General features: G+C 67.3%; 101 protein-coding genes and 1 pseudogene (2 of these 102 running past the window's edge). 57 read left to right on the forward strand and 45 right to left on the reverse strand.

Annotated features, from left to right (window positions below; genetic code table 11):
* The 3 genes from QZM35_RS10910 to QZM35_RS10920 form a co-directional block, all read left to right on the forward strand.
* Positions 1–493, forward strand: the 3' end of a protein-coding gene (locus QZM35_RS10910) for an aldehyde dehydrogenase family protein (protein ID WP_089425524.1). Its footprint begins 944 nt before the window's first position; only the last 493 of its 1437 coding nucleotides appear in the window; its start codon lies off the left edge, out of view; it ends in the stop codon at positions 491–493.
* Between the two features lie 122 nt (positions 494–615).
* On the forward strand, positions 616–1806 hold the full coding sequence (locus tag QZM35_RS10915) for a nitronate monooxygenase family protein (RefSeq protein WP_089425523.1): 1191 nt from the start codon (positions 616–618) through the stop codon (positions 1804–1806).
* A 65-nt stretch (positions 1807–1871) separates the two neighbouring features.
* Complete coding sequence (locus QZM35_RS10920) at positions 1872–2513, forward strand: OmpW family protein (protein ID WP_089431137.1); 642 nt, start codon at positions 1872–1874, stop codon at positions 2511–2513.
* Between the two features lie 81 nt (positions 2514–2594).
* On the opposite strand, the gene QZM35_RS10925 is transcribed toward QZM35_RS10920, so the two are convergent.
* Entirely contained in the window at positions 2595–2798 is a 204-nt protein-coding gene (locus QZM35_RS10925; RefSeq protein ID WP_010095552.1) for a DUF1289 domain-containing protein, read from the reverse strand.
* 420 nt (positions 2799–3218) lie between these two features.
* Here QZM35_RS10925 and QZM35_RS10930 point away from each other — a divergent pair, with 420 nt between their 5' ends.
* The 4 genes from QZM35_RS10930 (at position 3219) to QZM35_RS10945 (ending at position 7300) form a co-directional block, all read left to right on the forward strand.
* Positions 3219–4313, forward strand: a complete 1095-nt coding sequence (locus QZM35_RS10930) for a polyamine ABC transporter substrate-binding protein (RefSeq protein WP_047900781.1) — start codon at positions 3219–3221, stop codon at positions 4311–4313.
* 85 nt (positions 4314–4398) lie between these two features.
* Positions 4399–5559: an ABC transporter ATP-binding protein gene (locus QZM35_RS10935; protein ID WP_089425521.1), complete on the forward strand. Its 1161-nt coding sequence runs from the start codon at positions 4399–4401 to the stop codon at positions 5557–5559.
* The gene (locus QZM35_RS10940; RefSeq protein ID WP_089425520.1) at positions 5556–6482 is read left to right on the forward strand and encodes an ABC transporter permease subunit; all 927 of its coding nucleotides are present in this window, start codon (positions 5556–5558) and stop codon (positions 6480–6482) included. Before QZM35_RS10935 ends, QZM35_RS10940 begins: the two co-directional genes overlap by 4 nt.
* Complete coding sequence (locus QZM35_RS10945; RefSeq protein ID WP_089431135.1) at positions 6479–7300, forward strand: ABC transporter permease subunit; 822 nt, start codon at positions 6479–6481, stop codon at positions 7298–7300. The genes QZM35_RS10940 and QZM35_RS10945 overlap by 4 nt, the downstream gene beginning before the upstream one ends.
* Before the next feature lie 178 nt (positions 7301–7478).
* Here the strand turns inward: QZM35_RS10945 and QZM35_RS10950 are convergent, their stop codons facing one another.
* Genes QZM35_RS10950 through QZM35_RS10960 form a run of 3 tightly spaced genes read right to left on the reverse strand, consistent with a single transcriptional unit; the run spans position 7479 to position 10887 of the window.
* Positions 7479–8285 (reverse strand): sulfite exporter TauE/SafE family protein, encoded by an 807-nt coding sequence (locus QZM35_RS10950; RefSeq protein ID WP_301775893.1) that lies wholly within the window; start codon positions 8283–8285, stop codon positions 7479–7481.
* An 18-nt stretch (positions 8286–8303) separates the two neighbouring features.
* A complete protein-coding gene (locus QZM35_RS10955; RefSeq protein ID WP_301775894.1) occupies positions 8304–9971 on the reverse strand; it encodes a bifunctional protein tyrosine phosphatase family protein/NAD(P)/FAD-dependent oxidoreductase in 1668 nt (555 codons plus the stop codon).
* 31 nt (positions 9972–10002) lie between these two features.
* Entirely contained in the window at positions 10003–10887 is an 885-nt protein-coding gene (locus tag QZM35_RS10960; RefSeq protein WP_301775895.1) for an MBL fold metallo-hydrolase, read from the reverse strand.
* Between the two features lie 248 nt (positions 10888–11135).
* Here QZM35_RS10960 and QZM35_RS10965 point away from each other — a divergent pair, with 248 nt between their 5' ends.
* From QZM35_RS10965 to QZM35_RS10975, 3 genes are all read left to right on the forward strand, one after another.
* Entirely contained in the window at positions 11136–12527 is a 1392-nt protein-coding gene (locus tag QZM35_RS10965; RefSeq protein ID WP_301775896.1) for a sigma-54-dependent Fis family transcriptional regulator, read from the forward strand.
* Between the two features lie 229 nt (positions 12528–12756).
* Entirely contained in the window at positions 12757–13320 is a 564-nt protein-coding gene (locus tag QZM35_RS10970; protein ID WP_089425514.1) for a DUF2975 domain-containing protein, read from the forward strand.
* An 8-nt stretch (positions 13321–13328) separates the two neighbouring features.
* Entirely contained in the window at positions 13329–13553 is a 225-nt protein-coding gene (locus tag QZM35_RS10975) for a helix-turn-helix transcriptional regulator (RefSeq protein WP_027787308.1), read from the forward strand.
* 159 nt (positions 13554–13712) lie between these two features.
* Here QZM35_RS10975 and QZM35_RS10980 read toward each other — a convergent pair whose 3' ends face one another.
* The 4 genes from QZM35_RS10980 to QZM35_RS10995 form a co-directional block, all read right to left on the reverse strand.
* Positions 13713–14741: a MerR family transcriptional regulator gene (locus QZM35_RS10980; RefSeq protein ID WP_301775897.1), complete on the reverse strand. Its 1029-nt coding sequence runs from the start codon at positions 14739–14741 to the stop codon at positions 13713–13715.
* Between the two features lie 118 nt (positions 14742–14859).
* Positions 14860–16434: an efflux transporter outer membrane subunit gene (locus tag QZM35_RS10985; protein WP_301775898.1), complete on the reverse strand. Its 1575-nt coding sequence runs from the start codon at positions 16432–16434 to the stop codon at positions 14860–14862.
* 2 nt (positions 16435–16436) lie between these two features.
* Positions 16437–19583, reverse strand: a complete 3147-nt coding sequence (locus QZM35_RS10990) for an efflux RND transporter permease subunit (RefSeq protein ID WP_301775899.1) — start codon at positions 19581–19583, stop codon at positions 16437–16439.
* The gene (locus QZM35_RS10995) at positions 19580–20689 is read right to left on the reverse strand and encodes an efflux RND transporter periplasmic adaptor subunit (RefSeq protein WP_089425510.1); all 1110 of its coding nucleotides are present in this window, start codon (positions 20687–20689) and stop codon (positions 19580–19582) included. Before QZM35_RS10995 ends, QZM35_RS10990 begins: the two co-directional genes overlap by 4 nt.
* Before the next feature lie 186 nt (positions 20690–20875).
* Here QZM35_RS10995 and QZM35_RS11000 point away from each other — a divergent pair, with 186 nt between their 5' ends.
* Entirely contained in the window at positions 20876–21496 is a 621-nt protein-coding gene (locus tag QZM35_RS11000) for a TetR/AcrR family transcriptional regulator (protein ID WP_089425509.1), read from the forward strand.
* Positions 21497–21550: 54 nt separating this feature from the next.
* Here QZM35_RS11000 and QZM35_RS11005 read toward each other — a convergent pair whose 3' ends face one another.
* Positions 21551–23284, reverse strand: coding sequence for a ClcB-like voltage-gated chloride channel protein (locus QZM35_RS11005; protein WP_218828874.1), 1734 nt, complete (start codon positions 23282–23284; stop codon positions 21551–21553).
* A 103-nt stretch (positions 23285–23387) separates the two neighbouring features.
* Positions 23388–24455, reverse strand: coding sequence for a YeiH family protein (locus QZM35_RS11010; RefSeq protein WP_089425506.1), 1068 nt, complete (start codon positions 24453–24455; stop codon positions 23388–23390).
* A gap of 112 nt (positions 24456–24567) precedes the next feature.
* Between QZM35_RS11010 and QZM35_RS11015 the strand changes: the two genes are divergently transcribed.
* From QZM35_RS11015 to QZM35_RS11050, 8 genes are all read left to right on the forward strand, one after another.
* Positions 24568–25461 carry a LysR family transcriptional regulator gene (locus QZM35_RS11015; protein ID WP_089425505.1) on the forward strand — a complete coding sequence of 298 codons (894 nt, stop codon included), beginning with the start codon at positions 24568–24570 and terminating at the stop codon, positions 25459–25461.
* Between the two features lie 160 nt (positions 25462–25621).
* Positions 25622–26386 (forward strand): TIM barrel protein, encoded by a 765-nt coding sequence (locus QZM35_RS11020; RefSeq protein WP_089425504.1) that lies wholly within the window; start codon positions 25622–25624, stop codon positions 26384–26386.
* Between the two features lie 28 nt (positions 26387–26414).
* Positions 26415–27407: a sugar kinase gene (locus tag QZM35_RS11025; protein WP_089425928.1), complete on the forward strand. Its 993-nt coding sequence runs from the start codon at positions 26415–26417 to the stop codon at positions 27405–27407.
* Positions 27408–27619: 212 nt separating this feature from the next.
* The gene (locus tag QZM35_RS11030; RefSeq protein ID WP_039357927.1) at positions 27620–28900 is read left to right on the forward strand and encodes an MFS transporter; all 1281 of its coding nucleotides are present in this window, start codon (positions 27620–27622) and stop codon (positions 28898–28900) included.
* A gap of 5 nt (positions 28901–28905) precedes the next feature.
* Positions 28906–29871: an NAD(P)-dependent oxidoreductase gene (locus tag QZM35_RS11035; RefSeq protein ID WP_301775900.1), complete on the forward strand. Its 966-nt coding sequence runs from the start codon at positions 28906–28908 to the stop codon at positions 29869–29871.
* Positions 29872–30259: 388 nt separating this feature from the next.
* Complete coding sequence (locus tag QZM35_RS11040; protein WP_089425503.1) at positions 30260–31303, forward strand: LacI family DNA-binding transcriptional regulator; 1044 nt, start codon at positions 30260–30262, stop codon at positions 31301–31303.
* Between the two features lie 54 nt (positions 31304–31357).
* Positions 31358–32149 carry a YhfC family intramembrane metalloprotease gene (locus tag QZM35_RS11045; RefSeq protein WP_301775901.1) on the forward strand — a complete coding sequence of 264 codons (792 nt, stop codon included), beginning with the start codon at positions 31358–31360 and terminating at the stop codon, positions 32147–32149.
* A 13-nt stretch (positions 32150–32162) separates the two neighbouring features.
* A complete protein-coding gene (locus QZM35_RS11050) occupies positions 32163–32525 on the forward strand; it encodes a DUF3022 domain-containing protein (protein WP_047850836.1) in 363 nt (120 codons plus the stop codon).
* 33 nt (positions 32526–32558) lie between these two features.
* Here the strand turns inward: QZM35_RS11050 and QZM35_RS11055 are convergent, their stop codons facing one another.
* Positions 32559–32990: a PGDYG domain-containing protein gene (locus tag QZM35_RS11055; protein WP_089425501.1), complete on the reverse strand. Its 432-nt coding sequence runs from the start codon at positions 32988–32990 to the stop codon at positions 32559–32561.
* A 130-nt stretch (positions 32991–33120) separates the two neighbouring features.
* A complete protein-coding gene (locus tag QZM35_RS11060) occupies positions 33121–33672 on the reverse strand; it encodes a Spy/CpxP family protein refolding chaperone (RefSeq protein WP_089425500.1) in 552 nt (183 codons plus the stop codon).
* Positions 33673–33927: 255 nt separating this feature from the next.
* Between QZM35_RS11060 and QZM35_RS11065 the strand changes: the two genes are divergently transcribed.
* Entirely contained in the window at positions 33928–34392 is a 465-nt protein-coding gene (locus QZM35_RS11065) for an Lrp/AsnC family transcriptional regulator (protein ID WP_006481526.1), read from the forward strand.
* Between the two features lie 3 nt (positions 34393–34395).
* Here the strand turns inward: QZM35_RS11065 and QZM35_RS11070 are convergent, their stop codons facing one another.
* From QZM35_RS11070 to QZM35_RS11085, 4 genes are all read right to left on the reverse strand, one after another.
* Complete coding sequence (locus QZM35_RS11070) at positions 34396–35826, reverse strand: HAMP domain-containing sensor histidine kinase (protein ID WP_301775902.1); 1431 nt, start codon at positions 35824–35826, stop codon at positions 34396–34398.
* A complete protein-coding gene (locus QZM35_RS11075; RefSeq protein ID WP_174972819.1) occupies positions 35802–36467 on the reverse strand; it encodes a response regulator transcription factor in 666 nt (221 codons plus the stop codon). The genes QZM35_RS11070 and QZM35_RS11075 overlap by 25 nt, the downstream gene beginning before the upstream one ends.
* Positions 36468–36548: 81 nt before the next feature.
* Positions 36549–36989, reverse strand: a complete 441-nt coding sequence (locus QZM35_RS11080) for a hypothetical protein (protein WP_301775903.1) — start codon at positions 36987–36989, stop codon at positions 36549–36551.
* Between the two features lie 38 nt (positions 36990–37027).
* Positions 37028–37810, reverse strand: coding sequence for a hypothetical protein (locus QZM35_RS11085; protein ID WP_301775904.1), 783 nt, complete (start codon positions 37808–37810; stop codon positions 37028–37030).
* Between the two features lie 248 nt (positions 37811–38058).
* On the opposite strand from QZM35_RS11085, the gene QZM35_RS11090 reads away from it, so the two are divergent.
* The gene (locus QZM35_RS11090) at positions 38059–39159 is read left to right on the forward strand and encodes a saccharopine dehydrogenase family protein (protein WP_039357959.1); all 1101 of its coding nucleotides are present in this window, start codon (positions 38059–38061) and stop codon (positions 39157–39159) included.
* A 96-nt stretch (positions 39160–39255) separates the two neighbouring features.
* Here QZM35_RS11090 and QZM35_RS11095 read toward each other — a convergent pair whose 3' ends face one another.
* Both QZM35_RS11095 and cydX read right to left on the reverse strand, forming a co-directional pair.
* Positions 39256–39873 (reverse strand): ATP-binding protein, encoded by a 618-nt coding sequence (locus tag QZM35_RS11095; protein WP_089431123.1) that lies wholly within the window; start codon positions 39871–39873, stop codon positions 39256–39258.
* Positions 39870–40016: a cytochrome bd-I oxidase subunit CydX gene (gene cydX, locus QZM35_RS11100; protein ID WP_043182986.1), complete on the reverse strand. Its 147-nt coding sequence runs from the start codon at positions 40014–40016 to the stop codon at positions 39870–39872. The genes QZM35_RS11095 and cydX overlap by 4 nt, the downstream gene beginning before the upstream one ends.
* Before the next feature lie 179 nt (positions 40017–40195).
* Between cydX and corA the strand changes: the two genes are divergently transcribed.
* Complete coding sequence (gene corA, locus QZM35_RS11105; RefSeq protein WP_089425494.1) at positions 40196–41173, forward strand: magnesium/cobalt transporter CorA; 978 nt, start codon at positions 40196–40198, stop codon at positions 41171–41173.
* A 7-nt stretch (positions 41174–41180) separates the two neighbouring features.
* Here the strand turns inward: corA and QZM35_RS11110 are convergent, their stop codons facing one another.
* Positions 41181–41474 (reverse strand): YciI-like protein, encoded by a 294-nt coding sequence (locus QZM35_RS11110; RefSeq protein WP_089425493.1) that lies wholly within the window; start codon positions 41472–41474, stop codon positions 41181–41183.
* Positions 41475–41697: 223 nt separating this feature from the next.
* Positions 41698–42186, reverse strand: coding sequence for an adenosine-specific kinase (locus QZM35_RS11115; protein WP_089425492.1), 489 nt, complete (start codon positions 42184–42186; stop codon positions 41698–41700).
* Between the two features lie 143 nt (positions 42187–42329).
* Between QZM35_RS11115 and QZM35_RS11120 the strand changes: the two genes are divergently transcribed.
* From QZM35_RS11120 to QZM35_RS11205, 18 genes and pseudogenes are all read left to right on the forward strand, one after another.
* The gene (locus tag QZM35_RS11120) at positions 42330–43307 is read left to right on the forward strand and encodes a cysteine synthase A (protein ID WP_089425926.1); all 978 of its coding nucleotides are present in this window, start codon (positions 42330–42332) and stop codon (positions 43305–43307) included.
* Positions 43308–43431: 124 nt separating this feature from the next.
* Positions 43432–43917 carry an aminoacyl-tRNA deacylase gene (locus QZM35_RS11125; protein WP_031401741.1) on the forward strand — a complete coding sequence of 162 codons (486 nt, stop codon included), beginning with the start codon at positions 43432–43434 and terminating at the stop codon, positions 43915–43917.
* Positions 43918–44728: 811 nt separating this feature from the next.
* Positions 44729–45427, forward strand: a complete 699-nt coding sequence (locus tag QZM35_RS11130) for an energy transducer TonB (protein ID WP_089425491.1) — start codon at positions 44729–44731, stop codon at positions 45425–45427.
* A gap of 85 nt (positions 45428–45512) precedes the next feature.
* Positions 45513–46430, forward strand: coding sequence for a MotA/TolQ/ExbB proton channel family protein (locus QZM35_RS11135; protein ID WP_089425490.1), 918 nt, complete (start codon positions 45513–45515; stop codon positions 46428–46430).
* Between the two features lie 20 nt (positions 46431–46450).
* Positions 46451–46873 carry a biopolymer transporter ExbD gene (locus QZM35_RS11140; RefSeq protein WP_021160935.1) on the forward strand — a complete coding sequence of 141 codons (423 nt, stop codon included), beginning with the start codon at positions 46451–46453 and terminating at the stop codon, positions 46871–46873.
* Positions 46874–47000: 127 nt separating this feature from the next.
* On the forward strand, positions 47001–47432 hold the full coding sequence (locus QZM35_RS11145) for a biopolymer transporter ExbD (RefSeq protein WP_011352157.1): 432 nt from the start codon (positions 47001–47003) through the stop codon (positions 47430–47432).
* Positions 47433–47472: 40 nt separating this feature from the next.
* On the forward strand, positions 47473–48639 hold the full coding sequence (locus tag QZM35_RS11150; RefSeq protein WP_256976654.1) for a tetratricopeptide repeat protein: 1167 nt from the start codon (positions 47473–47475) through the stop codon (positions 48637–48639).
* A gap of 300 nt (positions 48640–48939) precedes the next feature.
* Positions 48940–49515 carry a helix-turn-helix domain-containing protein gene (locus QZM35_RS11155; RefSeq protein WP_027787334.1) on the forward strand — a complete coding sequence of 192 codons (576 nt, stop codon included), beginning with the start codon at positions 48940–48942 and terminating at the stop codon, positions 49513–49515.
* A 336-nt stretch (positions 49516–49851) separates the two neighbouring features.
* Complete coding sequence (locus tag QZM35_RS11160; protein ID WP_089425488.1) at positions 49852–52644, forward strand: TonB-dependent receptor; 2793 nt, start codon at positions 49852–49854, stop codon at positions 52642–52644.
* Between the two features lie 237 nt (positions 52645–52881).
* Complete coding sequence (locus QZM35_RS11165) at positions 52882–54804, forward strand: extracellular solute-binding protein (RefSeq protein WP_301775905.1); 1923 nt, start codon at positions 52882–52884, stop codon at positions 54802–54804.
* Positions 54805–54817: 13 nt separating this feature from the next.
* Positions 54818–55870 carry a microcin C ABC transporter permease YejB gene (locus QZM35_RS11170; RefSeq protein WP_089425486.1) on the forward strand — a complete coding sequence of 351 codons (1053 nt, stop codon included), beginning with the start codon at positions 54818–54820 and terminating at the stop codon, positions 55868–55870.
* Positions 55824–56936: an ABC transporter permease gene (locus tag QZM35_RS11175; RefSeq protein ID WP_089425485.1), complete on the forward strand. Its 1113-nt coding sequence runs from the start codon at positions 55824–55826 to the stop codon at positions 56934–56936. The genes QZM35_RS11170 and QZM35_RS11175 overlap by 47 nt, the downstream gene beginning before the upstream one ends.
* Positions 56936–58579, forward strand: a complete 1644-nt coding sequence (locus tag QZM35_RS11180; protein WP_301775906.1) for an ABC transporter ATP-binding protein — start codon at positions 56936–56938, stop codon at positions 58577–58579. The genes QZM35_RS11175 and QZM35_RS11180 overlap by 1 nt, the downstream gene beginning before the upstream one ends.
* Positions 58572–60023 carry a TldD/PmbA family protein gene (locus tag QZM35_RS11185; protein WP_301775907.1) on the forward strand — a complete coding sequence of 484 codons (1452 nt, stop codon included), beginning with the start codon at positions 58572–58574 and terminating at the stop codon, positions 60021–60023. Before QZM35_RS11180 ends, QZM35_RS11185 begins: the two co-directional genes overlap by 8 nt.
* Positions 60023–61384 (forward strand): TldD/PmbA family protein, encoded by a 1362-nt coding sequence (locus QZM35_RS11190; protein WP_301775908.1) that lies wholly within the window; start codon positions 60023–60025, stop codon positions 61382–61384. Before QZM35_RS11185 ends, QZM35_RS11190 begins: the two co-directional genes overlap by 1 nt.
* A 21-nt stretch (positions 61385–61405) precedes the next feature.
* Positions 61406–64567 carry a multidrug efflux RND transporter permease subunit gene (locus tag QZM35_RS11195; protein ID WP_301775909.1) on the forward strand — a complete coding sequence of 1054 codons (3162 nt, stop codon included), beginning with the start codon at positions 61406–61408 and terminating at the stop codon, positions 64565–64567.
* Positions 64568–64667: 100 nt separating this feature from the next.
* Positions 64668–65315, forward strand: a complete 648-nt coding sequence (locus tag QZM35_RS11200) for a glutathione S-transferase family protein (RefSeq protein ID WP_089431113.1) — start codon at positions 64668–64670, stop codon at positions 65313–65315.
* A gap of 215 nt (positions 65316–65530) precedes the next feature.
* Positions 65531–65695: pseudogene (locus QZM35_RS11205) on the forward strand (ISNCY family transposase); the annotation flags it as partial.
* 150 nt (positions 65696–65845) lie between these two features.
* On the opposite strand, the gene QZM35_RS11210 reads toward QZM35_RS11205, so the two are convergent.
* The 9 genes from QZM35_RS11210 to QZM35_RS11250 all read right to left on the reverse strand — a co-directional run bounded on the left by QZM35_RS11210 (position 65846) and on the right by QZM35_RS11250 (position 85019).
* Positions 65846–66562, reverse strand: coding sequence for a LuxR family transcriptional regulator (locus QZM35_RS11210; protein WP_089431111.1), 717 nt, complete (start codon positions 66560–66562; stop codon positions 65846–65848).
* Positions 66563–66729: 167 nt separating this feature from the next.
* A complete protein-coding gene (locus QZM35_RS11215; RefSeq protein WP_089425478.1) occupies positions 66730–67239 on the reverse strand; it encodes a helix-turn-helix domain-containing protein in 510 nt (169 codons plus the stop codon).
* A gap of 105 nt (positions 67240–67344) precedes the next feature.
* A complete protein-coding gene (gene fabF / locus QZM35_RS11220) occupies positions 67345–68628 on the reverse strand; it encodes a beta-ketoacyl-ACP synthase II (protein ID WP_206148705.1) in 1284 nt (427 codons plus the stop codon).
* Positions 68629–68704: 76 nt separating this feature from the next.
* Positions 68705–69943, reverse strand: a complete 1239-nt coding sequence (locus tag QZM35_RS11225; RefSeq protein ID WP_301775910.1) for an MFS transporter — start codon at positions 69941–69943, stop codon at positions 68705–68707.
* 52 nt (positions 69944–69995) lie between these two features.
* Complete coding sequence (locus QZM35_RS11230) at positions 69996–79718, reverse strand: non-ribosomal peptide synthetase/type I polyketide synthase (protein ID WP_301775911.1); 9723 nt, start codon at positions 79716–79718, stop codon at positions 69996–69998.
* Complete coding sequence (locus QZM35_RS11235; RefSeq protein WP_301775912.1) at positions 79705–81234, reverse strand: FAD-dependent oxidoreductase; 1530 nt, start codon at positions 81232–81234, stop codon at positions 79705–79707. The genes QZM35_RS11230 and QZM35_RS11235 overlap by 14 nt, the downstream gene beginning before the upstream one ends.
* A gap of 65 nt (positions 81235–81299) precedes the next feature.
* Positions 81300–83129 carry an amino acid adenylation domain-containing protein gene (locus QZM35_RS11240; RefSeq protein WP_301776057.1) on the reverse strand — a complete coding sequence of 610 codons (1830 nt, stop codon included), beginning with the start codon at positions 83127–83129 and terminating at the stop codon, positions 81300–81302.
* Positions 83122–84318 carry a thioesterase domain-containing protein gene (locus QZM35_RS11245; RefSeq protein ID WP_301775913.1) on the reverse strand — a complete coding sequence of 399 codons (1197 nt, stop codon included), beginning with the start codon at positions 84316–84318 and terminating at the stop codon, positions 83122–83124. Before QZM35_RS11245 ends, QZM35_RS11240 begins: the two co-directional genes overlap by 8 nt.
* Before the next feature lie 458 nt (positions 84319–84776).
* On the reverse strand, positions 84777–85019 hold the full coding sequence (locus QZM35_RS11250; protein ID WP_143329833.1) for a hypothetical protein: 243 nt from the start codon (positions 85017–85019) through the stop codon (positions 84777–84779).
* 36 nt (positions 85020–85055) lie between these two features.
* On the opposite strand from QZM35_RS11250, the gene QZM35_RS11255 reads away from it, so the two are divergent.
* The 4 genes from QZM35_RS11255 to QZM35_RS11270 all read left to right on the forward strand — a co-directional run bounded on the left by QZM35_RS11255 (position 85056) and on the right by QZM35_RS11270 (position 89546).
* Positions 85056–86246: a hypothetical protein gene (locus tag QZM35_RS11255; RefSeq protein ID WP_143329832.1), complete on the forward strand. Its 1191-nt coding sequence runs from the start codon at positions 85056–85058 to the stop codon at positions 86244–86246.
* Complete coding sequence (locus QZM35_RS11260) at positions 86243–86968, forward strand: SDR family oxidoreductase (protein ID WP_217481523.1); 726 nt, start codon at positions 86243–86245, stop codon at positions 86966–86968. The genes QZM35_RS11255 and QZM35_RS11260 overlap by 4 nt, the downstream gene beginning before the upstream one ends.
* Before the next feature lie 530 nt (positions 86969–87498).
* Positions 87499–88401, forward strand: a complete 903-nt coding sequence (locus QZM35_RS11265; protein ID WP_089425470.1) for a hypothetical protein — start codon at positions 87499–87501, stop codon at positions 88399–88401.
* A gap of 437 nt (positions 88402–88838) precedes the next feature.
* Positions 88839–89546 (forward strand): SDR family NAD(P)-dependent oxidoreductase, encoded by a 708-nt coding sequence (locus QZM35_RS11270; protein WP_089425469.1) that lies wholly within the window; start codon positions 88839–88841, stop codon positions 89544–89546.
* A 31-nt stretch (positions 89547–89577) separates the two neighbouring features.
* Here the strand turns inward: QZM35_RS11270 and QZM35_RS11275 are convergent, their stop codons facing one another.
* Complete coding sequence (locus tag QZM35_RS11275; protein WP_089425468.1) at positions 89578–90543, reverse strand: LysR family transcriptional regulator; 966 nt, start codon at positions 90541–90543, stop codon at positions 89578–89580.
* A gap of 212 nt (positions 90544–90755) precedes the next feature.
* On the opposite strand from QZM35_RS11275, the gene QZM35_RS11280 reads away from it, so the two are divergent.
* The 5 genes from QZM35_RS11280 to QZM35_RS11300 all read left to right on the forward strand — a co-directional run bounded on the left by QZM35_RS11280 (position 90756) and on the right by QZM35_RS11300 (position 93096).
* Positions 90756–91220: a RidA family protein gene (locus QZM35_RS11280; RefSeq protein WP_089431105.1), complete on the forward strand. Its 465-nt coding sequence runs from the start codon at positions 90756–90758 to the stop codon at positions 91218–91220.
* A gap of 264 nt (positions 91221–91484) precedes the next feature.
* Complete coding sequence (locus tag QZM35_RS11285; protein WP_301775914.1) at positions 91485–91904, forward strand: organic hydroperoxide resistance protein; 420 nt, start codon at positions 91485–91487, stop codon at positions 91902–91904.
* Between the two features lie 71 nt (positions 91905–91975).
* The gene (locus QZM35_RS11290; protein WP_089425924.1) at positions 91976–92302 is read left to right on the forward strand and encodes a DUF4148 domain-containing protein; all 327 of its coding nucleotides are present in this window, start codon (positions 91976–91978) and stop codon (positions 92300–92302) included.
* 61 nt (positions 92303–92363) lie between these two features.
* Positions 92364–92693 carry a DUF4148 domain-containing protein gene (locus tag QZM35_RS11295; protein WP_301775915.1) on the forward strand — a complete coding sequence of 110 codons (330 nt, stop codon included), beginning with the start codon at positions 92364–92366 and terminating at the stop codon, positions 92691–92693.
* 73 nt (positions 92694–92766) lie between these two features.
* The gene (locus QZM35_RS11300) at positions 92767–93096 is read left to right on the forward strand and encodes a DUF4148 domain-containing protein (RefSeq protein WP_089425465.1); all 330 of its coding nucleotides are present in this window, start codon (positions 92767–92769) and stop codon (positions 93094–93096) included.
* Positions 93097–93315: 219 nt separating this feature from the next.
* On the opposite strand, the gene QZM35_RS11305 is transcribed toward QZM35_RS11300, so the two are convergent.
* Entirely contained in the window at positions 93316–94047 is a 732-nt protein-coding gene (locus QZM35_RS11305; RefSeq protein WP_089425464.1) for a class I SAM-dependent methyltransferase, read from the reverse strand.
* 43 nt (positions 94048–94090) lie between these two features.
* Positions 94091–94618 carry a DedA family protein gene (locus QZM35_RS11310; RefSeq protein ID WP_089425463.1) on the reverse strand — a complete coding sequence of 176 codons (528 nt, stop codon included), beginning with the start codon at positions 94616–94618 and terminating at the stop codon, positions 94091–94093.
* A gap of 284 nt (positions 94619–94902) precedes the next feature.
* On the opposite strand from QZM35_RS11310, the gene QZM35_RS11315 reads away from it, so the two are divergent.
* From QZM35_RS11315 to QZM35_RS11325, 3 genes are all read left to right on the forward strand, one after another.
* Entirely contained in the window at positions 94903–95568 is a 666-nt protein-coding gene (locus tag QZM35_RS11315; protein WP_089425462.1) for a response regulator transcription factor, read from the forward strand.
* Positions 95565–96950, forward strand: coding sequence for an ATP-binding protein (locus QZM35_RS11320; RefSeq protein WP_301775916.1), 1386 nt, complete (start codon positions 95565–95567; stop codon positions 96948–96950). Before QZM35_RS11315 ends, QZM35_RS11320 begins: the two co-directional genes overlap by 4 nt.
* 96 nt (positions 96951–97046) lie before the next feature.
* Positions 97047–97763, forward strand: coding sequence for a GNAT family N-acetyltransferase (locus QZM35_RS11325; protein ID WP_089431100.1), 717 nt, complete (start codon positions 97047–97049; stop codon positions 97761–97763).
* Between the two features lie 48 nt (positions 97764–97811).
* Here QZM35_RS11325 and QZM35_RS11330 read toward each other — a convergent pair whose 3' ends face one another.
* The 4 genes from QZM35_RS11330 to QZM35_RS11345 form a co-directional block, all read right to left on the reverse strand.
* The gene (locus QZM35_RS11330) at positions 97812–98267 is read right to left on the reverse strand and encodes a MarR family winged helix-turn-helix transcriptional regulator (protein ID WP_089431099.1); all 456 of its coding nucleotides are present in this window, start codon (positions 98265–98267) and stop codon (positions 97812–97814) included.
* A gap of 102 nt (positions 98268–98369) precedes the next feature.
* Positions 98370–98498: a hypothetical protein gene (locus tag QZM35_RS11335; RefSeq protein WP_256976606.1), complete on the reverse strand. Its 129-nt coding sequence runs from the start codon at positions 98496–98498 to the stop codon at positions 98370–98372.
* Complete coding sequence (locus QZM35_RS11340) at positions 98495–98866, reverse strand: GFA family protein (RefSeq protein ID WP_089425458.1); 372 nt, start codon at positions 98864–98866, stop codon at positions 98495–98497. The genes QZM35_RS11335 and QZM35_RS11340 overlap by 4 nt, the downstream gene beginning before the upstream one ends.
* A gap of 195 nt (positions 98867–99061) precedes the next feature.
* Positions 99062–100162 (reverse strand): nitronate monooxygenase family protein, encoded by a 1101-nt coding sequence (locus QZM35_RS11345; RefSeq protein WP_301775918.1) that lies wholly within the window; start codon positions 100160–100162, stop codon positions 99062–99064.
* Positions 100163–100761: 599 nt separating this feature from the next.
* Between QZM35_RS11345 and QZM35_RS11350 the strand changes: the two genes are divergently transcribed.
* Positions 100762–101367, forward strand: a complete 606-nt coding sequence (locus tag QZM35_RS11350; protein WP_256976604.1) for a 5-formyltetrahydrofolate cyclo-ligase — start codon at positions 100762–100764, stop codon at positions 101365–101367.
* Positions 101368–101495: 128 nt separating this feature from the next.
* Here QZM35_RS11350 and QZM35_RS11355 read toward each other — a convergent pair whose 3' ends face one another.
* Complete coding sequence (locus QZM35_RS11355) at positions 101496–102629, reverse strand: AAA family ATPase (RefSeq protein ID WP_301775919.1); 1134 nt, start codon at positions 102627–102629, stop codon at positions 101496–101498.
* A gap of 41 nt (positions 102630–102670) precedes the next feature.
* Positions 102671–103540, reverse strand: coding sequence for an RNA ligase family protein (locus QZM35_RS11360; protein ID WP_301775920.1), 870 nt, complete (start codon positions 103538–103540; stop codon positions 102671–102673).
* A gap of 733 nt (positions 103541–104273) precedes the next feature.
* Here QZM35_RS11360 and QZM35_RS11365 point away from each other — a divergent pair.
* From QZM35_RS11365 to QZM35_RS11375, 3 genes are all read left to right on the forward strand, one after another.
* A complete protein-coding gene (locus QZM35_RS11365; RefSeq protein ID WP_301775921.1) occupies positions 104274–105422 on the forward strand; it encodes an RNA ligase RtcB family protein in 1149 nt (382 codons plus the stop codon).
* Positions 105422–106030, forward strand: coding sequence for a peptide chain release factor H (gene prfH, locus QZM35_RS11370; RefSeq protein WP_367620781.1), 609 nt, complete (start codon positions 105422–105424; stop codon positions 106028–106030). Before QZM35_RS11365 ends, prfH begins: the two co-directional genes overlap by 1 nt.
* A 382-nt stretch (positions 106031–106412) precedes the next feature.
* Entirely contained in the window at positions 106413–107870 is a 1458-nt protein-coding gene (locus QZM35_RS11375) for an MFS transporter (protein WP_301775923.1), read from the forward strand.
* A 150-nt stretch (positions 107871–108020) separates the two neighbouring features.
* Here the strand turns inward: QZM35_RS11375 and QZM35_RS11380 are convergent, their stop codons facing one another.
* The 6 genes from QZM35_RS11380 to QZM35_RS11405 all read right to left on the reverse strand — a co-directional run bounded on the left by QZM35_RS11380 (position 108021) and on the right by QZM35_RS11405 (position 113045).
* On the reverse strand, positions 108021–108287 hold the full coding sequence (locus QZM35_RS11380; RefSeq protein WP_089431092.1) for a hypothetical protein: 267 nt from the start codon (positions 108285–108287) through the stop codon (positions 108021–108023).
* 123 nt (positions 108288–108410) lie between these two features.
* A complete protein-coding gene (locus QZM35_RS11385) occupies positions 108411–109304 on the reverse strand; it encodes a LysR family transcriptional regulator (RefSeq protein ID WP_089425448.1) in 894 nt (297 codons plus the stop codon).
* A gap of 96 nt (positions 109305–109400) precedes the next feature.
* Positions 109401–110228, reverse strand: coding sequence for an alpha/beta hydrolase (locus tag QZM35_RS11390; RefSeq protein ID WP_301775924.1), 828 nt, complete (start codon positions 110226–110228; stop codon positions 109401–109403).
* 233 nt (positions 110229–110461) lie between these two features.
* Positions 110462–110845, reverse strand: coding sequence for a VOC family protein (locus QZM35_RS11395; protein WP_089425446.1), 384 nt, complete (start codon positions 110843–110845; stop codon positions 110462–110464).
* Between the two features lie 22 nt (positions 110846–110867).
* Positions 110868–111830, reverse strand: a complete 963-nt coding sequence (locus tag QZM35_RS11400) for a hydroxymethylglutaryl-CoA lyase (RefSeq protein WP_301775925.1) — start codon at positions 111828–111830, stop codon at positions 110868–110870.
* Positions 111831–111854: 24 nt separating this feature from the next.
* Positions 111855–113045, reverse strand: coding sequence for a CaiB/BaiF CoA-transferase family protein (locus QZM35_RS11405; RefSeq protein ID WP_301775926.1), 1191 nt, complete (start codon positions 113043–113045; stop codon positions 111855–111857).
* A 251-nt stretch (positions 113046–113296) separates the two neighbouring features.
* Between QZM35_RS11405 and QZM35_RS11410 the strand changes: the two genes are divergently transcribed.
* Positions 113297–114262 carry a D-2-hydroxyacid dehydrogenase gene (locus QZM35_RS11410; protein WP_301775927.1) on the forward strand — a complete coding sequence of 322 codons (966 nt, stop codon included), beginning with the start codon at positions 113297–113299 and terminating at the stop codon, positions 114260–114262.
* A gap of 287 nt (positions 114263–114549) precedes the next feature.
* On the opposite strand, the gene QZM35_RS11415 is transcribed toward QZM35_RS11410, so the two are convergent.
* A protein-coding gene (locus QZM35_RS11415; protein WP_006497261.1) for a hypothetical protein crosses the window boundary here: on the reverse strand, positions 114550–114631 show its final stretch. The gene runs 131 nt beyond the window's last position; 82 of the gene's 213 nt are visible here — the last part of the coding sequence; its start codon lies beyond the right edge, outside the window; it ends in the stop codon at positions 114550–114552.

The raw sequence follows: 114631 nt of genomic DNA on the forward strand, positions 1-114631 counted from the left end.
GACGCGCCTCGGCGCGCTGGCATCGGCCGTGCAGCAGCAGCGCGTGCAGGACTACATCCAGCGCGGGATCGACGAAGGCGCCGAACTCGTGACGGGAGGCACGGGCCTGCCGGAAGGGCTGGATAAAGGCTTCTTCGTGAAGCCGACCGTGTTCGGCCGCGTCGATCCGAAATCGACGATCGCGCAGGAAGAAATCTTCGGGCCGGTGCTGTCGATCATCACGTATCGCGATGAAGACGAGGCCGTGCGCATCGCGAACGATTCGCCGTACGGGCTCGGCGGCGCGGTATGGGCCGGCAGCGATGAACGCGCGATGGGCATCGCGCGCCGCATCCGCACCGGGCAGGTCGACATCAACGGCGGCGCATGGAACATGGCCGCGCCGTTCGGCGGCTACAAGCAGTCGGGACACGGCCGCGAGAACGGCGTGTACGGGCTCGAAGAATATCTCGAGTACAAGTCGATGCAGTTGAAGCCCGCGAAGCCGGCCTGAGCGTTTCTCACGACATGACATGAAAACGGCACGCTCGCGTGCCGTTTTTTATTGACGGTCGTCAAGGTGCGCGTCGGTGGATCGTCGATCATCGCGGTTCCGATGTTCCGACGAGGTTTCAGATGACCGTACGCACTTCCTTTCCGCCGCTGACGATTCGCGGCCGCACCTTGTTGCCCGTCGTGCAGGGCGGCATGGGCGTCGGCATCTCCGCGCACCGGCTGGCGGGCAGCGTCGCGCGAGAAGGCGCGGTCGGCACGATCGCGAGCATCGACCTGCGCCACCATCATGCGGACCTGCTCGCGCGTTGTCGCGCGCAACCCGATCGCGCGACGCTCGAGGCCGCGAACCTCGAGGCGCTCGCACGCGAGATCCGCCTCGCGAAGACCTACAGCGAAGGGCGCGGGATGATCGCGGTCAACGTGATGAAGGCCGTGAGCGCGCATGCCGACTACGTGCGGGTCGCGTGCGACGAGGGGGCGGACGCGATCGTGATGGGCGCGGGCCTGCCACTCGATCTGCCCGATCTCACGCAAGGGCACGACATCGCGCTGATTCCGATCCTGTCGGATAGCCGCGGGATCGCGCTCGTGCTGAAGAAATGGATGAAGAAGGGGCGCCTGCCCGACGCGATCGTGATCGAGCATCCGGCGCATGCGGGCGGCCATCTCGGCGTCACGCAGATCGACGACATGCACGACCCTCGCTTCGATTTCGCGCGCGTGCTCGACGAGACCGCCCAGGTGATGGCGTCGCTCGGCCTCGCGCGCGAAACGATCCCGCTGATCGTTGCGGGCGGGATCAACAGCCACGACACGGTGCGCGCGGCGTTCGACGCCGGCGCGAACGGCGTGCAGGTGGGGACGCCGTTCGCGGTGACGGAAGAGGGCGACGCGCATCCGCACTTCAAGCGCGTGCTGGCCGACGCGACGCCCGAGGACATCGTCGACTTCGTCAGCGTGACCGGGTTGCCCGCGCGCGCGGTGAAGACGCCGTGGCTCGATCGTTACCTGCGCAACGAGACGCGCATCCGCACCAAGCTCGGTGCGCTGAAACAGCGTTGCCCGACCGCGCTCGAATGCCTGAGCGTATGCGGCTTGCGCGACGGCATCGAGAAGTTCGGCCATTTCTGCATCGATACGCGGCTCGCGGCCGCGCTGCGCGGCGACGTGGCGAACGGGCTGTTCTTCCGCGGCCGCGAAGCGTTGCCGTTCGGCCGTGCGATCCGCAGCGTGCGCGATTTGCTCGACCTGCTGCTGACGGGCTGTGCGACGGAGCCTGCGGCAAACCGCCCCACGTTTACGCTGGCTTGACGAATATCAAGATAAAGAAAAGACCCTACAGGGAGAATGGAAACCATTCTTTGGGGGTCCGTACCATGCATAAAACGATTCGAACTTGTGTCACCGCTGCGGCCGTTGCTGCCGCTTTCGCCGCGATGCCTTCGCTGTCGCACGCAGCCTCGCCGGGCGACGGCATCAACCAGGGCGACGTCCTGGTCCGGCTGCGCGCGATCAGCATCCAGCCGAACGAACGCGCGAGCGACACGCTGGGTGCGCTCAACGTCGGGGTGAACAACGCGATCGTGCCCGAGCTCGACTTCACGTACATGATCCGCGACTACCTCGGCGTCGAGCTGATCCTGGGTACGTCGCGGCACCAGCTGACGTCGAGCGTCGGCAATCTCGGCGGCGTGGGCGTGCTGCCGCCGACGCTGCTGCTGCAGTACCACTTCAATCATGCCGGCAAGGTGCGTCCGTACGTCGGCGCGGGCGTGAACTACACGTACTTCTACAACAACGGGCTCAACGTCGGCGGGCAGGGCGTGTCGATCAACAAGAGCAGCTTCGGCCCCGCGCTGCAGTTCGGCGTGGACGTGCAGGTGACGAAGAAGATTTTCATGAACGTCGATGTGAAGAAGATCTGGATGAGCACCGATGCGACGCTGGGCGACAAGGGCATCGGCACGCTGCACATCGATCCGCTGATCGTCGGCGTGGGCGTCGGGATGAAGTTCTAGACGCGAAGGGAAAAGAACAGAGTTGGGGTTGGCGGCATGTCGGTCGGCATGCCGCTTTTTTTATGCGCGGCGGCGGTGGATTTACAGCTTGTCGTACTGGAAGCGCATCGCGGTGCCTTCGCGCGAGATGCGCTCCCACACCGCGCGCTTTTCGTCGTCGCTCAGGAACACCCAGTTCGACACTTCGGCGGCCGTGCGGCCGCAGCCCTTGCAGACTTCGTCGAAGAGGGTCGAGCACACGCCGATGCAGGGGCTGTCGGGCAGGTCGTGGAGATTGGAGGCCATCGGAAGGGTTCACGCAGTTGAATCGTCAGCCGCCATTTTAATGCATCGCGGCCGGACGGTCGGACGGGGGCGGCCGGCATGCCGTACCGGTGCAGCGGCGTGACAGTGCGGCGGGTTCGGGCACAGCGCGCCAGGCGGTTCGCGTCCGGCCGGCGGACGCGGGTGCGCCGCCGCCCGTTTTTCCCGGTGGACAGCCGCCGATTACCCGATAGAATTCCCCGGGAACGCCCCGCCGCACGGGCGGCCAGCCTGGCCGGCGGCGGTAATCTGTTCCGTTTGCGCGACACCGGCATGATTTTTTTGTGACGGGGCGCGAATGATGGTAGTTTTCGGGGTTTTCGAGGGGCGGCGCGCCAGAATGCGCCGTCATGACGAGGCAGACGGCAGCCGGACACACGGTCCGGCCGTAGGGAGAACGGGATGAAAGCAAAGGTAGTGGGCCGGTTCGCAGCGCTCGCGCTGTGCGTGGGTGCATCGGCGGCAGCGGCGAAGGATACGCAGCTCAATGTCTATAACTGGTCGGACTACATTGCGAAGGACACGATCCCGAACTTCGAGAAGCAGGCCGGCGTCAAGGTCCGCTACGACAACTACGACAGCGACGACACGCTGCAGGCGAAGCTGCTGACGGGCAGCTCGGGCTACGACATCGTCGTGCCGACCAGCAACTACGCGGGCAAGCAGATCGCCGCCGGCATCTTCGCGCCGCTCGACAAGTCGAAGCTGCCGAACCTCAAGTATCTCGATCCGCAACTGATGGCGCTCGTCGCCGGCGCGGACCCGGGCAACAAGTACTCGGTGCCCTGGGCGTACGGCACGACCGGTCTCGCGTACAACCTGACGAAGGCGCAGCAGGCGCTCGGCAAGGTGCCGCTCGACAACTGGGACATCCTGTTCAAGCCGGAAAACATCTCGAAGCTGAAGACCTGCGGCGTGTCGGTGCTCGACGCGCCCGACCAGATGTTCGCGGCGACGCTGCACTACATCGGCAAGGATCCGATGAGCACGAACCCGGCCGACTACAAGGCTGCGATGGAAGTGCTGAAGAAGATCCGCCCGTACATCACGCAATTCAACTCGTCGGGCTACATCAACGACCTGGTCGGCGGCGACATCTGCTTCGCGTTCGGCTGGTCGGGTGACGTCGTGATCGCGAAGCATCGCGCGATCGAGGCGAAGAAGCCGTACAAGGTCGAGTACTACATTCCGAAGGGCGGCGCGCCGGTGTGGTTCGACGTGATGGCGATCCCGAAGGATGCGAAGAACAAGGATGCCGCGCTGCAGTGGATCAACTACATCGAGGATCCGAAGGTGCACGCGGCGATCACGAACGCGGTGTACTACCCGAGCGCCAACGCAGAGGCCCGCAAGTACGTGCGGCCCGACGTCGCGAACGACCCGGCCGTCTATCCGCCGGCCGACGTCGTGAAGACGCTGTTCCTGCTCAAGCCGCTGCCGCCCGAAATCCAGCGTCTGCAGACGCGTCTGTGGACCGAGCTGAAGTCGGGCCGCTGACACGCGCCGATGTTCCCGGCAGTCATGAAGCCCCTGGTGCCCCCGGGGGCTTTGTTCGTTCAACGCAGGAGAGAAGCAGCACATCATGAATAGCCAGTCGGGTGCGCCGGTCGCGGGCGCGCCGTCCTCCGTTTCCTCCTCCGGCGCCGATGCGCGCGCCGAGACCTTTGTCCAGATCGTCGACGTCGTCAAGAAATTCGGCGACACCGAAGCCGTGCGCAGCGTCAACCTGACCGTGCGCCAGGGCGAGCTGTTCGCGCTGCTCGGCAGCTCGGGCTGCGGCAAGTCGACGTTGCTGCGGATGCTCGCGGGCCTCGAGACGGTCACGTCGGGCAAGATCCTGATCGACGGCGAGGACCTCGCGCAGATGCCGCCGTACAAGCGGCCCGTGAACATGATGTTCCAGTCGTATGCGCTGTTCCCGCACATGTCGGTCGAGTCGAACGTCGCGTTCGGTCTCAAGCAGGAAGGCACGCCGAAGGCCGAGCTGAAGGAGCGCGTCGCTTCGGCGCTCGAACTCGTGCAGATGAGCAAGTACGCGAAGCGCAAGCCGCATCAGCTGTCCGGCGGCCAGCAGCAGCGCGTCGCGCTCGCGCGCTCGCTGGTCAAGCGGCCGAAGCTGCTGCTGCTCGACGAGCCGATGTCCGCGCTCGACAAGCAGATCCGCCAGCGCACGCAGATCGAGCTCGTCAACATCCTGAACAAGGTCGGCGTCACCTGCATCATGGTCACGCACGACCAGGAAGAGGCGATGACGATGGCCAATCGCCTCGCGGTGATGAGCGAAGGGCAGATCGTGCAGATCGGCTCGCCGAACGAGGTGTACGAATATCCGAACAGCCGCTTCTCGGCCGAATTCATCGGCTCGACGAACCTGTTCGACGGCGTGACCGTCGAGGACGAACCCGACCACGTGTATATCGAATCGCCGGAGCTGCCGAGCCGGCTGTACGTGAGCCACGGGATCTCGGGCCCGCTCGGGATGCCGGTCACCGTGTCGGTGCGCCCCGAACGGATCGCGCTCACGCGCAAGCCGCCCGAAGGCGCGTTCAACTGGGCGCGCGGCCGGATCAGCAACGTCGCCTACATGGGCGGCTACTCGCTGTATCACGTGAAGCTCGACGGCGGCAAGACGGTGATCGCGAACGTGTCGAGCCTCGCGATTTCGGAGCTCGAGACGCCGGCACTCGGCGACGAGATCTACGTGCGCTGGAGCGCGACGGCCGGCGTGGTGCTGACGTCATGACCGCGTTCAAGTCCCTGCTCGAGTGGCCGGTGCGGCGCTTCAACCTGACGGGCGCCACGGCGGTCGTGGCGGGCCCGTTCACGTGGCTCGTGCTGTTCTTCCTCGTGCCGTTCGTGCTGGTCGTCAAGATCAGTTTCGCGGAGCTGCAGCTCGGCATCCCGCCGTACACGGAGCTCGCGTCGTACGCGGACGGCGTCGTGCACGTCGCGCTGAACCTGTCGCACTACGCGTTCCTGTTCACGGACAGCCTGTATTTCGCGACCTACGTGAACTCGGTGTGGGTGGCCGCGATCACGACGCTGCTGTGTCTGCTGATCGGCTATCCGATGGCGTACTACATCGCGCGCTCGAACCCGGCGACCCGCAACCTGCTGATGATGGGCGTGATGCTGCCGTTCTGGACATCGTTCCTGATCCGCGTGTACGCGTGGATCGGCATCCTGAAGAACAACGGGCTGCTGAACAACTTCCTGATGTGGATCGGGCTCACGCATACGCCGATCGAGCTGTATCGCACCAACTACGCGGTGTACATCGGGATGGTCTATTCGTACCTGCCGTTCCTCGTGATGCCGCTCTACGCCCACCTCGTGAAGATGGACCTGCGCCTGCTCGAAGCCGCGTACGACCTCGGCGCCAAGCCGTGGAAGGCATTCGTGCAGATCACGCTGCCGCTGTCGAAGAACGGGATCATCGCGGGCTGCCTGCTCGTGTTCATCCCGGCGGTCGGCGAGTACGTGATTCCCGAACTGCTCGGCGGCGCGAACACGCTGATGATCGGCCGCGTGATGTGGAATGAGTTCTTCAACAACGCAGACTGGCCGATGGCGTCGGCGGTGACCTGCGCGATGGTGCTGCTGCTGCTCGTGCCGATGGCGATGTTCCAGCACTTCCAGGCGAAGGAGCAGGGAGGCCGCCGATGAAGCCGAATCGTTACCTGCAGTTCGCGGCGCTGTTTGCCGGCTTCGCGTTCCTGTACATCCCGATCATCAGCCTGATCGTCTATTCGTTCAACGAGTCGAAGCTCGTCACCGTGTGGTCGGGCTTCTCGTTCCGCTGGTACGCGGCGCTCGTCGAGGACGACGAGCTGCTGACGGCCGCGTGGCTGTCGCTGAAGATCGGCGTGCTGACCGCGTTCGCGTCGGTGTTCATCGGCACGTGGGCCGGCTTCGTGCTCGCGCGGATGGGACGCTTTCGCGGTTTCGCGCTGTTCAGCGGGATGATCAACGCGCCGCTCGTGATTCCCGAGGTGATCCAGGGGATCTCGCTGCTGCTGCTGTTCATCGAGCTGGCGAAGTGGATCGGCTGGCCGGCCGAGCGCGGCGTGTTCACGATCTGGCTCGGCCACGTGATGCTGTGCATCTCGTACGTCGCGATCATCGTGCAGTCACGCGTGCGCGAGCTGAACCCGTCGCTGGAAGAAGCCGCGCTCGATCTCGGTGCGACGCCGCTGAAGGTGTTCTTCACGATCACGCTGCCGCTGATTTCGCAGGCGTTGATCGCGGGCTGGCTGCTGTCGTTCACGCTGTCGATCGACGACCTCGTGCTGTCGGCGTTCCTGTCGGGCCCCGGCTCGACGACGCTGCCGCTCGTGGTGTTCTCGCGTGTGCGGCTGGGCTTGAACCCGGAGATGAACGCGCTCGCGACGCTGTTCATCGTCGCGGTGACGGCCGGCGTCGTGATCGCGAACTTCGTGATGCTGCGCCAGGAACGCAAGCGGATGGCGGGGTTCGCGGCCTGACGTTCGGGTTGCGATCGCTGCTGTAAAAAAACGCCCGGTGCCGACGACGAGTCGGGCCGGGCGTTTTGTTTGGGTGGCGCCGCGTATGGATCGGTGCCGGTCTATACGCGATTGCGACAGATGAACGGCATCGTAGACGGGACGCGGGTTCGATTCCCGCGCCCGGTCGCGCGCCGGCTTACACGCCGAACGCCGCCTTCGCCAGCAGCCCGAGCGCGACGCATACGAGCACGGCAGCGAACCCGGCCTGCACGTGCCGCGCGGCGAGGTGGCGCGACGCGCCACGACCGGCGGCCATGCCGAGCGCGGTCGCGACGGTGAACCACAGCGTCACGTCGAGCGGTGCGCGCGTGCCCGACACGAGCGTCGCGAACACGCCGCCGGTGCCGACGAGCGCGATCACCATCAGCGACGTCGCGACGACACCGTGCATCGACACGTTCGTGAACTTGCGCAGCATCGGCACGATCACGAAGCCGCCGCCGACACCGAGCAGCCCCGTCATCAGGCCCGTCATCGCGCCGGTCGACGCCAGCGCGACGCCGACCGGCCAGGACCACACGAGCCGGCCCGTATCGGGATTCACGCGGCCGACGCACAGCGGCGACGCTTCCGCGTCGACCGGCGCGTGTCGCAGCGCCTGCCGCAACAGGCGGCCGGCGACGACCAGCATCGTCAGCGCGAACAGCGCGAGCAGCAGGCGTTGCGGCAGCACGTGCGCGAGCCGCACGCCGAGCGTGGTCAGCGGCACGCCGGCCACGGCCATCAGCAGCGCCGCGCGATAGCGCACGAGCCCGCGGCGGAAACCTTCGAGCGCGCCGAGCGCGGCGCTGCCGGCCACCGCGACGAGCGCGACGGGCGTGGCCTGCTGCATCGGCCAGCTCATGCCGACGACCAGCGCCGGCACCGCGAGGATGCCGCCGCCGGCGCCGGTCAGGCCGAGCACGGCACCGACGAAACCGCCCAGGACGAGGGAAATCAGCATGGCGTCAGCGCGCTCCGGTCAACGTGCGATCGCGGGCTTCGCGAGCCATTCGCGGCCCTTGAGCATCGCCTTCCAGTAGAGCGGCGGCAGCACGCGCTCCTTGAGCAGCCAGGCGAGCCGCGACGGGCGCTTGCCGTCGATCAGCCACGCGGGGAAGGTCGGCGCGACCTTGCCGCCGTACAGGAATTCGGCGAGCACGATCTTGCCGCGTTCGACGGTGAGCGGGCACGAGCCGTAGCCGTCGTAAGCGGCGTCGCCCTGCGCGCGGCCGAGCGACGCGAGCAGGTTGTGCGCGACGACGGGCGCCTGCTTGCGGGCGGCCGCGGCCGTTTTCGCGTTGGTCGTGTTGGTCGCGTCGCCGAGCGCGTAGATGTCCGGGAACTGCCGGTGCCGCAGCGTCGCCGGATCGACGTCGATCCAGCCGGCCGCGTCGGCGAGCGGGCTCGAACGCACGAAGTCGGGCGCCTTGTGCGGCGGCACGACATGGATCATGTCGAACGAACGCACGACGGTTTCCTTGCCGCCGTCCGGCAGCGCGCGCGCGAACGTCGCACGGCGTGCGGGCCCGTCGATCGACACGAGGTTGTGGCCGAACGACAGCGCGATGTCGTAGCTTTTCACGTACTCCATCAGCGCGGGCACGTAGTCGGGGACGCCGAACAGTGCGCCGCCCGCATTCAGGAACTCGACGTTCGCGGCTTCCAGGCGGCCGGAACGCCGCCAGTGGTCGCACGACAGGTACATCGCCTTCTGCGGCGCGCCCGCGCACTTGATCGGCATCGGCGGCTGCGTGAAGAGGGCGTTGCCGCCGCGGAACGCGCGAACGAGTTCCCACGTGTACGGCGCGAGATCGTAGCGGTAGTTGGACGTGACGCCGTTGCGGCCGAGCGTGTCGGCGAGGCCGTCGATCGCGTGCCAGTCGAGCTTGAGCCCCGGGCACACGACGAGCTTGCGATAGCCGATGCGGCGGCAGCCGTCGAGCACGACCGTGTGCGCGTCGGGCTCGAAGCCCGCGACGGCGGCCTGGATCCGGTGCACGCCGCGCGGCAGCACGTCGGTCATCCGGCGCGCGGTGGTCTCGGGCCGAAACACGCCCGCGCCGACCATCGTCCAGCCCGGCTGGTAGTAGTGGACGTCGGCCGGATCGATCACCGCGATGTCGAGCGATGCGTCACGCGCGAGTAGGCTCGATGCAACCGCGATGCCTGCTGCGCCCGCGCCGACGATCACGATGTCGTGCCGCGCGTCGACCGCCGGTGCCGCCAGCCTGCCGCCTTGCGCGACGCGTGAGGCGATCGCGTGCAGGTCGTAGCCGGCCGCAGCGGCCGTCGCGACGATGTCGTTCAGCGGACGCAGGCCGGCTTGCGACAGCGCCCACAGCGTGGCCGAACGCGTGCCGCTGCGGCAGTACGCGAGCACCGGGCCTTCAAGCGACGCGACGAGCGCGCCGAATTGTGCGGCCTGGTCGTCGGTCACCTTGCCCGTATCGACCGGCAGGTAATGCACGTCGATGCCGAGCGGCGCGGCGGCCGTGCGGATCTCGGTGACGGTCGGCTGGTCGGGGCCTTCGCCGTCGGGGCGGTTGCAGATGATCGCGCGGATGCCGGCCGCGTGAAGCGCGGGCAGGTCGGCCGCCGCGATCTGCGGCGAGACCGACAGCGCGTCGGTCAGCTTGCGGATGGTCATGTCAGGGGTCTCCGGATGGGGGGCGTGTCGCTCAGATCGCGTCGAGCGGGATCTTCAGGTAGCGCACGCCGTTGTCTTCGGGCTCGGGCAGGTGGCCGGCGCGCATGTTGACCTGCACGGACGGCAGCATCAGCACGGGCATCGCGAGCGTGGCGTCGCGCGCGGTGCGCATCGCGACGAAATCGTCCTCGGTCACGCCGTCCTTCACGTGCACGTTCGCGTGGCGCTGCTCGGCCACGGTCGTCACGAACTGCACGTCGCGGCCACCCGGCTGGTAGTCGTGGCACAGGTACAGGCGCGTGTCGGGCGGCAGGCGGAGCACGCGCGCGATCGAGCGGTACAGCGTGCGTGCGTCGCCGCCCGGGAAGTCGCAGCGCGCCGTGCCGTAGTCGGGCATGAACAGCGTGTCGCCGACGAAGGCCGCGCGCTGCGTCGCGTCGTCGACGCAGTAGGTCATGCACGCGGGCGTGTGGCCGGGCGTATGCAGCGCGCGGATCGTCAGCGCGCCGAGCGCGAGCGTGTCGCCGTCGTCGAGCAGCCGGTCGAACTGGCGGCCGTCCTGCGCGAAGCCGGGCCCCGCGTTGAACAGCGTGCCGAACACGTGCTGCACGCGGCGCACGTGCGAACCGATCGCGATCCGGCCGCCGACGTGTTCCTTCAGGTACGGCGCGGCCGACAGGTGGTCGGCGTGCACATGGGTTTCCAGCAGCCAGTGCACGTCCGCGCCAAGTTCGGCGACGCGGGCGATCAGCCGGTCGGCGCTGGCCGTGTGCGTGCGGCCGGATTTCGGGTCGTAGTCGAGCACGCTGTCGATCAGCGCGCACGCACGGCTCGCGGTATCGAGCAGCAGATAGCTGACGGTGTGGGTCGCCGGGTCGAAAAAGCCTTCGACCGACAGCGTGGTGGCATCGCTCACGGGGTGTCCTCGATCGGGTTCTGCATCTGCAATCGGGATGGGTCACTCAAGAAGCGTGCCAGCGTGCGCCGACGCACCGGCCGATCCGCCAGGGATTTGATTCGGCTCGGGTTTTCGGGGCGGTTGCAGCGATGCGCGGGTGTTGGCGGCACCCGGCTGCGGCTTCTGACTGCCATGTTTGGCAGTGTCGTGGCAGAATTGGCAGTCTGCCTGGCAGTTCGTCAGGCTGCCTTTCACCGAGCGTCCGCATGAATCCGCACGACACCATCCCGATCGTCCCCGCGCCGCGCCACGACGTCATGCCCGACGTGCGCGCGCTCGTCGCGTATCTCGAGCAGGATCCGCAGCCGATGATCGTCGTCGATCCCGACTACCGCATCCTCGCGGCGAACGATGCGTACCGGCGCCAGTTCGGCGTCGCCGGCGTCGAGCACGTGGGCCGGCACTGCTTCGAGGTCTCGCATCACTACGACGTGCCGTGCGACCAGGCCGGCGAGCATTGCCCGATGAAGCAGGCGCTCGAATCGCGCGGGCTGAACCGCGTGCTGCACATCCACCACACGCCGCGCGGCCCCGAGCACGTCGACGTCGAATTGCGGCCGATCTTCGATGCGCACGGCAACGTGATCGCGTACGTCGAGCGGCTGACGACGGTGCGCAGCGCGTCCGCGCAGCCGAGCGCGGAAGGGCTCGTCGGCGGCGCCGACGCGTTCAATGCGGCGCTCGGCGCATTGCAGCGCGTGGCGCCCTCGATGCTGCCGGTGCTGCTGCTCGGCGAATCGGGCACCGGCAAGGAGCTGTTCGCCCGTGCGCTGCACGAGGCGAGCGATCGCGCGATGGGGCCGTTCGTCGTCGTCGATTGCTCGGGGATCGCCGAGACGCTGTTCGAGAGCGAACTGTTCGGCTACGAGAAGGGTGCGTTCACGGGGGCGAACCAACGCAAGCCGGGCCTCGTCGAGACTGCGCAGGGCGGCACGCTGTTTCTCGACGAGATCGGCGACGTGCCGCTGCCGATGCAGGTGAAGCTGCTGCGGCTGATCGAGTCGGGCACGTTCCGCCGCGTCGGCGGCGTCGAGGCGCTGCGCGCGGATTTCCGGCTGGTCGCGGCGACGCACAAGCCGCTGCGCGAGATGATCGACGACGGCCGGTTCCGGCAGGATCTCTACTACCGGATCAACGCGTTTCCGATTCCGTTGCCGGCACTGCGCGACCGGCGCGGGGACGTCGCGCTGCTGGCCGAGTCGATCCTGCGGCGGATCGCGAACGCGCGTGCCGGCGCGGGCGACGCGGGCGCGCGGCCGTTCGCGGCCCGGCCGTTCGTGCTGACCGAGCGCGCGCGTGCGTGTCTCGATGCGTATGCGTGGCCGGGCAACATCCGCGAGCTGCGCAACGTGCTCGAACGCGCGTGCCTGTTCGCGGACGACGGGACGATCCGCGTCGAGCATCTGCCGGCCGAGCTGGTTGTCGCATCGGCGGTGCCGCAGGAGGGGGCGGCTGGTGTGCTGACGGATGCCGAACTCGTGCGGATCGCGAGCGGGTTCGCCGGCACGCGCAAGGCACTGGCCGAACGGACGGGAATGAGCGAGCGGACGCTGTACCGCCGCCTGAAGGCGCTCGGGCTCGGGTCGCGCGGTGGGTGAGCGGGGTGCAATGGCGGCGCGATGTGCCCATGCGGATAATGGCGCGTTCGATCCGGGGGCGTCTTCGTTCATGATCGGCGGGCGCGACGGTGCGTGCGACGCGCGCCTGTCGAGGTGAGTCGAACATGCCATGCGATAAAAAATCATTCCAGAGCAACGATTAATTATCGTTTTACGATAATTATCAGTGTACACTCGACACACGTTCATTCCCCGTCGAGGACTTCACATGCATTCCGATCGCATTGCCCGTATCAGCCAGCGCATGGCTGCCGTCACGCTGTCGTTGATCGTCGGCCTGTTGGTGCTTAACGCAGCGTTCTGGGCCTTTCCGTCGTTGATCCTGATGCGTACCGGGCCCGGGTTTGCATTCGGCTTGTCCGACTCGGTGATCTCCAACCTGAACGTCGACGTCGCTGCGTTCCCGTGGTGGCAGAAGGTCGGCGGCTTTCTGTTGTCGGGCGTACCGCTCGTCGCGCTTGCGAACGGCCTGCGTCACCTGCGTCTGCTGTTCCGCACGTATGCGCACCGCGACTACTTCTCCGCGCAAGCGGCCGGCCATCTCGGCAAGACCGGGCGCGGGATCGGCCTGTGGGTATTGCTGAGCGTACTGTGCGAACCGCTCCTCAGTATGTGGGCGACGATGCTCGAACCGGTCGGCCAGCGCATGGTCAGCATCGGCTTCGGTCTGCCGTACGTCGTCGCGCTGTTCACCGCGGCCTGCATTGCCGTGATCGCACATATCCTCCGGCAGGCGAGTACGCTCGACGCCGAGCATCGCCAGTTCGTCTGAGGCGCGCCATGTCGATCGTGGTCAAGCTCGATGTGATGCTCGCGACGCGCAAGGTCCGCTCGAAGGATCTCGCGGCAGCCGTCGGCATCACCGAACAGAATCTGTCGCTGCTCAAGCAAGGGAAGGTCAAGGGCATCCGTTTCGCGACGCTCGAGGCGATCTGCCGCTATCTCGACTGCCAGCCCGGCGACCTGCTCGCGTTCAGCGATGACGGCGTCGGCGAGCCGGACTGACACGTCTCAACCGCCAGGTGCCGAAGTAGCGGGGCGCCGCAGGTCGTGCGTCGTCGCGCTGGCCGTGCGTTGCGCGCGGGCTGCAAATGGTGAAGCGGGCGGCACGCGGGAAACCCGCGTGCCGCCCGCACCGTCATGCGCTCAACGCGCTCGACGTGTTCATCGCGCTGGCGCAAGCTGCGCCATCGCGTCCCGCACGAAGCCGATCAACGTATCGTCGATCCACGAATCCTTCGTCAGCGACGGCTCGTTCGTCATCGCGTGGCGGAATTTCGCATGCGTGGCCGGATCGTTGCCCGCATAGCTGCAGAACAGCGTGAGCCAGCGCTGCGCGAGCGCGCGGCCTTCCGGTGAATCCGGCCGAGCGCCCGCATCGATCGCGTCGCGCACGTCGCCCATCAGTTGCGGCCATGCCATCGCGCTTTCACCATAGTGCGCCCGCATGAAGCGGATCTCGTCCGGCGCGAGATACTTCTCGAAGATCCGCATCTTGGTTTCCGACGACGCGCGCAGCACATAGTCGCGCAGCGCGGTCGAAATGCCGATCTTCGACTGCATCGCCGGTTCGTGTTCGTGCATCAGGTTCAGCTTCGCCAGCAGCCGTGGATCGCCGTTCGTGTCGCGCACGAGCAGCGCCATCCAGCGGCTGGCGAGCGCACGGGTGCGTTCGTCCTCGGCGGGCACGCCCGCGTCGTGCAGCGCACGCACCTCGTCGACGAGTGCGATCCATTCGGCGTCGCCCGCCTGGCTCTTCTGGTACATCGGCAGGCGCGCGAGTTCTTCCTCGGAAAAGTATTTGACGTACACGGTCATCAACTCCAGTGTGGTGAGCCAATCGGCCAGCTCCGGCTCCGTGCCCGCGGCGAGCTGCGCATGCAGGTTCACGAGCCGCTCGCGCAGCTGCGTGGTCTGCGCGAGCTGACGGTCGAGCAGCGCGATCTGCTTCGCGACGATCTCGACGAGCGGCGTGTCGGGCTGGTTCAGGTGGTCGCCGATTTCGGTGAGCGACAGGCCGAAGCGACGCAGCGCCTGGATCTGGTGGAGCCGGGCGATGTCGTGGCGGTCGTACAGCCGGTAGCCGTTGTCGGCGCGCGCCGAAGGCGTCAGCAGACCGATCGCGTGATAGTGATGAAGCGTGCGGACGGTCAGCCCGCTGCGTTTCGCCAGTTCTCCCACTTTCAGTCGCATTCGTTCCTCCATTCGGGTCGCACACTGGAGTCTCGAACGTTACGCTACGTGAGGGTCAAGCGGAAGATCGGAAATCGGGTACGCGGCGGGATTCCGCGCACCCGATGGCAGGGCCGGCTTATTGTGGAGCAGGCGGCGAAGGCGGGGTGTCGGCGCCGGCGGCGCGCGCTTGCTGGCCGGTGGCGGACGCGTCGGCCGCCTTGTCGGTCTTGCCGGACTGGCCGGTCTTGTCGACCGGCGGCGTGCCCATCGCCTGGTAAAGCCGCGCGGTATCCGCGAACCGCGCGCCGGTCGCGCGGATCTCGTCGAGCCGTGCGTTGCGATACTGCAGCTCGCTGGCGCGCGCGGCCGACGGCGGCAGCGCGCCGAGCCGCACGCGGGCCGCCGCGTCGTCGTACGCGCCGCGCGCGGACAGCGCGGCACGGGACGACGCGTCGAGCGCCTCCGCATCGTGCTCGAGCGCGGCGAGCGAATCGGCGACGTTCTGGAATGCGCCGAGCACGGCCTGCTTGTACTGGTCGACGGCGGCCTCGTAGGTCGCCTTCGCCGCGCGGCGCTGCGCGAGCAGCGCGCCGCCATGGAAGATCGGCTGGCTCAGCGACGCGCCGACGTTCCAGATCGCGCCGGCGCCCGACAGCATCGTCGGCCAGCTGAAGCCGCCTTTGCCCATCGCGGCCGACAGCGACAGCTGCGGGAACATCTGCGCGGTCGCGAGGCCCACTTCGGCCGCGGCCGCCTTCAGCCCCGCGTCGGCCGCCTGGATGTCCGGGCGGCTTTGCAGCAGGTCCGACGGCACGACGACGGGCACCTGCTCGGGCAGGTGCAGGTCGGCGAGCGTGAGATCGGCTGGCGGCTGGTCAGGCGTGCGGCCGACCAGCACCGCGAGCGCATGGCGCGCCGAGTCGCGCTGCTGGCGCAGCGCGGGCAGGCTCGCCGCGAACGTGTCGGCGCTTTGCCGCGCGTTCAGCGCGTCGCTGCGCGAGGTGGAACCAAGCGCGTAGCGGCGTTCGGCATCGTGCGCCTGGTCGTTGGCGAGCGCGACCAGCCGCTCGGTCGTGTTGATCTGCGCATTCAGCACCGACACCGTGATCGACGCGGTGACGATGTTCGCGGCCAGCGCGCGCCGTGCGGATTCGAGCTGGAACGCGCTGACGTCGACGCGGCGCGCCAGCGCGCGGTTCGCGAAACGCGACGCGCCGAACAGGTCGATCGTGTAGCTCGCCTGCAGCTGCCCGACGAACGTGTCGTACAGCAGCGTTGGCGCGCCGAGCGCGGGAATCGGCACGCCGAGCGCACGCTGGCGCGTGGCCTGGCCGCCCGCGTCGATCGACGGCAGCATCGAGCTGCCGATCTGCCCGCGCAACTGTTCGCGCGCGGCATCGAGCGAGTGGGATGCCGCGCTCAACGTCGGGCTGTTGCGCAGCCCTTCGTCGACGAGCGCGTTCAGCGCGTCGGAGCGGTACTGTTTCCACCAGTCGGGCACCGGTTGCGCGCCGACCTCGAACTGCTGCGTGACGCCTTGCGCGGACACGGTCTGCTGGACTTGCGGCGTGGCGCCATAGTGCGCGGGCGACGGCATCGCGGGCGGCTCGCCGCTCGGCGCGAACCAGGCGCAGCCCGCGAGCGGGCCGGCGAGGCCCGCCACCGCGAGTGCCCGCACGGCGTGTGTTTTCAGGTTCATCGATCGATCCATGGTCAGACTCCCGACGGCGCGGCAGGCGTGCCGCCAGGCGGCGGGCCGTCATGCGGGTCGCGTTCGTCGTGCTTCACGCGGAACCACGTCGCATACAGCGCGGGCAGGTAGAACAGCGTCAGCACGGTCGCGCTCGTTATGCCGCCCATCAGCGCGGTCGCCATCGGCCCGAAGAAGTTCGAGCGCAGCAGCGGGATCAGCGCGAGCACGGCGGCCGCGGCCGTCAGCGTGATCGGGCGGAAGCGCCGCACGGTCGCGCCGATGATCGCGTCGATGCGGCGGTGGCCGACCGCGATGTCCTGCTCGATCTGGTCGACGAGGATCACCGAGTTGCGCATGATGATCCCGAACATCGCGATCACGCCGAGCATCGCGACGAAGCCGAACGGCTGGCCGAACAGCAGCAGCGTCGCGACCACGCCGATCAGCCCGAGCGGCGCGGTCAGCACGACCATCAGCACGCGCGAGAAGCTCTGCAGCTGGATCATCAGCAGCGTGAACACGGCGATCGCCATCAGCGGCATCTGCGCATTGATCGACTTCTGCGCCTTCGCGCTTTCTTCGACCGAGCCGCCGATGTTGATCTGATAGCCGACCGGCAGTTGCGCGCGCAACGTGTTCAGCTTCGCGTCGACCGCATGGGTGACGTCGATGCCCTGCGCGCCGGCGCGCACGTCCGACTGCACGGTGATGGTCGGCTGGCGGTCGCGCTCCCACACGACGCCGTATTCGAGCGTCGGCTTGAAGCGGCCGAGCGAGCCGAGCGGCACGGGGCCGTTCGGGGTCGGCAGCGCGAGGCCGGCGAGCTTGCCCGGATCGACACGATCGGCCCGCGGCGCGCGCAGGTCGACCGCGATCAGCTTGTCGCGCTCGCGGTACTGCGTGACGGTCGTGCCAGACAGCGTCATCGCGAGGAAGCTCGACACGTCCTGCGACGTGACGTTCAGCTCGCGCGCCTTCTTCTGGTCGATCTCGAAGCGCACCGAGCGCTCGGCCGGCTCGTCCCAGTCGAACTGCACGTTGACGGTGCGTGCGTCGCCGCGCATCGTCGCCGCGACCTTCTCCGCGATCGAGCGGACCGTCGCGATGCTGTCGCCGCTCACGCGGAACTGCACCGGATAGCCGACCGGCGGGCCGTTCTCGAGCCGCGACAGCCGCGAGCGCACGGCCGGGAACTGCTCGCGCAACGTGGTTTCGAGCCAGGTCGCGAGCTTTTCGCGGTCCTTCACCGATTTCGCGGTGATCACGAACTGCGCGAAGTTCGGCAACTGAAGCTGCTGGTCGAGCGGCAGGTAGAAGCGCGGCGCGCCGCTGCCGACGAAGTTCACCGAATGATCGATCTCGGGGCGCTTGTCGATCACTTTCTCGAGCCGTTCGGTCTCGCGCAGCGTCGCCGCGAACGACGCGCCTTCGGGCAGCCGCAGGTCGACCAGCAGCTCGGGGCGATCGGAGCTCGGGAAGAACTGCTGCGGCACGAGCGTGAAGCCCATCAGCGCGACGACGAACAGCGCGCCCGTGATCAACAGCACGACGAAGCGCCGTTCGATGCACCAGTCGATCCAGCCGCGCAGACGCCGGTAGAAACGCGTGTCGTAGATGTCGTGCTCGTGGTCGTCGGGCAGGTGCGCTTCATGCGCTTGCCGCTTGCGCTCGGGCAGCAGGTGGAAGCCGAGCAGCGGGATCAGCACGACCGCCGCGAACCACGACGCGATCAGTGCGATCGCAGACACCTCGAAGATCGAGCGCGTGTATTCGCCGGTGCTCGATTTCGCGAGCGCGATCGGCAGGAAGCCCGACACGGTGACGAGCGTGCCCGTCAGCATCGGGAACGCGGTGCTCGTATAGGCGAATGCGGCGGCGCGGGCGCGGGTGTAGCCCTGTTCGAGCTTCACGGCCATCATCTCGACCGCGATGATCGCGTCGTCGACGAGCAGCCCGAGCGCGAGCACGAGCGTGCCGAGCGACACCTTGTGCAGCCCGATGTCGAACAGGTACATGAAGAGAGCGGTGACCGCGAGCACCACGGGAATCGAGATCACGACCACCATCCCGGTGCGCAGGCCGAGCGACACGAGGCTCACCACCAGCACGATCGCGACGGCTTCCGCGACGGCTTCGAGGAAGTCGTCGACCGAATGCGCGACCGCATGCGGCATGCTCGATACCAGCGTCAGCTTGAGGCCGGCCGGCAGTTGCGCCTGCAGGTCCTTCGATTCGGCGTCGAGCGCCTTGCCGAGCCGGATCACGTCGCCGCCCGGCTGCATCGTGACGCCGATGCCGAGCACCGCCTTGCCGCCGGCGCGCATCTGCGTGACGGCCGGATCGTCGTAGCCGCGCTTCACCGTCGCGAGATCGCCGAGCCGGAACGTGCGGCCGTTGATGCGGATCAGCGTGTCGGCGATCGCGTCGACGTTGTCGAACTGGCCGCTCGGCCGCACGAACACACGGTCGTCGCTGGTCGTCAGCGTGCCGGCCGACGAGATGTCGTTTTGCGCGTTGATCGCCTGCCCGAGCTGCTGCGGCGAGATGCCGAGGCGCGTGAGCTGCGCGTTGTTGACCTCGATGAAGATCCGCTGGTCGGGGTCGCCGAAATAGTCGACCTTGCCGACACCCGGCACGCGCAGCAGCACGGTGCGCAGCTGGTCGGCGTAATCGTGGAGCTGCGCCGGCGTGAAGCCGTCGCCTTCGAGCGTCCAGATGTTGGTGTAGACGTCGCCGAATTCGTCGTTGAAGAACGGGCCCTGCACGCCGGGCGGCAGCGTATAGCCGATGTCGCCGACCTTTTTGCGGATCTGGTACCAGGTTTCCGGCACGTCCTTCACGGGCGCCGAATCCTTCATCGTGAAGAAGATCAGCGATTCGCCGGGGCGCGAATAGCTGCGCAGGAAGTCGATGGCCGGCGTTTCCTGCAGCTTGCGGCCGATCCGGTCGGTGACCTGTTCCTGCACCTGCCGCGCGGTCGCGCCGGGCCAGAACGTGCGGATCACCATCACGCGGAACGTGAACGGCGGGTCTTCGGGTTGCGCGAGGCGGGTGTAGGCAAGGATGCCCGCGAGCGTCGCGAGCGCGATCAGGTAGACGACCAGCGCCTGGTGGCGCAGCGCCCACGCCGACAGGTTGAAGCGGCCTTCTTCGTAGGAAACGCTCACGATGCGAAGTCCTCCGGATGCAGCGGCGCGATCGCGCGGACCTTTTCGCCCGCGCTGACCGTGTGCACGCCCTGCAGCACGACGCGTTCGCCGGGCTGTAGCCCGTGCGACACCGTCACCGTGCGCTCGTTGAAGCGCGCGACGTCGACGCGGCGCAGCTCGAGCGTGTCGTCCTTCGTGCGCACGACCCACACGGCCGGCTGCTGGCCGTCGTGGAACAGCGCGGTCGCGGGCAGCGTGATCGACTGCGCGTCGCCGGCGGCCGGTGCGCCGTCGAACGCGACGCTGGCCGTCATCCCGAGCCGGATCGCCGGATCGGGTGCGGCGAGCGTGAGCTTCACGCGATACGTGCGGCTTTGCGGATCGGCGGCCGGTGCGATTTCGCGCACCTTCGCGGCGAACGGGCGGCCCGGCAGCGACGGCAGCGTGACGGTGGCCGCGTGGCCCGGCGTGAGCGATGCAAGCGCGGCCTCGGGCACGTCGCTGACGACGTCGACGTCGCCGGACCACGCGAGCTGGTAGACGGCCTGGCCGGCCGACACGTTCTGGCCGGTGTCGGCCTGTTCGGCGGTGATATAGCCCGCGTGGTCGGCGACGAGCGTCGCGTAGCGGAGCTGGTTCTTCGCGAGCGCGAGCTGTTGCTGCGCCTGGTCGCGCTGCGCGAGCGCCGACGTGTAGCTGTTCTCGGTCTGCTCGAGCTGCGCGGTCGCGATCAGGTTTTCGCGCGCCTGCGCGCGATCGCGGTCGAGCTGCTGCTTCGCGAACGCGAGGCTGTGCGTCGCGGCATCGAGTTGCGCCTGCGCGCTCGCGGCGTTCTTCTCGACGTCGGACGGATCGAGCAGCGCGACGACCTGGCCGACCTTGACCGTATCGCCGAGGCGCACCTTGCGCTCGATGATCTTGCCGGCGATGCGGAACGAAAGCGGGGTGGCGTAGCGCGGCTGGATCTCGCCGGGGAGCGTGCGGGCGACGGCAGCGTCGTCGGCATGGGCGGGCAGCGCGACGACGGGGCGCGGGGCGGGCGGCGCGGATTCTTTCGGATGACAGGCGGCGACGACGAGCGCGGCGCCGACCAGCAGCGCGACGCGGGAACCGGAGCGATTCACGAAACCCCCAGATGAGGTGAGAGCGAGAGCGGAACGAAGCCGGCAAGCGCGGCGGGCGCTTGCCCCGAGCGGCGCCGGCACGGGCGTGCGGACACCATCTTTCAGAAACTGTGGCGAATTCTAATACACACCTGTATCTGAATGCAAAGATGAATCCGAAAGGTAAAGGGTGCTAGACTGCGCGCCATGAAACCACAGCGCTTAACTCGCGAGCAGAGCAGGGACCAGACGCGCGAACGTCTGCTGATTGCCGCGCACCGTATTTTTCTGAAGAAAGGTTTTGTCGCCGCGAGCGTCGAGGACATCGCGGCGGCGGCCGGCTATACGCGCGGCGCGTTCTACTCGAATTTCCGCAGCAAGTCCGACCTGCTGCTGGCATTGCTGGAGCGCAATCACGCGGAGGTGCAGGCCGACTTCCAGGCGATCTTCGACGGGGGCGGCACGCGCGAGCAGATGGAGTCGATGTCGCTCGCGTATTACCGGACGCTGTTTCAGGACGACGAGTATTCGCTGCTGTGGGGCGAGGCGAAGCTGCAGGCCGCGCGCGACGCGAAATTCCGCGTTCGGTTCAACCAGTTCCTGCATGGCAAGCGCCTGCAGATGGCCGAGTTCATCCGGCGCTTCTCCGAGCGTGCGGGCACGCCGCTGCTGCTGCCGGCGGAGACGCTGGCGTTCGGGCTGATGTGCCTGTGCGACGGCGTGCAGTCGTACTACTCGGCCGATCCGCAGCACGTGTCGGCCGAGGTGGCCGAGTCGGTGCTGGCGGGGTTCTTCGCGCGCGTGGTGCTTGGGCGCGCGCCGGACTGAGCGGGCTCCGGCCTCGGGCCGCCTTCGTCACGCTGCCGGCGACGAACCGCCCGGTCAGCGCTCGCCGGTCATCCGCCGGTACGCATCGAGCAGCGACGTCTTGTAGACGACCCCGGCGAGCGTCGGCTCGGCTTCGCTTTCGATCACCGGCAGGCGTTCGCCCTGGAACGCCATGAACCGTTCGAGCGCGGTGGCGAGCGGCATGTCGGGCGTGAGCAGCGGAAACGGCGTGTGCACATAGTGCGCGGCCGTCTTGTCGGCCGTGTCGCGCTTGTCGAGCAGGTCCGACGTGATGTCCTTCAGCGCGACCGCGCCGCGAAAGCGCCCGGCGTCGTCGGTCACGTACAGATACTTCACCGGATATTCGAGGAACACGCGCGTCATGTCGGCGACGCTCGCGGTGAGCGGCACGACCGTCTGCGCGGGCTGGATCAGCTCGCGCATCTGCGTGGTGCGGATCCGGCTGCGTTCCTCGGCATCCTGGTGGTGGTGCAGCGTGATCTCGTACATCGACGTCGTGCCGGTCGCGCGCGCGACGAAGTACGCGAACACGCAGGACACCAGCAGCGGCAGCACGACCTGGTAGCTGAGCGTCATCTCGAAGATCATCAGGATCGCCATCAGCGGCGCCTGCGTGGCGCCCGTCAGGAACGCGCCCATCCCGACGATCGCGTATGCGAAGTACGCCGACGTGTGGCCGGGCCACACGGCTTGCATCGCGAGTCCGAACAGCGAGCCGAACACCGCGCCGACGAACAGCGTCGGCGTGAACACCCCGCCGATCGCGCCGGAGCCGACGGTGGCGGAGGTCGCGATCACCTTGAACACGAGCACCGCGACGAGTGCCTGCCAGGTCCACGGCGAATGGAGGATGAGGTTCACCACGCTGTAGCCGTTGCCCCACACGTCCGGCACCCAGACCGAGATCACGCCGACGACGAGGCCGCCGAGCGCGAGCCGCACGGGCAGCGGCACGGGCAGCCGCTTGAACCGGTTCTTCGACGCATCGAGCAGGTGCAGGAACTGCGGCGCGAGCACGCCGCACAGCGCGCCGAGCACGACGAACAGCAGCACTTCGGGGCCGGTGACGGCCGGAAACACCGGCATCTCGTACGGCGGCCGGTAGCCGGCGAATTCGCGCATCACGATGTTCGCGACGACCGACGAGACGATCATCGGCCCGAGACTTTCCATGGCGATGCCGCCGAGCACGATCTCCGACACGAAGAAGGCGCCGGCGATCGGCGCGTTGTACGCGGACGTGATGCCGGCTGCCGCCCCGCAGGCGACCAGCAGGCGCAGGCGCGGCGGGTCGAAGTGCACGAAGCGGCCGACCAGCGACGCGGCGAGCGCCGCGAGCTGCACCATCGGGCCTTCGCGGCCGATCGAGCCGCCGCTGCCGATCGTCAGCAGCGACGACACGCTGCGCCACAGGCTCTGGCGGACCGGCACGATGCCGTTGCCGAGCGCGACCGATTCCATGTAGTCGGTCTTGGCGGCCTGCTTGGCGCCGCGGGTCGCGAGCAGCAGCACGCAGCCGGCGAGGAAGCCGCCCGCGGCCGGCATCCAGAACCGCACGTACCACGGCAGGCGCTTGGCCATCTGCACGAAGCTGCCGCTTTGCCCGGAGATCAGGTGCTGCATCAGGTCGATGCCTTCGCGGAACGCCATCGTGGCAAAGGCGCCGCCGACGCCGACGATGGCCGACCAGATCAGCATCGTATGGGCGTCCGACAGGCGGAACAGCGTTTGGGCGCGAGTGCGCAGCTTCAGCAGGAACGAGAGCACGGCTGAAAGAGGGCGATGGAAAACGACGCGAAGCATAGCACTGCGCCGCGCCCGCGGGACCTTCCCGTCGGGCGCGGCGTGCGAAGTGTCACGGGCGGGCAACTCAGCCAAGCCAGTGCTGCACGGCCCAGGTGATCCCGTAGCCGCCGGCGATCAGCCACACATACAGGATCAGGCCGGTCATCAGTGCCCGGGGGCCGGCTGCGCGGATCTGCGCGACGCGGGTTTCGATGCCGAGCGCGGTCATGGCCATCGTCAGCGCGAAGGTGTCGAGCACGTTCAGCGTGTGCGTGACGTCGGCGGGCAGCACGTTCAGCGAGTTGACGATCACGAAGCCGAGGAAGCCGAGTGCGAACCAGGGCACGGCCACCTTCCGCTTGCCGTGCGCGCCGCCGGCAGTGGCGCGTGCCGAGCGGGCCAGCCACCCGCCGAGCACCAGCAGCACCGGCACCAGCAGCATCACGCGGGTCATCTTGACGATCGTCGCGATGTGCGCGACCTGCGGGCTGATGTCACTCGCCGCGCCGACCACCTGCGCGACCTCGTGGATCGTGCCGCCGAAGAACAGGCCGAGGCCGGCCGGATCGAGGTTCAGCAGCCCGGCGTGATACGCGATCGGGTACAGGAACATCGACAGCGTGCCGAACAGCACGACGCTGCCCACGGCCATCGCGCTCTGGTGCGGCTTCGACTGCAGCGTCGATTCGAACGCGAGCACGGCGGCCGCGCCGCAGATCGCGCTGCCGGCGGCGGTCAGCAGCGCGGAATCGCGGTCGAGCTTCATGATCTTCATGCCGGCCCAGGTGCCGATCACGAGCGTGCTGACGACGACCAGCACCGACACCGTCAGGCCCGGCAGCCCGACCTGCGCGATTTCCTGCAGGCTCACGCGCAACCCGAAGAACGCGACCGCGATGCGCAGCAGCTTGCGCGCGGAGAAATTGACGCCGGCCGCCCAGCTGGCCGGCATGCCGTCGCGCAGCGCGTTGCCGTACAACGCGCCTGCGACGATGCCGACGATCAGCGGCGACAGGCCGAGCCCCGCGATCGCGGGAAGCTGGGACAGGCTCGTGACGGCGGCGGCGAACAGCGCGACGAACAGCACGCCGTTCAACTGGCCGCGCATCGACGGCGCGGCGGGGCTGAGATGGGGAGTCGGAGCAGTGGACATGGAAGCACCGTGATGGAGCGTGTGGCGATGCTGTAATCCTAATTTCGTTATATCGATATGAAAAATTGTGATTTGTGACATAAACTATCCGGAAAGCCGATAATTTATCCCCATGACCCCGGATCAACTGATAACGTTCGCCGCCGTCGCCGAGCACCTGAACATCAGCCACGCCGCCGTGGCGCTGCATCTGTCGCAGCCGGCCGTGTCGGGCCAGTTGCGGCTGCTGCAGGATGAATTCGGCGAGCCGCTGTACCAGCGCGAAGGCCGCGGCATCCGCCTGACCCCGGTCGGCGAGCAGCTCGCGCAGTACGCGAAGGCGCAGCGCGACACCTTCGCGCAGGCGCGGGCGTTTCGTGACGCGGTACGCGGCCTCGAGGCCGGCACGCTGCGCATCGGCGCGAGCACGACGCCCGCGAGTTACCTGTTGCCGTACCTGATCGCGGCGTTCCAGCCGCGCGCGCCGCGCGTGGCGATCCAGACGATGAGCGGCAACACGGCCGACGTGGTCGCGGCGCTGCCGTCGCTCGATATCGCGATGATCGAAGGGCCGCCCGGCGAGGCACTGCCGCCTGGCACCGCGGTGCACGCGTGGCGCGAGGACGAGATCGTGGCGATCGTGCCGACCGGTCATCCGCTGGCGGCGCCCGAATACGCGTCGGGGGTCACGCTCGACGCGCTGGCCGCCCACCCGCTCGTGCTGCGCGAGGCGGGTTCCGCCGTGCGGCAACTCGTCGAGCGCGCGTTCGCGCAAGGCGCGGCGCCGATGCGCGTCGCGTTCGAGATCGCCGGCGTCGAGGCCGTGAAGGAAGCCGTGCGGGCCGGGATGGGTGTCGGGTTCGTATCGGCGATGTCGCTGCGTCACGACGATGCCGCGCTCGTCCTGCGCTCGCTCGCGCCCAAGCCGCTCATCCGTCACTTTTCCATCCTCGTGCCGCACGGCGGTGCGCCGTCGCGGGTCGCCGCCCAATTCCTCGAAATGAGCCTCGCGCACGACAGCGCCTGAGCGAACGAACCCGGCCCGGGAACGTGCGTTGCGCGCCGTCGGGCGCGCGTTCGCGCCGTGCACCGTCTTAGGGATTTCCTCTATGGCGTGGGCCCGGAGCGAAGCGCACCATCCGTCTCAAGCAAATGGAACCGGTTCCATTCCGGTGAAAAAGGGCAACATGACAGACATCGTGATCGTGGCGAGCGCATTCGGGATGGACCGCGTGCGTCAGGAGGGCCACAGCGCATTCATCGCGACCGCGGCGGCAGCCGGCGCGACCGGCTTCGAGGTGCGGCGTGAACTGTTCGCGTCGGAAGAGGCGGCCGCGCCTGGCGCGCTGGCCGCGCTCGGCGCGCAACTGGCCGGCCACGGACTGTGGTCGGTGTTCTCGACGCCGGCCAACCTGTACACGGAAACGGGCGCGCTCGATGCGGACGCATTGCGCAGCGCGCTCGTCGAAGCCGACGCGCTCGGCGCGCGCTTCGTGAAATTCCAGCTCGGCGGCTTCGCCGGCGATGCGCACGCGGCCGAGATCGTCGCGCTGTCGCGCGGCGCGCGGGCCCGCGTGGTGGTCGAGAACGGCCAGCTTCCGGTCGGCGGCGCGCTTGCGCAGTTCCGCGGGCTGTTCGACGCACTGGCCGCGGCGGGCGTGCCCGATGCGCTCGGGATGACCTTCGACATCGGCAACTGGCAGTGGCCGGGCGAAGCGCCGCTTGATTGCGCGCAAGTGCTCGCGCCGCATGTGGAATACATTCACTGCAAGGCAGTCGCGGGCGAGGGCGCGCGCCGCTTCGCCACCGCGCCGGCCCCGAACGATCCGCTCGTGACCGGCGTGCTCGCGGTGCTGCCGCAGCACGCGCCGCGCGGCATCGAGTTCCCGTTCGACGCGTCCGACCTGGCGGGCGATGCATGCCGGCGCGTTGCGTGGCTCGCCACGGCGTGACGGCGGAAGGATCCTGGAGAGTACATTCATGAAAGCAGCACTCGATGTCGTGACCTACGGCGAAGCGATGGCGATGTTCGTCGCGACCGAGCCCGGCCATCTCGCGCATGCGACGCAGTTCACGAAGCGGGTCGCGGGCGCCGACCTGAACGTCGCGATCGGCCTGTCGCGGCTCGGCTTCCGGGTCGGCTGGATGAGCCGTGTCGGCCGCGATTCGTTCGGCGGCTATGTGCTCGACACGCTGGCGCGCGAGGGCATCGACGCGTCGTGCGTGACCGTCGATCCGCGTTACCCGACCGGTTTCCAGCTCAAGTCGCGCAACGACGACGGCAGCGACCCGACTGTCGAATATTTCCGCAAGGGCTCGGCCGCGAGCCACCTGTCGTGCGACGACTACGTGGCCGACTACGTGCTCGGCGCGCGCCACCTGCACCTGACGGGCGTCGCGCCGGCGATCTCCGCGACGTCGTGCGAACTCGCGTTCAAGCTCGCGCGCGAAATGCGCGCGGCCGGCAAGACGATCTCGTTCGACCCGAACCTGCGCCCGACGCTGTGGCCGTCGGCCGACGTGATGGCGAAGACGCTGAACGCGCTCGCGTCGCTCGCGGACTGGGTGCTGCCGGGCATCGCCGAAGGGCGGCAACTGACCGGGCACGACACGCCGGCCGACATCGCGGGCTTCTATCTTGCGCAGGGCGCGCGCGGTGTCGTGATCAAGCTCGGTGCGGAAGGTGCGTACTACCGGACGGCCGACGGCCGCGACGGAACCGTGGTGGGCGAGCGCGTGCAGAACGTCGTCGATACGGTCGGCGCCGGCGACGGCTTCGCGGTCGGCGTGGTCAGCGCGTTGCTGGAGGGCAGGACGATCGAGCACGCGGTGGCGCGCGGCAACCGGATCGGTGCGCTCGCGATCCAGGTGATCGGCGACTCGGAAGGACTGCCGACCCGCGCCGCGCTCGATCGATTCGAAAACGTCAGCAATGGCGCCGATCGCCTAGAGGAAACCTTCACCGCGCAATGAGAGGCCGGACACGGCACAATCCGCGGACTCATTTCGTCGTGCATGCGCACGGCATGGTACGGGATCAGCGTAAGCGCTAAAGCGCTAACGCTGATCGACCGCGAAGCATGGGGCCGGAATAAGCGCTAAAGCGCTAACTCCGGCCGACCGCGAAGCATGGGATCAGAGTAAGCGCTAAAGCGCTAACTCTGATCGACACAGGAGACATTCTGATGGCCAACTCTCTCGCTGCCCGCCGCTGGTGGACGATCATGCCGATCGTCTTCATCACGTACAGCCTCGCCTACCTCGACCGCGCGAACTACGGGTTCGCGGCCGCGGCCGGCATCAACCAGGACCTCGGGATCAGCAAGGGCCTGTCGTCGCTGATCGGCGCGCTGTTCTTCCTCGGCTACTTCTTCTTCCAGATTCCCGGCGCGATCTACGCGGAACGCCGCAGCGTGAAGAAGCTCGTGTTCGTCAGCCTCATCCTGTGGGGCGCGTGCGCGGCGCTCACGGGCGTGGTCAGCAACATCCCGTCGCTGATGGCGATCCGCTTCGTGCTCGGCGTCGTCGAGGCGGCCGTGATGCCGGCGATGCTGATCTACATCAGCAACTGGTTCACGAAGAACGAACGCTCGCGCGCGAACACGTTCCTGATCCTCGGCAACCCGGTCACGGTGCTGTGGATGTCGATCGTGTCGGGCTATCTCGTGCACGAATTCGGCTGGCGCCACATGTTCATCGCCGAAGGCGTGCCGGCGGTGCTCTGGGCCGTGTGCTGGTGGTTCCTCGTGCAGGACAAGCCGGCCGATTCGCCGTGGCTCAACGCGCAGGAAAAGCGTGACCTCGACGCCGCACTCGCGGCCGAGCAGGCAGCGATCAAGCCCGTGCGCAACTACGGCGAAGCATTCCGCTCGCCGGCCGTGATCAAGCTGTGCGCACAGTATTTCTGCTGGAGCATCGGCGTGTACGGCTTCGTGCTGTGGCTGCCGTCGATCGTCAAGAACGGCTCCGACCTCGGGATGGTCGCGACCGGCTGGTTGTCGGCGCTGCCGTATCTCGCCGCGACGATCGCGATGATTGCCGCATCGTGGGCGTCCGACAAGGTCGGCTCCCGCCGCGGTTTCGTGTGGCCGTTCCTGCTGATCGGCGCGGCTGCGTTCGCCGCATCGTACGCACTCGGCTCGTCGCACTTCTGGATCTCGTATGCGCTGCTGGTCGTGGCCGGCGCCGCGATGTACGCGCCGTACGGCCCGTTCTTCGCGATCGTGCCGGAACTGCTGCCGAAGAACGTCGCCGGCGGCGCGATGGCGCTGATCAACAGCATGGGCGCGCTCGGCTCGTTCGTGGGCTCGTACTTCGTCGGCTACCTGAACGGGGCGACCGGCTCGCCCGTCGCGTCGTACGCATTCATGAGCGCCGCGCTCGTCGCCGCGGTGATCCTCACGCTGTCCGTCAAACCCCAGGCGCGCGATGCGCATCCGCTCGCGACGCCGCTGCAAGGAAAATGAATCCGATGAAGCCCCATATCGTCGCGTACAAGCCGCTGCCCGATGACGTCCTCGCGTACCTGCGCGAGCATGCGGACGTCGTGCAGGCCGACGGCGCCGCCGCCCTTGCCGATGCGCTCGGCGACGCGGACGGCGCGATCGGCGCGAGCCTGAAGGTCACGCCGCAGATGCTCGACCGCGCGCCCCGGCTGAAGGCGTGGTCGACGATCTCGGTGGGCTACGACAACTTCGACGTCGCGGATCTCACGCGGCGCGGGATCGTGCTCGCCCATACGCCGGACGTGCTGACCGAGTCGACCGCCGATACGGTGTTCTCGCTGATCCTCGCGTCCGCGCGACGCGTGGTCGAGCTGGCCGAGTGGGTGAAGGCCGGCCACTGGCATCACAGCATCGGCCCCGACCTGTACGGCACCGACGTGCAGGGCAAGACGCTCGGCATCGTCGGGCTCGGCCGGATCGGCGGCGCGGTCGCGCGCCGCGCGGCGCTCGGCTTCCGGATGCAGGTGCTGTACGCGAACCGCTCCGCGCACGCGGAAGCCGAGACGCAGTACGGCGCGCGGCGCGTGACGCTCGACGAACTGCTCGCGCAATCGGATTTCGTGTGCCTGCAGGTGCCGCTGTCGCCGGAAACGCACCACCTGATCGGTGCGGCCGAATTCGCGAAGATGAAGCGCGGTGCGATCCTGATCAACGCGTCGCGCGGGCCGGTGGTCGACGAAGCCGCGCTGATCGATGCGCTGCGCGCGGGCACGATCCGCGGCGCGGGGCTCGACGTGTTCGAGAAGGAGCCGCTGGCGGCGGATTCGCCGCTGCTGCAGATGAAGAACGTCGTCGCGCTGCCGCATATCGGCTCGGCGACGCACGAGACGCGCCACGCGATGGCGCGTTGCGCCGCGGAAAACCTGGTCGGCGCGCTGGCCGGCACGCTGCGCACGAATCTCGTCAATCCGGATGCGCTCGCGCGCGCTTGAGCCGCGGCGGTAGCGGGGCGACCCCCGGCCGACCTCCGGCCAGCGGGGCGCCGGCTTCGTTAGAGTCGACGGTCTTGGTGCTGGAGGGCTGGCTGCGTTATGATCCCCGCGCGTCGCATCGACGGCCCGGCAATGCTGCCGGCGGCGTCCCGCGACGGGTATCCGCGCCAGTCCGGTGCGGCCGACTGCTGTTGCAGGTGACCGGGGCGGGTGCCGACGCGCCGGTGCTGAAGGGCAGACGCTGATCGACCGCGAAGCATGGGGGCAGCGTAAGCGCTGAAGCGCTAACGCTGACCGACAGGAGATTCCACCGGGTGGCTTACGTTTCCAACAACAAAGGTCCGTCTGCTCACGAAGCGGCGCGGATCGTACGTCGCGAGGCACGACAGTGACCGATTCGCAACCAATCACGACGCGTCCGGCGACGATCAGCGACGTCGCGCGCGAGGCCGGCACGGGCAAGACCAGTGTGTCGCGCTACCTGAACGGCGAGACGCACGTGCTGTCCACCGATCTGCGCCAGCGGATCGAAGCGGCGATCGCGCGGCTCAACTACCGGCCGAACCAGATGGCGCGCGGGCTCAAGCGCGGCCGCAACCGCTTGCTCGGCATGCTCGCGGCCGACCTGACCAATCCCTATACCGTCGAAGTGCTGCAGGGCGTCGAGGCCGCATGCCACGCGCTCGGCTACATGCCGCTGATCTGCCACGCGGCGAATGAAGTCGAGATGGAGCGCCGCTTCCTGCAGCTGCTCACGACCTACCGCGTCGAAGGGCTGATCGTCAATGCGCTCGGCGCCGACGAGGACGTGCTGCGCCCGCTGCGCGGCGCCGGCATCCCGGCCGTGCTCGTCGACCGCACGGTCGAAGGCTTCGAGGCCGACCTGATCGGCCTCGACAACGCCGACGCGATTGAGACGGCCCTCGCGCACCTGGTCGAACACGGTTTCGACGCGATCCATTTCGTCGTGCAGCCGTTCGAGCGCGTCAGCTCGCGGCGCCTGCGCGAGGCCGCGTTCCGCACGGCACTGGCGGCGCGCGGGCTGACGGTGCCGTCGACGGTCGTGCTCGACCTGAACGAACCCGACGCGGTCACGGCGGCGCTGGCCGACATCGATGCCCGCATCGACGACGCGGCACGGCGCGGCGTGCGCGCGGCGCTGTTCGCCGCGAACGCGCCGGTCGCACTCGCGATCGCGCGCCACCTGCGCGCGCGTTTCGGCACCGCATGGCAGCAGCGGGCGGCGCTGCTGTCGATCGACGATCCGGAATGGGCCGAGCTGATCGGGATCACGACGATCCGCCAGCCGACCTACGAAATCGGCTACAAGGCCGTCGAATTCGTGCACGAGCGGATCGACGGCGCGGCGGGCGACGTACGCGTCTCGCTGTTGCCGGGCGAGCTGGTTGCGCGCGCGTCGACCGCAAGCTGAGTATCATTCGGGGCACGCAGCGCGCCAGGTGCGCTGCCCCGAACAAGGAAATACATGACTGTCGCTCCCGTCACGCTGGCGGTGCTGATCGCCGCCACGCTGATCATCGCGCTCCTGCCGCTCGTCCTCTACCGACTCCTGCGCAAGCCGCTGGCGCTGAACCGCCGCGACACGATCGTCGGCGTGGCCGTCTTCACGCTGTTCGCGATGATCCTCGAACGCGCGTTCCACGGGCTCGTGCTGAGCCAGACGCCGCCGGACGGCTGGCTCACGCAGCCGCTCGCGTTCGTCGCGTACAGCGCGCTCGCGACCGCCGTGTTCGAGGAAGTCGGCCGCTATCTCGGGATGCGTTTCCTGAATCGCCGCTATGGCCCGTCGTCGGCCGGCGACAGTCGCGGAGTCGGCTACGGGATCGGTCACGGTGGCGCCGAAGCATGGTTCGTCGGCGTACTCGTGTGGGGCCAGTGGTCGTATCTCGCGTGGCTCGCGAGCCGCGGCCAGCTCGAAGCACAACTCGCCGACCTGCCGGGCGATACCGTCGTGCGCCTGCACGTGATGCTTGCGACGCTGTCGGCGCAGTCGATGCTGCTGTTGCTGCTCGAACGCTGCACGGCATTCGTGCTGCAGCTCGCGTTGTCGGTGCTGGTCTGGCGTGGCGTGCGCGCCGGCCGCGCGGGCGTGTTGCCGCTCGCGATCGTGCTGCATGCGCTCGCGGCCGCGCCGGCGTTGCTGTACCAGGTGCGCGTGCTGCCGGCCGGCGGGGTCGAGGCCGCGTATTTCGTGCTCGCCGCGATCCTGGTCGTCGTGCTGGTGAAGGCATGCCGGCCGTCGCAAGCGGCAGCCTGACGGGAGAGACGGGATGGATGACTATCTGATCGAATGCCAGAGCGCGGAATTCGACGCGCTCGCACGCGTGATCTGCGATCTCTTTCCGGAGCAGACGCGTTTCGCCGAAAGCAGCGACGCACGCGGGCGGTTCCTGTCCGTGCAGTGGCTCGCGATGCGTTTCGGCTCGGCGCCGAAGCGGATGACGCTCGATATCCGCATCGTGCCGGCCGCGCTCGCGCGCTACCTGGCGCTCAAGCCGATGCAGCGGGCGCGCAGCCATGCGGTGCTGCATGCGTATACGGAAGCGATGCTCGGGTCGCTCGAGGAGCGTCACGCGGCCGGCGAGGCCGTCGAGCGCGACGCGGAACTCGTACTCGACGAAGACTTTGCGTGACCGTTCGCGCCGGCGCCATGCCGGCGCGCTGCATTACGCGTCGCGGTAGACCTGCGCGAAGCGCTGCGCCTGCACGACACCGTAGTCGCCGGGCGCGTACTGCATCACCCAGTCGCCGGCCACGCCACGCAGCGTGTCGCCGTTTTCCGAGCGGGCGATCGTGAACGGCTCGTCCATCCGGCGGGCGAGCACGACGGCCGGCCGGTTCCGATAGGCGCCCGGTGCGCCGTGTGCGAGTGCCGGATCGGCGGGCAGGTATTTGGCGTCGAAGCGCGCGCGCGACACGACCCAGCGGTCGCCGGTCGAGCCCGTGATCAGCGCGTCGCCCGCCACATAGCGGTTCGGGCCTTCGAGGCTCATCAGTTCGCCGTCGGCCTCCGCGAAGGCAACGGCGACGGTTTCGTCCTTGACGACGCGACGGGCCTGCGGATCGGTGCGCAGGTCGAGGTGCTTGAGTTCGAGCATGACGGGAAAGGGCGGGAAAGCTGTAAAAGCGGGGAGCTTATCCCGAATTCGGCGCGCCGTGTGACGCGCCGGTCGCCTGGCGCGGCGCCGTTCGGCCCGGACGGGCGGTACGGCGCCGGCAGGGCGGGCGTCAGGGCTGCGCGGGGGCGCTGGCGGCCGGCGCGGCTGCCGCCTTGCCATCGGTGCCCTTCGTCTTGCCCTTGCCGCGGTGCTCGCCGCCGTGGTGCAGCCAGCTGCGGAACGTCGTGTCGGCGAGCGCCTTCTGGTCGGCCGGGAAGCTCTCGTAGAGCGGTGCGAAGGCGTCGGCGAGCTTCTTCGCGCCGTCGGCGTTCGCCTGCGACAGTTCCGCATACTGCTTCATGTCGTCGAGCGCGGAGACGTCGTGCTTCGCCATCCGTTCGCGATAGAGGCGGCCCATCGTGTCGCCGTTGTCGCGCATCGTGTCCGCGAACGTCTTCCACTGAGGTTCCTGCGCCGACGTGATCTTCAACTGGTCGTGCAGATACTTGATGCGCTGCTCGACGCGCGCTTCATGGCGTGCCGCGCGCTGCTCGGCGCTCGGGGCCGACGCCGCGGCCGTCGTTGCGGGGGCCTGGGCGGGCGCTTGCGGCTGCGCCGGGGTCTGCGCGAACGCGCTGGCTGCAACGGCGAGCGTAGCGAGGGTGAGCGAGATTTTCTTCATGGTTGGCTCTCCGGGGTGGTGTCTTGCGAGCGGGCGCGGCGGCAACTGCCGCAAGCGCGCTTCTCGCGTCGCACGGTATTAGTAGCACGTTGCGTGCAGCGCAGCAGTGAATGCGACACTTGCTTACATCCGATACGAATCGAAATTGAAAGGTCCGACGCGGGTCCGGCCGACGGCGTTTGGGCGGGCCGGCGTTCGGCGCTATCATCGCGTCACCTTCCACTCAGCCGGCGCGTCGTGCCCCGGCCCAGCCTCATGCGTCCACCCCGCCTCGACCAACTCGACGATCTCGACCGGCAACTGGTCGCGCTGCTGCAGGCCGATGCGCGCGCCAGCGTCGCGGATCTCGCGCGTCAGCTCGACGTCGCGCGCACGACGGTCGTCGCCCGCATCGCGCGGCTCGAACGCACCAACGTGATTGCCGGCTACAGCGTTCGGCTCGGGCAGGACGTGCTCGATGCAAGCATCTACGCGTATGTCGGCATCATCCTCACGCCGAAGTTCGGCAAGGACGTGTTGCGCAAGCTCGACCGGATGCCCGAGGTGCAGCTGCTGTGCGCGGTGAGCGGCGAGTACGACTACGTCGCGTGGCTGCGCGCCGATTCGCCCGAACGGCTCAACGACCTGCTCGACCAGATCGGCACGCTCGAAGGCGTCGAACGCACGACGACGTCGATCATCCTGTCGCGCAAGATCGATCGCGGGACGATCGGCGGCTGACGCTCAGGCGCGGCCTGCGTCGCGTCGTGCGTGTTGCGCCGGGGTATCGGCCCGGCTGTCGGGCTGCGCCGCGCCAGGCGGCCGCACGAGCGGAATGCGCACCGAGATGCGCAACCCGCGCGCTTCCGTTTCATCCGCATAGGCGAGCGCAATGTCGGCACCCATCCGGTCCGCGACGATCTTCACGATCGACAGGCCGAGCCCGGAGCCGATCTGCGCGTTGCCGGGCACCCGGTAGAACGGGTCGAACACACGTTCGCGGTCGTGCGGCGCGATGCCCGGCCCGGTGTCGGCGATCGTCACGCACACGTGCGTGTCCGTGCGTTGCGTCGACAGGTCCACGCGTCCGCCCGGCGGCGTGTAGCGGATGGCGTTGTCGACCAGGTTCATCACGAGCGACACGAGTTCGAGCTCGTCGACGGGCACGTGCGTGTCCGGGCCGTCCTCGATGCCGATGTCGAGGGTTTTCGCGTCGGCGAGCGGCATCAGGTCTTCCAGCACGCGTCGATAGATCGCATGGACGGACACGTCACCGGGCGGCGCGGCCGGCGCGCTTTGCGCCCGCGCGAGCGCGAGCAGCTGCCCGATCAGGTGGCGGCTGCGGTCGAGCCCGCCGCGCAGCGCGGCGAGCCGTGCGCGCGCATCGTCCGGCAGGTCGGCCTCGGCGAGGCGCTCGGCCTGCAGCGACATCGCCGTGAGCGGCGAGCGCAGTTCGTGCGCGGCATCGGCGACGAAGCGGCGCTGCGCGGCGACCGACTGCGCGACGCGCGCCAGCATCCGGTTGATCGCGACGACGAACGGCCGCACCTCGACCGGCACGCGCTCGGCCGGCACCGGGCGCAGGTCGTGCTCGTCGCGGGCGTCGATGCCGGCGGACAGCGCGGCCACCGGGCGGAACAGCTTGCGCACGAGATCGGCGACGAGCAGCAGCAGGATCGGGACGAGGATCAGCAGCGGCAACGCGGTGCGCCACGCGCTTTCGCGTGCGACATCGTCGCGCATGCCGGCTTCCTGCGCGACCGCGATGCGCTCGCCGTTCGCGAAGGTCCGGACCATCACGCGATACGTGCTGCCGCCGGCATCGACCGTATGCAGCCCGTCGGCGAGCGTCGGCGCCAGCGCGAGCCGCGGCGTGCCGTCACTGCCCGGCTGCGGTTGCGGTGCACTGCCGAGCGGCTGCACGAACACGCGCGACAGCTCGTCGCTTTCGCGCGCGGGCCCGGTGCCGTCGGCATGGAGCGACGACGCGTGCTCGCGGTCGAGCAGCGTCGCGACCTCGCGCAGCACGTCGTCCTGCAGTTCGTGCGCTTCGTCGAATGCCGATGAAAACGCGAACGCGGCCGCGGCCGTCGCGACGACCAGGATCGCGGCCGACAGCGCGACCGACAGCCGGAACCCGATCGACTCGCTCAGGCGCTTCTTGAAACCATCCATCCCGCACCCCTGACGTTCTTGATCACGGTGCTGCCGAGCTTGCGGCGCAGCGAATGGATCAGGAATTCGACCGCATTGCTTTCGACTTCCTCGCCCCAGCCGTACAGGCGATCCTCGAGCTCGCGCCGCGACAGGATCGCGCCCGGGCGCACCAGCAACGCGCGCAGCAGCGCGAACTCGCGATTCGACAGCGGCACCGGCGCGTTCCCGTCGACGGCGGCCTCGCGCGTCGCCGGGTCGAGCGACACGATGCCGTTGCTCAACAGCGGCGCGGCCGAACCGGCCCGGCGCCGGATCGCGACGCGAATCCGCGCGAGCAGCTCGGCCATCTCGAACGGCTTCACGATGTAGTCGTCGGCGCCGCCGTCGAGGCCTGCCAGTCGATCGTCGAGCCCGTCGCGGGCGGTGACGATCAGCAGCGGCGCGCTGGCGTCCTTCGCGCGGATGGCGGCCAGCACGTCGAGCCCGTCGCGGCCGGGCAGGCCGAGATCGAGCAGGACCAGGTCGTAGGGCTGCGCGGCGAACGCGGTCAACGCGCGCACGCCGTCGGTGACCCAGTCGGTGGCGTACGACGCGTCCTTCAGCGCGGCATGGACGGCCTCGCCGATCATCGGGTCGTCTTCGACGAGCAGTATTCGCATGCGTGTTCTCCGTGCCGCGCAAACGCCGCCAGCGTATGCGATTCCCGCACGGGCGTCACGTGCCGCGGCGCGCTGCGATCCTTATTTGCCGCTGAACCGGTCGAGCGCCGCGAGCAGGTTCTTCATCGCGGCGGCCGAATCGGCCTGGGTCGGATGATCGGCGCGCAGCGCGGAGAGTGCGCGGTCGATCTCCTGGTCGACCATGTGCCAGTCGGCGGCGGCGCGCGGCTTGAGGCCGGCTTCGGCCGAGTCCCACGCGATCTCGAGATCCTTGATGCGCGTTTTCGCGCCGGGCAGGTCGCCCTTGGCGACGAGCGCGTTCACGTCGACGGCGATCGTGCGGAACGGCGACAGGTCGCCGAGCTTCGATGCGTGGGCCGCTGCGGGCGATGCGGCGGCCGAGGCGGGTGCCGGCGTCGCTGCGATTGCATCCTGCTGCTTCGAGCAGCCGGCGGCGGCGCTCAACAGGGCAATCGCGGCCGCGGTAACGGCGAGACGGGAAACGGGATGGGGGATGCGCATGGCGTGTCCTCGATTCGATGAAGGGAAGGAAAAGGGCGTCATTCGGCGGTACCGGTACGCGTGCGCGGACCGCTGCCGAACTGCGCGACGGCGACGAGCAGCACGATCACGGTCAGGAACAGCAGGCTCGTCCACGCGGCGCCGAAGCCGAGCCCGCCATAGGTGCGGGCCTGCGTGAGCAGGTCGCCGAGCGACGCGCCGAACGGGCGCGTCAGGATGTACGCGATCCAGAACGCCAGTACCGAATTGGCGCCGAGCCGCCACATCACGAACACGGCCGCGATCAAGCCGCCGAAGCACAGCGCGCCGAACGTGAAGCCGAGCCCGAGCGCCTCGGTCGCGAGATCGCCCGCGGCGGTGCCCAGCGCGAACGTGCAGAGGATCGCGGCCCAGTAGAACAGCTCGCGGCGCGGCGTGACGATCGTGTCGATCGACAGCGTGCCTTCGACGCGATGCCACACGAAGAAGATCGCGGCGAGCGCGACGGCAAACGCGGCCGTGCTCGCATAGAGGCTGACGTTCAGGCCGTCGGTGAGCAGGTCGGTGATCTGCGTGCCGACGATGCTGACCAGCACCACCGTGAGCCAGTAGATCCACGGCACGTAGCGGTGCGTGCGCAACTGCAGCCACAGCGCGATCGCGAGCAGCGACGCCATTGCGACGCGCGTGACGGTCTGGCCGAGGCCTGCGTTGACCGCGAGAAAGTCCGCGCCGGTTTCGCCGACCGTGGTCGACATGATCTTGATGATCCAGAACGACAGCGCGACGTCGGGCACCTTGTTCAGCCAGTGCGGCGAGCGATGAGCGGGCAGGGATTGCATGCGATGCCTCCTTGGAAATCGGGTGGTCGGCATGCAGTCTGAAACGGAAGACTTAGGCCAGCCATAGCGGGGCCGGCAGCGTCAAAAACGCGACGTTTCGACACTTCGACGAAATACGTGGTCGAAACGTCGAAATTATCGGTCGATTCGCATCATTCTTCGTCTTGGAACTGATTTTGCGCGTCCCTACACTGTGTTCATGGCTCAACGCCGTTCACAACACCAACCCATCATCAGGAGATAAGCGCATGAAAATCGCCATCGTCGGCGCAGGTCTGATCGGCCACACCATTGCTCACATGCTGCGTGAAACGGGCGACTACGAAGTCGTCGCGTTCGACCGTGACGCGGATGCGCTTGCGAAGCTGTCGCGCGAAGGCATCGCGACGCAACGGGTCGATTCGGCCGATGCAAACGCGATTCGCGAAGCCGTGAAGGGCTTCGATGCGCTCGTCAACGCGCTGCCTTACTACCTCGCGGTCAACGTGGCCGCCGCCGCGAAGGCTGCCGGCGTTCACTACTTCGACCTGACCGAAGACGTGCGCGCCACCCACGCGATCCGCGAACTGGCCGAAGGCTCCGACCGTGCGTTCATGCCGCAGTGCGGCCTCGCACCGGGCTTCATCGGTCTCGCCGCGCACGAACTGGTGAACGGTTTCAGCGAAGTGCGCGACGTGAAGATGCGCGTCGGCGCGCTGCCCGAGTATCCGACCAATGCGCTGAAGTACAACCTGACGTGGAGCGTCGACGGCCTGATCAACGAATACTGCCAGCCGTGCGAAGCGATCCGCGACGGCCGCAAGCAATGGGTGCAGCCGCTCGAAGGCCTCGAGCACTTCTCGCTCGACGGCACCGAATACGAAGCGTTCAACACGTCGGGCGGCCTCGGCACGCTGTGCGAGACGCTGTCGGGCAAGGTCGAGACGCTCGACTACAAGTCGGTGCGCTATCCGGGCCACCGCGATCTCGTGCAGTTCCTGCTCGAAGACCTGCGCCTGTCGACCGACCGCGACACGCTGAAGTCGATCATGCGCCGCGCGGTGCCGTCGACGAAGCAGGACGTCGTGCTCGTGTTCATCACGGTGACGGGCGTGAAGGACGGCCAGCTGGTGCAGGACGTGTTCACGCGCAAGATCTTCGCGAAGGACGTGTGCGGGATGCACATGAGCGCGATCCAGATCACGACGGCCGGCGCGATGTGCGCGGTGCTGGATCTGTTCCGCGAAAAGAAGCTGCCGCAGAGCGGTTTCATCCCGCAGGAAAAGGTGTCGCTGAAGGCGTTCCTGTCGAACCGCTTCGGCAAGCTGTACGAAGGCGGCACGATGGAGCGCGTGCACGAAGTAGCCTGACCACCCGTCAGCCTCTGGCACGAGGGCCGTACGATGCCGGGAGCGCAACAGCGCTTCCGGCGTTGTTTTTTGCGGGGGACGAAAAAGAGCGGCCGGTCAGGCCGGCAGCGGCGGGACGATCGTGGCCGCCTGCGGAGGCGGCGCGATGCGGTACAGCAGCGCCTCGACGTCGGCGTCGGAGGGCGCGGTGTTGTCGAACATCACGATGCCGTCGCATTCGTGGCCGGTCGGCACGAAGCGACGCTGCCGGTATTCATCCCAGTGCGCGAGCTTGTATGCGTCGTTCGGGTTGCCGCGCGCGACGATCCGCTGGTGCGCGACGTCTTCCGACGTGTGGACCCAGACGACCGTCAGCGTGACGTCGGGCGCGATGCCGAGCCACGCGCGATCGAGAATGCGGCGATCGCGCACTTCGCGCGACAGCGGGCCGACCACGAGCGCGCCGATGCCGAGCGCGAGATTTTCACGGGCCGTGTCGAGCAGGCCCTGGTATTCGGGATCGCGCAGGTGCTTCAGGTAGAGCGGGCTGTCGCGGTCGTTCGGATTCTCGGTGAGCGCACCCATCGCGGCCGAGCTGTAGCGGCCGTACAGCGTGTCCTTGTCGAGCAGGCAGAAGGCCTCGCCGGTCGCGCGCATCAGCGGCCCGATGAGCCGCTTCGCGAGCGTGGTCTTGCCGGTGCCGGCGTGACCGCAGAAGAACACCAGATGCGTCACGAAGCCTTGCCTCCCGAGCGCGGGCTCGACGCGCCGTTGCGCTTGTCGCCGCGCGAGAAGACTTCCGCTTCCAGCCACATCGCGTTGATGATGCCGAAGCCGAGCGCCACGCCGATGCCGAGTATCCACGAGAAATACCACATGGGTCTGCCTCCTTGACGGTTGGGCCGCACGGCCGTGCGGCTGGGGGGCCGAAGTGTCCGGGTGCGCATGCTGCGGCGCACGCAGCCCGATCATGACCAATATCGCCGAGCCGCGCAAGCCGGGCCACCCGCGCAGCAAACCGGTAAACTGATGCGCAAACCGCAACGTCACGAACACCATGCTGATCAACTGTGCTGCATACCAGGACGGCCGCAAGCTGGCCGACATCGATATCGACGCCATCAGCGACTACGTGTCGAAGCCCGAGTGCTTCGTGTGGGTCGCGCTGAAGGATCCGACACCGGAGGAACTCGACCTGATGGGCGAGGAATTCGGGCTGCACGAACTGGCGCTCGAGGATGCCCGCAAGGGGCATCAGCGGCCGAAGATCGAGGAGTACGGCGATTCGCTGTTCGCGGTGCTGCATACGGTGGAGCTGGACGACGACGATGAGTTCAATGTCGGCGAGCTGAACGTGTTCGTCGGCCCGAATTACGTGCTGTCGATCCGCAACCATACCGAGCACGATTTTCGCGACGTGCGCAAGCGCTGCGAGCGCGAGCCGCATCTGCTCCAGGAAGGTTCGGCATTCGTGTTCTATGCGCTGATGGACCAGGTCGTCGACCGCTATTTCCCGATCCTCGAAACGCTCGGCACCGAACTCGAGCAGCTCGAGGACCGCATCTTCGCGAAGGCCACGCCCGCCTCGTCGCGCGCGATCATCGAGGATCTCTATTCGCTGAAGCGCCGGCTCGTGATGCTGTACCAGCACACGGCGCCGTTGCTCGAGCCGCTGGCGAAGCTCACCGGCGGGCGCATTCCGCAAGTCTGCAGCGGCATGGAGCCGTACTTTCGCGACGTGTACGACCATTTGCAGCGGATCGTGAAGACGATCGAAGGGCGGCGCGAGATGGTGGTCACGGCGATCCAGGTCAACCTCGGGATGATCTCGCTGGCCGAGAACGAGGTGACGAAGCGGCTCGGCTCGTTCGCCGCGCTGTTCGCGATCCCGACGATGATCGCCGGCATCTACGGGATGAACTTCGCGAACATGCCCGAACTGCACCTGAAATACGGCTTCTACGGTTGTATCGGCGTGATGGTCGTGGCCGACTTCGCGTTGTGGTGGCGCTTCAAGCGGGCAGGGTGGCTGTAGTCCCGCGTCACGCTTGGGGCGGCGCGTGCTTGCCGACCACGACGCGCCACGGCCGCACGCGCCACGATTTCACGAGGCCGTTCTGCACGTACGGATCGGCGCGCGCGAACGACTCGGCCGCTTCCGGCGAATCCCCTTCGAACACGAGCACGGCCTGATCGGCCGGGTCCGACAGCGCGCCGGCGAGCACGAGTTCGCCGCGCTCGGTCGCAGCCTGCGCAAGCGCGAGGTGCTGGGCGCGGAACGGTTCGCGACGGGACAGGTAATCGTCGACGAGTTCGTAGGTCAACTGGTAATGCATGGCGGCTCCGGGAAGGATCGCGGCGGCCGGTGCGTCAGCGCGCCGTCAGTCAGTCTGCTGCGGGCAGTATAGGGCACGCGGACGGCGGCGACACGACGCGGAGGGCGGCGCGCTTCAGTGACCACAAATGCAACTAACGGTCTGAGCGCTACCCGTCCTGGAATCCCGGCCGCAACGCGCCTTCCATGCAGCCAGGTCTACAGGCCGCCGGGCGGGGGCATCCCTACGCCTTGTAGCCGATCGTGCGCAGCAGATCCTTGCGCCAGCGGATGTCGTCGTCATTTTCGACCCCGAGCGGCCCGAAGCCGTCGACGACGCCGACGATCCCGCGTCCTTGCGCGGTTTCCGCGACGATCACCTCGGTCGGGTTCGCGGTCGCGCAATAGATCCGGCAGACCTCCGGCACGGCCTTGATCGCGTTGAGTACGTTGACGGGGAAGAATCCGTCGCCGAGGAACACGATGAACGCGTGACCGGCGCCGATCGCGCCGGCGTTGCGGCAGGCGAGGTCGACGAGCGCCGCATCGGTGCCGGAGTGGCGCACCAGTCGCTTGCCTGACGCCTCGCAGAAGGCGAGCCCGAAGCGGATGCCGGGCACGGTGCCGACCAGCGCCTCGTGGATGTCTTCGACGGACTTGATGAAATGCGACTGGCCGAGGATGAAGTTCACGGTCTCGGGCTTGTCGACGGCAACGGTTTGCAGTTGCAGCATGGCGGACCTCGTCTCGCGATGCGGCGCGTGGGCCGCAATGGGTGCTTCAAGCTTAGTACGCTGCAGCCGGCGACGAAAGCGGCGCGGGCGGCCTATCCTTCGTTGTGTGTGGCGCGCGCTGCGCGAAGGCAATGGAGGGCGACATGGACGTGCGACAAGGCTTCGTCGACTGCGTGGGGCGCACGCCGCTGATTCGCTTGGCGAAGCTCAGCGCCGAGACGGGCTGCGAGATCCTGGGCAAGGCGGAATTCATGAATCCGGGCGGGTCGGTGAAGGACCGCGCGGCACTCTACATCATCCGCGACGCCGAGCGGCGTGGCGTGCTGCAGCCGGGCGGCACCGTGGTCGAGGGTACAGCGGGCAACACCGGCATCGGCCTGGCGCATATCTGCGCGGCGCGCGGCTATCGCTGCGTGATCGTGATTCCCGACACGCAATCGCCGGACAAGATGGCGATCCTGCGCACGCTCGGCGCCGAGGTGCGCCCGGTGCCGGCGGCGCCCTACCGTGACCCGAACAACTACCAGAAGATTGCCGGGCGGCTCGCGGACGAACTCGACAACGCGGTGTGGGCCAATCAGTTCGACAACGTCGTCAATCGCCAGGCGCACTACGAGACGACCGGGCCCGAGATCTGGCGCGATACGGCAGGCACGATCGATGCTTTCGTGTGCGCGACCGGAACGGGCGGCACGCTGGCCGGCGTGAGCCGTTATCTGAAACAGCAGAAGCCGGACGTCCGGATCGTGCTGGCCGACCCGCACGGCAGCGGGCTTTACGGGTACGTGAAGACGGGCGACCTCGGCGCGGAAGGCAGCTCGATCACCGAAGGCATCGGATCGACGCGCGTCACGATGAACCTTGCGGACACGCCGATCGACGATGCCGTGCGGATCGATGATCAGCAGTGCGTGACGATGGTCTACCGGCTGCTGCGCGAGGAGGGGCTGTACGTGGGCGGATCGAGCGGCATCAACGTCGCGGCGGCGGTCTGGCTGGCCCGCCGGATGGGCCCGGGCCACACGATCGTGACCTTGCTGTGCGACCGTGGCGACATCTATCGCGCGCGGCTGTTCAATCGGGAATGGCTACGTGAAAAGGGACTGGATCCGGGGGACTGAACCCGTGCGTCGAGTCGGTGCGAAGCACGGGAGCGGTGAGGTTTTCCATCCGCCGGAATGCGACCTATGCTGAACGAATCCGGTGCGAACGCCGTTCGCCCGTTTCGCCAAGACGAGGTGTGCCATGCCTGTATCAGCCACCCTGCAGGATTGCCTGCGTCAGAAGTCATCGCGGTACGAAGTGGTGTACCACCCCTATAGCCATACGAGCATGGAGACGGCCGCCGCCGCGCATATTCCCGGCGATCGCCTCGCGAAAACCGTGCTCCTCGAAGACGACGAAGGCTACGTCGCCGCCGTATTGCCGACCACGCACGCCGTGCGCCTGTCGGATCTCTGGGTGAAGACGGGACGCCATCTCGTGCTCGCCCGGGAGGTCGAGTTGCGCGAGCTGTTCAAGGATTGCGACATGGGCGCATTGCCGCCGGTGTGCATGGCGTACGGCATGAAGACGTTTCTCGAGGAACGTCTCGCGCAGCAGCCGGAAGTCTATTTCGAGGCCGGCGATCACGAAGCGCTGATCCACATGATGCAGGACGAATTCCTGATGCTGATGGAGACGGCCGAACGCGCGCATTTCTCGCACAAGATGCAGGGCATGCACTCCTGACGCGCGCGGGGCAAGGGCGTTGGTCGGTGCGTGTCTGACACGGCCGCGTGTCGAGGCGGCAAGTGGTCGGGCGATATTTAATTCGATATGCGAAGTTATTTTCGACGTTTCGTCGCGTGCCAGGCCATCATGAAATTTGCATCGCATTGCAGATCAAATTTCCGGATATCCGTAGGGTTTCGGACGTTCCGAGGACGCGGTGTCGGCCGGTTCGAGTCAGTTGATCAAGCGTATCCGACGACCGATGAGGGGAGGGGCGTATCCTGCCGGGCGCTTCCGGCGCGGCCCATTTTGGTGCGGCGCGGGAAATGTGCCGATATTTATGTCGAAACAGATTAATATCCGTTTTCGCATATAACCATACAATTCAATTACCATTTTTATAATAAAAGGTTGGTTTGGGCTTACCGGAATATTATTTGAATAAACCCTCCAAACTTTGTATTCGGGTATCAAATAAAGTTTGACGTCAAAATTTTTTCCTTGCTATTGTCTGCACCCAAGTGAACGGCGCCAATGACATCACCGTGTAACGAACGGCGGGTCGTCATACGAAATGAAAGGTGCCGCCCGCACAGCTGACAATTGCCTGAACGTGCTGGCGCGTTTTTTCGGTGCATAACCGGGCCGCGCCGGCCGGAACGATTCCTTGAAAAGAATGAATTGGCATTCGAATTGAATTCTTTCAATTCGGATTGCTAATTGAATTTGAAATGAAATGTTCGGGTTGATGCGGTGGCGATGCCGACCTGGCTTCGCCGCCGGCAGCGATCCGAAACTGGGCGAATCGCTTGGGGGATGGATAGTGGGCATGAAAGTCGAAGAACGTCTGGCTACGTCGAACAGCGGACTGGCTACGCTGGGCCGTCCGCGAGAGTTCGGCAAGAAGCAACAGAATCCGGTGCGCCGGTTCGGCGGCATCGGAATCGTGCTGGTGCTGCATGCCGTGCTGATCTACGCGCTGCTCAACGGCCTCGCGACGAAAGTCGTGCAGGTGATCCAGCACCCGATCGAAACCCGCATCATCGAGCCGGTCAAGCCGCCGCCGCCACCGCCGATGCCCGTGGTCAAGCTCCCGCCGCCGAAATTCGCGCCGCCGCCGCCGCCGTTCGTCCCGCCGCCGGAGGTGCCGGTGCAGGCGCCGCCGCAGGCGACGATCACGCACCAGTCGGCCCCGGTACCGTCCGCACCGGCCGTGCAGGCGCCGGTCGTGGCGCCTCCCGCGCCGGCCAAGCCCGTCAGCCATGACGTGGGGGTGGTCTGCCCGAATTCGGACACGCTTCGCGCGTCGATCCAGTATCCGAAAGAAGCGCAGGAAAACAACATCACCGGCGACGTGACGATCGAGTTCGTCGTGGATGCGGAAGGGAACATTACGAACGAGCGTGTGGCGCAGTCGGCTGATCCGATCCTCGATCGTGCTGCCTTCAATACCGTGAAGCGCTTCAAGTGCGTCGCGCAGGGCCAGTCGGTACGGGTCCAGGTTCCGTTTTCGTTCAATCTGAATTGATGCAGTGGGCGGCCCGGCGCGATCCGGGCCGGAAAAACCATCTCGAACTGACGTGCTAAGTTCACCGAAATAACTGGAGTGGGGTATGACGAAGCGTTCACTGGCCGCGCTGGCGGCAAGCATCCTGATGTCCGTCGCCGCAATCGACGGGTTCGTTGCACCGCAGCTCGCCCACGCGCAGGCAAGCGGCGCGACCGGCACGTCGGCGCAGGCCGCAGCCCCGTCGGCCGCGCCGGCCCCGGTTCCGGCGGCCGCCGAGCCGGCTCCGCCGCCCGCGCCGGCCACGACGGAAGCGGTCGAGAATCCGTACGGGCTTGGTGCGCTATGGAAGAACGGCGATTTCGTCGCCCGTTTCGTGCTGATCCTGCTGGTGATCATGTCGATGGGCAGCTGGTACATCATGATCACGAAGTTCCTGGAACAACTGCGGGCCAATCGCCGCGCGAAGCTGGCGGACGCACAGCTCTGGACCGCGCCGTCGCTCGCCGAGGGCGCCAAGCTGCTCGACGAGGCGTCGCCGTTCCGGTTCATCGCCGAAACGGCGATCGAGGCCGGCGAGCATCATGAAGACGCGCTGCTGGAAGCGGTGGACCGCAACACGTGGATCGACGTGTCGGTCGAGCGCTCGATCACGAACGTGTCGAACCGGATGCAGGACGGGCTCGCGTTCCTGGCCACGGTGGGCTCCACCGCGCCGTTCGTCGGGCTGTTCGGCACCGTCTGGGGGATCTATCACGCGCTGACGGCCATCGGCATCGCCGGGCAGGCGTCGATCGACAAGGTCGCGGGCCCGGTGGGCGAGGCGCTCATCATGACCGCGATCGGCCTCGCCGTCGCCGTGCCGGCGGTGCTCGGCTACAACTTCCTGGTCCGCCGCAACAAGTCGGTGATGGAGCGGGTGCGCAACTTCGGCGCGCAGCTGCATACCGTGCTGCTGGCCGGCAATCGGCGCCCGGTACGCGGGTCGTCATCGTCGCCGGCCGCTGCGTCGCTCGCGAACTGATCGGCTGACGGAGACGCGCGATGGCCATGAACGTCGGGCAGGACGATAGCGACGAGGTGATCGCCAACATCAACACGACGCCGCTCGTCGACGTGATGCTGGTGTTGCTGATCATCTTCCTGATCACGATTCCGGTCGTGACGCACACGATCCAGCTTCAGTTGCCGAAGGAGACGGTGCAGCCGCTGCAGACGACGCCGAAGAGCATCGAGATCGCGGTGAACCGCGATGGCGATTTCTTCTGGGGCGAGCAACTGGTGGATGCACAGACGCTGCTCGCGAAGCTGAAGGACGTGTCGCAGCAGCAGCCGCAGCCGAGCGTCCACGTGCGGGGCGATCAGAACACGCGTTATGAGTTCATCGGTCGGGTGGTCACGATGTGCGAGCGCGCGGGGATTGCGAAGCTGTCGTTCATTACGGAGCCGCCGGCGCGCGGGGGATAGTCGCGCAGCGGAATCGGGGGGAACAGGGGGCCGGCGGCAAGTGGTGGAGCGCTGACGCTGGATCGACCGCGAAGCATGGGATCCACGTAAGCGCTAAAGCGCTAACGTGGATCGACAGGAGTCGACGATGGGAATGAACGTGCCTTCGGGCGGGAGCAATGCCGAACCGGAAGTGATGGTCGATATCAACACCACGCCGCTGATCGACGTGATGCTGGTGTTGCTGATCATGCTGATCATCACGATCCCGATTCAGATGCATTCGGTGAAGATGGACCTGCCGGTGGGTAATCCGCCGCCGCCGGCCACGCCGCCGGAAATCGTGCAGATCGACATCGACTTCGACGGCACGACGACATGGAACGGCGCGCCGGTGCCGGACCGCGCGGCGCTCGAGTCGAAATTGACCCAGGTGGCGGCGGAACCCGTGCAGGCGGAGATTCATCTGCGTCCCAACAAGCTGGTGCCGTACAAGGACGTGGCCGCCGTGCTCGCCTCCGCGCAACGCGTGGGCGCGACCAAGATCGGCCTGATCGGTAACGAACAGTTCATGCAATGACGACACGGACGAACCGATGAACCAGCGACGATGGAAACGGATGATGGCGGTGACGGCGCTCGGTGCGACAGCCCTGCTCGGACGCCCGGCGCTACCGGCGGACGCGCTGCGGCCGGACGTGGCGAAACCGTTGGCGGCCGCACAGGAGCTGTACCGCGCGCACAAGTATCGCGACGCGCTGGGCAAGATCGCCCAGGCGGCCGCCGTGCCGAACCGGACGCCGTACGAAACCACCGTGGTGGAAGAAATGCGCGGCGCGGCAGCGATGGCGGCCGGCGACTCGGGCACGGCCGCGCAGGCGTACGAGAGCGTGCTGAACGCGGGGCGGCTCTCGGGCGACGACGAGCAGCGGACCACGGCGGCGCTGGCCGGCATCTACTTCCAGCAGAAGAACTACCCGCTGGCGATCCGCGTCGCGCAGCGCTACCTGAAGGCGGGGGGCTCGGATCCGGAAATGCGCACGCTGCTCACGCAGTCTTACTACCTGTCGAACGATTGCGCACCGCTCGTGAGCCAGTTGAAAGCGAGCACCGACGCGCAGGCGAATGGCGGACACGCACCGGATGAAGGGCAGTTGCAGATGCTGGCGTCCTGCGCGCAGAAAGTGAAGGATGGCAACGCGTATCGCGGTGCGCTCGGGCTGCTGGTGGCTTATCACCCGAGCCCCGCGTACTGGGACGAAATGGTCACGGCCATTCGCGGCAACCCCGGGTATCTGCCGTCGCTCGACCTCGACATCTACCGGTTGCGACGGGCGACGGGCTCGCTCTCGACCGCCAACGCGTACATGGAAATGACGCAGCTCGCGCTGGTGGCGGGCTCGCCCGCCGAGGGCAAGCAGGTGATCGACCAGGGGTTCGCATCCGGCGTACTCGGCAAGGATGCGCAGGCGGATCGCGAGAAGCGGCTGCAGGCGCTCGCGGCGAAGCGCGCGCAATCGGGCGGAGACGCCACGACGCCGGCAGCGCCGATCGACGCGGGCATGAACCTCGTCTTCGAGGGCCATGCGCAGCAGGGGCTGCCGATGATGGAGCAGGCGATCGCGAAGGGCGGGCTCGAGCATCCCGATGCGGCGCGGCTGCGGCTCGGCGAGGCGTATTACGTGGCCGGCCAGAAAGCGCGTGCGGTCCAGGTGCTGCGCACGGTCAAGGGCACCGATGGTTCCGGTGATCTGGCACGGCTCTGGGCGGTGGTGGCCTCCCGGTAACGCAACGGACGTGCACGGCCGCGCGCACCGCTGGCGGTCGGCAAGCGGTGTGCCGCCGCGATCGCGCGGATGCACGACGGGCAGGTCAGCCGATGAAAAGGGGCAACCTTGTTAATTAGTAAACCGAATGAAATGAGCGAACGCTGCGCGGCCGCACGACGCGAGTGCGCCGCCGCACCGCGCGTGGCTTGCACGTCGCGACAGCGTGCAGCGGGGGATCGCGCCGGGCCGGTCGTGTCACGGCATCGGTCGCGGCTTGACGACATCAAACCGATTTCGACTGCGAGGGACCGTCTTTCCATGGTTTTGCCCCCTGATGAGTCGGTGCTCGTCGCCGTGTCGCTCGGCAACAAGATCCGGGCGCTGCGCCAGCGCCTGAAACTCACGCTCGACGAAACGTCGACGATCGCCGGCATTTCGAAGCCGTTCCTGTCACAGGTCGAGCGCGGGCGGGCGACGCCGTCGATCACGTCGCTGGTGCGGATCGCGAAGGCGCTGGGCGTGACGATGCAGTACTTCATCGACACGCCGACGGAAGCGCGCTCGGTATGCCGCGGCAACGCGCTGCAGTATTTCCAGTTCACGAACTCGGCCAGCCGGTTCGCCAGGCTGACGAACCTGGTGGACGGCCGCAAGCTCGACGCGATTCTCGTCCGGATGCCGGCGGGGCAGCTGTCGTCCGAGATGACGACGCACGCGGGCGAGGAGTTCGTCTATGTGTTGCGCGGGCAGGTGGCGCTGACGCTCGAGGATTGCACGTTCACGCTGAACGAGGGCGATACCGCGCATTACGAATCGACGATGCCGCATGCGTGGCGCAATACGGCCGACGAAGAGGCGGTGATCGTCTGGGTCGGCACGCCGAGGCTTTTCTAGCAAAGGCGGCCGGCAGGAAGGAGAAGTACCCGGTCGACGGCAGAGGGTGCGCAGTACGGCCCGCATACAGGTTCGCGTTTTACGGAACCAACCGCCCGTCGAGCCGGGAAGAAGCAGGCAATGCGCTCAATGTAGGTGTTTAGTATGACGAATCAAAATAGAAAAAGACGGTGATGCTGAATGGCGCTGGTGCTACGAGGCCGATCCGTTCGAGTCGTGGCAGTCGAAAGCGTGGCAATCGCGGGTTCCGGTACACGGGCACCCAGGACGCGCAAGGAATTCACAAGGTTCCGGCGCACAGCAGGTGGGGTCTTACTACGAGCGAGAGGGAACAAGATGAAGCAGAGAGTTTTGGCGTTGGCCATCAAGAGGATAGTCTGGGCGGAACTCGCGTTGACGGCCGTACTGGCGCCGCCGGCGTTCGCCCAGAGCCAGCCGGCGCCGGGCGCCGTCGCGATCGCGGATGCGGTCGCGAGCGGCGCGCCCGTGACCGTTGCACAGGCGGGCGGCACGGCGGGCAGCGCCGCTGCACCGGACGCTGCGGCGCCCGATGCGGCACCCGGTGCAGCAGCCGACGCGACGGCTGCCGCACCCGCCGCGAACGGGCAGGGCAAGGTCGCGCAGATCAAGCGGTTTGAAGTGACGGGCTCGCTGATCCGGCAGGCCGACAAGACGGGTTTCCAGCAGGTGCAGACGATCACGCCGAAGGAAATCCAGGCCAGCGGCGCGGTGACCGTCGCCGACTTCCTGCGCGATGCGGCAGCCAACTCGGCGAACAGCTGGGGCGAAGGGCAATCGGGCAACTTCGCGGCCGGCGCGGCCGGCATTGCACTGCGCGGCCTCTCGGAGAAGTACACGCTCGTGTTGGTCGACGGCCAGCGCGTCGCGCCGTATGCATTTTTCTCGAACAGCGTCGACTCGTTCTTCGACCTCAACACGATCCCGCTCAACGACATCGAGCGGATCGAAATCGTGAAGACGGGCGCGGTGTCGCAGTACGGTTCGGACGCGATCGGCGGTGTCGTCAACATCATCACGAAACACAATTTCCGCGGCCTGCAGCTCGACGGCAGCCTCGGCAGCGCGATCAACGCCGGCAACGGCGACGGCACGATGAAGTTCGGCGTGCTCGGCGGCTTCGGCGACCTGAACGCCGACCGCTTCAACGTGACGGCCGCGCTCAGCTACTACAAGTCGAACGGCTTCACGCTGGCCGACCGTGATTCCACGCGCAACCAGGACTTCACGGGCAAGCCGGGCGGCTTCTCGCTGCTCGCGCCGTCCTACTGGAACATGCCCGACGGCAGTGCGCAGGCGCTGACCGGCGGCTGCCCGTTCGGCGGCTCGGTTCATCCGGCCGCGTCGAATTCGCTGTCGGCCGGGTTGCCGGGCACCATCTGCGGGTACAACACGGCGGAAAGCACGTCGATCCTGCCGATGACCGAGCGCCTGAACGCGAAGCTCCATGGTGACTTCAAGATCGACGACAAGACGACCGCGTTCGCCGACTTTATGGAGAGCTACAACACGACCACGACCAACGACGGCCTGTGGAACAACGTGATCGGCAACTCGCAGAGCCCGGCGCTCGTGTGGAATCCGCAGACGAAGCTGCTGTCGCCGTTCAACTACACGGTGCCGACCAGCAACCCGTACAACACGACGGGCGCGGCCACGCCGCTCACCTATGCGTTTCCGAACACGGTCGCGCAAAAGACCTGGGCCAACTACTGGCGGGCGGCCGCCGGCATCAAGGGGTCGTTTACGCTGCCGTACGGCGACTGGGACTGGGCGACGTCGGTCAGCCATTCGCAGAGCACGGTGTCGAACGTGTTCACGAACCAGTTGAACGTGAACGCGCTGAACAACATCTACCAGAACGGCACGCTGAATTTCGCGAACCCGGCCGCGACGCCGAACGCGTTCAACGGGCTGTTCCAGGAAGCGAACAACCTCGGCATCTCGAAGCTCGACACGATCGATGCGACGCTGTCGACGCCGAACCTGTTCCATCTGCCGGCCGGCGACGTCGGCATCGGCTTCGGCGCGCAGTTCACGCACCAGAGCGAAACGCTGACGCCGGGTTCCGAGTACCTGAGCGGGGCCGTCATCACGCCGGACCTCGAGACGGTGGATGGCCAGCGCAACGTCGCGGCCATCTATTACCAGATCAACATACCGATCATCGAGAACCTGACGTTCAGCCAGGCAGGCCGCTACGATCACTACACCGACGTGGGCGGCGCCTTCTCGCCGCGCTTCGCGCTGCGGTACCAGCCGATCAAGGCGCTCACGTTGTATACGTCGTACAACCGCGGCTTCCGCGCGCCGACCTTCGTCGAGGACAGCAAGTCGCAGACGCTCGGCATCCAGGTCGATCCGGCCACCGGCCAGAACTACACGTCGATCACCGTCGGCAACCCGAACCTCGCGCCGGAGCGCACGCGCAACCTCAATATCGGCTTCCAGGTCTCGCCGAGCCGTTACACCGACCTCGGCTTCGACTGGTACAAGATCCGCATCGACAACGTGATCGGCCAGGGCAAGCCATCGCAGGTCGTGACCGACCCGACGACCGGCCAGCTGCTGTACAAGGTGATTCCGTACCAGAACCTCGGCTACCTCGACACGAACGGCTTCGAAGGCACGTTCCGCCAGGGCCTGCCGCTGAAGGGGTGGGGCACGATTACGCTGTCGGGCGACTGGGCTTACGTCAACAGCTACAAGATCGGCTTCCCGGGCGCCGCGCCGGTCAACGGCGCGGGCAACAACTTCACGATCACGCAGCCGTTCGGCGGCAGCTTCCCGCGCTGGCGCGGCAACACGACGCTGGACTGGAACTACCGGAAGTTCGATGCGGCGCTGACGTGGCAGTTCACGGGGCCGTACGCGCAGAACCTGATGCCCGAGCCGAGCAAGGTCGGTTCGTACAGCCAGTTCAACCTGATGGTGACGTACACGGGCTTCAAGAACTGGACGATCTACGGCGGCATCGACAATCTCTTCAACCGCACGCCGCCGTACGACCCGATCTTCGCGAACGGCACGCTGAGCCAGAGCGGGTACGACACGTCGGTGTACTCGTACATCGGCCGGTTCGCGCAGGTCGGCGCGACGTACAAGTTCTGACGGCGATCGCGATGCACTGACAGGCTTTGGACAGGCCGCTCCACGTCCACTACCCCCTTTTCGGGGCGGCCTTTTTTCGCCTGGTGCCACGACGGCCCGCAACCGGGACGCGCGGCGGTGCAGTTCATCCGATCGTGACAGCACGAACCATCCGCGGGACGCGGCCGTATGCGGCGTCCGGCACGGGCATCGATTGCGTGCAGGCTTCACACCCGCACGCTTCCGGACAGACTGACCATGAGACTGTTGAATGGGCGACGGGCACGCGTGCCGCGCCACTCGCACCTGACGCGCACGCACGGGCGGATGCGCGCCGCCACGCGCGCCGCGCTGCTCGCGTGCGCCGTGTGGCTCGTGTCGGGCGGCGTCATGCCGCAGGCCGCGCTCGCGGTGCCGGCGATCTCGCAATACGACCATCCGAAGTATCCGCCGGGCTTCACGCATTTCGACTACGCGAATGCGGATGCGCCGGACAGCGGAACGCTCCAGTTCGAAAACTACGACGAGGCGCAGAGCTACGATTCGCTGAACCCGTTCCTCGTGCGCGGCGCGCCCGCACCGGACATCAAGAACCTGATGTTCGACACGCTGATGCAGCGCAGCTGGGACGAGATCGCATCCGAATACGCGCTGATCGCCGACGACGTCGACATCGCGCCTGACGGGCTGTCGGCGACGTTTCACATCAACCCGGCCGCACGCTTCTCGAACGGCGACCCGATCACCGCGGTCGACGTCAAATATTCGTTCGACACGCTGACGAGCCCGCAGGCGTCGCCGCTGTACAACGCACAGTTTTCGATCATCAAGCGCGCGGTGGTGGTCGACGGCCACACGGTGCGCTTCGAGTTCAAGCACGCGGAGCGCGACGCCGCGCTGATCGCGGGCGACCTGCCGGTGTTCTCGCCGAAATGGGGGCAGCGCGCGGACGGCACGCGGCCGCCGTTCGACCAGATCGCGAACGTGCCGCCGATCGCGAGCGGCCCGTACCTGATCGACCAGCGCAAGAACGACAAGCAGATCAGCTACGTGCGCGACCCGCACTACTGGGCAGCGAACCTGCCGTCGCGACGCGGCATGTTCCGCTTCGCGCACGTGTCGTTCAAGCTGTACCTGGACCAGTACACGGCGCTCGAAGCGTTCAAGGCCGGCGACATCGACGCGCGCATGGAATACAGCGCGACGCAGTGGGCGCGCAAGTACGTCGGCAAGAATTTTCGCAACGGCATGCTGAAGCGCGGCGAGTTTCCCGACGGCCCCGCGCAGATGCAGGGTTTCCTGATGAACATGCGCAAGCCGATGTTCCAGGACGTGCGGGTGCGGCATGCGCTCGCGCTGGCGTTCGACTTCGACTGGATGAGCCGGATGATGTTCTACGGGCAGTATCGCCGCACCAACAGCTTCTGGGAGGCGAGCCCGTTCGCGGCATCCGGCATGCCGAGCGCGAAGGAGCTTGCGCTGCTCGAACCGTTCCGTTCGACGCTGCCGCCCGAGGTGTTCGGCCCGATGGTCCGGCAGCCGTCGACGCTGCCGCCGAACTCGCTGCGCGCGAACCTGAAGGAGGCGCGCGACCTGCTCGCGCAGGCCGGCTGGCATTACCGCGACGGTGCGCTGCGCGACGCGAACGGCACGCCGATGACGATCGAGATCATCGACGACCAGCCCGGCATGGACCGCCTGATCCTGCCGTACACGCAGGCGCTCGCGATGCTCGGCATCCACGCGTATCTCCACGAGATCGACAGCGCGGTCTACCTGAAGCGCCTCGACAATTTCGAGTACGACATGACGACGTACATCTACCTGCCGGTGACGATTCCGGGTGCGGAGCTGACGCGCCGCTTCGGCAGTGCGGCCGCGTCGCAGCCGGGCTCCGAGAACTATCCGGGTGTGAAGTCGAAGGCCGTCGACGCGCTGATCCGCGCGGCGCTCGCGGCCGACACGCTCGACGATCTCGAGACGGCCACGCACGCGCTCGACCGCGTGCTGATCAATCTGTACGCGCTGATCCCGCAGTACTACCTGCCGAATGCGCGGATCGCGTACAAGGCGACGCTCGGCCACCCGGCGATCGTGCCGGACTCCTATCAATACGAGGACTGGATCATCGACTACTGGTACGTGAAGCAACCGGCGGCGAAACCCGCGCCGGCCGCCTGACGGAGGAACGACGATGCTGGCATACATACTCAGGCGCTTGCTGCTGATGATCCCGACGCTGATCGGGGTGGTGACGATCACGTTCGCGGTCACGCAGTTCGTGCCGGGCGGCCCGGTCGAACAGGTGCTCGCGCAGTTGCGCCACGGCAGTGCGCGCGGCGGGGAGGCGGGCGGAGGGGGCGGCGGCTACCACGGCAGCCAGGGCGTCGACCCGCAGCAGATCGAGCAGATCCGCAGGCAGTTCGGCTTCGACAGGCCGCCGCTCGAACGCTACGTGCTGATGCTGAAAAGCTATGCGACGTTCGACCTCGGCCAGTCCTATTTCGCGCATCGCAGCGTGTGGGCGGTGATCCGCTCGAAGCTGCCGGTGTCGATCACGCTGGGGATGTGGACGGTGATCCTCACGTACCTGGTGTCGGTGCCGCTCGGCATCGCGAAGGCGGTGCGCAACGGATCGCGGTTCGACACCGTGACGAGCGTGCTGGTGCTGGCCGGATACGCGGTGCCGGGCTTCGTGCTCGGCGTGCTGCTGCTGATGCTGTTCGGCGGCGGCACGTTCTGGCAGGTGTTCCCGATGCGCGGGCTCACGTCCGATAACTTCGACGACCTGACGCTGATCGGCCAGGCGCTCGACTATCTGTGGCACGTCGTGATGCCGGTGACGGCGTCGGTCGTCGGCAACTTCGCGATCGTCACGATCCTGACCAAGAACACGTTCCTCGAGGAAATCGGCCGCCAATATGTGCTGACCGCACGCGCGAAGGGCGCGCCGGAGCGCGACGTGCTGTGGAAGCACGTGCTGCGCAATGCAGCGATCCCGTTGCTCACGGGGCTGCCGGCCGCGTTCGTCGGCGCCTTCCTGAACGGCAACCTGCTGATCGAGACGCTGTTCTCGCTCGACGGCATGGGGCAACTGTCGTACGACTCGGTGATCCGCCGCGACTATCCGGTCGTGCTCGGCTCGCTGTTCCTGTTCACGCTGATCGGCCTGCTGACCAAACTCATCGCGGATATCTGCTATGTCCTCGTCGACCCCCGTATCCAGTTCAACCGCCTGGACCACTGACCAGGCCTGCGCCGCGTGTGCGGCCTCGCCGTCGCCGTGGCGGCGCACGTGGCTGCGCTTTCGCGCGCAGCCGCTCGGCTACTGGAGCCTCGTGATCTTCGCGGTGCTGTTCGCGCTCAGCCTCGGTGCGGACCTGCTGTCGAACGACCGGCCGCTGATCGTGCGCTACGACGGGCGCTATTACTTCCCGATCGTGAAGGACTATCCGGAGACGGCGTTCGGCGGCGACTTTCCCGCGATGACGAATTATCTCGATCCGTATATCCGCACGAAGATCGAGTCGCACGGCAACTTCGCGATCTATCCGCCGAACCGTTACCGCTACGACACGATCGACTATTTCGCGTCGCGGCCGTATCCGGCGCCGCCGTCGTCGAGCAACTGGCTCGGCACCGACCAGTTCGGCCGCGACGTGCTTGCGCGGCTGCTGTACGGGTTCCGGCTGTCGGTGCTGATGGCGTTCGCGCTGACCGTATCGGGCGTGCTGGTCGGCGTGCTGACGGGCGCGCTGCAGGGCTTCTACGGCGGCCGCACCGACCTGGTCGGGCAGCGCCTGATCGAGATCTGGAGCGCGTTGCCGGACCTGTACCTGCTGATCATCTTCGCGTCGATCTTCACGCCGTCGCTGTGGCTGCTGTTCATCCTGCTGTCGATGTTCGGCTGGCTCGTGCTGTCCGACTACGTGCGCGCCGAATTTCTGCGCAACCGCGCGCTCGACTATGTGAAAGCGGCGCGCACGATGGGGCTGACCAACGCACAGATCATGTGGCGCCACGTGCTGCCGAACAGCCTCACGCCGGTGATCACGTTCCTGCCGTTCCGGATGAGCGCGGCGATCCTGTCGCTGACGAGCCTCGATTTCCTCGGCCTCGGCGTGCCGCCGCCGACGCCGAGCCTCGGCGAACTGCTGCAGGAGGGCAAGAACAACCTCGATGCGTGGTGGATCTCGATCGCGGCGTTCGCGGCACTGGTGGTGACGCTGCTGCTGCTCACCTTCATGGGCGATGCGCTGCGCAACGCGCTCGACACGCGCACGCGCGGTTCGGCATTCGGCGGAGGGCGGTGATGACGAGACCGTTGCTGCAGATCGACGGGTTTTCCGCGCATTTCGGCGCGATCGCGGCGGTACAGGGCCTGAGCCTGTCGATCGGCCGCGGCGAGCGCGTGGCGCTCGTCGGCGAGTCGGGGTCGGGCAAGAGCGTGACCGCACTGTCGATCCTGCGGCTCGCGCAGCAGGCGACGCTGTCGGGGCGGATGCTGTTCGACGGCGAGGATCTGCTCGCGAAGACCGAGCAGCAGATGCGCGGGATTCGCGGCGCCGACATCGCGATGGTGTTCCAGGAGCCGATGACGGCGCTCAATCCGCTGTATACGATCGGCAAGCAGATCGCCGAGAGCCTGCGGCTGCACGAGGGGCTGCGCCCGGGCGACGCGCGTGAGCGCGGGATCGCGCTGCTGCGGCGCACCGGGATTCCGGAGCCGGAGCGGCGCATCGACAGCTTTCCGCACCAACTGTCGGGCGGGCAGCGGCAACGCGCGATGATCGCGATGGCGCTGGCGTGCCGGCCGCGCCTGCTGCTGGCGGACGAGCCGACCACCGCGCTCGACGTGACGGTGCGCCAGCAGATCGTCGACCTGCTGATCGAGCTGCAGGAGCAGGAGGCCGCCGCACGCGGGATGGCCGTGCTGCTGATCACGCACGACCTGAACCTTGTGCGGCGCTTCGCGCAGCGTGTGGCCGTGATGGAGAAGGGCGTGCTGGTGGAAAGCAACACGACGGCCGACCTGTTCGCGGCGCCGCAGCATCCGTATACGCGCCGGCTGCTCGACAGCGCGCCGCAACGGGCGGTCGAGCCGGTGGCCGCCGGCGCGCAGACGATCCTCGACGTGCAGCATCTCGCCGTCGACTACCGCATCGCGGCGAACGGCTGGCGCTCGGTGCTCGGCAAGACGACGTTCCGCGCCGTGCACGACGTGCAGCTGAGCCTGAAGCGCGGCGAAACGCTCGGGATCGTCGGCGAGTCGGGCTCGGGGAAATCGACGCTCGCGTCGGCCGTGCTCGGCCTGCAGCGGCCGGCGTCGGGCGGGATCGAGATCGACGGGATGCCGCTGGCGTTGCTGCGCACGACGCAGGGCCGGCGCACGCTGTACGGGCGCATGCAGGTGGTGTTCCAGGATCCGTTCGGCTCGCTGTCGCCGCGCATGACGGTCGAGCAGATCGTCGGCGAGGGGCTTGCCGTGCACCGGCCGCAGGTGGCCGGCGACGCGCGGCGCGCGCGGATCGCCGCGCTGCTGCAGGAGGTGGGCCTGCCGCCCGAGGCGATGCTGCGCTATCCGCACGAGTTTTCCGGCGGGCAGCGGCAGCGGATCGCGATCGCGCGGGCGCTGGCGGTGGAGCCGGAACTGCTGGTGCTCGACGAGCCGACGAGCGCGCTCGATGTGTCGATCCAGAAGCAGGTGCTGAATCTGCTGACGAATCTCCAAAAGAAGTACAAACTCAGCTACCTGTTCATCACGCACGATCTGGCGGTGATGCGCGCGATGGCCCACCGGGTCATCGTGATGAAGGCGGGGCGCGTGGTCGAGGCGGGCGAGACGCTCGACGTATTGCACGCGCCATCCCATCCGTATACGCGGGCGCTGCTCGCGTCGTCCATGCTGGCGCCTGAGCGCGGCCCGCAGGAGCAGCAAGAGGGAACCGATGATTGACGAGAACCGGGCGCCGGGTGCCCGAGCCGTGCAGGCGGCGCAGGCGTTGCGCAGCGACGCCGATTTCTGGTCGCTGCGCATCGTCGACGAGACGATCGACGAACACGCGGTGCGCAACGACGTCGCGCAGCCGTTTTCGCGCACGCGCGAGCGCGGTGCGATGCTGACGGCCTGGGCCGGCACGGGCGCGGGTTATGCCGCGACGCCCGACCTGTCCCCGGCCGGGCTGCAGGCGGCGCTCGACATCGCGACCGCGCGGGCCCGTGCCAGCGCGCCGTGGGCGCTGGTCGATCATCGGCAGGCCGCGCGTCCGCAGGCGAGCGGCACCTATGCGTCGCCCGATGTCGATGCGACGCTGCCGTCACGCGCGGAATGGATCGAGCGTCTCGCGCACGAATGTGCGGCGGCAAACCTCGGCGCGCGCATCGTCGAGCGTTCGGCTAGCGTGATGATCGTGCACACCGAGCAGTATTACGTGACGAGCGACGGCGTGCGGATCGACCAGCGCTTCCGCTTCCTGATGCCCGAGCTGCAGGCCGTCGCCCATGGCGACGGCGACACGCAGACGCGGTCGCTCGGCCAATCGGGCACGCTGGCGCAGGGCGGCGTCGACGTGCTGGCGCGCCACGGCTTCGATGGCGCCGGCGCGCGTGTTGCCGACGAGGCGCTGCAGTTGCTCGCCGCGCCGAACTGCCCGACCGGCCGGCGCGACCTGCTGCTGATGCCGGACCAGATGATGCTGCAGATCCACGAGTCGATCGGCCATCCGCTCGAACTCGACCGGATTCTCGGTGACGAGCGCAACTTCGCCGGATCGAGCTTCGTCAGGCCGGAGATGGTCGGCCACTATCAATATGGCTCGCCGCTGCTGAACGTCACGTTCGATCCGGAGCCGACGGCCGAAGCCGCGTCCTACGCATTCGACGACGACGGCACGCCGGCGCGCAAGCAGTACCTGATCCGCAACGGCGTGCTCGAACGGCTGCTCGGCGGGGCGCTGTCGCAGCAGCGCGCGGGCCTGCCGGGCGTCGCCAACTCGCGCGCGTCGAGCTGGAACCGCGCGCCGATCGACCGGATGGCGAACCTGAACGTCGAACCCGGCGACCAGTCGCTCGATGCGCTGATCGTCGGCACCGAGCACGGGATCCTGATGCGCACCAACACGTCCTGGTCGATCGACGACCACCGCAACAAATTCCAGTTCGGCTGCGAATTCGGGCAACTGATCGAGAACGGCCGGCTCACGCAGGTCGTCAAGCGCCCGAACTACCGCGGCATCTCTGCCCAGTTCTGGCGCAGCCTGCGCGCGGTCGGCGATGCGGGCACGTTCGGCATCTACGGCACGCCGTACTGCGGGAAGGGCGAGCCTGCGCAGATCATCCGTGTCGGCCACGCCGCGCCGGCCTGCGTGTTCGCCGGCGTCGACGTCTTCGGAGGCGCGTGATGACGGGATTCGATCCGATCGCCCGCCAGGCCGGAATCGACTGGCACGCGTATTTCGCCCGGCTCGCCGAGGAGGCGCAGCGGCTGACCGCGCCGACCGAAACCGTCCTGCTCGGCTTCTCCGGCGAAACGTCCGACTTCATCCGTTTCAATGGCGGCAGGATTCGCCAGACCGGGCGCGTCACGCAAGGGCGGCTGTCCGTGCGGCTCATCGACGGGGCGCGGCAGGCGCACTCGGCGCTGACCGTCTGCGGCGATCCGGCGGCCGACCTGCGCGAACTGGCGGACGCGCTAGCCGTGCTGCGCGACGGCCTGCGCGATGCGCAGGACGATCCTCATCTGCTGTTCGATACCGCGTCGTGGGTGCAGGAAACGCGCCGCACCGGGCGCTTGCCGAATGCGGACGGGCTCGCGCGAATCGTGGCCGAATGCGCGCGCGGGCTCGACTTCGTCGGCTTTTACGCGGGCGGCACGCTGGCGCGCGGCTTCGCATCGTCGACCGGCAGCCGCGGCTGGTACGAGGTCGAGAATTTCAACTTCAGCTGGTCGCTGTATGACCCGAGCGGCCGCGCGATCAAGACTGTCTATGCGGGCGACGACTGGCGCGACGCGGCGTTCGCGGTGAAGGTCGACGCGGCCGCCGCGCGGCTGCCCGTGCTCGGCCGCACGCCGAAGGCGCTTGCGCCCGGGCGCTACCGCGCGTATTTCGCGCCGGACGCCATTCACGAGATGACGAGCCTGCTCGGCTGGAGCGGCTTCTCGGCGCGCGCGGTGGCGAGCGCCCGCAGCCCGCTGCATCGCCTGTACGCCGGCGAGGTCGCGCTCGATCCGCGCGTGTCGATCACCGAGGATTTCTCGCTGGGCATCGCGCCGGCGTTCAACGCGGACGGCTACCGGCGCGACAGCGTGCCGCTCGTCGTCGAAGGGCGGGGCGCCGGGCAGCTCGTGTGTGCACGCACCGCGCGTGAGCACGGGCGCACACCGAACGGCGCGGACAACGCCGAAGCGCCGCAGTCGCTGTCGATCGCGGGCGGCACGCTCGCCGACGCCGACGTGCTGGCCGCGCTCGACACGGGGCTCTACGTCGGCAACCTCTGGTACCTGAACTTTTCGGACCCGATCGCGTGCCGGATGACGGGGATGACGCGGTTCGCGACGTTCTGGGTCGAAGGCGGGCGCATCGTCGCGCCGGTCGACGCGATGCGGTTCGACGACAGCTTCTACCGGCTGTTCGGGTCGGAGCTCGAGCAGCTCGGCGCGGCACCGGCGCTGCTCGCGAGCGACGACACGTACGGCGAGCGCGCCACCGGAGGCGCGCAGTTGCCGGGGCTGCTCGCGCGTTCGTTCGAGCTCACGCTGTAGCGCGTTCGCCGACACTCGCCGATGCCGTCATTCTTCATCGACCGTCCCGTCTTTGCGTGGATCGTCGCGCTCGCGATCGTCGTCGCGGGCGTGCTCGCCATTCCGCAGCTGCCGATCGCGCAGTATCCACGCCTGGCGCCGCCGCGGGTCGTGATCACCGCGTCCTATCCGGGCGCGTCGACCGAGACGGTCGATGCCGACGTCGGCAGCGTCATCGAGGAAAGCCTCGATGGCGCCGACGGGCTGCTGTACTACGAGACCAGCAGCGACGGCCACGGCAACCTCGAGATCGACGTGACGTTCGCGCCCAGCACCGATCCGGACATCGCGCTCGTCGATGTCAACAACCGGTTGAAGCAGGTCGAGCCGCGGCTGCCGCAGCAGGTCGTCCAGCAGGGGATCGGCGTGTTCAAGGCGGCGAACACGTTCCTGATGCTCGTCACGCTGACGTCGACCGACGGCACGCGCGATTCCGCGCAGCTCGGCGATTACCTGAACCGCTACGTGCTGCGCGAGCTGAAGCGCGCGCCGGGTGTCGGTGCGGCCGAGCTGTGGGATGCCGACGAGGCGCTGCGGGTCTGGCTCGATCCGGTCAAGTTGCGCGAATACGACCTCGGCGCCGACGACGTGATCACGGCGATCAGCGCGCAGAACGCGACGGTCACGGCCGGTGCGATCGGCGACGCGCCGTTCGTGCGCGGCCAGCAGCTCACCGCGACGGTCGTGGTCAAGGGCCAGCTCACGTCGCCCGAGGAGTTCGGCCGGATCGTGCTGAAGTCGAAACAGGACGGCTCGGTGGTGCGTGTGGGCGATGTCGCGCGCGTCGAGATCGGTCGCGACGACTATTCGTTCTATTCGCGGCTGAACGGCCGGCCGGCCGCAACGGTCGGCATCCAGCTCGGCCCGCGCGGCAACGCGCTCGAAACGTCGAATGCGATTCGCGCGCGGCTCGCGGAACTCTCGCGGACGTTGCCGCCGGGCGTCGCCGTCGAGATTCCGTTCGACGGCGCGCATTTCGTCAAGATCGCGATCCACGAAGTCGTGCTGACGCTCGTCGAGGCCGTCGTGCTGGTGTTCTGCGTGATGTGGCTGTTCCTGCGCGACCTGCGCTACACGCTGGTGCCGACCGTCGTGATTCCCGTCACGCTGATGGGCGCGTTCGTCGCGATGTGGGCGTTCGGGCTGTCGATCAACGTGTTCACGATGTTCGGCCTCGTGCTGGCGATCGGCATCCTGGTCGACGACGCGATCGTCGTCGTCGAGAGCGTGCATCGCGTGATGGAGGAGGGCGTGTCGCCGCGCGACGCCACGCGCCGGGCCATGAAGCGGATCGGCGGGGCGATCGTCGGCGTGACCGCGGTGCTGACCGCCGTATTCGTGCCGATGGCATTTTTCCCGGGCAGCGTCGGCGGCATCTACCGGCAGTTCGCGGTCGCGATGATCGCGTCGATGCTGGTGTCGTCGTTCATGGCGCTGTCGCTCACGCCCGCGCTGTGCGCGAACCTGCTGAAGCCGGTCGCGCGGCACGATCGCGGCGCCGGCCGTGCGCGGCGACGCGGCATCGGCGCGCGTCTGGCCGACCGGTTCGGTACGGCTTTCGCGCGCGCCGAAACCGGTTATTGCCGCGTCGCCGTGTTTGCGGTGCGCCGCACCGGCATGGTCGTGGTGGTCTACGCGGCGCTCGTGATCGCGTGCGGGCTGCTGTACTGGATGATGCCGGGCGGCTTCCTGCCGACCGAGGACCAGGGGCAACTGCAGGTGATGATCCAGTTGCCGGCGGGCGCCACGCAGGCGCGCACGCTCGCGGTCGTCGAGCGGGTGGAGGCCATCCTGCACGGGGAGCCGGCGATTGCGAACGTGACGAGCGTGATCGGCTGGAGTTTCGTCGGCAGTGGGCAGAACGTCGGGATGGCGTTCGTGGAACTGAAGGACTGGGCGAAGCGCGACGTCGATGCGATGGCGTTGCGCGACCGGCTCAACGGGCGGTTCAGTGCGATCCTCGACGGCGACGTCGAGGCGGCGCTGCCGCCGTCGGTGCGCGGCATCGGGCATTCGGACGGCTTCACGTTCCGGCTCGAGGATCGCGGTGGGGTCGGGCTCGATGCGTTGAAGGCGGCTCGCGAGCAGCTTGCCGAACGCGCGAAGGCGAGCCCATTGCTCTCGGCCGTGCATTTCGAAGACCTGCCGGACGCACCGCGTATCGAGCTCGATGTCGATCGCGCGAAGGCGTACGCGCTCGGCGTGCCGTTCGAGCGGATCGCGGGGCTGCTGGGCGGCACGTTCGGCTCGAACTACATCAACGACTTTCCGGCGTCGGGCCGGATGCGGCGGGTGATCATCGAGGCCGATCCGGTTGCACGCGCAACCGATACGCAGCTGATGGCGCTGACCGTGCCGAACCGTACCGGCGACATGGTGCCGCTGTCGGCCATTGCCGCGCCGCACTGGACGATCGGGCCGGTGATGCTGAACCGGTACAACGGCTATCCGTCGCTCGACATCAGCGGCCGGGCGGCGACAGGCACGAGTTCGGGCGCGGCGATGGCGGAGATGGAGCGGCTTGCCGCTGCGCTGCCGGCCGGGATCGGCTTCGACTGGGTCGATGCGGCGCGCGAGGAGCAGGTTGCCGCGCGGCAGACGCCGCTGCTCGTCGGGTTGTCGGTGCTCGCGGTTTTCATGGCGCTGGCCGCGCTGTACGAAAGCTGGACGATTCCGCTGTCCGTGCTGACGATCGTGCCGCTCGGCATGATGGGTGCGATCGCGGCGGCGCTCGCGCGCGGGATGCCGAACGACGTGTATTTCAAGGTCGGGATGATCACCGTGGTCGGGCTGGCGGCGAAGAACGCGATCCTGATCGTGCAATACGCGCGCGACCTGGTCGTGCATGGCGTGCCGCTGCGGCAGGCGGTGGTCGACGCGGCCGCTGCGCGATTCCGGCCGATCGTGATGACGTCGATGGCGTTCTTGCTGGGCGTCGTGCCGCTCGTGCTGGCAACGGGCGCGGGGGCGGAAAGCCGACGGTCGATCGGCACGGGCGCGTTCGGCGGTGTGCTGGCGGCGACGGTGTTCGGGCTCGTGTTCGCGCCGGTAGCGTTTCGGGTCGTGGCGTCGGTCGGGCGACGCGGCAGGCGGGCGACGGTGGCGAAACGGGATGATCGTCAGGCGGAGGTGGTGGGGGAGTGAGGTCGCTTCGACAGGTGATTTTCGAGCGTTGTGTTGATTGAATGCGATTACCGTGCAGACGAGTCACAGACATTTCAATTCAAAGAGACGAATTCAGACCATGTCCTACGTTCTGTATTACTCGCCCGGCGCGGCAAGCATGGCCGTGCACTGGATGTTGATCGAACTCGGCGTGCCGTTCGAAACGCGCCTCGTCGATATCGATACGGGGGCGCAGCATACGCCCGAGTACCTGCGGTTGAATCCCGCGGGCCGAGTGCCGACGCTGGTCGTCGATGGCAAACCGCGGACCGAATCGGCCGCGTTGCTGATGCTGCTCGCCGAACGTCATCCGGAGCCGCGCCTGGCTCCGGATCCGGGCTCGCCTGAACGTGCCGAGTGGTTCGAGATGATGATCTATCTCGCCAATTCCGTCTTGCCGGCGATGCGAAACTGGTTCTATGCGGAGACGGATGGGGATCCGCGATGCGCTGAAATGGTGAAGACGTTTTCGCAAGGGCAAATCGAGGAATCGATGGCACATCTCGACACTCTGCTGTCCGATGGCCGTTCGTATTTGATCAACGATCGGTTGAGCACGGTCGACTTCCTGGCGCTGATGCTCATGCGCTGGACGCGCAACATGCCGCGTCCGGCAACGACGTGGAGGAATCTGGCGCGCTATATCCACGAGCTTCGCGCGATGCCGACGTTCATCGAGTTGAACGCGCGTGAAGGTCTGACGGAGTGGTTGAATCCGGTTGCCTGAGCGTTTCCGAAGGCGCTCAAAAGTGCGGCAGCGGTCGGTTGGAGGCTGCTTGTCGTGGGGTTTGGGGATGAAATATCGTATTTGACATAATCAACATTATCGACAGTTTTGGTTGTAGCAGCCATATCCTAATGTCGTGTTCTGGCTATTTACAGATGTCGTGTTTTTGACTGCTGGCATGCTGGACGGCTCGTTGAGCGAGCGCGGAGCCGACCATGCAGCCAGCCGGATTGGTGACACTGACGATGCGAGAGCTTGATCGACTCAAGGTAATCCAGGCCGTGGTGGACACGGGCTTGAAGCCGGGACGTGCAGCCGAACGGCAGGCGTTGACGACCCGCCGAATTCGCCGGTTCGTCGGCAGGCCACGTGAGCACGGCAAGCCGGACGCGATCGATGTCGAGACACCGGGCGAAGGACGCTAACCGCTGTCAGGACCCGAGTGCCGCCGATCGATGACTGTTCCGTTCCCCTCCGCCAGCTTGACGGAACAATCAGACCCAAGCCGCAAGACAACCGATGCGTGCTTGTCAGACGCACAACAGCCCGAGCGAGATGGCCTTCGTCACCGCATGGCGACGGCCCTTGGCATTGAGTTTCCGAACGACATTGCCGATATGAAAATTTACGGTTCGCTCGGTGATGCCGAGAATCTCACCGATCTCCCAGCTCGTCTTGCCGGCGGAACACCATTGCAGGCATTGCCGTTCGCGCGAACTCATGCCCGACATCCGCGTGGTGCCCTGCCCTTTGGTTTCCCGCGCGATCATGGTGACCTTTTCCTCGATATACGCGCAAAGCAGACTGAGTTTCGCGGTCTGGCCGAGGTCGTGCGCCGGGATGCCTTCAGAGCCGTCGGAGGCAACGCTCAGCACGCCGATGTCGCCGCGATGGCCGCGCACCGGCAAGCTCAGGCCGTGAACGAGACCGAAGCGACGCGCGTCCGCTTCGAGGCACCGCTGCTCGCCGGAGCTGTACATCGCGCGCTCCCATCGCAGCGGCAGCGAGGACGTGCGTGCGTGGGCGAGTATCGGGTCGATGTTCGCGTAGCGGCGCTCGGCGTAGACATCCTGCCAGGCCGGGCAGTTCGAGATGATGTGACTGAAGGCCGTCTCGCCGGCGGACCCGGACGAGACAACCGAATACATATAAGTTTGGTATCCGGCCTCGCGGCAGAAACTTCCCACGTGGGCCCCGAGTTCCTCCATCGTCTGCGATTGAAGGATAGGCATGAATTCGTCTACCAATTCAAACTCCGTATTGACTCTTCACTGATCTCGAACGTAAGCACGCGTCAACACCATCGGAAACGCCGCGCTCGCCCGCCGACAAGCGGCGCCCCGCGCGGGTCGATCCGGTATTTCATGGCCGGTACTCGGGGCGAGTCCGGCTGGTGCCAACAGTACGGGAGCGGTTAGCTGCCCGACGCACTTTCGCGCAGCTCGCGCACCTGCTCGACACGTTCATGCACGGCAGCCGACGCGACCGGCCCTGCCTTGAGCAGGACGCGATCCACGGTAATCGGCTGCAGGTCATTCCTGTCGACGACCACGGACTCCAGCACCCGACCGCTCTCCCGATCGATCTGCTGAACCGCGACACCGTCGTTGACGAGGTACTTGCTCCCCCAATCGAACAGCACGACCAGCAGCGGGAACAGGTCGATGCCCATCTGCGTCAGCACGTACTCGTAACGCGTGGGTCGCGTCATGTAGCGCCGGCGCTCCAGCAGGCCCTGATCGACCAGGCGTTTCAATCTGCGCGTCAGCGTATTGGTTGCAATCCCGACACTGCGCTGGAATTCGTCGAAACGTGTGCACCCCTGCAACGCATCCCGCAGGATCAGGAGCGTCCACGATTCGCCGATGCAGTCGAGTGCGCGCGCGGTCGGGCACTCCATCGATTTAAAGCTGGTCGTTCTCATGGCGTGAAGGCTAACATCGTGACTTCTAATATGCAAGTGACTATCCGGACGGATGCCCTGTGACGTCAAGGGCATGCCGGACGGGCTGTCCGGCATGCCCCTGGATCAGGCGTCTGCCGGCGGAGGGCCGAATATCAGCGCGGCGTTCGTTCCGCCGAAGCCGAAGGAATTCGACAGCGTGTAACGCACCGGCCGCGACTTGCTGCGGTTCGGCACCAGATCGAGGCCGTCGCATTCGGGGGCCGGGCGATCGAGGTTGATCGTCGGCGGTGCGACCTGGTCGCGGAGCGCCAGCAGCGCGAACACCGCTTCGACGCTGCCGGCGGCGCCGAGCAGGTGCCCGGTCGACGCCTTCGTGGCGGACACCGACGCACCACCGAACAGATGCTCGCCAAACACGCGTTTCAGCGCGGCGATCTCGGCCAGATCGCCGGCGGGCGTCGACGTCGAATGCGCATTGATGTAGTCGATGGCGTCCGGCTCGATGCGCGCACGCTTGAGGGCGGCCAGCATCGCGCGGGCCGCGCCGTCGCCATCATCCGGCGGCGCGACGATGTGATAAGCGTCGCCCGACATGCCGTAACCGATCACTTCCGCGTAGATCCGGGCGCCGCGCGCCAGCGCATGCCCGTATTCCTCGAGGACGACCATGCCGCTGCCCTCACCCATCACGAAGCCGTCGCGGTCGGCATCCCACGGCCGCGACGCACGCTCCGGCGTGTCGTTGAAGCCCGTGGACAGCGCTTTCGCCGCGGCAAAACCGGCGATCCCGACCTCGCACACGGCGGCCTCCGCGCCCCCCGCGATCATCACGTCCGCGTCGTCGAGCGCGATCAGGCGCGCCGCATCGCCGATCGCATGGGCACCGGATGCGCATGCCGTGACCGTTGCGTGCGTCGGGCCGCGAAAGCCGTACTTGATCGAAATCTGGCCGGCGGCCAGGTTGATCAGGTTCGACGGAATGAAGAACGGCGACAGCCGCTTGCCGGGCGCACGCTCGATTTGTCGCGATCCAGCCTCGATGCCCGGCAGGCCGCCGATACCCGCACCGACCATGACGCCGGTGCGATTCTGCAGCGCCCGGTCGTCCGGATGCCATTGTGCGTCGTCGAGCGCTTCCGTGGCGGCCGCGATCGCATAGACGATGAACGGATCCATTTTCTTGACTTCCTTCGCCTCGACCCATTCGGTCGCATCGAAGCCGCCGTCGCGCGCATTGCCGGCGGGAATCAGCCCGGCGATCTTGCAAGGCAGGTTCGACGTGTCGAAGCGATCGATGGTCGTGATACCGCTTCGACCGGCGAGCAGGTTCCGCCACGAGTGTTCGACACCGACGCCGAGCGGAGTCACGAGGCCGAGCCCCGTCACGACGACACGCCGCAATCCCAGCGGATGAGGCAGTTGGGGAGTGTTGGGATTCATTGAATTCTCCAGTTGGTTCGCGGTGAATGACCTTGACGCGGGCTCATCGGCTGACCTCGAGTTCGATCGCCTGGTTGCAGAAGCGGCCGCCCAGCACACACGCCGACACGAGCACGAGCGCGGACGTCGCGACCGGGAGGACGATCGAGTGCGGCTGCAGCAACGAGGTCACGATCGGGGCGACGCCCCAGGCAAGCGCATTGATCGACGAGACGACGCCCAGCACCTGCCCCTGATCGTCGGCGGTCGCGCGGTTCGACGCGATGCTGAGCAGCGTGACATAGCAGTTGGAGACGGCGAGCGCGAGCAGCGGCACGGCCGCCCAGAGGCTGATGGGGGCGTCGACCAGCATCACCAGTGCGATCAGGACCGGTTGCGCGATCAGGCTGCCCATGAGGTTCTGTCGCGGTGAAAACGCCTTCGCCAGTGCGGGAATGATGAACAGCAGCGACACGGCGAAGCACGCCGAGTAGAACGACAGCAGCATCGCCTCCCAGAACGCGTCGAATCCATACCGCAGCAGGGAAAAGGCCGACATGTAGTTGAAGAAGATGTAGTAGCCGGTCAGGAACACCGCGAGGATGACGAGCGGCGTGCGGAGTACCGGCGATGCCGCATTCGCGACGATGCGACGCCATGCGCCGGTGCGTCGCGCAGGCGTGGTGCCGTCGTGTGCGCGACGATCGGAGAAGAACGCGATCACGAACGCGAGCGTGAGCGCCGCCAGGGCGGCACCGATGACGAACGGCAGTGCGACGCCGAACGCACTGCCGCCCGTGCCGGAAAACACCCCACCGATGACCGGCCCGATCGCGAATCCCACGCCGTTCGCCGCAGTGATCATGCTGAGGTTGCCGGCTTTCGTGTCGGGCGTGCTGATGTCGATGACGGCCGCCTGCGCAACCGGCAGGCTCGCGGCGGTCAGGCCGCAGATCGCGCGGCCGACGAGCACCCCCCACAGACTGCCGGCGTACACGCCGGCAGCGGTGCCGAGCATGCCGAGCGCGTTGCCGCCCAGGCACAGCAGCAGCACACGTTTGCGGCCGTACCGATCGGACATGTCGCCGAGCAGCGGCGACGCGGCGAACATGGCCAGCGGATAGAGCGCCAGCACGATGCCGTAGATCTGATAGCGCGTGGCCTCGCTCACCGACGCGGCAAACAGGCCGGTTTCGTTGTTGAGCAGCATCGGCGTCAGCGCGGGAAACACGATGCCGATTCCGGCGGCATCGACAAAGATGGTCAGGAACAGCGAGGCAATGGCAAGTTTGGATGTCTTCATGGTCAGCGTGCGGACGGACGGGCAACCGTCCGTCCGGGTTCAGGGAAAGGGATCAAAGCGCCGCGAGCCGGTCCAGGCAAGCTGCGGTCGTGTCGAGCAGCCAGTTGCCCGAGTCGTCGGCGGCCGGCATTTCCAGCCGGCCGAGTTCGTCGAGATACGCGGCATGTTCAACGGGCCGCCCGCACCCCACGCCGTCGCCGAGCGCGCTGTACAGCGGCAACATCCTGAAGAACGGATCGGATTCGGGCGTCTCGTCGCGGGCGCGGGCCACCCATTCGGCGGCCGGTATCCCGCGCAGCGTCGACCCGTTGCGCAGCCGCGCCACGATCGCGCAAAAATCCAGATCGTCGATATGGACGTTGCGCACGGCCGACATCATGGTGACCTTGCTGCGACGGACGATGTAGCGGGCCACGTGTTCCGTCGGCATGACCGGCACCGCAACGGGAAGATCCGGGTAAGCGCCCATCGCCACGCACTTATTGCTGAACGCGACGAAATGGTTCTGCCGTTTCAGGTTCGGATCGCGGTCGTCGATCAGCAGCGGCAGCCGATAGATCGACGTGGGATAGCCGTGCAGTACCGATTGCGCGAAGCAGGCTTCCGCCACGAACTTCGAGCGTTCGTAACCCGACGACAACGCGCGGATCGCCGCGTGGTCGAGCCATTGTTCTGGTAGCGATCCGAGCTCCGTGTACTGCGTCGAAATGTAGTGCACGTGGGCGACTTTCGCGGCCGCCGCAAACGCCAGGACGTGCCGGCTCGCGCCGACGTTGCCCTCGCGCATGAAGGCGTAGTCGGCCGCGTGATTGACGTGCGCCGCGCAATGCACGACCTGCGTGACATGGGTCAGCAACTGCGCATGGCTGTCGTCGTCCATGCCGAACCGCGGCAAGGTTGCGTCGCCGCGGCAGATCCGGACACGCGCGACGGGCAGCGCGCCGCCGAACATGGCACGGTAGCGGGCGTCGAGACGCGCGCGCGCGTCGGCGTCGTCGTTGCCGCGCACCAGCACGTAGACGTCCGCGTGCGTTTCCTCGAGCAGCATCCGCAGCAGCCAGGCGCCGAGGTGCCCGGTCGCGCCGGTCAGCAGATAGGCGTCCGCTGCCTTCGCCGCCGTCCCCGTGAATGCCGGCAGCGTCGCGGCGGCCGCCAGATCCGCCGCATACGGCGCATCCTCCTGCCGGTTGACGGCGTCGTTCGTCGTCGTCGCCCCGTCGGGCCGGTGCGCACATGCGGCAAGGAAACCGTCGATCGTCGGGTTGGTCAGGAAGCGGCTGAAATCGACCTTCAGCGCGAGCTCGCGTTCGGCGGCGAGGACCATGCGCGTCAACGACAGCGAATCGCCGCCGAGCTGGAAGAAGTTCTCGCGGGTCCCGATCGAGGCCAGGTCGAGCTGCGTCTTCCATAGCGTGCACAAGGCCGCCTGTTCCGGCGACAACGCCTCCGCCGCGTCGGCGGGACGCCGTGCATCGGCGTCCTGCTCGATCCGGGCCAGCACGCGTTCCGTGAGTGCCTTCCGGTCGACCTTGCCGCTGCTGTTCGACGGAAATGCGTCGAACAGCATCAGGCGCCACGGCACCATGTAATCCGGCAACCGCGCTTTCGCGCCGGCCAACACGGCAGGCTCGTCGAACCCGTCCGCAATGACGCAGCCGACGATCTGCCGTCCGACTGACGAGGCGGCGCCGACATCGACCACGAGTGCGCTCGCGTGACGGACGCCCGGGTGCGACATCAGCACGTGTTCGATCTCGCCCAGCTCGACCAGCAGCCCGCGCAGCTTCACGCGGAAATCGTTGCGACCGATGTAGTCGAGTTCGCCGTCGCGCCGCCATTTGACGATGTCGCCGGTGCGGTACATGCGCGTCGCACCGTCCTGGTACGGATTGGCGGAGAACGCGTCGGGCGCCTTGAGCGTGCCGATGTAGCCGCGCGCCACGCCGCTGCCGCCGAGGTACAGCTCGCCGGGCACGCTGGGCGGCACCGGGCGGCCGCGTGCGTCCAGCACCCAGCAGCGCACCCCGTCGCACGCGACGCCGATCGATGCGCCCGGCCCGTCGGGTACCCGGGTGCACGCATGATGCGTCGCATAGATCGTCACTTCCGTCGGTCCATACAGGTTGTTGAGCGTCGTGGTCGTGCCCGACGCGAGCCACGCGCGCACCACGGGCTGCATCAAGGCCTCGCCGACCGAAATCACATGGCGCAGCGTCGGGCAGCGGGTGAGCGGCTCGAGCAGCAGGTTCAGCAGCGACGGCACGGTGCTCATCATGGTCACGTCGTGGCGTACGCACACGGCGGCGTGGCCGGCCGGCCCGTCCGTTTCGTCCATCAGCACGACGACCCCGCCCGTCATCAGCGGCAGGCAGAATTCGGGCACCGAGATATCGAACGTCAGAACCGTCCCTTGCAGGAACCGGTCGCGCGCCGAGAAGCCGAAATGGCGCTCCATCCAGCGCAGGCGCTGGGTCAGGCCCAGATGCTCGACCAGCACGCCCTTCGGATTGCCGGTGCTGCCGGAAGTGAACAGCACGTAAGCGAGCTTGCCGCCGCGCTCGGCGTAGTCGCCGTTCGGTTCCAGTCGAGCGTGATGCTGCACGCGGCCGGCTTGCACGACGTCGCAGTCGATCGCGGTGTGGTCCGCGCGAAGCACGACGTTGCACAGCCCCAGCGCGTCGCGCTCGGCGAGCGCCTGCCGCACGTCGTCGGACAGCCGGTGCCGTTGCGTCAACACCATTGCGCAGCGGGCCGTGTCGATCATGTAGCCCGTGCGCGCCGCCGGATGCTTCAGGTCGAGTGCGACGTACGCGGCAGCGCATTTCCAGATCGCGAGGATCGCGATGACGGATTCCGGGCACCCGAAACGCGGCATCAGGATGCCGACGGTCGTCTCGCTGCCGACGCCCTGGCTTTGCAGTGTATCGGCCACCGTATCGGCCAGCGCGTTCAACTCACGATAGGTCAGCCGTCGTTCGCCCCATTCGATGGCGACCGCATCCGGCGTCTCGTGCGCGCGCCGTGCGAACTGCTCGTGCACGCATGCCGTGTCGCCCGGATCGACATCCCGCGTGTCGCGCGGCACCGGGCCGCGCCCGGATGCCAGCAACCGCAGTTGGTCGGCGGCCAGCATCGTGATCGAGCCCACTTCGCGTTCGGCATGACCGGGGTCGGACAACGCAACCAGCAGCGTCGCGTAATGCTCCGCAATCTGTTCGACCGTCGCGCGGTCGAACACGGCATCGGCGTACTTGAGGTCGATCGCCCAATCGTGCTGACGTTGCGTCACCCATGCACTCAGGTCGAATTGCGCTTCCTGCTGCGTGATGTCGAGCGGTGTCGCGTCGCACCGGGCACCGACGTCGACCACCATCTCGGAGGCATCGAAGTAGTTGAAATACGTCTGGAACAGCCCTGCCGAACTGCTGGCGGAGCGCAGGCGTTCGTCGCGCATCAACAGCGCGAGCGGGACGTCCTGGTAATCGACCAACTCGAACAGTGCACGCCGGACCCGGTCGACCGCCGCCGTGACGGTCTGGTTTTCGTCGACTTCGCTGACGAGCGGCAGCACGTTGACGAAATGGCCAACCGTGTTGCGCCAGCGTTGTGCCGAACGACCGTTGAACGCGACGCCCGTGATCACGCGATTCTGGTTCGAGTATCGCGCGAGCAGCAACAGCCACGTGGCAAGGTGCACGGCCGCGCGTCGTCCGCCCGGCATCGCGTTGAGCTGGTCGGCCAGGCGCCGCGACACCGGTACGCGCACCGTGCCGCCGGTCTTCGCGCCCTGCTCCGTGCGCACCCGATCCACCGGCAGGTCGACGCTGACGGGTACGCCGTCGCCGTCGATGATCCGCTCGACGAAGAATGCGCGTGCGGCCGTCAGGGTCGTCGCATCGAGTGCCCGTTGCGTGGCCACGAAGTCGCGATAGGGTGCATCGGAATCGACCAGCGGTGCCGTGGTGCCGCACATCGCCTGAAGAAGCTGGACGCCCACGATGAAAATGGTCGCGGCATCCATCACGAGGTGATTCGACGTCACGACCAGATACCATTCGTGCGGCGACACGCGCAGCACGTTCACGCGGGTCGCGAAGTCGGTCGCGAGGTCGGGCGACGCGGCCAGCAACGCCTGGATCCGCGCGTCGACGTCGACACCCGATGCGGCGTCCTCGGTCGCGATCGCGCAACGCGAGAGCGTTTCGTCAAGCGCATGAATGACGTATCCCGGCTCGTGCTCGACTTCGTCGAACGTCGCGCGCAGCAACTCGTGTTCGCCAAGCAGCGCGCGCCATCGCGCCGCCAGCCGATCCAGGTCGAGCCCCTCGCCGGCCACGCGCCAGCCGACTGCGCAGTTGTAGGCGCGGCTGTCGCGGTGGCGGATCTGCTCGTACCAGATCGCAAACTGATTGTACGAAAGCGGTACGCGGGCCGGTGCACCGCCCTCCTTCACGGGCGCGGCCTCGGCGTGAGCCGTCGCCGTCGCCTGGCTCATCGACTCCACCAGCCGGTCATGGATATCGGCGAGCGTCGCGCTGTCGAAGAACAGGCTCGCGGGCAGGCTCAGCCCGAGCCGCCCCTGCAGTTCGCTGCGAATCCGGATCGTGCCGACCGAATCGAGCCCGAGTTCGTCCAGCGTCGACGTCCTGGCAATCTGGTGCGGCGCATGGCCCGTTTCCGCGGCGATCAGCCCGGTCAGCAGCGCGAACGCGCCGTCGGCTGTCGTCGTGGCCGACGCCGGCCCGATCGCGGCCGCGTCGCGTGTCGCGAGCGTGTCGCCCGATCGTGCGGGCGCTTCCGGGACGACGCGATAAATCGCCAGATGCGCACCGTGCCCGATGCGCGCCATCGCGGCGGTCAGTGCCGCGCACGCGGCTTGGGGGGCGAGCGGTTGCAGCCGTCGCAGCGAGCGCGACGGTGTACGCGCCCCCACCCGCTTCAACATGCCGGTGTCCGCCCACGGCCCCCAGTCGACCACGATGGCCGGCAGGCCGAGCGAAGCACCGTGCGCGGCCAGCCGTTGCAGCCCCGCGTTCGCGATCGCATACGAAATCTGGCCCGGCGACTCGACCAGCGACGCCAGCGACGAGAAATACACGATGAACCCGATCGAAGGCTGCCCGCACGCGTAGTCGTGGAGCACCGACGCCCCGCGCAACTTGGCGCCGAGAACGGTGTCGAGTTGCGCCGCGTCGGTGTCCAGGATGTTCCGGTCGGCGGTCGCGCCGGCCAGGTGAAAAATGCCGTCCAGCGCGCCGGCATGGGCAGTCAGCCACGCACCGTCGACCTCGGCGGCGGCCAGATCCGCGACGAGCAGTTGAATCGTCGCGCCGGACCGCTCGCGCAGGCCCGCCACCCATCGGTGATCCTCGTCGTCCGGCGTCAACGCGCGTCGGCGCGTCAGCACGAGGTTCCGGCATCCGCAATCGTCGACAAGATGGTCGACGAGATGTTTGCCCGCCCCGCCGAACGCACCGGTCACGAGGTAGCGGCCGTCGCTGCGCGGCTGCAGCGCGTTATCGCCGTCGACTTCCGGCAGGCCGGCCACGGTTTCGCGGCGCGCCAGCCCCGCGTCGTCGATACGCCATAGCGGTGTCGCGATGCGCCGCGACGTGATGCCCGGCTTGACGTCCCGTACCGCGAGGATCGCGTCGACGACGCGATCGCCCGCGACGGCGAATTCGAGCTGTGCCGCGTCCAGCGCGGGCAGTTCGGCCTGCAAATGAACCGCGAGCGCCTGCATCGTCGCCGCGCCCAGCACGTCCGGCGCGGCGTGACCCGTCTCCGTCACGAGGCAGACTTGTAGCGGCTGTCCCGGTTGTCGGTCCGACACCGTCTCGATGCTGCGCCGCACGTCGCGAACGAAAGCGGCGACCGTGCCGTAGGACGCTGCGCCGGACAGCCACGCGTGAGGCGCCCAGACGACGATCGTGCGTACTCGCGCACCGTCCGCCTGCGGTTCGTCGATCGGCTTGCCGTCGCGCTGCGACTCCCCCGGCAACGCGAGCAAGCGGCTTGCTGCCCCGCGCGTGGCAAGGCCCTCGTGCCAGCGATCGGGCGCCGGTGCATCCGCCGGTGCGAGCAACAGCCACGTTTCGCCGGTCAGCGACGCGCCGGCCGGCAATGCCGGGACACCGTCGCGCACCCATTCGACCCGGAAGTGCACGTCATGGCGCTCGGCGGCGCTTGCCGACAGGCGCACGCAGGTCACGCCATGCAGTATGGCAACGTCCCGGCCGGATTCGTCCTGGACGAGCACGTCGCCGACCAGCATCGTGTCGCTCGACTCCCGAAGCACGGCCCGGCAAGTCAGCGCCGACGACCAGCGCGCGTGCGGATCGATCCGGATCGACTCGAGTGCGACGGGGGCATAGGCGCTTTCCGGACGGCCTCGGCATACACCGAGCGACTGGAAGCACGTGTCGATGAACGCACTGTGACTGAGCGGCAGCGCCGGCTGCGCGTCCGGCGGTGCGATGCGGCAGCGTACCTCGGTGTCGCTGACGCGCTGGTAGGCGGCGATCCGCTGGAACAGCGGGCCGTACTGGACGCCCCGACGCGCATATTCGTCAAAGAACGCGTCCGGTCGCGCCCATTCGCCTGGCTGCTCGTCGAACCGGCCGCTCGACGGCGGCAGCGGCGCGTGTTCCGCTGCGACGTGCACGCGCGCCAGTTCGGCATCGCCATCGCCCGGCAGTCGATAGACGATCGTGTAGCGGCCATCGTGCGCGGGACCGGTCACCTGGCAGGCCACCTCGTGCGTCGCCGCCGGATCGTCGAAGGCGAGCGGCCGGCTGACCGTCAGATCGTCGAGCTGAATCATCGCGCCGGCAGGACCCTGTCGGGGCGTTTGCGCGATAGCCTGCATCGCGAGCGCGACACCTGTCGACAGGTAGAACGCGCCGGGTACGATCGCCCGGCCGTGAATCCGGTGCTGATTGATCCAGTCCAGCGCGGGCGTGCCGAGGTCGACCTGCAAGGTCGCGCGAAAGTCGATGCCCGACCAGGCCGGCGCATCGCGCAGCGGCTGTGGCGGCGCGGCGCGGGTGCTCGCGCGGGAGACGGTGTGCGGCCACGACGCCGGTTGCAGCAGCGTGTGGTCGAAACGATATGTCGGCAGTTCGACGAACGGCTCGGCGGCCCGCGCATCGCCGAATGCCTGCATGGCCTTCCGGATGTCCAGTGCGCCGCCTTCCGCGAGGCGTCCTGCAGCACGCAGGAACGTTTCGTCGTCGGCGCCGCGCCGGTCGATGCTGGGCAGGCACGCCAACCCGCGCCGTGCCGCCCGCGCGGTGGCCGCGACGAGGCCGCAGAGCACCGGACGCGGCCCGATTTCGAGCACCGCGTCGACGTCGTCGCCGACGAGCCCGGCGGCGGCCGCTGCGAAATCGACGGGCCGCACGATCTGTTCGGCCCAGTAGGCCGGCGAACCCGGTGCCGCGTCCATTTGCACGGACCCGACCCACCCTTCGACGGAACTCACGAAGCGGACGGACGGTCGCGTCGCCGCGACGTCGCCGGCCAGGAGACGCGCCGCATGCGCGGCGAATTCGTCTGCCGCGGATTGCATCAGCGGCGTATGAAACGCGCCCTGCGTGTCGAGCGGCAGGGTCGTCAGGCCTTGCCGCCGGGCATGCTCCGCGGCGGCCAGCACGGCCGCCTCGGACCCGGCGATCACGGTCGATTCCGGTGCGTTCAGCGCCGACAGCCACAGCGCGGCCGACGGCAGGCCGTGATTGACCTCGTCGATCAGTGCCTCGACGATCTGCCGCGGCGCAGCGATCGACAGCATCTTTCCGGGGCTGACCGTACACGCCCGCTCCATGGCATCGGCGCGCGCCAGCACCAGGCGGGCCGCCGTGTCGAAGTCGAATGCGCCGGCGAACCACGCCGCCGCATATTCACCGACACTGTGCCCGAGCACGGCGTAGGGCCGGCACCCGAGTTCCTGCCAGAACCGCGCGAGTGCGCATTGCAGGACGAGCAGCGAGAGCTGGGACGTCCGCTGTTCGCGCACGAGCGGCAGCGCCGCGCCCGCAGCCTGCCCGGTGGCCAGCATGCGCGGCAGCAACGGCGTGCTCCAGCCGACGATGCGGTCGACGTGATCCGCGAATTCCGTGAGTAACGCGCGGAATCGCCGGTTGGCGTCGAACAGTCTGCGAGACATGCCGGCGTACTGGCTGCCCTGCCCGGTGAAGACCATCGCGACGCGCTGCAGCCGCGTCGTCGGGGCCGGTGCGGCGCAACGCTCGCGCAACCGTTCGACCAGTTCGGCCGGGTTGCCGGCCGCGACCGCGATCGACGCATGCGGCCACACCTGGCGGTTCGCCAGCGCCGCGTCGCACAGCGCGTGCAGGTCGATATCGGGCGATGCCTCGATCGCATCCGCATAGGCGTCAGCCAGCGCCTGAACCGACGCCGGCGTGCGGGCCGACAGGAACAGCAGGCTTGCGCCGCTGCGGCGCTCCGCCGCCGGCGTGGCCGCACGATGGGCGCGCGACTCGCCCAGCACGACGTGCGCGTTGGTGCCGCTCATGCCGAACGAGCTGACACCCGCGATCAGCCGCCCGTCCGGATCGCCAGGCAGCCAGTGCGTGGCAGTCGCAGGGATCACGCCCTGGAAGCGGGCAAGCGGCAGATCCTCGCTGATATCGTCGGCCATGCAATGCGGCGCGAGTTGCCGCGCGGACACGCACAGAGCCGCCTTGATCAGGCTCGCGATCCCGGCGCTTCCCTCGCAATGGCCGATATTGGCCTTGACCGCCCCGAGATACAGCGGATGCATGCGCTTGCCGAACACGTCGGCGAGCGCCGACAGCTCGATTCGATCGCCGAGGTCGGTGCCGGTCCCGTGTGTTTCGACATAGGAGACGTCGGCCGGCGTCAGCGCGGCGCTCGACAGCGCGTCTTCGATCACGCGGCGCTGGGCGGCCTGCGAAGGCGCGGTGATGCCGTTGCTGCGGCCGTCGCTGTTCACGGCGCTGCCGAGCAGGTTCGCGTAGATCCGCTTGCCGGTGCGCACGGCGTCCGATTGGCGCATCAACACGACGGCGCCGATGCCTTCGCCGCGCGCGAAGCCGTCGGCGTGTCGCGTGAAGGTCTTGCAGCGACCGTCGGCGGCCAGCATGCCGGCCTGTGCCAGATCCACGCTGTAATCGTGCGTCAGCATGAGCGACGCGCCGGCCACGATCGCCGCGTCGCATTCGCCCGCGGCCAGCGCGCCGAGTGCCTGGTGAACCGCCACCAGCGACGACGAGCAGGCGGTATCGACGACGAATGCCGGGCCTTCGAGGCCGAGATGATAGGCGATCCGCCCCGCGGCCATGCTGCCCAGCGCGCCGCGGCTCAGGAAGCCGTTGTAGTCGTCGCTGCTCGCCATCCGGCGTGCATAGTCGAGCGTACTCAGGCCGACGAACACGCCCCAGCGCTGCTTCCTCAGCGACGACGGGTCGATGCCCGCGTCCTCGATGGCGTGATAGCTCGTTTCCAGCAGCAACCGATGCTGCGGATCCATGTAGATGGCCTCTTTCGGCGCGATCGAGAACACCGCCGGATCGAATGCCCACGGCGAGCGGGCAAGGAAGCCTCCGTGCAGCGCTTGCGGCGGCGTCGCGGCGCCGTCCGCGCCGAAACGGCCGGCCGGCATCGGCCCGGTCGCTTCCCGCCCGTCCAGCACCACGGCACGGAAAGCATCGAGCGAATGGGCGGTTCCGGGCAACTCGCACGCCATGCCGACAATGGAGATTTCCTCCGGTACCCGTTCACGCTGCTTCATTGCTCGACTCCGTCGTTGCGTTGTGTTTTTCCGTTCCGTTCTGCGCGTCGATCTGTTGCAGCATGCATTGCACCGAACGGCAGGCGCCTTCGAAGAAGCCCTGCAGGTCCGAATAGGCCTCGCCGCAGATATGCACGCGCCGGTTGGCCGGATCGGCGCCGATGCCGAAGGCGGCCAGTTGCCGAATCACGTCCGCCGAGCGGTAGCCGGGACGCCAGAAGTGCACGCCGGCGCCGAACGGCGCCATGCTCCAGTCGCGGATGCCCCATTCGAGGATGCGCGGCGTGTCGTCGCGCGAGAACGTCTGCTGCAGCGTCCGGACGAGCGCCGCCTTCAGGCGCTCGCCCCGGTTGCGGTACGGGGCCGACTGCCAGCCGCGGCGGCCTTCTTCCGTGTCGATCAGGTTGGCCCAGTACTGATGCCACGGTTCATCGCTGTAGAACATCGCCATGCCGTACCGTTCCGGCTGGCTGGGGTGGACCTCGAAATGAGCGGCCCGGACCATCGCGCCTTCGCCGCTGCCTGGCGGCGTGTCGGCGTTCCACCACGGGTCCTCGACCACGCAGCATGCCCACGTGATCGGGAACGGGACGACGGCATCGAGGCTGGCGGTCACGGCCGGCGGCAGGCAGCGGCCAAGCGCCCGGAGCGGGCGCTGCGGCAGCGCGAGCACGACGCGCCCGCACCGGACGACGACGCGGCGCCGCTCCGCAGTCGACACGTCTTCGATCGTCGCGGCGATGGCGCCGTCGGGCTGCTCCGACAAGTCGACGAGCGCGTGATCCACGACCACGTCGACGCCCAGTGCGCGCACCGCGCGCCCCGCGTAGTCGATCAGCGTCTGCATGCCGCCGACCGGCAGGTAGGACGGACGCTCGAGCAGGCGCAGGTCGAGCAGCGTCGCGATCCATTCCGCGGCATTCGGATTCGCGTTCTTGAAGTTGTAGAACGCCCCCTTCTCGCGCGTGAACTCGACCGCTTCATGGCTCAGTACGTTCGACAGCACGTTCCAGATACCCTGCTGGTAAAGCGGCACGCCCCCGAACCGGGCGTCCGTCCGGAATCTCGCCAGTGCCTCGGCCCGGCCGGGCCGGTCGAAGCGGTCGCCGTCGAGGTCCCACTGGTCGGCGACGATCACGCGCACCGCATGCATCAGCAGCGCCCAGGGCGGATCGTGCGCGCGCGGATCCGCCAGCAGCGCGCGCTCGTCCTCGGTCAGCTTCGCCGCACACGGACGGATCGACGAACCCGCCTCGTGCGACGAAATGGGTTGCACGGGGACGCCCAGCGCCTGCACGAAGGCGTCGACGAGCGGCTGAAGATCGGGCTCGATTCGCACGGCGCCGTATTCCGCACGGAATGCGCCGGCGAGCATCTCGTCGGTCTGCACCCGGCCGCCGATGCGAGACAGCATCTCGACCAGGCGAACCCGCAGTCCGGGGTGACGCTTCTTCAGTTCATAGGCGGCATACAGGCCAGCCAGACCGCCACCGGCGATCAGTACATCGGTATCCAAATGAATTCTCCGTCTGGAAGACCCGGTGCCGCGCGCGCCATTGCGCGCGGCGTCCGGTGTCGTTCTCATGCCGTTGCAAGCCGCGAGTGGATTTCCCGCGAAAGAAGGTCGATCGTGTAGTACTCGAACATGTCTTCGGCACGGAGGGACACCCCGAAGGTGGCGCTGAGCCGCAGCGACAGCGCCTGTACGCCCAGCGAATCGAGCCCGATATCCGCGAACGGTTCGTCCCGGTCGATCAACGCATCGCTGCCCAGGCCGATCAGCTGGGCCAGCGCGCGGCCGATTTCGGACTCGACGTCGTTGGCCGGCACGTCATCCGCCCGGGTGCGCTCGCTGGCCTGGCGGCAGAGGTCGACGAGCGCGCGCCGGTCCGCCTTGCCGCTCGTCGCCTGGCGCGGGATCTCCGCGACCGCGACCCAGTCCTTCGGCAGCCAGGCGGCCGGCAGCGCGTGGGCAGCGGTTTCGCTCAGTGTTCGCATCCACGCGGTGTCGTGGCCGTCGGCCAGAACCACAATGGCGGTCAGCCGGTCGCCGACGACGAGCGCGGTGGCATCGCGAACCAGCGGCGAGCGCAGCACCGCGGATTCGATCTCCGCCAGTTCGACGCGCTGGCCGTTGATCTTCACCTGGTCGTCCACGCGCCCCACACAGTGGACGAGGCCGTCTGCATCGACCCGGCAGATGTCGCCCGTCAGGTAGATGCGCGAGTACACCGGCAGGTCACCGGTCTCGAACAGCGGATTCGCGATGAAGCGCCGCGCCGTTTCCGCGGCGTCGTTCACGTAGCCGTTGGCCAGCGCCGCGCCGCTGATGCAGAGCTCGCCCTCCTCCCCCGGCGTCGTGGGCACGATCGTGTCGGTCACGCCGTCCGCCGCGGTTCGACGCAGGTAGAAGCGCGTGTGCGAAACCGGTGCACCGATCGGCAGCGAATCCCGCGGCGCGTCGTCAAACGGCCATGCGCTCGCCATGATCGTCGCCTCCGTCGGCCCGTACACGTTGTGGACGACCGTGTTGGGCAACAGGCGCCGGGCGCGCTCCGCGAGCGACGGACGGAAGACCTCGCCGCCGACGCAGATCGCCTTCAGGCTCGTGCATTGATCGAAGCCCGGCGTTTGCGTGATGAGGTTGAACATCGTCGGCACGGTGGTGATGTGCGTGGCCGCATGCCGCCGGATCGCGGCCACGATCTCGACGCTGTCGATCCGGTGCGTGCCGCCGAGAAAGCACACCGTCGCGCCGATTGTCAGCGGCGCGAGCAGCTCGTGCATGGAGGGGTCGAAACACGGGTTGATGCTTTGCAGCCAGCGATCGTCCTCGCGGAAACCGAGGTAGTCGATGATCCAGCTGAAGTGATTCCACGCCGCGGCATGCGAGACGGCAACGCCCTTCGGCAGCCCGGTGGAACCGGACGTGAAGATGATGTAGAGCGGATCGTGCAGTTCGGCACCCAGCCCGAGATTGTCGGACGACAACTGGCTCGCCCGATTCAACGCCGCATAGACGTCGCTTTGCGGCACGTCGCCGAGCTGCGTCATCGCACGACCTTCCAGGGCCGTCAGCACGAACGCGATGCGCGCGCGCTGGACCATGTGACGCATCCGGTCCTCGGGGCACGCGGCGTCGACCGGCACGTAGACGGCCCCGCACTTCAGGATGGCCAGTAACGCGACGAGCCTGACAGGATCGTGATCCGTGCACACGCCGACGGCCTCGCCGGCGCGGATGCCGACTTCATCGCGCAGGAAACGCGCCAGCCGGTTCGCGCGCGCGTTCATCTCACCGTAGGTCACGCTTTCGCGCTCCGAGAGGGCCGCGATTCGATCGGGTGCCGCTGCGGCGCGCTGCTCGAAGGCCAGATGCGGGATGTGGGGTGAATAGATGGGTTCAGTCATCGCAGGATTCAGGACGAAGGGATTGAACGATCGAAGCGACACAGGCGACGTGCGGCTCCGAGAGCATTGAAAAGTGATTGCCGGGTACTTCGATGCCCTGCACGCGATGCTGCAGCGCGTGCGCATGCCAGTCGGGCAGCAGCGGCTCGCGTGCGTGCAGGCATGCCACGCGCGCGGCCGGGGCCGCGGCGGTGCGGTGGGACTTCAGCAATGCCAGGCACGTGCGGCGCATGTCGAGCACCTCGCGCAGGCGGGCGGCGGGCATGCGCCGACGCAGGCAGGCGTCGATTTCGCTGTCGCTGGGCGATTCGGCGAGGACGCGATCGGCTTCCGCCGGCGGAAACATCGCCTTGAGCAGCGTGACGCGCTCCGTGCGGTCGTCGCTCACACGCTCGCGGGCCGCCAGGGCCAGCGACGGATCGAGACTGACCACGACGCCCAGGCGCTTGCCGCGCTGCTCCAGCAGGGCGGCCATTTCGCGCGCCACCACCGCACCGAACGAGTGACCGCCGATCCAGTGGAAAGGCCGGTCATCGATCTCGCACAGGGCATCGACATAGCGGTGCGCGAGGTCCTTCAGGTCGGTGGCCTGCGCGAGTTGCGCCGGCACCCCGCGAAACGCCCTGACGATGAACGGCAGCCGCGCGGCCAGCGGCGCGAACGGCACGACGCTGCCGTCGGCGCCGTGAATCAGGGTCAGCACGGCATCGCTTGCGTCGCGCGCCGGGCGTCCGGCGAGCACGCGGGTGACGTCGACGATCGGATCGACGGCCAGCTGATCGGCGAGCTCGGCTGCGGTGTGACGCCACCTGTCGCCGATGGCGGCCGCGAGCGCCGGCGCGCCGGCAACGCTCACCTGCCATGCGTTCGCGTGCGTCGGGTCGTGCGGCCGCAGCAGGATGGGGCCGTGCGCGCCGCCGCGGACCTCGAGCTCCCATTGATCGATGGCGGCGCCGGCGTCCGCGCCCCCCGCCGCGTCGAGACGATCGGCGACCCGTCGAACCAGCGTGCGGAAAGCCCCGGCGATCTCGGGCGATCCGATCGAGATCGCCGGGGGCGCAGCGCCGACGGCCGAGCGTCTGCGGATCGTGATGGTCGTGTCGTTGCCGCCATCGATGCCCCGCACCCCGGCGCGGCACAACGCCGCGAGAAAACCGTAATGGAGCGGCGCTCCGAGAACCTGGGCCATGCTGGCCCGCAGGCGCGGGGCGATATCGTCCGTCCGCATCATTCTGTATTTACCCGATTTGCAAACCGCACGTTTCTTTGAACATGCTAAAAATATATTAAATATCAAATCACTGTTGCGGAATGTGATTAGACAATCAAAATCCGTTGTCGTGAACCTGCAATATCTGACAGATATCCCTGACACAAGCATCAGGTGTCATCGGCGTGAATAAAGCTGTCTGTTCTGACAGCGATCATTTCGAGAAAATAGTCGATACAATCCTCCCCCGCTCCACCCTGATACGTCTTGAAAATCAATTAAATCAACATCGGACCATCGAGAGGTTTTAAATGGAAGTGAAAGCACCTGAGAGCGAATCGGCCCGGTCGATTCGGCAAGAAATCGCGTCGTTCCTGCGCAGCAAAAGCAATCTCCCCGTCACCGCGGAACACGCGACGGAGAAGCTTCTCGCCAAATCACTGGACCTCGACGAAATCTCGCGCCGTCGCGAGGCGTTCTCGACGCATGCGGAGATCGACAGCACCGCGGTGCTTGCGAACTACGAACTTCTGCATGGCGTGAAATACCTGGATCGACTCATAAACTGCGAAAAGCAGCAAATCGATGCAAAATGTATTGTCGCCATCTTCAGAGGGACGGAAATCTGCCTGAATAACATTTCCGTCCTCGCCGACCGGATCATCGACGACGTCAGCCATTCCCGCTTCGGCGACGTGTCGGTCAAGATTTCGTGGATGAATCATTTCAACGATTCCCTGTACCGCTTTTCGCAGTTGCTGGTGCAAACGGATCTCGGGCGCAATGGCGGGGACTTTCTGTCGATCGAGGATTCGTCCACCTATCAGGCTGCCGCGAAAAAAACCGAAGCGATGTACGAAGCGCTGAAATCGGCGCCGGAAGCGGTCGGTGACGTTTCGGAGAAGGACCTCGACGATCCGCAGCGCTTCACGTTCTTTCACACCTTCGTCAATACCAATTACGAAACGATCTGGCTGGCCGTGCTGCGCCACGTTCGCGTGCCGGGCGTGTTTCGTCTCGAGGGCGAGAGCGCCGAGCAGTTCTATCAGCGGGTCGTGCAGAACGACGAGGTGCGCGATGCGGTCACCTGCGTCGACCTCAAGGATCCGACGTACCTGATGCAGTTCCGTGCGTACCACCAGATCAGCGAAGTCCTCGTGGGCCTCGTCAACGACGTGATCGCGGATTCGATCCTGGCGCTCGTGAACGAAGCGAACGAGTCGTTCGAGCATGAGGCGACGTCGCTGGCGCTGTGCAACAAGTTGCTGCAGATCGTCACCGACAACATCAAGCCGATCGTGCGGACGCTGAGTCCGAAGGCCTACTTCGCGATCCGGCCGGCGCTTGGCATCACGAGCGGGTCTCACTCGCACAATCTGCGCAAGGGGCTGTTCCTGACGATCTACCCGCTGCTGGTCCGTTCGCTCCGCCTGCGGCTGATGGCGTTCAACGACACTGCCGCGCGCGACGACGACGCCGTGCTCGAGCAGGCGCAACAGGTGCTGCGCCTGAACACGCAACCGGCGCTCGCCGCGATGATTCGCCAGACGGTCTACGTGTACCAGTACGTGCGGACATGGCGTGACGAGCACATCCAGTTCGTCAAGACGCAGATCGGTGTGAGTCCGGAAGACAACACGCCGACCGCCTCGATTTCGGGCGCCGAAAACGCGGCCCAGACCGCGCACAACTTCCGCAACTCGCACATGAACGATCCGATCGGCCCGCTTTACGAGGCGACGCTCGGCAAACGGCCGCCCGCCCCGTTCTCGATCGTCCATCCGGGACGTTTTGACGAGCACATGGCGTTCTTCACGGCGAATGCGGTCAAGGCGATGTATGCCGACGTGCAGCAACGCGCGCAGCGCAAGCGCGACCGCGGGGTCCGCACGGGAGGCGCGTCGTGACGACATTGCCGCTGGTGATGGTGACGGGCGCGAGCTCCGGCATTGGCGCGGCGGTCGCGCGTGCGTTCGCGGCGCTCGGGCATCCGCTGCTGCTGGTGTCGCGGCGGTTGGCGGAGCTGCAGGCGCTCGATTTGCCCAACGCCGCATGCGTTGCGGCGGACGTGACCGACGAGTGTGCGGTGCGGGCCGCGGTGCAGGCCGCGCAGGCGCAGTTCGGCGGTGTCGACTGCCTCGTGAACAGCGCGGGAACGATGCTGCTCGGCGAGCCGCTCGAACAATCGGCCGACGAACTGCGAACCATGCTGGACGTGAACGTCGTCGGGACGATGAACGCGATTCAGAGCGTGCTGCCCGGCATGATCGAGCGGCGGCGCGGCAGCATTTTCAACGTCAGCTCGATCACCGGCCGCCAGGCCTTTCCATTTCATTCGGCGTATTGCGCATCGAAATTCGCGGTGCACGGCATGTCGGCCGCGCTGGGCGCCGATCTCGGCCAGCACAATATCCGCGTGTCGACCATCGCGCCGGGCGTGGTTGACACGCCCCTGCTCGACGCCACCACGTCGGAGTCCGCCAAGACGATGTTTCGCGAGTGGATGAGTTCGCTGGCTTCGGTGCTGCATCCCGACGACGTCGCACGCGCGGTGTGCTTCGCCTATGCGCAGCCGCAGCACGTCTGCATGAGGGAGATCTTCCTGACGTCCACCGCGCAAACGTCCTGAAGCCAACCCGCTCGCGATTCGTCGTGAGGTGTCGGGCAGGCGGATCGGGTGTCGGCTGCCGGCTGCCGCAATCGTGAGGGAACTGCCGGCGGAGGTTGCCGGCTGGTCCGATCCTGCCAGTCGAAAACCCTCGAAACGCGACTCGATGAACTGCGCCCCAAAGGCCGGATAGCGATCCGGCTTTCGGGGCGCTTTTCGTGGAGCGCTGTCTGCCGGTCGCGGACAGGTGCCCCGCTCGCCTGCCGCCTCGCAAAGTATCCGGCGGGCGATGCTGACCGCGGCATGCTCGGCCACCGAGACTGACGCGTTTGCCGACTGGTCAGTTTTGAAATGAAATCACGCTATTGTGATAAGAAAAGTTATCTTGTCGGGCGTGAAATCTCTCGTATTCGCCTTGTTTCCGGCGACTCAGCATGACCTGCGCTGCCCGGATTTGCCCCAAGTATTCGGCAGCGGCGCCACTGAGCGGTGCTCACGGGCGGCGCAACGGCGTTAAGATCGGGGCCGCGCATTCACCGGAGCCCTGCTCTATGCGATTTTTTCTCTTGATCATCGTGACAGCGCTGCTTGCGGCCTGTAGCCACGCTCCGCAAGTGGCCACGAAAGCAATGCCGCCAGCACCCGGCGCGGACCGCGACCGGACAGCCTTGATCGACGCTTTCGTGAAGCGGTTGGCCGATGTTGCGAATTCAGGAGAGATGTTTGACGTTGATGCGACGATGCACCGGCTCGATCTGCGCTACCAGGCGGACACCATCGGTAGTGCCCCGTTAGCACCGAACTGTCATGGCGACTGCAACGCCAGAAGGATCAATCGCACGACCGTCATCGCGGATACGCCAAATTGGTATCAACCCACCCAATTCACGTGGCTATCGAACGAGTCGACCGTAAATGCGGCGCTTCCGCCAGCATTCGAATATGCCGTCGACCATCCACCGCAGGACACGACGCGTGCCATGCTGAAATTCGCGTCCCTGAGCCGGTTCGCCTGCATCACGGAGGCCGATGTCGTTCATGCACTGCCCACCGCTCATCAGACTGGCGGCAGCATTGGCGCACCGTTCGCAGTCAAGTTTTTCGGGACACAGGGGCTAACCAACGACGATTTCGGTACATGGCTCACCTTCTGGTTTGAGCGGGGTTCGCCATGTGCGCAAGAGGTCAAGATCGAGCAAGATCAGAAGCAGGGAATGCGGTTCAAGCGGGCAGTGTGGAATCACGACCTGTGTGTCGCAGAAGAACAGCATGACTATTGTGTGGCACACGGCGGCCTCGATGTCAGCGCAGCCGACCTTAAAGGGATCGACGCATACGTGAACGCGCATTGCCCGACCATCCAGGCAATGTACGCGAAGGAGCCGCACACCGGTCAGCCGCCGCCGAGTGGGCGGGTCGGAAACTGGAATCGCCGGAATCCATGCGGTTTTTAGCGGATGGTCACCGACACTGAGTTGGCGGGATCGCGTTCAAGGTGGGCGGAGCAAGGTTGCTCGACCATGCGTATGTTGACAGTAGCGAAATGCGGCCTGATCAACCAGAGGACGCGTTCGATCCCGTGGTTTCCGGTCTAGTCAACGATCCGGATCCTCCGCAGTTAAGTTTAGAATATCGCCGGCATTTCGGCCGGTCTCCCAGTAAAGCGGCCGAGCTCGTACATCGGTCGGGCGACGCCAGGGCAATGCCCGACCTTGGTTCGTCCGAGTGAGCCACCCTGGCTGCCCCCTCCCCGCATTTGTTCCCCCGACGCAAGACTGTTGCTCCACGGTGGGTGTTCGAGATCGCAACCGGCGCGCCTACAGTTCGCCCATCGGATTCACGGATCCGGTCGGCACCGAAGCCGAGAACCCTTCACTTATCGAGGCAAATCATGAGCGCATCCAGAGTCATCATCGTCACCGGTGCATCGCAAGGCATCGGCGCGGCAACGGTCGACGCATTCCGGGCCCGCGGCCATCGCGTCGTCGCAACGTCACGTTCGATCGGGCCGTCGAACGATCCGGACCTCGTCACCGTCGCGGGCGACATCGGCGACGCGGCCGTCGCACGGCGCGTGGTCGACGCCGCGATCGAACGCTTCGGCCGCGTCGACACGCTCGTCAACAACGCGGGCATCTTCATCGCGAAGCCGTTCACGCAGTACACCGCGGACGACTACGCGCAGATCACGAACGTCAACCTGAGCGGCTTCTTCCACGTCACGCAGCATGCGATCGCCGCGATGCAGAAACACGGCGGCGGCCACGTGGTCAGCATCACGACGAGCCTGGTCGATCACGCGAACAGCAACGTGCCGTCGGTGCTTGCGTCGCTGACGAAAGGCGGATTGAATGCGGCGACGAAGTCGCTCGCGATCGAGTATGCGAAGGCCGGCATTCGCGTGAATGCGGTATCGCCCGGGATCATCAAGTCGCCGATGCACGCGCCCGAAACGCACGCGACGCTCGCGTCGCTGCATCCGGTCGGCCGCATGGGCGAAATGAGCGACATCGTCGACGCGATCCTGTACCTGGATTCGGCGCCGTTCGTCACGGGCGAGATCCTGCATGTCGACGGCGGCCAGAGCGCCGGGCATTGAGACGCGGCGTCGACACCGCGAGCCGGCGCGCCTAACGCGATGCGCCGGCTCGTTTGGCGCGTTTCTCGGCCGGCTGCCCGGCCGGCGCGCGCGCCAGATGCTCGACGAGAAAGTCGACGAACACGCGTACGCGCGACGACAAAAAGCGCGCATGCGGATACAGCAGCATGAACGGCAGCGACCGCCCGCCGAGGCCGGGCAGCACTTCCACGAGCGTGCCGGCCCGCAGATCCTGCTCGACGACGAAGCGATAGGTCTGGAACAGGCCCGCGCCGCTGCGCGCGAGCGTCACACCGGCGAGATAGTCCCCCGACGTGCCATAACTGCCGGTCGTCGTGACGTCGATCCCCTCCGATCCATCGATGAACAGCCACGGAATCGTCCGCCCGCTGCTCGGCAGCTCGAACTGGATGCATTCGTGTGCATGCAGGTCGTCGACGGCGGTCGGCATGCCCGCGCGCTTCAGGTAGCCGGGCGCCGCGACGATCACGAGTTCGGCATCCTCCAGCTTGCGTGCGATCAGGTTCGAATCGGCCGGCGCGCGGCCGCGGATCGCGAGGTCGTAGCCTTCCTCGGCGAAGTCGATGTTGCGGTTGCTCAGGTGGGTGTCGACGCGCACGTCCGGATAGCGCTCGCGAAACGCTGGCAGCAGCGGCAGCACGCGATAGTGCCCGTACGGTGTCGGCATGCTGATCCGCAGCACGCCGGCGGGCGTTGCCTGCTGGCCGGTCGCCTCGCGCTCCGCGTCGACCAGTTGCGACAGCGCGTCGCGACATTGCTCGAAGTAGCGGCGGCCGGAATCGGTCAGGCGGATCTGGCGTGTCGTGCGCACGAACAGCCGCACGCCGAGACGCGCCTCGAGCCGCGCGACCGACCGGCTGACCGCGGCCGGCGTGACGCTCGCCGCGTTCGCCGCCAGCGTGAAGCTGCCGAGTTCGGCGGCGAGGCAGAACAGCTCGATGCTGCCCAGCAGCAGATCGTCGAATTGTCGTTGCATGAGGCGATTCCTGCCGTCTGCGGCGCGTGGCGCGCGATGACGCCGAGTGTGCATGAATCTCGTGGCGGAAACCAGCGGGCGCACACGACGCGATTCGTTACACCGCGTCGTGAATCAATTGCGCGGCTGACATTTACCGGCTTCGGCCGCCTGGCTACAGTGACTCACAGGCCGGACCGATCGCCGAACCCCTTTCCTGCAAGGAGCACGACATGACCGTCGAACAGAAACTGGCCGACCTCGGCCTCGCGTTACCCGAGCCGCCGAACCCGCTCGGCAGCTATACGGCCGCCAGCGAAGCCGGCAACCTGCTGTTCGTCTCCGGACAACTGCCGCTGGTCGACGGCAAGATTGCCTATACCGGCCGCGTCGGGGAGCAGTTGAACGTCGACGAAGGCAAGCATGCCGCCCGGCTCGCGGCGCTGAACGTGCTCGCGCAGATTCGCCGGCACCTGGGCGGGTTCGAGCGCCTGCGCAAGATCGTGCGCGTCGAGGGGCACGTGAGTTCGTCCGACGGCTTTTTCGGGCAGCCGGCCGTGATCGACGGCGCGTCGGACCTGTTCGCCGCCGTGCTGGGCGAAAAGTCGGGCCACGCGCGCTCGGCGTTCTCCCAGCGCCAGTTGCCGGCCGATGCGGCCGTGATCCTCGTCGTGATCGCCGAGATCGACCCGGCCTGACCGATCGGCCGCCCTGCGCGGCGGCCAGCCGTTCCCGGGGCGTTTTCACCGGCCCTGCCCGGATGCGTCGCGCGTCGAATATCGGGGATCGATCGCCGGAATGCCTTCTCCCGCAAGGCTGTACACGTTCCAGATACATTGAAATACAAAATATCGCATGCGATTTAATCGAATGCGCTTGACGAGGGTGGTCGTCTCAACGAAACTCCATCGCATGCGATCGAATCGCATCTGAAACAAACCACCCAACTGACGGAGCAAATGATGAGCAAGATCGAAAAAGTGCTGTACACGGGCAAGACGCATACGACTTCGGGCGGCCGTGACGGCGCGGCGCGCAGTGCCGATGGCCGCCTCGACATCCAGTTGTCGTCGCCGGGCAGCGCCGGCACCGGCACCAACCCGGAGCAGCTGTTCGCGGCCGGCTGGTCGGCCTGCTTCATCGGCGCGATGCAGCTCGCGGCGCGTGCCGCGAAGGTGACGCTGCCAGCCGATCTCGCGGTCGACGCCGAAGTGGATCTCGGCACCGCCGGCAATGCGTACTTCCTGCAGGCCCGGCTGAACGTGAGCGTGCCGGGGCTCGATCGCGACGTCGCGCAGCGCATCGTCGATGCGGCACACCAGACCTGCCCGTATTCGAAGGCGACGCGCGGCAACATCGACGTCGACATCCGTATCGCTTGAACGATGCATCAGGCGGCCTGGCGCCGCCTTGCCGAATGCCCGATTTCCTTTCTTTCCTTTTGAGGTGAATGATGAATACCCGACTGATCGCCGCCCTTCTCGTCGCTGTTTCGGCCACGGTTGCCGCACCGGCGTTCTCCAGCGAATCCACCGTGACGCGTGCACAGGTGCGCGCCGAGCTCGCGCAGTTGCAACAGGCCGGCTACCCGCTGAATCGCGCGACCGACGCCACCTATCCGAATGATCTCCAGGCTGCACTCACGCAGATCCATGCCACCGATGCGGTCGCCAGCAACGAGCAGGCGTCCGGCTACGGCAGCAACGGCGAGGCGGCAACGCAATCGGGCCGCCGGCATGCGGTCAGCGTGGCCGACCGCTCGGTGTATTTCGGTCATTGAGCGCGACGCATCGTCGATACGTGAACCCTGAATCCCTTCTATTTCTCTTCTGTCGAGGTAAATGATGAAAACCCAACTGATCGCCGCCCTTCTCGTGGCCGTTTCCGCCTCCGCTGCCGCACCGGCGTTCGCCGATGCAGCCGGCGTATCCCGCGCGCAGGTGCGTGCCGAGCTCGTCCAGCTCGAACAGGCCGGCTATCGGCCGGGCCGCGCGAACGATCCGCACTATCCGGACGATCTGCAGGCCGCACTGACGCGCATTCATGCGAACGACACCGCGGTGGCCGACGCAGCGACGTCCGGTTACGGCAGCGATGCCGCCGCCGCGACGCAGTCGGGCAGCCGGCACGCGACGCGAATCGTCGAACGCTCGATCTACTTCGGTCATTGAACGACACCGCGAACGGCGCCGGTGGCTGGCGCACGATGCGTAACCCCTGAACTCCACTTTCTTGTCGAGGTAAATGATGAAGACCCAACTGATCGCTGCCCTTCTCGTTGCCGTGTCGGCTGCCGTTGCCGCGCCGGCGTTTGCGGGTGACAGCACCGTGACGCGCTCGCAGGTGCGTGCGGAACTGGCCGCGCTGCAGCAGGCCGGCTACCTGCCGAACCGGCCCAACGACCCGAACTATCCGGACAATCTCCAGGCTGCGCTGCGCCGGGTTCACGACAACACTGCGGTCGCGGTCGATTCGCAGGTGTCCGGTTACGGCAGCGACGCCGGCAGTGCAACGCAGTCGGGCAGCCGCAGTGCGGTTCGCACGGCCGAGCGGTCGATCTACTTCGGCCATTGAGCATGGCGCGTCGGAATCGTCGCGCAAGGCGGGGCAACGTATGGGAAACGGGGGCGCACGAGCACGGTGCGTTCCTCGTCAGCCAGCGATGGAACGTAGCGTCATTGACATGCCCTGCGCGTTTGCGTCCGTGCGGGATTCGACAGCGCGCGGCGCCCACGCCGATCCCGGTTTTCGCGACCAGCGGCCAGCCAGACAGTAACCCCTACCCGAACGCGCTCATGATGCTGGACGTCCATCCGTCGATGGCCCGACGCCGCTCGAATGGCGTGATGGCGTATGGGGAAACCGGGTGATATCGATGCCGCGCAACGTGGTTGTTTCCGCAATCACATCGAGCTGCGGCCGTGCACCCGGCCACTGAGGTCGGGTCGTGTCGATCCGGCGTTCGAACCGATACACGATGGCGGGCGGCAAGTTCATCCACGCGACGCCGACCCGGACGGCACGAATACGCATGGCCTCCAGATAGCGTGCCGGAATCGGGCAGCGCGGCACATAGGTGAACTGGTAGAACGCGCCGTCGGCAGCCAGATGACGCGCGAACGCGCCGTGAACGATCGCGACGGCCTGTTCGACCGGCATCGCGACGAGTGGCAGCCCGCTCACGATCGCATCCGCGCGCGCCCCGCCGAAGAAATCCCCTGTCATGCCGAGCTGCGCCGCATCCATCCGCATGATCCGCAACGCGGGAAACCGATGTCGCAACGCGTCCGCGAAAGCCGGATCGGCTTCCACCAGCACGAGCCGGTCGCTCGCGACACCGCGCGCGAGCAGCGCCCGTGTGAACACGCCGGTGCCCGCGCCGAGTTCGATCACGGCGGCGCCGTCGCGCGGGATATCGGCGGTGATCAGCGCGGCGAGCGCGGGGCTGGATGGCGCAAGCGCGCCGACCCGGCGCGGATTGCGCAACCAGGTACGCAGGAACAGCATCCATTCAGGGATTCGCATCGACAGGCTCCAGGCGGGATCGATCGGTCAACGACATGTCGGGCTAGGCGGCCGCTTGCGCGGCCAGGTAGCCCGCCGTGATGAACAGCGTGTTCCAGAGCGCGATGCCGGCTGCGGCGCCGGACGCGAATCGCACGAAACTTGTTTCCAGCAAGCCGGCGAGCGCCGGCGCGACGAGCCGGACGAACGGCACCAGTTGCGACCAGAGGGCGAGCCGCGTGGGCCGCGCGCGAATGCCGTCGATCAGCGCGTCCATTCGTGCGGGCTGCAGCCTGCCTAGCGGCGCGACGCGGCGCAGCAGGGCCAGCACGCTGTCTTCCGGCCACAGGTTGCCGAGCGCGTAATGCAACAGGCAGCCCGCGAAGCTGCCGAGCGCCGTGACGACGATGGCTTCCGGCAGTGTCCATGCGCCCTGCGCGCTGGCGACGCCGATCGTCGTGAGGAGCACGTGGGACGGCAGCACCGGAATCAGCCGCTCGATCAGCGACAGGCCGACGAGGCAGGCGATGCTGTTGGCGCCGGCCACGCTGAGCGCGACGCCGAACGGGACGAGCGTGGTGAGCTGGTTCATCGCGCCGCTCCCGCGCGGCGAGTGCGCAACGCGTACAACGTGCACGACCTTCCATGCCAGAATGGCCCGCACCCGCACGGCGCGCAGATGGAGCCTCGCGCCGCATTGCGTTGCAGCAACGGAATTGATGGGTATGACACGGTCATCGCGAGCCTCTCGATAAAACGCCAGATGCATTGCACCGGCAATGCGGCGAATGGCACGCATCGTGGCCCCCGGGCTTTAAGAAGTTTTTAATCGCGGTCGGTCAGGCTGGCGACCTCGACAGTCGAGGAGCGAAACCGATGGATATCCTGCTGGTGGAAGACGATGTCATGCTGGCCGACGCCGTTTGCGCGGGCCTCAGGCAGAACGGCTGGCGCGCGGACTGGTCGGCCGACGTGCCGGCCGCGCGGCTCGCGCTCGTCGGCCACGACTACGACGCGGTGCTGCTCGACCTGCAACTGCCAGGCGCATCCGGCTTCACGCTGCTTGCTGCGATGCGCGCGAACTACGACCCGACGCCGGTATTGATCGTGACCGCGCGCGATCAGCTGAGCGACCGGATCCGCGGCCTCGATGCAGGCGCCGACGACTATCTCGTGAAGCCGTTCCAGCTCGACGAGCTCTATGCACGGCTGCGCGCGCTGACGCGCCGCAGCCAGGGCCGCGTGTCGGAGCGCCTGGTCTACCGCGACGTGCACGTCGATCCGGCGCGCAAGGAAGTCACGCGCGCCGGCGAACCCGTTGCGCTCAGCATCCACGAGTACCGCACGCTGCTCGCGCTGATGGAGCGGCAAGGCCGCGTCGTCACGCGCACGCAGCTCGAAGCGCGCGTCTACGGCAACGACAGCGAAATCGAAAGCAACACGATCGCGGTGTATATCCACCAACTGCGGCGCAAGCTTGGCGATGAGCTGATCGTGACGGTGCACGGCTTCGGCTATCGCGTCGGGGAGAACCCGGCATGAAGTCGCTACGCGTGCGCCTGCTCGCGACCGTGATGGCAGCGGTCGTCGTGTTCTGGGCGAGCTGGGGGGCGTTTCTCGGCATCGGCCTGTGGCGCGAGCAGCGCGGCTGGCGAGACGGCATGCTCGAGAGCGCCGCGCAACTGCTGCTGCTGTCGTTGCCGGATGCGATCGATCGCCTGCCCGAAGCGAACGCCCAGGCGGTGGTGCCGAACACCGCGTATGGCAAATACGACGTCGCGTTCCAGGTCTGGGTCGATGGCCGCAACGTGATGCACAGCGCGGATGCGCCGGGGCCGGCGCTCAAGGCGGACCTGCGGGACGGATACGGCGTGAGCACCGGGCGCGGCGCCGCGCACGACGAGACCTGGCGGGTCTATTCGCTGTCGGATCCGGCGGGCCGGATTCACGTTCAGACGGGCGGCCCGGCCACGACCTGGCAGGAGAAGGCGAGCAACGCACTGCAACTCGGCCTGTTCAATACGGCGGTGATGCTCGGGATGCTGGGCGTCGTGATCTGGTGGGTGATCCGCTGGTCGTTCGGGCCGGTGCGCGAGGTCCAGCGAGCGATCCAGCACAAGGCCGCGTTCGATTTCTCGCCGCTGCCGCTGGTGACGCTGCCGCGCGAACTCCGCCCGCTCGTCGAGTCGTTCAATCGCCTGCTGGCGCGGCTGAGTCAGGCCGTCGACACCGAACGCCGCTTCATCGGCGATGCCGCGCACGAGTTGCGCACGCCGCTGGCAGCGTTGTCGGCCCAGGCGGAAGTCGCGTTGCAGGCGGATAGTCTGGCGGACAAGAACGCGGCATTGCGTCGGCTCGCCATGGGCGTCGAACGCAGTGCGCGGCTCTCCGGGCAATTGCTCGAGCTGGCGCGGCTGGATGCCGGATCGCGCGTCGACCAGCACGGGCCGGTAGACCTGTCGCGACTCGTTGCGCTGATCGCGAGCGACTTCGACGCGGGCGCACATGCACGCCGACAGACGGTGCGGGTCGCGGTCGAACCGGTGCGCGTGTGGGGCGATCTGGACGAGATCGCGATTGCGGTGCGCAACCTGATCGACAACGCGCTGCGTTACGGCCGTGACGGCGGGCAGGTCGAGATCACGTGCGACGTCCCCGCCGATGCGGGCGGGACGCGGGTCAGGCTGCGGATCGCGGACGACGGGCCCGGCGTGCCGATCGGCGAGCGCGAGCGGATCTTCGAACGCTTTTATCGCGTACCGGGGACGGTGCAGCCGGGCAGCGGCATCGGCCTGTCGCTCGTCGCGCGAATCGCCGCGTCTCACGGCGGGTCGGTCGAGGTGACAGCCGGAATCGGGGGAAACGGGCTGGCGGTCGTCCTGTCGTTCCCGATATGGGTGGATCCGGAGCGCTGGCAGCGATAGCGCGGGCCGCGGCAAGTCGCGCTGTGCAGGCCGTGCCCGGCCCGCCCGATCCCGGTCTATGCTGTGCGATCGAAACCTTCAATCGAGGAGCAGCCGATGTCCGATGCAACGACCGGAACCGCGCCGGGCCGTGCGCACCCGCTCGACCGTGTGGTGTGGAATGCGCTGACGGGCAGGCAGCGTCGCTTGGCGCTCGGCCACGACCGTGCATGGCGGTTTCCGGCGGCGGTCGCGCCGTTTGCCGCGACGGAGGATACGAGCGCGGCGTCGTTCGATGCATTGCGTACACTGATCGCCGCTCACGGGCCGGCGGCACTGGTCACGCCGGACGAGATCGAGCCGCCGGCGGGATTGTCGGTGATCCGGCGCGCGAACCTGTTGCAGATGGTCTGGCAGCGGACGCGCGACCCGGCGCCCGAATCGGGTTACGTCACGCTCGGCGAAGCCGATGTGCCGGACATGCTCGCGCTGACCACGGCCGCGCAGCCCGGCCCGTTCGGCCCGCGCACGTTCGAGCTCGGCCATTACATCGGCATTCGCAGCGACGGCAGGCTGGCCGCGATGGCCGGCGAGCGGATGCAGGTCGACGGGTATACGGAAATCAGCGCCGTCTGCGTGGATGCCGCATTCCGCCGGCAAGGGCTGGCGGCGCGGCTGATGCGGGCGTTGATTGCGGAGATCGATGCGCGCGAGGATACGCCTTTCCTGCACGTCCTCACGTCGAACCAGGTGGCGATCGAGCGCTATCTCGCACTCGGTTTCGTCGTCCGCCGCGAGATGAACCTGCTGGTGCTGGGCGACGGGCACGCATGACGACGCGGCCGGCACGCGGGTCGTGTCGGCCGCAGTGTAACCGGGCGTTTATTCGTCGGTCGACCGGATCAGGTTGCCGCGCAGCGTGACGATCGCCTTCTGCATCTTCGCGAATTCGTCCGGCTTCAACCCGGTGGCTTCGACCAGGTTCATGTCGAGCCCCTTCTCGCGCACGCGGCGGCCGCTTTTCGTCAGGCTGACGAGCACCTGGCGTTCGTCCGACGGATCGCGGTGCCGCTCCAGGTAGCCCATCGCCTCGAGCTTCTTCAGGATCGGCGTCAGCGTATTGGATTCGAGGAACAGCTTCTCGCCGAGCTGGCCGACCGTCTGGTTGTCCTGCTCCCACAGCGCAATGATCGTGATGTATTGCGTATACGTGAGGCCGAGCGATTCGAGGATCGGCTTGTACGCCTTGCCGAACGCGAGGTTCGTCGAGTAGATCGCAAAGCACAGGAACTCGGACAACTTCGGTGCAGGGTCGGATGGGGTTTCGGTCGGTTTCATGAACGTCCTCCAGCGACGCGAACGGCCGCAGATGGACGCATTATATATCGCGTGCGATCTTATCGGAAGCATGATAATCGGTCTCGATGAACCGGCGCGCCGTCAGGCCGCCCTGCGGCGCTTGCCGGTCGGTGGACGGCTGACCGACAGCAGCGTGCATTGCACCGGATGCGCGATTTCGGTCGCGAGCCCGCCCGCGGCAAACAGCAGGATCATCAGCCAGCGTTTCATGCGTCCTCCACGACCGAGAGGCTCGCGCCGTCGGCGACCGTCGCGTCGAGCGCATACGGGTCGACGCCATCGAGGCAGCCGAGATTGACGCGCCAGCAGGCAGGATCCTTGCGCGTCTGATGGAACGGATAGATGCCGCAATGGCTGCAGAAATAGTGACGGGCCGTGCGCGTGTTGAACTGGTAGCACGTCAGCGCGCCCTCGCCTTCGACGATCTTCAGTTCGCTGGCGGCGAACATCGGGCTCATCAATGCGCCGCGCCGGCGGCACAGGCTGCAGTTGCAGCGCGTCGCCGGCGTAATGGCCGTTCGGACTTCGAATTTGACGGCCCCGCAATGGCAGGACCCTTTGAACCAGGTTGCAGACATGGCGCACTCCCGAAGAGGTCATGCCTGCTTTATAGCGGCCGCCCGAACTTGCGTTGTATCGCGATGTATCCGCAGTTCGTGCAGATACAGAACATTGCAAATTGACGGCGGGCGGCGACGTATCGGCGCGGCGACCAGGGTGCGTTCCCCGATCGCGGGCATGGGGCCGCGGCCCCATGCCCGCGAATCGTGCGATCAATCCAGCACGTGCTGCATCCGCTCGATCGCCGCCCGCGTTTCGCGTTCGAGCGCGGCGAACAGCTCGGCCGCCGGCAGCGGCCGCACGAGCGGCGCCGCCTGCCCGGCCCACTGCGCGCCGTAGCCGAATTCACCCTTTGCCTTCGCGGCCGCATGCAGTGCCTTGCCGGCGTCGTACGCGATTGGGTATGCGGGTATGGCCGGCGCGCGCGGGTCGTCGCCGAGCGTGGTGAAGCGATTCGCGAGGCCGCGTGCGATCCGGCCCGAGATCGCGGCGGTGAACGTCGTATGGCGTGCCGCATCGCCCAGCAGCGCGCGGCGATAGCCGTCGTCGATCGACGTCTCCGGGCACGCGACGAACGCGGTGCCGAGCTGGGCGGCCTGCGCGCCGAGCGCGAGCGCGGCGGCGATGCCCTCGCCGTCCATGATGCCGCCGGCGGCGATCACCGGCAGCGCGCACTCGCGCACGATCAGGCGCGTGAGTGCGAACGTGCCGAGGCGATCGTCGTGAGCGGTCGAATCGAACACGCCGCGGTGCCCGCCCGCTTCGATCCCCTGCGCGACGATCGCGTCGATGCCGGCGGCGGCGATCTGGCGTGCTTCGTCGAGGTTCGTCGCGGACGCGAACAGCGTGACGCCTGCGCGCTTCAGCGCGGCGATCACGTCCGCGGACGGCAGCCCGAAATGGAAGCTGACGACGGCCGGCTTTTCTTCGACGAGCAGCGCCTGCATGGCTTCGTCCGCGACGAAGCTCGTATAGATCTCCGACAGCGTGGCGGGCGGCGTCGCGCCGTATTCGCGGAACACCGGCGCGAGCCAGTCGAGCCACGCGCGTTCGACGGCCGCGTCGGCGTGCGCCGGCTGGTGGCAGAACACGTTGATGTTGAACGGCCTGTCGGTGAGCGCGCGCGTGTCGCGGATCATCTTGCGGGCGCCGTCGGCGTTCGTCGCGCCCACGCCGAGCGAGCCGAGCCCGCCCGCATTCGACACGGCGGCCGCCAGCGCCGGCGTGCTGACGCCGGCCATCGGCGCCTGGATGATCGGGGCGCGCATGCCGAGCGTGCGCAACAGCGTCCGGTGGTCGGTCGATGGATTCATGTCGCTTGTCTCCTGCAAGATTCGTCGTCGAAATGCGTCGGCCGGATGCGGGCCGACGCGCGTGGGTCGGGTTCGGATCGGTGCGCGTTCGTCGTGCATTGCGCGCGACCGGTCACGTGAGCGTCATGTCGGAAACGATGGGTAGCCGTGCGGTGCGGCGGTGTCTGTAATGCCGGCGACGCGACGGTGCTCGTTGTCGCCGCTTCCCGGTGCGGCACCGGTCACTGCGCCCATCCTACGCCAGCCCGCGCTCCGCGGGCCAGCCGCTATCGGCCGCGCGCCCAATGCGCAAGCTCCGCGCAGGGCGCCAGCAGCACGCCCGTCACGGAGAACACCGAATGCAGCCCCGGCGCGACGCCGATCTGCCCGCCTAACTGCGCGGGCCACGGCCGGATGGTGTTCGATGGTGACGCGCTTTGCCGGGGGATACTGCGCTTGCCGTTTTGGCCCTACAATGCGCAGGCGAAGAAACCGCATGATCGGCCGTCAGGGTGCCGCGTTCATCGAACGCAGCGTCCGACATTCAAGCGGTTCCGCTGAATAACCAACAACATCCAACAGCACACATGAAAAGAAGAACATTTCTCGCGCTGCCCGCCGTGGCAGCGTCCGGCATGCTCGCCGGCTGCGCCGACGCCGACATCGGCCCCATCACCAATCGCATGATGAAGGATCCGGAATACCGTGAAACGCTCTCGGCATTTCTGATCAGCGCGGACGGAAAGAGCCTCGTCGTCATCGGCAAGCAGTATCACTACATTTTCGATGTGCCGCCGGCCCTCGCCGTCAATCTCACGGCACCCTATCGCTCCAAGCTGTATACCGATTTCGACGATTTCGAGACGCACGGCGACAAGATCTCGGGGCGTTACGTGTTGCGGCTCGCGCGCGAGGACGCACCGGCCGGCTCCGAGCTTCGCGAGCGCGCGCTTGCCGACGGTTTCAAGGACGGGCGGTTTGAGCTGACGGAGAGAGGCACGATCACCGGAAAGCGTTATCAGCCGAACGATGTCACGCCTTCGTCGATCCCTCAGGCGTTCAATCACGCGTACAACGTCACGGTGATCGAGCGACCGTCGGTGCTCGGTAAGGGGGCGAAGATCGCGCTGTCGCCGATCACGATTGCAGCCGATGGTGCGCTCGGCCTGCTGGGTGTCGCGCTGGCGCCGATCGCACTTACCACGCTCCTCGTGCTGGCTCACTAGGGCCACGGCGTCGCGGCGTCACTGAGCTGCACGCTTGCACGACGCAGCGGAATGCATCGCTGAAATGAAACGAGCCGGTACGCCGCGGTAAATTGCGGCGTACCGGCTCGTGTCGTGACGTTGGCGCATCAGACTTCATACCGCACTGCGTGCGCTTCGGTGGGCAGCGGCAAATCCCAGCGCAACAGCATCGCCTCGAGCGCGCGGTTCGTCAGCGACGTGTCACGCCGCGCGTTGCGGCGCAACAGTTCCGCGCGCGGCTGTTCGAGGTAGACGAGCGTCACGTCGGCGTTGTATGCAAACAGCAGGTCGAGCGTCTTCTTGCGCATTAGCGGCGACAGGTTCGTCGCATTCCACACGAACGGTTGTTGCGCGCGCAACAGTGCCTTCGCGGCGTCGATAGCATGGTGCGCGACCGCGCCCTCGTTCTGCCCATGACGCAGACCCAATGCATCGCGCGCATCGTCGAACGACACGACCGGCAGATCCGGATGATGCCGCGCCACCCACGTGTTCTTGCCCGACGCAGGCAGGCCCGACATCACGACGACCTGCGCGCCCGGTGTGCGAAACAGCGGATAGTCGGGATGCACGTCCGCACCGCGAAAGTAGCTGAGCGCCGTGTGCGCATCGGCGAATGCACGCGGCTGGCCGTAGCAGCCCTCTTCCCGCGCCAGTTCGCGCAACAGTTCGATGTTGTCGAGCACGCGCTGCGTGTCGTCGCAGATGCGCCCGCGGATATCGGCTTCGGCAAGCAGGCACAGCAGCGGCAGGCTGACCTGCCATGACAGCTCGCGCGCGATGAACTCCGGCGTGCCGCGGCGCGACCCGCTCATCGCGAAGAACGGCACCTGGTGCACGGCGATCATCCGGCAGATCGCTTCGCGCACCGCGAACGGCACGCCGGCATCCCACAGTGCAATCCGCGCATCGATCGCGCCCTTGCGCGAGTGGCCGGGATGGCCGATCGCACCGGTAACGGGATCGATGACCGTCGTGCCGTGCTTCGCGATGTCGTGCAGCAGCGCGGCCAGGAACACGATCTCCTGGTCGCCACGCGATGCGGCCTGGTACTCGGGCAGCGCGAGCAGCGCATCGATCACCATCATCGTATGCGTCCACACGTCGCCTTCGCCGTGGTGCGCGGGCTCCTGCGGTGTCGCTTTCGCGTGTTCGAGCGCGGGAAATGCCGCGAGACACGCGTGATAGTCCGGCTGCCGGCCGGGTGCGGGCACGAGTGCCTGCAATTGTTCGTACTTCATGATCAAGACTCCTCTCGAAACGGCACACGGCCGTTCCGAATTCATGGGTTCGGGCGCGCGGCGGGGATCGATGCCCACGTGACCGTCGGGCGCGGCGCATACAGGTCGACACCCGGCGCGAGCAGGTTCGGGATGAACGGCTGCTCCGAGTGATGGCGAGCCGATTCGAGAATGGCCTGCACGAAATCGTGGCGCACCCACTTCAGGCGCGCGGTCGTCGTGTCGTCCGTCTCGACCTTCACGTAGAGCCCTTCGGAGCGCTCCGACTTGTCGCACTGCTGCCATGCACGCGCGAGGTCGAGCCCCTGCCGCCGCACCGTTTCCTCGAACGCGCGACGCCAGTCCGGCGTCTTCGCGAGCGACGGGCCGAGCATGGCCTTCAGGTCCGCGAGTCGCGCCGGCGCGATGCCTTCGTACAGCACGGGCACCGACAGCACGGGCCCGTCGGCGAGCAGCGCGCGACGCGCGGGTGTCGACAGGAAACGGCCCGTTGCGCGATCGAACACGTCGAACTCGAAAAAGTGATGCGGCAGCGCGTCGTAGAACACCGCGTGCTTCTTGCTCATCGTCTCGCCGTACATCACGTAGCGATCGCCGAGGCGATCGAGCAGCCAGCCGGCATGGGCGGCGGCCCAGGTCTTCACGAACCCGAACTGCCGTTCGCGGCCGCCGCCGGCCAGATAGTGGCCGCGCGACTGCAGCAGCAGTTCGCCCGCGGGGCTGAAGCTGATGCCCGTGTTCGCGCCGTCGAGCTTTTCCTCGACGACGAGATGGGCGCCTGCGAGGGTGCGATAGGGAACGTGGTCGTGACCTTCGTCGCCGTCCTGCAGGCGCGAGCCTTCGAGGTGCGGCGTGCGCGGGTAGCGGGCGAGGTCGAGCGATTGCGCGTAGGCGCGGAAATCCAGCGTCATGGTCTTTCTCCGGAAACATCAGAAAAAGCCGACGACGTGAACGAACGATGGGGTGTGCGTTGCGGTGTCAGTGCGTGTCCGGGCGCGGCCCTGCGATCACTGTTCCGGTGCCGCGAGGCGGACGGGAACGGGCAGGACGACACGCGGCCGGGACGGCAGTCGTCGGCGTATCAGGCGAAGGGACGAATGTTTGCGGGCACTTGGATCACCGATTCGATGAGGGTTCAGGGATGAAGCAGGCGGATGCTACGAAACGGCATGTGTGCTGTCAAGCGCGGCCGGGTACGGCCGTTGCGGTTGTCGGCGTGCGTCGAATGCCTGCTGTGGCGTGCCACGCGCGCCATCGACATGGAAATGATCCGGATTCCTGTTTGTGTGTTTTTCGCCACATCGAGCCGTGATTCGATGGGCCACGCCGCGCCACCCGCTTGCTGCGCTCGTCGCGTGCATGCTAGAGTCGCCGCCATTCCGATCAACCCCTCACTCGCAAGGAGAAGAAATCATGACGTCACGCCAGCACTCCTCCCGTCGCGGGTCGTAGTTCGGGTTTTTCGCGTCCGTTCGTTTCATCGTTCACGCCAAGCAGCACCCCGTATCGCCGTCACGGCGATGAGCCGGGTCGTTCCGATCCGGTCGTGCCGCCCTCTTCCCGACTTCCGATGTCGGGCAGCGCATGTGTGCGCTGCCTGCACCATGGCCCGCCGTTCTTCCTTTTCATCGAACGGAAACCTCCATGGGCAATTCCATGCAATACCTGGGCGAGCGCATCACGTTGTGCGCTTGCGCCACCACCTGGATCGAAGGTGAGGCGATCCGGCAGCTCGAACACGCTGCCACCCTCCCCGGCATGCGGCGCGTCGCCGGCATGCCCGATCTTCACCCCGGACGCGGCTATCCCGTTGGCGCCGCGTTCTTCTCGACGGGCCGGCTGTATCCGGCGCTGATCGGCGGCGATATCGGCTGCGGGATGGCGCTGTGGCAAACCGCGCTCGATGCGCGGCGCGTCAGTGCGTCGAAGCTCGCGAGCCGGCTCGGCTCGATCGACGCCACGCCCGATGCAAGCTGGCAGCCGCTCGTCGCGGCCGCCGGGTTCGCGGATCACGCGTACGCGGCATCGCTCGGCACGATCGGCAGCGGCAATCATTTCGCGGAGGCGCAGCGGATCGACGCGGTGTACGACACCGATGCCGTCGCGGCGCTCGGCCTCGATCCCGATCGCCTGCTGCTGCTCGTGCATAGCGGATCGCGCGGCTTCGGCCAGTCGATCCTCGAGCAGCACATGCGCGAGCACGGCTACAACGGTCTCGTCGACACGGATGCCGCATGCACGGCGTACCTCGCGCGTCACGATGCGGCGTTGCGCTACGCGATCGCGAATCGCGACCTGATCGCGCGGCGCATGCTGGCGCGCTGGCGCACCGATGGCCGGTGCGTGCTCGACGTGAACCACAACCTGGTGAGCCGCGCGAGTGTCGACGGCGAGCCGGGCTGGCTGCATCGCAAAGGTGCGACGCCGGCCGATGCGGGGCCGGTCGTCATTCCCGGATCGCGCGGCGACTTCAGCTACCTCGTCGCGCCGGTGCGGCCCGACGATGCGGCCAGCCTGGCGTCGCTGGCGCACGGTGCGGGCCGCAAGTGGGCGCGCGGCGACTGCAAGGGGCGCCTCGAACGGCGCTTCACGCCGTCGCAGCTCACGCGCACGCCGCTCGGCAGCCACGTGATCTGCGAAGACCGCGAACTGCTGTACGAGGAAGCGCCGCAGGCCTACAAGCCGATCGACAGCGTCGTCGACGCGCTCGAAGCGGCCGGGCTGCTGCGCAAGCTGGCGCGGCTCGCGCCGGTGCTGACCTACAAGACGTCCGGGGAGGCTGGCCGATGCTGATGCAGATTTCTTCGGCGCACGGCCCGCTCGAATGCCAGCTGGCCGCGGCCAATGCGTTGCGGCGGCTGCAGACGGAAGCCGATGCGAAGCGCGTCGTCGTCACCGTGCTCGATGCGCAGCCGGGCGAACGGCCCGGCACGCTGCGCTCGGCGCTGCTCGACCTCGACGGCGAAGGTGCGCAGGCGCTCGCGGACCGCTGGACGGGCACGCTGCAATGGATTTGCGCGAGCCCGTACCGGTTGCGCCATCCGCGCAAGAACTGGTTCATCGGCGTCACGCGCTGCGCCGACGCGCAACCGCTGCCGGATGGCGATGTGCGGTTCGAAGCGATGCGCGCACGCGGGCCGGGCGGCCAGCACGTGAACAAGACGAGCTCCGCGATTCGTGCGACCCATGTCGCGACCGGCCTGTCGGTGCGCGTGGAAAGCGAGCGCAGCCAGCACGCGAACAAGTGCCTGGCGCTGCAGTTGCTGCAGGTTCGACTGCAGCAGGAGGCCGACCGTCACGCGTCCGATGCGCGCCGGCAGCGGCGGATGCAGCACTTTGCACTGGAGCGCGGCAACCCCGTGCGCGTGTTTCACGGGACGGCGTTCGTGCCGGCCGACTGAGCGCGAACGCGTGGCCGCCGGTGGTGTTCGCGCCGGCGGCCGGGCCATCGGCCTCATGGTTTTCCCGGCCTGCCGGTTGTGCGAGCGCGCAATCGGCTCCGGTGCATGACCGCGCGCCAGGCAGGCTGCACGGGCCTGCCGCGTGCATGCCGATTGCCGCGTGTTCCGCACCCTTTCTGCGCAGGAAAGGACGCTTGAGGCATCCGCAATTATCACGTGCCGCGGATTTGCCCACCATGTGTCGAACGATCGGTACAGCCCGCCTATTCGGCCCTTTCACTGGCCTTGCGGTGCCTGCCGCCACGTCGTGCGACCGGATGCAGCGCGCCGGTTGCGAACGGCCGGGCCTCGCGCCACGGCGTATCGATAATCAGGAGACACGATGAACAGCCATTCCCTCGATCTCGGCGGCAGCGCGGGCGAACCCGCGTTCGCACGGCCGCCGGCCACTGCCGCCGGCGCCGATGCGTCGGCCCTCCCCGCCCGCCGCGTCACGCTCGGCGATTTCATGGACGACCTGCCCGTCGGCGCGTTGCACCGGTTCGTCGTCTGGGTGATCGGCATCGGACTGTTCTTCGACATGTACGAGATCTTCCTCGTCAGCACGATCGGTTCCGCGTTGCAGAACGAATACGGGCTGAGCCGGCAGAGCACCGATTTCAAGCTGCTGCTCGCATCGGCGTTCATCGGCATGTTCGTCGGCGCGATGTGCCTCGGCAGCCTCGCCGACCGCATCGGCCGGCGCAAGGCGTTCCTGCTGACGCTCACGTGGTACAGCGCATTCTCGCTGGTCGGCGCGTTTGCGGTGAATGCCGACATGCTCGTCGCGTGCCGGTTCCTGACCGGCATCGGCGTCGGCGCGATCTATCCGGTTGCCGACAGCTTCCTGTCCGAGATCCTGCCGAAGGAAAAGCGCGGCAGGCTCGCCGCGTGGGCCTATACGACTTCCTATGTCGCGGTGCCGCTCGTCGGGTTTCTGGCGCTGTGGTTGAACCCGCTTCATGTCGGTGGCGTGGCCGGCTGGCGCATCATCCTCGCGATCGGCAGCCTCGGCGCCGTGTACGTGCTGTTCGTCCAGCATCGGCTGCCGGAGAGCCCGCGCTGGCTGCTCGCGCAGGGTCGCACCGCCGACGCGCATGCGGCATTGCGACGCTTCGCGGAAGGCACCGGCGTGCGCGTGCCAGAGCAATTCGCGGAGCCGGTCGAGCCGCAACGGCCGCTCGGGCTTGGCGAGCGTATCGCGCTGCTGCGACGCGAACCGTACGGCGCGCGCTACGTGATGCTCGCGATCTTTCACCTGTTTCAGGGCTTCGGTTATTACGGGTTCGGCACGCTGGCCGGCACGGTCGTGAAAAGTCGCGGCTTCGACGTGACGGACAGCACGCTGTTCATCGCGCTGTCGTTCATCGGCTATCCGGTCGGCTCGCTGCTGTCGATTCCGTTGCTCAACTGGATCGAGCGCCGCACGCTCGTGATCGTGTCGATCCTGTCGATCGCCGTGTTCGGGCTGTGCTTCGCGTATTCGGGCAATACCGCGCTGATCGTCGGCTTCGGGTTCCTGACGACCTGTGCGTCGAACGTGTTCAGCAACGCGTATCACGTGTATCAGGCAGAGATTTTCCCGGCGCGGGTGCGCTCGACGGCGATCGGCAGCACCTATGCGCTGTCGAGGATCGTCAGCGGGGTGTTGCCGTTCGTGTTGTTGCCGGTGCTCGGCAGTTATGGCGCGGGTGCGATGTTCGGGGTAATCTCGGTCGCGCTCGGTATCGTCGCGGTCACGCTGCGCGTGCTCGGGCCGCTGACTACGCGGCGCAGCCAGGATGAGATCAATCCGGTTTGAGCGGGGGAATGCGGGGCATGGGAACGTGCGGCCGCATCATTTTCGATGGCTGCTGGATTTCCTGGGCGATATGTCGCCAGTCATCTGTGGTGACACGTTTGCCCGATCCCCAAAGGGGCGCTCATGAATGCGCGAGCCGGTGACGCCTTGCTACTTGCGGAACAGGAAGCCCCACATGAGGACCGTACAGAACACCAGCCCTACCCACCCCTCGAATCGGGTGATTCGAATCATTCTGGCCGACATGATGTCTTCGGTCGACATGTTGTAAAAGAATTTGTACGTCCATCGCCAGGCCCTCGATCGGCAATGGAAGGCCAAGATCCGTTCCGGACGAAATGCCATGACGGCGGACATCGCGATGCCGTAAGCGACAACGACAAAGCCGACAACAAGGCGGTAGCTCGATTCGTTCATGTGGCGGCCCCGGATCCAGCGGTTGAGGAATTGGACAGAACGTCGGTAATCGGTGCGAACGTGAACCTATGATCGTTTTCTTCGGAATCCGGGCCAAAACGGCTTTGCGCACGCCGCGTCGCCTCACCGCGCCGACATGAAATCGAACAGCTTCGCGATATCGGTCGTCAGCACGGCGCCGGCCTTCACCCCCACCCACAGCGTTCTCGTCGCCCACGCATCGTCGAGCTTCACGACCCCGAGCCGCGCCGCGCGCTCGCCGGTCACCGCATCGCGCGGCAGGATGCCGATGCCGAGCCCCGCCTCGATCATCCGGCTCACACCGTCGAAATTCGATACCTGGATCCGCAGCTTCAGCGAGCGCTCGACCGCGAACGCCGCGTCCGTCATGCGCGCGAGCAGCGAGCTGCCGTCACTGAGCCCCACGTAGTCTTCGTCGAGCGTATCCGCGAAGCGGATGCTGTCGCGCGCGGCGAACCGGTGCGTGCGCGGCACGAGCAGCACGAGCTCGTCGCGCCGGTACAACCGCCGTTCGATGCCGGGGGCCGGCACGTTGTCGGCGAACACGCCGAGATCGGCCTTGCCGGATGCGAGCGCGTCGACGATCTCGTGGCTCAGCCGCTCTTCGAGGCTGACCTTGATGCCCGGATGGTCGGTGAGGAACGCGGCGAGATCGGCGGGCAGGAACTGCACGATCGCGGACGTGTTGGTCCACACGTGGATATGGCCGCGCACGCCGGCGACGTAATCGCTCATCTCGTGCGCCATCCGGTTGACCTGCTCGATCACCTTCGCCGCGTGGTCGAGCAGCGCGCGGCCTGCGGGCGTCAGCTCGACACCGCGCGCATGCCGGACGAACAATGCACTGCCCGTCACGCTTTCCAGCTCGGCGATACGCTTGCTGACCGCGGACAGCGTGAGCTGGCCGTGTTCGGCCGCTTTCGTCAGGCTGCCGTGCTCGGCGACGAGCGCGAACACGCGCAGCGACTGCAGATCGAAATGAAGCGGGTTCACCATGTCGTGGGTCCTGGGAAGGCGGTGCCGGCGCCTACCGTCGGCGCGGCGGCCTGACGCCGATCATACGCCCGGCCGCCCCCGCGCGATACGGCGCGCCTAGCGCAGCGCGATCGACAGCAAGGCGGTGAGCATCGCACCGTCCGGCTTCTCGAGATCGTCGAGCACGTCGAAGTGCTGCATGCCGGGCAATCCTACGTGGATGATTCGTTCGCCGGCCGCTTCGCACGCCGTCGCGTAGTCGCGTGCTTGCCGCACGAGTTCGGGCAGCTCGGCTTCGCCGACCGCGACGACCGTCGGCGCGCCGGACCCGACGTGGCGCAACGGGCTGTACGCGTCGACTTCGTGCGCGGTGAGCTGCAGCTTGTCGTTCAGGCAGCACAGCGAGATCGGTTCGAGATCGACGAGCGGACTGATCGCGAGCGCCGAGACGACGGCCGGATGCGCGCGGTGCACGGCCGTCAGATGGCCGCCCGCTGAATGGCCGCTCAGGTGGATCGGCCGCTTCGCGGTGCCGAGGCCGTCCGGGTCGTTCGCCAGGTAGTCGAGCAGCGCGCCGATCTCGCCGACGATGTCGGTCATCGTCGCGATCGGCGCGAGCGTGTATTCGGCGAGTATCACGTCGAAACCGCGCGCGAGCGGCCCGCGCGCCCCGTACGCGAAATCCTCTTTCGCGCAGTGCTGCCAGTAGCCGCCGTGAACGAACACGAACAGCGGCGCATCGGCCTGGCCGCACGACAGCCAGTCGAAACGCTGCGCGGGTTGCGCGCCGTAACGCAGGTCGCGCCGGACGGACGCGGCTGCATAGAGCGCTGCGCTGCGCGCCTGCATCGACGCGAGCAACGCAGGGAAATCGGGTACCACCTTCGTGTTCAGATAAGCGGCGTCGAGCGCCGCGCGGTCCATGCCGCGGTAGAGGATCGTCATCGGGAATCGCCTCGGTCGAGTTGCGGAAGCGCGGACGCGAGCGTCGCGTCCGCTGCGAAGGCGGCTTCTCAGTCGCCGATGCCTGCATTATCCGCAGCGCGGCATGGGTCGGCTATCCGGAATCGGCGAGCGCGGAGGCCGGCTGTCCGATTTCGGCGGGAGATCGGCGCGGCATGCGGCCGCACCGTGATCAGGTCCGCTCGCGTGAGGGCGACGCGGTGGTGCGCCGGTGCTCAGATCAACTCGGAGATCTCGATCAGGTTCAGGTCGGGATCGCGCACGTAGACCGACCGGATCTTCTGCGTCGCGCCCGTGCGCTCGACCGGCCCTTCGACGATCGGCCAGGCGACGCGCTTCAGGTGTGCGATCACGTCGTCGAGCGGCACGGACGCGATGAAGCACAGGTCGAGCGCGCCGGGCACCGGCACATGCGCTTTCGGTTCGAATTCCGCGCCGCGCACGTGCAGATTGATCTTCTGGTTGCCGAAGCGGAAGGCGATCCGGCCCGCGCCGAAGGTTTCGAGCCGCATCTGCAGCACCTCGGTGTAGAAATGCTTCGTCCGGTCGGGATCGACGCAGGTCAGCACGAGATGGTCGAGGTGATCGATCAGCGCCATGAGGTTCGCTCCTGTTCGTGGTTCATGAGAACGCGCGCTGCGCGGGCATGTCGCCGGCGTCCGCGCGCGGCGGCGGATGAAGGTCAGAGCGGCGCCCGGCCTTCAGGATCTGGCTCGGCACGCCATGCCCGATCAGCGCGGGCAGCCGTGCCGACGCGGCCAGCACGGCCGCGAGATCGATGCCCGTATCGTAGCCGTCGAGTTCGAGCATGTGCACGAGCTCCTCGGTGCACGCGTTGCCGGTCGCGCCCGGCGCGTAAGGGCAGCCGCCGAGCCCGCCGAGCGACGCGTCGAAGCGGTCGATCCCGGCGTCGAGCGCCGCGAGCGTATTCGCGAGCGCCATCCCGCGCGTGTTGTGGAAGTGCAGCGTGAGCTGCAGCGCACCGAAGCGTTCGCGTGCCCGTGCCGACAGGTCGCGCACCTGCGACGGAAACGCCATGCCCGTCGTGTCGCACAGCGTGAAGCCATGCACGCCGAGATCCGCGAAGCGCTGCATCCATGCGAGCACGCCTTCTGCTGCAACATCGCCTTCCATCGGGCAGCCCATCGCGGTCGACAGCGACACGTTGATCGCGACACCGGCGCCGCGTACCGCGTCGATCACGTCGCGCAGTTGTGCGAACGACTGCTCGCGCGTCATCCGCAGGTTCGCGCGGTTGTGGCTTTCGCTCATCGACATCACGAGGTTCACTTCGTCGACGCCGCACGACAGCGCGCGCTCCGCTCCGCGCACGTTCGGCACGAGCACCGTATAGACGACGTCGGGTGCGCGCGCGATGCCGTGCATCACGGCCTCCGCGTCGCGTAACGCAGGGATCGCCTTCGGCGACGTGAACGACGTGACCTCGATCTTCGCGTAGCCGCACGCGCTCAGCGCGTCGACGAGCGCGATCTTGTCGTCGGTGTCGACGAATGCCGCTTCGTTCTGGAGACCGTCGCGCGTCGCGACTTCGTGGAGGTAGAGGCGTTTGCGTTGGCCGCTCATGTTGTTTTCTCCTGTTTCCGCATCTCAGATCACGCCGCGCGTGCGCCAGTCGCCGCGCGTCGCCGCATCGATGCCGAGCGATTCGAGTACCGCGTCGGTATCCGCGCCGAGCGCGGGCGCCGCGTGTTCGATGCGCCCGGGCGTCGCGCCGAGCTTCGGTACGATGCCCGGCACGAGTACCGGCGTGCCGTCGGGCAACGCGGCATCGACGAGCATGTCGCGGGCGCGGTAATGCGGATCGGCCGCGATGTCGGCCACGTCGTAGATGCGCCCGGACGGGATGCGCGCGTCGTTCAGCGCGGCCAGTACGGCATCGAGATCGTGCTGCGCGCTCCATTCGCCGATTGCTGCGTCGATGCGCTCGACCTGCGCGACGCGTCCGTCGTTGTGCGCGAGCGCGGGATCGTTGCCGAGATCGGGCCGGCCGATCAGATCCATCAGGCGTCGGAAGATGCTGTCGCCGTTGCCCGCGATCAGTGCGTACTTGCCGTCGCGGCAGCGGTACGCGTTGGTCGGCGCGATGCCGGGCAGGCTGCTGCCGGCCGCCTCGCGCACGGCGCCGAACGCCGAGTATTCGGGCAGCAGGCTTTCCATCATGTTGAAGACCGACTCGTACAGCGCGACGTCGACGACCTGCCCCTTGCCGCCCTGCTGCTCGCGATGCCGCAGCGCAAGCAGCACGCCGATCACGCCGTGCAGCGCCGACAGCGAATCGCCGAGCGAGATGCCGACGCGCACCGGCGTGCGGCCGGGCTCGCCGGTCAGGTGCCGCAGGCCGCCCATCGCCTCGGCGATCACGCCGAAGCCGGGACGGTCGCGGTACGGGCCCGTCTGCCCGAAGCCCGACACGCGCAGCATCACGAGCCCCGGGTTGATCGCGGACAGCGCGTCCCAGCCGAGCCCCCAGCCTTCGAGCGTGCCGGGCCGGAAGTTCTCGATCAGCACGTCGGTCTCGGCCACAAGGCGGCGCACGACGTCCTGCCCTTCGGGCGTGCGCAGGTCGAGCGTGAGCGAGGTCTTGTTGCGCGACTGCGCGGCCCACCAGACCGACGTGCCCTCATGCAGCAGCCGCCATTTGCGCAGCGGGTCGCCGAGCCCGGGCGGCTCGACCTTGAGCACGTCGGCGCCGAATTCGGCGAGCATCCGGCCCGCGAACGGCCCGGCGATCAGTTGGCCGAGTTCCAGCACGCGGATGCCGTCCAGGGGGCGTGTCATGGCTGTCTCCGATGAAATCGTGGTGTCGATGAAGGCGATCATGACGGCGTTCGCGCCGGGCGAAAATCGATCGATGCTCAACCAGCCTTTCCGTTTCGGAAAGGCGCGCGTCACGCCCCTCGTGCAACGCGTAGCGTCAACCTTTCCATCCGGGAAAGCGCGCTCGCGCAACGGGCAAACGACGGCACCCGCGCCGCCGGCAGAATCGAACCCGTTCCGCGCCCGCCGGGCGCCTGTCAGCGAGACCCGCCATGTTTTCTGCTTCCTCTCCCGCGAAGATCGTGTTTCTCGACCGCGCGACGCTGTCGCCGCACACCGTGCTGAAGCCGTTTCCGTTCCCGCACGTATTGCAGACCTTCGACCGGACGGCCGCGCACGAGATAGCCGCGCGCATCGGTGACGCGGACATCGTCGTGACCAACAAGGTGCGGCTCGACGCGGCAGCGCTCGCCGATGCGCGGCGCCTACGGATGATCGCGATCGCCGCGACGGGCACCGACATCGTCGATCTCGACGCGTGCGCGGCGCGCGGCATCGTGGTGAGCAATATTCGCGGGTATGCGGTCCGCACGGTGCCCGAGCATACGTTCGCGCTGATCTTCGCGCTGCGCCGCAGCCTCGTCGCGTACCGCGACGCGGTGCGTGGCGGGCGCTGGCTCGACAGCGGGCAGTTCTGCTTTTTCGATCATCCGATTCGCGACCTGGCCGGCTCGACGCTCGGGATCGTCGGCGACGGCGTGCTCGGGCGCGCGGTGGCCGGCATCGCCCGCGCGCTCGACATGCGGGTGCGGTTCGCGGCGCACGGCGATGCGGCGGGAGACGACTACGCGCCGCTCGACACGCTGCTGCGCGACAGCGACGTGATCACGCTGCACTGCCCGCTCGCGCCGGCGACGCGGCACCTGATCGACGCGGCCGCGTTCGCGCGGATGGCGCGCCGGCCATTGCTGATCAATACCGCGCGCGGCGGGCTCGTGGATGAAGGTGCGCTGGTCAACGCATTGCAGTCGGGGCAGATCGCGGGCGCGGGGTTCGACGTGGTCACGCAGGAGCCGCTGCCGGCCGCGCATCCGTTCCACGCGATCCTGTCGCATCCGGCATTCATCCTGACGCCGCACGTCGCGTGGGCGAGTGACGAAGCGATGCAGGCGCTCGCCGATCAGCTCGTGGACAACGTCGCCGCGTTCGTGGGCGGCACGCCGCGGCATGTGGTGTAACGTGCGCGGCGCATGGCGCGGCTGAAGGTCATTCAACCCGCGCAAACAGAACGGCCCCGCTCGATGGCTCGAAGCGGGGCCGGCTGAATTCGGGGCTGCTTACGCCAGCGACTCGGCACGTTACGGGTTCGTGCATCCGCCCTATCTTGCGGCCGGTTTCTGAATGCCTGATGGGCTCTACTTTAAGGAATCCAGACGACCAGCGATATAGGACAAGTCCGAAACTGAATGGGGCCAATTCTGGAAACGGCCGTTTCGATCGCAGCGTACCGCGACCGACGCGAATCTCAGTAAGCCGACATCTCGACGCAAGGATCGACCTTGGACGGCGAGCAGATGACCGAGTACTTGGCGCTCTCGCGCATCAGC

The organism is Burkholderia sp. AU45274 (genome assembly GCF_030482505.1).
Lineage (GTDB): Bacteria > Pseudomonadota > Gammaproteobacteria > Burkholderiales > Burkholderiaceae > Burkholderia.

Bases quoted from the DNA above. Each gene is read 5' to 3' on its own strand.
- QZM35_RS10915 (WP_089425523.1), top strand. From the start codon at position 616: ATGACCGTACGCACTTCCTTTCCGCCGCTGACGATTCGCGGCCGCACC.
- QZM35_RS10920 (WP_089431137.1), top strand. From the start codon at position 1,872: ATGCATAAAACGATTCGAACTTGTGTCACCGCTGCGGCCGTTGCTGCC.
- QZM35_RS10925 (WP_010095552.1), bottom strand. From the start codon at position 2,798: ATGGCCTCCAATCTCCACGACCTGCCCGACAGCCCCTGCATCGGCGTG.
- QZM35_RS10930 (WP_047900781.1), top strand. From the start codon at position 3,219: ATGAAAGCAAAGGTAGTGGGCCGGTTCGCAGCGCTCGCGCTGTGCGTG.
- QZM35_RS10935 (WP_089425521.1), top strand. From the start codon at position 4,399: ATGAATAGCCAGTCGGGTGCGCCGGTCGCGGGCGCGCCGTCCTCCGTT.
- QZM35_RS10940 (WP_089425520.1), top strand. From the start codon at position 5,556: ATGACCGCGTTCAAGTCCCTGCTCGAGTGGCCGGTGCGGCGCTTCAAC.
- QZM35_RS10945 (WP_089431135.1), top strand. From the start codon at position 6,479: ATGAAGCCGAATCGTTACCTGCAGTTCGCGGCGCTGTTTGCCGGCTTC.
- QZM35_RS10950 (WP_301775893.1), bottom strand. From the start codon at position 8,285: ATGCTGATTTCCCTCGTCCTGGGCGGTTTCGTCGGTGCCGTGCTCGGC.
- QZM35_RS10955 (WP_301775894.1), bottom strand. From the start codon at position 9,971: ATGACCATCCGCAAGCTGACCGACGCGCTGTCGGTCTCGCCGCAGATC.
- QZM35_RS10965 (WP_301775896.1), top strand. From the start codon at position 11,136: ATGAATCCGCACGACACCATCCCGATCGTCCCCGCGCCGCGCCACGAC.
- QZM35_RS10970 (WP_089425514.1), top strand. From the start codon at position 12,757: ATGCATTCCGATCGCATTGCCCGTATCAGCCAGCGCATGGCTGCCGTC.
- QZM35_RS10975 (WP_027787308.1), top strand. From the start codon at position 13,329: ATGTCGATCGTGGTCAAGCTCGATGTGATGCTCGCGACGCGCAAGGTC.
- QZM35_RS10980 (WP_301775897.1), bottom strand. From the start codon at position 14,741: ATGCGACTGAAAGTGGGAGAACTGGCGAAACGCAGCGGGCTGACCGTC.
- QZM35_RS10985 (WP_301775898.1), bottom strand. From the start codon at position 16,434: ATGGATCGATCGATGAACCTGAAAACACACGCCGTGCGGGCACTCGCG.
- QZM35_RS11000 (WP_089425509.1), top strand. From the start codon at position 20,876: ATGAAACCACAGCGCTTAACTCGCGAGCAGAGCAGGGACCAGACGCGC.
- QZM35_RS11010 (WP_089425506.1), bottom strand. From the start codon at position 24,455: ATGTCCACTGCTCCGACTCCCCATCTCAGCCCCGCCGCGCCGTCGATG.
- QZM35_RS11015 (WP_089425505.1), top strand. From the start codon at position 24,568: ATGACCCCGGATCAACTGATAACGTTCGCCGCCGTCGCCGAGCACCTG.
- QZM35_RS11020 (WP_089425504.1), top strand. From the start codon at position 25,622: ATGACAGACATCGTGATCGTGGCGAGCGCATTCGGGATGGACCGCGTG.
- QZM35_RS11025 (WP_089425928.1), top strand. From the start codon at position 26,415: ATGAAAGCAGCACTCGATGTCGTGACCTACGGCGAAGCGATGGCGATG.
- QZM35_RS11030 (WP_039357927.1), top strand. From the start codon at position 27,620: ATGGCCAACTCTCTCGCTGCCCGCCGCTGGTGGACGATCATGCCGATC.
- QZM35_RS11035 (WP_301775900.1), top strand. From the start codon at position 28,906: ATGAAGCCCCATATCGTCGCGTACAAGCCGCTGCCCGATGACGTCCTC.
- QZM35_RS11045 (WP_301775901.1), top strand. From the start codon at position 31,358: ATGACTGTCGCTCCCGTCACGCTGGCGGTGCTGATCGCCGCCACGCTG.
- QZM35_RS11050 (WP_047850836.1), top strand. From the start codon at position 32,163: ATGGATGACTATCTGATCGAATGCCAGAGCGCGGAATTCGACGCGCTC.
- QZM35_RS11055 (WP_089425501.1), bottom strand. From the start codon at position 32,990: ATGCTCGAACTCAAGCACCTCGACCTGCGCACCGATCCGCAGGCCCGT.
- QZM35_RS11060 (WP_089425500.1), bottom strand. From the start codon at position 33,672: ATGAAGAAAATCTCGCTCACCCTCGCTACGCTCGCCGTTGCAGCCAGC.
- QZM35_RS11065 (WP_006481526.1), top strand. From the start codon at position 33,928: ATGCGTCCACCCCGCCTCGACCAACTCGACGATCTCGACCGGCAACTG.
- QZM35_RS11070 (WP_301775902.1), bottom strand. From the start codon at position 35,826: ATGGATGGTTTCAAGAAGCGCCTGAGCGAGTCGATCGGGTTCCGGCTG.
- QZM35_RS11075 (WP_174972819.1), bottom strand. From the start codon at position 36,467: ATGCGAATACTGCTCGTCGAAGACGACCCGATGATCGGCGAGGCCGTC.
- QZM35_RS11080 (WP_301775903.1), bottom strand. From the start codon at position 36,989: ATGCGCATCCCCCATCCCGTTTCCCGTCTCGCCGTTACCGCGGCCGCG.
- QZM35_RS11085 (WP_301775904.1), bottom strand. From the start codon at position 37,810: ATGCAATCCCTGCCCGCTCATCGCTCGCCGCACTGGCTGAACAAGGTG.
- QZM35_RS11090 (WP_039357959.1), top strand. From the start codon at position 38,059: ATGAAAATCGCCATCGTCGGCGCAGGTCTGATCGGCCACACCATTGCT.
- cydX (WP_043182986.1), bottom strand. From the start codon at position 40,016: ATGTGGTATTTCTCGTGGATACTCGGCATCGGCGTGGCGCTCGGCTTC.
- corA (WP_089425494.1), top strand. From the start codon at position 40,196: ATGCTGATCAACTGTGCTGCATACCAGGACGGCCGCAAGCTGGCCGAC.
- QZM35_RS11110 (WP_089425493.1), bottom strand. From the start codon at position 41,474: ATGCATTACCAGTTGACCTACGAACTCGTCGACGATTACCTGTCCCGT.
- QZM35_RS11115 (WP_089425492.1), bottom strand. From the start codon at position 42,186: ATGCTGCAACTGCAAACCGTTGCCGTCGACAAGCCCGAGACCGTGAAC.
- QZM35_RS11120 (WP_089425926.1), top strand. From the start codon at position 42,330: ATGGACGTGCGACAAGGCTTCGTCGACTGCGTGGGGCGCACGCCGCTG.
- QZM35_RS11125 (WP_031401741.1), top strand. From the start codon at position 43,432: ATGCCTGTATCAGCCACCCTGCAGGATTGCCTGCGTCAGAAGTCATCG.
- QZM35_RS11130 (WP_089425491.1), top strand. From the start codon at position 44,729: ATGAAAGTCGAAGAACGTCTGGCTACGTCGAACAGCGGACTGGCTACG.
- QZM35_RS11135 (WP_089425490.1), top strand. From the start codon at position 45,513: ATGACGAAGCGTTCACTGGCCGCGCTGGCGGCAAGCATCCTGATGTCC.
- QZM35_RS11140 (WP_021160935.1), top strand. From the start codon at position 46,451: ATGGCCATGAACGTCGGGCAGGACGATAGCGACGAGGTGATCGCCAAC.
- QZM35_RS11145 (WP_011352157.1), top strand. From the start codon at position 47,001: ATGGGAATGAACGTGCCTTCGGGCGGGAGCAATGCCGAACCGGAAGTG.
- QZM35_RS11150 (WP_256976654.1), top strand. From the start codon at position 47,473: ATGATGGCGGTGACGGCGCTCGGTGCGACAGCCCTGCTCGGACGCCCG.
- QZM35_RS11155 (WP_027787334.1), top strand. From the start codon at position 48,940: ATGGTTTTGCCCCCTGATGAGTCGGTGCTCGTCGCCGTGTCGCTCGGC.
- QZM35_RS11160 (WP_089425488.1), top strand. From the start codon at position 49,852: ATGAAGCAGAGAGTTTTGGCGTTGGCCATCAAGAGGATAGTCTGGGCG.
- QZM35_RS11165 (WP_301775905.1), top strand. From the start codon at position 52,882: ATGAGACTGTTGAATGGGCGACGGGCACGCGTGCCGCGCCACTCGCAC.
- QZM35_RS11170 (WP_089425486.1), top strand. From the start codon at position 54,818: ATGCTGGCATACATACTCAGGCGCTTGCTGCTGATGATCCCGACGCTG.
- QZM35_RS11175 (WP_089425485.1), top strand. From the start codon at position 55,824: ATGTCCTCGTCGACCCCCGTATCCAGTTCAACCGCCTGGACCACTGAC.
- QZM35_RS11180 (WP_301775906.1), top strand. From the start codon at position 56,936: ATGACGAGACCGTTGCTGCAGATCGACGGGTTTTCCGCGCATTTCGGC.
- QZM35_RS11185 (WP_301775907.1), top strand. From the start codon at position 58,572: ATGATTGACGAGAACCGGGCGCCGGGTGCCCGAGCCGTGCAGGCGGCG.
- QZM35_RS11190 (WP_301775908.1), top strand. From the start codon at position 60,023: ATGACGGGATTCGATCCGATCGCCCGCCAGGCCGGAATCGACTGGCAC.
- QZM35_RS11195 (WP_301775909.1), top strand. From the start codon at position 61,406: ATGCCGTCATTCTTCATCGACCGTCCCGTCTTTGCGTGGATCGTCGCG.
- QZM35_RS11200 (WP_089431113.1), top strand. From the start codon at position 64,668: ATGTCCTACGTTCTGTATTACTCGCCCGGCGCGGCAAGCATGGCCGTG.
- QZM35_RS11215 (WP_089425478.1), bottom strand. From the start codon at position 67,239: ATGAGAACGACCAGCTTTAAATCGATGGAGTGCCCGACCGCGCGCGCA.
- QZM35_RS11225 (WP_301775910.1), bottom strand. From the start codon at position 69,943: ATGAAGACATCCAAACTTGCCATTGCCTCGCTGTTCCTGACCATCTTT.
- QZM35_RS11230 (WP_301775911.1), bottom strand. From the start codon at position 79,718: ATGAAGCAGCGTGAACGGGTACCGGAGGAAATCTCCATTGTCGGCATG.
- QZM35_RS11240 (WP_301776057.1), bottom strand. From the start codon at position 83,129: ATGACTGAACCCATCTATTCACCCCACATCCCGCATCTGGCCTTCGAG.
- QZM35_RS11245 (WP_301775913.1), bottom strand. From the start codon at position 84,318: ATGGCCCAGGTTCTCGGAGCGCCGCTCCATTACGGTTTTCTCGCGGCG.
- QZM35_RS11250 (WP_143329833.1), bottom strand. From the start codon at position 85,019: ATGGCTGACGTCGTCGATGATCCGGTCGGCGAGGACGGAAATGTTATT.
- QZM35_RS11255 (WP_143329832.1), top strand. From the start codon at position 85,056: ATGAATCATTTCAACGATTCCCTGTACCGCTTTTCGCAGTTGCTGGTG.
- QZM35_RS11265 (WP_089425470.1), top strand. From the start codon at position 87,499: ATGCGATTTTTTCTCTTGATCATCGTGACAGCGCTGCTTGCGGCCTGT.
- QZM35_RS11270 (WP_089425469.1), top strand. From the start codon at position 88,839: ATGAGCGCATCCAGAGTCATCATCGTCACCGGTGCATCGCAAGGCATC.
- QZM35_RS11275 (WP_089425468.1), bottom strand. From the start codon at position 90,543: ATGCAACGACAATTCGACGATCTGCTGCTGGGCAGCATCGAGCTGTTC.
- QZM35_RS11280 (WP_089431105.1), top strand. From the start codon at position 90,756: ATGACCGTCGAACAGAAACTGGCCGACCTCGGCCTCGCGTTACCCGAG.
- QZM35_RS11285 (WP_301775914.1), top strand. From the start codon at position 91,485: ATGAGCAAGATCGAAAAAGTGCTGTACACGGGCAAGACGCATACGACT.
- QZM35_RS11290 (WP_089425924.1), top strand. From the start codon at position 91,976: ATGAATACCCGACTGATCGCCGCCCTTCTCGTCGCTGTTTCGGCCACG.
- QZM35_RS11295 (WP_301775915.1), top strand. From the start codon at position 92,364: ATGATGAAAACCCAACTGATCGCCGCCCTTCTCGTGGCCGTTTCCGCC.
- QZM35_RS11300 (WP_089425465.1), top strand. From the start codon at position 92,767: ATGATGAAGACCCAACTGATCGCTGCCCTTCTCGTTGCCGTGTCGGCT.
- QZM35_RS11305 (WP_089425464.1), bottom strand. From the start codon at position 94,047: ATGCGAATCCCTGAATGGATGCTGTTCCTGCGTACCTGGTTGCGCAAT.
- QZM35_RS11310 (WP_089425463.1), bottom strand. From the start codon at position 94,618: ATGAACCAGCTCACCACGCTCGTCCCGTTCGGCGTCGCGCTCAGCGTG.
- QZM35_RS11315 (WP_089425462.1), top strand. From the start codon at position 94,903: ATGGATATCCTGCTGGTGGAAGACGATGTCATGCTGGCCGACGCCGTT.
- QZM35_RS11320 (WP_301775916.1), top strand. From the start codon at position 95,565: ATGAAGTCGCTACGCGTGCGCCTGCTCGCGACCGTGATGGCAGCGGTC.
- QZM35_RS11325 (WP_089431100.1), top strand. From the start codon at position 97,047: ATGTCCGATGCAACGACCGGAACCGCGCCGGGCCGTGCGCACCCGCTC.
- QZM35_RS11330 (WP_089431099.1), bottom strand. From the start codon at position 98,267: ATGAAACCGACCGAAACCCCATCCGACCCTGCACCGAAGTTGTCCGAG.
- QZM35_RS11335 (WP_256976606.1), bottom strand. From the start codon at position 98,498: ATGAAACGCTGGCTGATGATCCTGCTGTTTGCCGCGGGCGGGCTCGCG.
- QZM35_RS11340 (WP_089425458.1), bottom strand. From the start codon at position 98,866: ATGTCTGCAACCTGGTTCAAAGGGTCCTGCCATTGCGGGGCCGTCAAA.
- QZM35_RS11345 (WP_301775918.1), bottom strand. From the start codon at position 100,162: ATGAATCCATCGACCGACCACCGGACGCTGTTGCGCACGCTCGGCATG.
- QZM35_RS11355 (WP_301775919.1), bottom strand. From the start codon at position 102,629: ATGAAGTACGAACAATTGCAGGCACTCGTGCCCGCACCCGGCCGGCAG.
- QZM35_RS11360 (WP_301775920.1), bottom strand. From the start codon at position 103,540: ATGACGCTGGATTTCCGCGCCTACGCGCAATCGCTCGACCTCGCCCGC.
- QZM35_RS11365 (WP_301775921.1), top strand. From the start codon at position 104,274: ATGGGCAATTCCATGCAATACCTGGGCGAGCGCATCACGTTGTGCGCT.
- prfH (WP_367620781.1), top strand. From the start codon at position 105,422: ATGCAGATTTCTTCGGCGCACGGCCCGCTCGAATGCCAGCTGGCCGCG.
- QZM35_RS11375 (WP_301775923.1), top strand. From the start codon at position 106,413: ATGAACAGCCATTCCCTCGATCTCGGCGGCAGCGCGGGCGAACCCGCG.
- QZM35_RS11380 (WP_089431092.1), bottom strand. From the start codon at position 108,287: ATGAACGAATCGAGCTACCGCCTTGTTGTCGGCTTTGTCGTTGTCGCT.
- QZM35_RS11385 (WP_089425448.1), bottom strand. From the start codon at position 109,304: ATGGTGAACCCGCTTCATTTCGATCTGCAGTCGCTGCGCGTGTTCGCG.
- QZM35_RS11390 (WP_301775924.1), bottom strand. From the start codon at position 110,228: ATGACGATCCTCTACCGCGGCATGGACCGCGCGGCGCTCGACGCCGCT.
- QZM35_RS11395 (WP_089425446.1), bottom strand. From the start codon at position 110,845: ATGGCGCTGATCGATCACCTCGACCATCTCGTGCTGACCTGCGTCGAT.
- QZM35_RS11400 (WP_301775925.1), bottom strand. From the start codon at position 111,830: ATGAGCGGCCAACGCAAACGCCTCTACCTCCACGAAGTCGCGACGCGC.
- QZM35_RS11405 (WP_301775926.1), bottom strand. From the start codon at position 113,045: ATGACACGCCCCCTGGACGGCATCCGCGTGCTGGAACTCGGCCAACTG.
- QZM35_RS11410 (WP_301775927.1), top strand. From the start codon at position 113,297: ATGTTTTCTGCTTCCTCTCCCGCGAAGATCGTGTTTCTCGACCGCGCG.